General features: G+C 56.8%; 93 protein-coding genes and 14 pseudogenes (1 of these 107 only partly in view). 59 read left to right on the top strand and 48 right to left on the bottom strand.

Annotated elements, in window-relative coordinates:
• Positions 1-19 precede the first annotated feature (19 nt).
• Positions 20-610 carry an amino acid synthesis family protein gene (locus tag AB7M29_RS20400; RefSeq protein ID WP_003201692.1) on the bottom strand — a complete coding sequence of 197 codons (591 nt, stop codon included), beginning with the start codon at positions 608-610 and terminating at the stop codon, positions 20-22.
• A gap of 545 nt (positions 611-1,155) precedes the next feature.
• Positions 1,156-1,299, bottom strand: a pseudogene (locus AB7M29_RS20395) (type II toxin-antitoxin system RelE/ParE family toxin); the annotation flags it as partial.
• A 251-nt stretch (positions 1,300-1,550) separates the two neighbouring features.
• On the opposite strand from AB7M29_RS20395, the gene AB7M29_RS20390 reads away from it, so the two are divergent.
• Both AB7M29_RS20390 and AB7M29_RS20385 read left to right on the top strand, forming a co-directional pair.
• Complete coding sequence (locus AB7M29_RS20390; RefSeq protein WP_217856274.1) at positions 1,551-2,546, top strand: lipase family protein; 996 nt, start codon at positions 1,551-1,553, stop codon at positions 2,544-2,546.
• A 1,141-nt stretch (positions 2,547-3,687) separates the two neighbouring features.
• On the top strand, positions 3,688-3,825 hold the full coding sequence (locus AB7M29_RS20385; RefSeq protein ID WP_454247701.1) for a transposase: 138 nt from the start codon (positions 3,688-3,690) through the stop codon (positions 3,823-3,825).
• 114 nt (positions 3,826-3,939) lie between these two features.
• Here the strand turns inward: AB7M29_RS20385 and AB7M29_RS20380 are convergent, their stop codons facing one another.
• From AB7M29_RS20380 to AB7M29_RS20345, 8 genes are all read right to left on the bottom strand, one after another.
• Positions 3,940-4,296 (bottom strand): type II toxin-antitoxin system RelE/ParE family toxin, encoded by a 357-nt coding sequence (locus AB7M29_RS20380; protein ID WP_454247700.1) that lies wholly within the window; start codon positions 4,294-4,296, stop codon positions 3,940-3,942.
• 2 nt (positions 4,297-4,298) lie between these two features.
• Complete coding sequence (locus AB7M29_RS20375) at positions 4,299-4,589, bottom strand: type II toxin-antitoxin system ParD family antitoxin (RefSeq protein WP_454247677.1); 291 nt, start codon at positions 4,587-4,589, stop codon at positions 4,299-4,301.
• Positions 4,590-4,778: 189 nt separating this feature from the next.
• Positions 4,779-5,177 (bottom strand): helicase, encoded by a 399-nt coding sequence (locus tag AB7M29_RS20370; RefSeq protein WP_454247699.1) that lies wholly within the window; start codon positions 5,175-5,177, stop codon positions 4,779-4,781.
• Positions 5,164-6,045, bottom strand: a complete 882-nt coding sequence (locus AB7M29_RS20365; RefSeq protein ID WP_454247698.1) for an alpha/beta fold hydrolase — start codon at positions 6,043-6,045, stop codon at positions 5,164-5,166. Before AB7M29_RS20365 ends, AB7M29_RS20370 begins: the two co-directional genes overlap by 14 nt.
• 53 nt (positions 6,046-6,098) lie before the next feature.
• Positions 6,099-7,364 carry an NADH:flavin oxidoreductase/NADH oxidase family protein gene (locus AB7M29_RS20360; protein WP_454247697.1) on the bottom strand — a complete coding sequence of 422 codons (1,266 nt, stop codon included), beginning with the start codon at positions 7,362-7,364 and terminating at the stop codon, positions 6,099-6,101.
• A gap of 24 nt (positions 7,365-7,388) precedes the next feature.
• Complete coding sequence (locus tag AB7M29_RS20355) at positions 7,389-9,041, bottom strand: GMC oxidoreductase (RefSeq protein ID WP_454247696.1); 1,653 nt, start codon at positions 9,039-9,041, stop codon at positions 7,389-7,391.
• Between the two features lie 409 nt (positions 9,042-9,450).
• Positions 9,451-10,110 (bottom strand): winged helix-turn-helix transcriptional regulator, encoded by a 660-nt coding sequence (locus AB7M29_RS20350; RefSeq protein ID WP_415769356.1) that lies wholly within the window; start codon positions 10,108-10,110, stop codon positions 9,451-9,453.
• A gap of 480 nt (positions 10,111-10,590) precedes the next feature.
• The gene (locus AB7M29_RS20345; RefSeq protein ID WP_454247695.1) at positions 10,591-11,865 is read right to left on the bottom strand and encodes an outer membrane protein transport protein; all 1,275 of its coding nucleotides are present in this window, start codon (positions 11,863-11,865) and stop codon (positions 10,591-10,593) included.
• A 506-nt stretch (positions 11,866-12,371) separates the two neighbouring features.
• Between AB7M29_RS20345 and AB7M29_RS20340 the strand changes: the two are divergent.
• Positions 12,372-12,554, top strand: a pseudogene (locus AB7M29_RS20340) (acetyl-CoA C-acyltransferase); the annotation flags it as partial.
• A 130-nt stretch (positions 12,555-12,684) separates the two neighbouring features.
• Here AB7M29_RS20340 and AB7M29_RS20335 read toward each other — a convergent pair.
• The gene (locus AB7M29_RS20335; protein ID WP_305489990.1) at positions 12,685-13,362 is read right to left on the bottom strand and encodes a Crp/Fnr family transcriptional regulator; all 678 of its coding nucleotides are present in this window, start codon (positions 13,360-13,362) and stop codon (positions 12,685-12,687) included.
• Between the two features lie 131 nt (positions 13,363-13,493).
• Positions 13,494-14,342 (bottom strand): SDR family oxidoreductase, encoded by an 849-nt coding sequence (locus tag AB7M29_RS20330; protein ID WP_454247694.1) that lies wholly within the window; start codon positions 14,340-14,342, stop codon positions 13,494-13,496.
• A gap of 204 nt (positions 14,343-14,546) precedes the next feature.
• On the opposite strand from AB7M29_RS20330, the gene AB7M29_RS20325 reads away from it, so the two are divergent.
• Genes AB7M29_RS20325 through AB7M29_RS20310 form a run of 4 tightly spaced genes read left to right on the top strand, consistent with a single transcriptional unit; the run spans position 14,547 to position 19,711 of the window.
• Positions 14,547-15,521 (top strand): enoyl-CoA hydratase/isomerase family protein, encoded by a 975-nt coding sequence (locus AB7M29_RS20325; RefSeq protein WP_454247693.1) that lies wholly within the window; start codon positions 14,547-14,549, stop codon positions 15,519-15,521.
• A 5-nt stretch (positions 15,522-15,526) separates the two neighbouring features.
• Positions 15,527-16,444: an alpha/beta hydrolase gene (locus AB7M29_RS20320; protein ID WP_454247692.1), complete on the top strand. Its 918-nt coding sequence runs from the start codon at positions 15,527-15,529 to the stop codon at positions 16,442-16,444.
• Between the two features lie 39 nt (positions 16,445-16,483).
• Entirely contained in the window at positions 16,484-17,944 is a 1,461-nt protein-coding gene (locus AB7M29_RS20315) for a class I adenylate-forming enzyme family protein (RefSeq protein WP_454247691.1), read from the top strand.
• 60 nt (positions 17,945-18,004) lie between these two features.
• Positions 18,005-19,711: a GMC oxidoreductase gene (locus AB7M29_RS20310; protein ID WP_454247690.1), complete on the top strand. Its 1,707-nt coding sequence runs from the start codon at positions 18,005-18,007 to the stop codon at positions 19,709-19,711.
• A 174-nt stretch (positions 19,712-19,885) separates the two neighbouring features.
• Here AB7M29_RS20310 and AB7M29_RS20305 read toward each other — a convergent pair whose 3' ends face one another.
• Positions 19,886-20,548, bottom strand: a complete 663-nt coding sequence (locus AB7M29_RS20305; protein WP_454247689.1) for a TetR/AcrR family transcriptional regulator — start codon at positions 20,546-20,548, stop codon at positions 19,886-19,888.
• A 196-nt stretch (positions 20,549-20,744) separates the two neighbouring features.
• On the opposite strand from AB7M29_RS20305, the gene AB7M29_RS20300 reads away from it, so the two are divergent.
• The 4 genes and pseudogenes from AB7M29_RS20300 to AB7M29_RS20285 all read left to right on the top strand — a co-directional run bounded on the left by AB7M29_RS20300 (position 20,745) and on the right by AB7M29_RS20285 (position 22,464).
• Positions 20,745-21,200, top strand: coding sequence for a DUF2147 domain-containing protein (locus tag AB7M29_RS20300; RefSeq protein ID WP_454247688.1), 456 nt, complete (start codon positions 20,745-20,747; stop codon positions 21,198-21,200).
• A 9-nt stretch (positions 21,201-21,209) separates the two neighbouring features.
• A complete protein-coding gene (locus AB7M29_RS20295) occupies positions 21,210-21,359 on the top strand; it encodes a hypothetical protein (RefSeq protein ID WP_454247687.1) in 150 nt (49 codons plus the stop codon).
• Positions 21,310-21,555: pseudogene (locus AB7M29_RS20290) on the top strand (zinc-binding dehydrogenase); the annotation flags it as partial. The gene AB7M29_RS20295 and the pseudogene AB7M29_RS20290, both read left to right, overlap by 50 nt.
• Positions 21,556-21,567: 12 nt before the next feature.
• Entirely contained in the window at positions 21,568-22,464 is an 897-nt protein-coding gene (locus tag AB7M29_RS20285; protein ID WP_454247686.1) for an alpha/beta hydrolase, read from the top strand.
• Positions 22,465-22,560: 96 nt separating this feature from the next.
• Here AB7M29_RS20285 and AB7M29_RS20280 read toward each other — a convergent pair whose 3' ends face one another.
• Positions 22,561-23,553: a GlxA family transcriptional regulator gene (locus AB7M29_RS20280; RefSeq protein ID WP_454247685.1), complete on the bottom strand. Its 993-nt coding sequence runs from the start codon at positions 23,551-23,553 to the stop codon at positions 22,561-22,563.
• Positions 23,554-23,681: 128 nt separating this feature from the next.
• On the opposite strand from AB7M29_RS20280, the gene AB7M29_RS20275 reads away from it, so the two are divergent.
• The 3 genes and pseudogenes from AB7M29_RS20275 to AB7M29_RS20265 form a co-directional block, all read left to right on the top strand.
• A complete protein-coding gene (locus AB7M29_RS20275) occupies positions 23,682-24,929 on the top strand; it encodes an acyl-CoA dehydrogenase family protein (protein ID WP_454247684.1) in 1,248 nt (415 codons plus the stop codon).
• A gap of 31 nt (positions 24,930-24,960) precedes the next feature.
• Positions 24,961-25,674 (top strand): NAD(P)H-dependent oxidoreductase, encoded by a 714-nt coding sequence (locus AB7M29_RS20270; RefSeq protein WP_454247683.1) that lies wholly within the window; start codon positions 24,961-24,963, stop codon positions 25,672-25,674.
• A 113-nt stretch (positions 25,675-25,787) separates the two neighbouring features.
• A pseudogene (locus AB7M29_RS20265) lies at positions 25,788-25,982 on the top strand (thioesterase); the annotation flags it as partial.
• Positions 25,983-26,331: 349 nt separating this feature from the next.
• On the opposite strand, the gene AB7M29_RS20260 reads toward AB7M29_RS20265, so the two are convergent.
• The gene (locus tag AB7M29_RS20260) at positions 26,332-27,210 is read right to left on the bottom strand and encodes a LysR family transcriptional regulator (RefSeq protein WP_454247682.1); all 879 of its coding nucleotides are present in this window, start codon (positions 27,208-27,210) and stop codon (positions 26,332-26,334) included.
• Between the two features lie 146 nt (positions 27,211-27,356).
• Between AB7M29_RS20260 and ripC the strand changes: the two genes are divergently transcribed.
• The gene (gene ripC / locus AB7M29_RS20255; RefSeq protein ID WP_454247681.1) at positions 27,357-28,193 is read left to right on the top strand and encodes an itaconate degradation C-C-lyase RipC; all 837 of its coding nucleotides are present in this window, start codon (positions 27,357-27,359) and stop codon (positions 28,191-28,193) included.
• A gap of 25 nt (positions 28,194-28,218) precedes the next feature.
• Here the strand turns inward: ripC and AB7M29_RS20250 are convergent, their stop codons facing one another.
• Positions 28,219-29,115, bottom strand: coding sequence for a LysR family transcriptional regulator (locus tag AB7M29_RS20250; protein ID WP_454247680.1), 897 nt, complete (start codon positions 29,113-29,115; stop codon positions 28,219-28,221).
• Between the two features lie 162 nt (positions 29,116-29,277).
• Here AB7M29_RS20250 and AB7M29_RS20245 point away from each other — a divergent pair, with 162 nt between their 5' ends.
• The 3 genes from AB7M29_RS20245 (at position 29,278) to AB7M29_RS20235 (ending at position 32,865) form a co-directional block, all read left to right on the top strand.
• Complete coding sequence (locus AB7M29_RS20245) at positions 29,278-30,444, top strand: CaiB/BaiF CoA transferase family protein (RefSeq protein ID WP_454247679.1); 1,167 nt, start codon at positions 29,278-29,280, stop codon at positions 30,442-30,444.
• Positions 30,441-31,280: an FAS1-like dehydratase domain-containing protein gene (locus AB7M29_RS20240; protein WP_454247678.1), complete on the top strand. Its 840-nt coding sequence runs from the start codon at positions 30,441-30,443 to the stop codon at positions 31,278-31,280. Before AB7M29_RS20245 ends, AB7M29_RS20240 begins: the two co-directional genes overlap by 4 nt.
• A 214-nt stretch (positions 31,281-31,494) precedes the next feature.
• The gene (locus AB7M29_RS20235; protein WP_454248741.1) at positions 31,495-32,865 is read left to right on the top strand and encodes an MFS family transporter; all 1,371 of its coding nucleotides are present in this window, start codon (positions 31,495-31,497) and stop codon (positions 32,863-32,865) included.
• A gap of 212 nt (positions 32,866-33,077) precedes the next feature.
• Here AB7M29_RS20235 and AB7M29_RS20230 read toward each other — a convergent pair.
• Together AB7M29_RS20230 and AB7M29_RS20225 are read right to left on the bottom strand one after the other, a co-directional pair.
• Positions 33,078-33,435 (bottom strand): annotated as a pseudogene (locus tag AB7M29_RS20230) (type II toxin-antitoxin system RelE/ParE family toxin).
• A 2-nt stretch (positions 33,436-33,437) separates the two neighbouring features.
• Complete coding sequence (locus AB7M29_RS20225; RefSeq protein ID WP_454247677.1) at positions 33,438-33,728, bottom strand: type II toxin-antitoxin system ParD family antitoxin; 291 nt, start codon at positions 33,726-33,728, stop codon at positions 33,438-33,440.
• 1,286 nt (positions 33,729-35,014) lie between these two features.
• Here AB7M29_RS20225 and AB7M29_RS20220 point away from each other — a divergent pair.
• The 6 genes and pseudogenes from AB7M29_RS20220 to AB7M29_RS20195 all read left to right on the top strand — a co-directional run bounded on the left by AB7M29_RS20220 (position 35,015) and on the right by AB7M29_RS20195 (position 42,427).
• Positions 35,015-36,889 (top strand): EAL domain-containing protein, encoded by a 1,875-nt coding sequence (locus AB7M29_RS20220; protein WP_454247676.1) that lies wholly within the window; start codon positions 35,015-35,017, stop codon positions 36,887-36,889.
• A gap of 386 nt (positions 36,890-37,275) precedes the next feature.
• On the top strand, positions 37,276-38,376 hold the full coding sequence (locus AB7M29_RS20215; protein ID WP_454247675.1) for a substrate-binding domain-containing protein: 1,101 nt from the start codon (positions 37,276-37,278) through the stop codon (positions 38,374-38,376).
• Between the two features lie 23 nt (positions 38,377-38,399).
• Positions 38,400-40,712 (top strand): annotated as a pseudogene (locus tag AB7M29_RS20210) (ATP-binding protein); the annotation flags it as partial.
• A 9-nt stretch (positions 40,713-40,721) separates the two neighbouring features.
• Positions 40,722-41,261, top strand: a pseudogene (locus tag AB7M29_RS20205) (response regulator transcription factor); the annotation flags it as partial.
• Positions 41,262-42,122 carry an ATP-binding protein gene (locus tag AB7M29_RS20200; RefSeq protein ID WP_437180792.1) on the top strand — a complete coding sequence of 287 codons (861 nt, stop codon included), beginning with the start codon at positions 41,262-41,264 and terminating at the stop codon, positions 42,120-42,122. It begins immediately after the preceding pseudogene.
• Positions 42,123-42,154: 32 nt separating this feature from the next.
• Complete coding sequence (locus AB7M29_RS20195; RefSeq protein ID WP_454247674.1) at positions 42,155-42,427, top strand: hypothetical protein; 273 nt, start codon at positions 42,155-42,157, stop codon at positions 42,425-42,427.
• On the opposite strand, the gene AB7M29_RS20190 is transcribed toward AB7M29_RS20195, so the two are convergent.
• From AB7M29_RS20190 to AB7M29_RS20165, 6 genes are all read right to left on the bottom strand, one after another.
• Positions 42,413-43,564 (bottom strand): MFS transporter, encoded by a 1,152-nt coding sequence (locus AB7M29_RS20190; protein ID WP_454247673.1) that lies wholly within the window; start codon positions 43,562-43,564, stop codon positions 42,413-42,415. The two genes, AB7M29_RS20195 and AB7M29_RS20190, sit on opposite strands and share 15 nt — an antisense overlap.
• 100 nt (positions 43,565-43,664) lie before the next feature.
• A complete protein-coding gene (locus AB7M29_RS20185; protein WP_038982992.1) occupies positions 43,665-44,699 on the bottom strand; it encodes a GlxA family transcriptional regulator in 1,035 nt (344 codons plus the stop codon).
• Positions 44,700-44,747: 48 nt separating this feature from the next.
• The gene (locus AB7M29_RS20180) at positions 44,748-46,097 is read right to left on the bottom strand and encodes an MmgE/PrpD family protein (RefSeq protein ID WP_217856258.1); all 1,350 of its coding nucleotides are present in this window, start codon (positions 46,095-46,097) and stop codon (positions 44,748-44,750) included.
• Positions 46,098-46,183: 86 nt separating this feature from the next.
• A complete protein-coding gene (gene proX / locus AB7M29_RS20175) occupies positions 46,184-47,227 on the bottom strand; it encodes a glycine betaine/L-proline ABC transporter substrate-binding protein ProX (protein ID WP_217856255.1) in 1,044 nt (347 codons plus the stop codon).
• Between the two features lie 68 nt (positions 47,228-47,295).
• Positions 47,296-48,261 (bottom strand): glycine betaine/L-proline ABC transporter permease ProW, encoded by a 966-nt coding sequence (gene proW, locus AB7M29_RS20170; RefSeq protein ID WP_038982995.1) that lies wholly within the window; start codon positions 48,259-48,261, stop codon positions 47,296-47,298.
• A gap of 46 nt (positions 48,262-48,307) precedes the next feature.
• Positions 48,308-49,345 (bottom strand): quaternary amine ABC transporter ATP-binding protein, encoded by a 1,038-nt coding sequence (locus AB7M29_RS20165; protein ID WP_217856253.1) that lies wholly within the window; start codon positions 49,343-49,345, stop codon positions 48,308-48,310.
• Between the two features lie 446 nt (positions 49,346-49,791).
• Between AB7M29_RS20165 and AB7M29_RS20160 the strand changes: the two genes are divergently transcribed.
• A complete protein-coding gene (locus AB7M29_RS20160; RefSeq protein ID WP_217856251.1) occupies positions 49,792-50,745 on the top strand; it encodes a LysR family transcriptional regulator in 954 nt (317 codons plus the stop codon).
• Positions 50,746-50,859: 114 nt separating this feature from the next.
• Here AB7M29_RS20160 and AB7M29_RS20155 read toward each other — a convergent pair whose 3' ends face one another.
• On the bottom strand, positions 50,860-52,095 hold the full coding sequence (locus tag AB7M29_RS20155) for an aromatic ring-hydroxylating oxygenase subunit alpha (protein WP_454247672.1): 1,236 nt from the start codon (positions 52,093-52,095) through the stop codon (positions 50,860-50,862).
• Positions 52,096-52,700: 605 nt separating this feature from the next.
• Here AB7M29_RS20155 and AB7M29_RS20150 point away from each other — a divergent pair.
• From AB7M29_RS20150 to AB7M29_RS20095, 12 genes and pseudogenes are all read left to right on the top strand, one after another.
• A pseudogene (locus AB7M29_RS20150) lies at positions 52,701-52,844 on the top strand (GntR family transcriptional regulator); the annotation flags it as partial.
• Positions 52,841-53,752, top strand: coding sequence for a dihydrodipicolinate synthase family protein (locus AB7M29_RS20145; RefSeq protein ID WP_454247671.1), 912 nt, complete (start codon positions 52,841-52,843; stop codon positions 53,750-53,752). The pseudogene AB7M29_RS20150 and the gene AB7M29_RS20145, both read left to right, overlap by 4 nt.
• Complete coding sequence (locus AB7M29_RS20140; protein ID WP_454247670.1) at positions 53,745-55,262, top strand: aldehyde dehydrogenase; 1,518 nt, start codon at positions 53,745-53,747, stop codon at positions 55,260-55,262. Before AB7M29_RS20145 ends, AB7M29_RS20140 begins: the two co-directional genes overlap by 8 nt.
• A complete protein-coding gene (locus tag AB7M29_RS20135) occupies positions 55,259-56,605 on the top strand; it encodes an NAD(P)/FAD-dependent oxidoreductase (RefSeq protein ID WP_217856243.1) in 1,347 nt (448 codons plus the stop codon). Before AB7M29_RS20140 ends, AB7M29_RS20135 begins: the two co-directional genes overlap by 4 nt.
• Before the next feature lie 68 nt (positions 56,606-56,673).
• Positions 56,674-57,525, top strand: coding sequence for a glycine betaine ABC transporter substrate-binding protein (locus AB7M29_RS20130; RefSeq protein ID WP_217856241.1), 852 nt, complete (start codon positions 56,674-56,676; stop codon positions 57,523-57,525).
• A gap of 75 nt (positions 57,526-57,600) precedes the next feature.
• Complete coding sequence (locus tag AB7M29_RS20125; RefSeq protein ID WP_217856239.1) at positions 57,601-58,719, top strand: quaternary amine ABC transporter ATP-binding protein; 1,119 nt, start codon at positions 57,601-57,603, stop codon at positions 58,717-58,719.
• Positions 58,716-59,564: an ABC transporter permease gene (locus AB7M29_RS20120; RefSeq protein WP_454247669.1), complete on the top strand. Its 849-nt coding sequence runs from the start codon at positions 58,716-58,718 to the stop codon at positions 59,562-59,564. Before AB7M29_RS20125 ends, AB7M29_RS20120 begins: the two co-directional genes overlap by 4 nt.
• Complete coding sequence (locus tag AB7M29_RS20115) at positions 59,561-60,409, top strand: ABC transporter permease (RefSeq protein ID WP_454247668.1); 849 nt, start codon at positions 59,561-59,563, stop codon at positions 60,407-60,409. Before AB7M29_RS20120 ends, AB7M29_RS20115 begins: the two co-directional genes overlap by 4 nt.
• A gap of 12 nt (positions 60,410-60,421) precedes the next feature.
• Complete coding sequence (locus tag AB7M29_RS20110; protein ID WP_454247667.1) at positions 60,422-61,420, top strand: 4-hydroxyproline epimerase; 999 nt, start codon at positions 60,422-60,424, stop codon at positions 61,418-61,420.
• A gap of 102 nt (positions 61,421-61,522) precedes the next feature.
• Complete coding sequence (locus AB7M29_RS20105; protein WP_217856231.1) at positions 61,523-62,536, top strand: GlxA family transcriptional regulator; 1,014 nt, start codon at positions 61,523-61,525, stop codon at positions 62,534-62,536.
• Between the two features lie 139 nt (positions 62,537-62,675).
• Positions 62,676-63,605, top strand: coding sequence for a DMT family transporter (locus AB7M29_RS20100; protein ID WP_454247666.1), 930 nt, complete (start codon positions 62,676-62,678; stop codon positions 63,603-63,605).
• 95 nt (positions 63,606-63,700) lie between these two features.
• Positions 63,701-64,480 (top strand): SDR family NAD(P)-dependent oxidoreductase, encoded by a 780-nt coding sequence (locus AB7M29_RS20095; RefSeq protein ID WP_217856227.1) that lies wholly within the window; start codon positions 63,701-63,703, stop codon positions 64,478-64,480.
• A gap of 110 nt (positions 64,481-64,590) precedes the next feature.
• Here AB7M29_RS20095 and AB7M29_RS20090 read toward each other — a convergent pair whose 3' ends face one another.
• On the bottom strand, positions 64,591-64,830 hold the full coding sequence (locus tag AB7M29_RS20090; RefSeq protein ID WP_367616741.1) for an SDR family oxidoreductase: 240 nt from the start codon (positions 64,828-64,830) through the stop codon (positions 64,591-64,593).
• Between the two features lie 4 nt (positions 64,831-64,834).
• Here AB7M29_RS20090 and AB7M29_RS20085 point away from each other — a divergent pair, with 4 nt between their 5' ends.
• A complete protein-coding gene (locus tag AB7M29_RS20085; RefSeq protein ID WP_217856225.1) occupies positions 64,835-65,542 on the top strand; it encodes a TetR/AcrR family transcriptional regulator in 708 nt (235 codons plus the stop codon).
• A complete protein-coding gene (locus AB7M29_RS20080) occupies positions 65,532-66,308 on the top strand; it encodes a pyrroline-5-carboxylate reductase family protein (RefSeq protein ID WP_454248740.1) in 777 nt (258 codons plus the stop codon). Before AB7M29_RS20085 ends, AB7M29_RS20080 begins: the two co-directional genes overlap by 11 nt.
• A 66-nt stretch (positions 66,309-66,374) precedes the next feature.
• On the opposite strand, the pseudogene AB7M29_RS20075 reads toward AB7M29_RS20080, so the two are convergent.
• Together AB7M29_RS20075 and AB7M29_RS20070 are read right to left on the bottom strand one after the other, a co-directional pair.
• A pseudogene (locus AB7M29_RS20075) lies at positions 66,375-66,503 on the bottom strand (VOC family protein); the annotation flags it as partial.
• Positions 66,504-66,522: 19 nt separating this feature from the next.
• A complete protein-coding gene (locus AB7M29_RS20070) occupies positions 66,523-68,559 on the bottom strand; it encodes an oxidoreductase (protein ID WP_454247665.1) in 2,037 nt (678 codons plus the stop codon).
• Positions 68,560-68,920: 361 nt separating this feature from the next.
• Between AB7M29_RS20070 and AB7M29_RS20065 the strand changes: the two genes are divergently transcribed.
• A complete protein-coding gene (locus tag AB7M29_RS20065; RefSeq protein WP_217856221.1) occupies positions 68,921-69,910 on the top strand; it encodes an isopenicillin N synthase family dioxygenase in 990 nt (329 codons plus the stop codon).
• Positions 69,911-70,138: 228 nt separating this feature from the next.
• On the opposite strand, the pseudogene AB7M29_RS20060 reads toward AB7M29_RS20065, so the two are convergent.
• A pseudogene (locus AB7M29_RS20060) lies at positions 70,139-70,360 on the bottom strand (SDR family NAD(P)-dependent oxidoreductase); the annotation flags it as partial.
• A 62-nt stretch (positions 70,361-70,422) separates the two neighbouring features.
• Positions 70,423-71,265, bottom strand: a complete 843-nt coding sequence (locus tag AB7M29_RS20055; RefSeq protein WP_454247664.1) for a type 1 glutamine amidotransferase domain-containing protein — start codon at positions 71,263-71,265, stop codon at positions 70,423-70,425.
• A 115-nt stretch (positions 71,266-71,380) separates the two neighbouring features.
• Between AB7M29_RS20055 and AB7M29_RS20050 the strand changes: the two genes are divergently transcribed.
• Positions 71,381-72,286: a LysR substrate-binding domain-containing protein gene (locus AB7M29_RS20050; protein ID WP_454247663.1), complete on the top strand. Its 906-nt coding sequence runs from the start codon at positions 71,381-71,383 to the stop codon at positions 72,284-72,286.
• 284 nt (positions 72,287-72,570) lie between these two features.
• On the opposite strand, the pseudogene AB7M29_RS20045 reads toward AB7M29_RS20050, so the two are convergent.
• From AB7M29_RS20045 to AB7M29_RS20035, 3 genes and pseudogenes are all read right to left on the bottom strand, one after another.
• Positions 72,571-72,654 (bottom strand): annotated as a pseudogene (locus AB7M29_RS20045) (oxidoreductase); the annotation flags it as partial.
• 27 nt (positions 72,655-72,681) lie between these two features.
• Positions 72,682-73,191 carry a DUF1097 domain-containing protein gene (locus AB7M29_RS20040; protein WP_454247662.1) on the bottom strand — a complete coding sequence of 170 codons (510 nt, stop codon included), beginning with the start codon at positions 73,189-73,191 and terminating at the stop codon, positions 72,682-72,684.
• Between the two features lie 35 nt (positions 73,192-73,226).
• Complete coding sequence (locus AB7M29_RS20035; RefSeq protein WP_454247661.1) at positions 73,227-73,967, bottom strand: SDR family oxidoreductase; 741 nt, start codon at positions 73,965-73,967, stop codon at positions 73,227-73,229.
• A gap of 138 nt (positions 73,968-74,105) precedes the next feature.
• Here AB7M29_RS20035 and AB7M29_RS20030 point away from each other — a divergent pair, with 138 nt between their 5' ends.
• The 5 genes and pseudogenes from AB7M29_RS20030 to AB7M29_RS20010 all read left to right on the top strand — a co-directional run bounded on the left by AB7M29_RS20030 (position 74,106) and on the right by AB7M29_RS20010 (position 76,616).
• The gene (locus AB7M29_RS20030; protein WP_454247660.1) at positions 74,106-74,996 is read left to right on the top strand and encodes a LysR family transcriptional regulator; all 891 of its coding nucleotides are present in this window, start codon (positions 74,106-74,108) and stop codon (positions 74,994-74,996) included.
• Between the two features lie 124 nt (positions 74,997-75,120).
• Positions 75,121-75,317: pseudogene (locus AB7M29_RS20025) on the top strand (IS3 family transposase); the annotation flags it as partial.
• Entirely contained in the window at positions 75,313-75,672 is a 360-nt protein-coding gene (locus AB7M29_RS20020; RefSeq protein ID WP_454247659.1) for a hypothetical protein, read from the top strand. The pseudogene AB7M29_RS20025 and the gene AB7M29_RS20020, both read left to right, overlap by 5 nt.
• 88 nt (positions 75,673-75,760) lie before the next feature.
• Positions 75,761-76,399, top strand: coding sequence for a hypothetical protein (locus AB7M29_RS20015; protein WP_454247658.1), 639 nt, complete (start codon positions 75,761-75,763; stop codon positions 76,397-76,399).
• 13 nt (positions 76,400-76,412) lie between these two features.
• Positions 76,413-76,616 (top strand): hypothetical protein, encoded by a 204-nt coding sequence (locus tag AB7M29_RS20010; RefSeq protein WP_454247657.1) that lies wholly within the window; start codon positions 76,413-76,415, stop codon positions 76,614-76,616.
• An 81-nt stretch (positions 76,617-76,697) separates the two neighbouring features.
• Here AB7M29_RS20010 and AB7M29_RS20005 read toward each other — a convergent pair whose 3' ends face one another.
• The gene (locus AB7M29_RS20005; RefSeq protein WP_454247656.1) at positions 76,698-77,618 is read right to left on the bottom strand and encodes an AraC family transcriptional regulator N-terminal domain-containing protein; all 921 of its coding nucleotides are present in this window, start codon (positions 77,616-77,618) and stop codon (positions 76,698-76,700) included.
• Between the two features lie 138 nt (positions 77,619-77,756).
• On the opposite strand from AB7M29_RS20005, the gene AB7M29_RS20000 reads away from it, so the two are divergent.
• From AB7M29_RS20000 to AB7M29_RS19990, 3 genes are read left to right on the top strand one after another with little or no spacing between them, the layout of a single operon-like run.
• Positions 77,757-78,500, top strand: a complete 744-nt coding sequence (locus tag AB7M29_RS20000; protein ID WP_454247655.1) for an SDR family NAD(P)-dependent oxidoreductase — start codon at positions 77,757-77,759, stop codon at positions 78,498-78,500.
• A 29-nt stretch (positions 78,501-78,529) separates the two neighbouring features.
• The gene (locus tag AB7M29_RS19995; protein WP_217856202.1) at positions 78,530-78,931 is read left to right on the top strand and encodes a VOC family protein; all 402 of its coding nucleotides are present in this window, start codon (positions 78,530-78,532) and stop codon (positions 78,929-78,931) included.
• Positions 78,928-79,905: a saccharopine dehydrogenase family protein gene (locus AB7M29_RS19990; protein ID WP_454247654.1), complete on the top strand. Its 978-nt coding sequence runs from the start codon at positions 78,928-78,930 to the stop codon at positions 79,903-79,905. The genes AB7M29_RS19995 and AB7M29_RS19990 overlap by 4 nt, the downstream gene beginning before the upstream one ends.
• Here AB7M29_RS19990 and AB7M29_RS19985 read toward each other — a convergent pair.
• Positions 79,902-80,093: pseudogene (locus AB7M29_RS19985) on the bottom strand (hypothetical protein); the annotation flags it as partial. The gene AB7M29_RS19990 and the pseudogene AB7M29_RS19985 overlap by 4 nt on opposite strands.
• Positions 80,094-80,694: 601 nt before the next feature.
• Between AB7M29_RS19985 and gabP the strand changes: the two are divergent.
• The 6 genes from gabP (at position 80,695) to AB7M29_RS19955 (ending at position 91,766) form a co-directional block, all read left to right on the top strand.
• Positions 80,695-82,101: a GABA permease gene (gene gabP, locus AB7M29_RS19980; protein ID WP_052967504.1), complete on the top strand. Its 1,407-nt coding sequence runs from the start codon at positions 80,695-80,697 to the stop codon at positions 82,099-82,101.
• A 113-nt stretch (positions 82,102-82,214) separates the two neighbouring features.
• A complete protein-coding gene (gene gbdR / locus AB7M29_RS19975; protein ID WP_454247653.1) occupies positions 82,215-83,312 on the top strand; it encodes a choline metabolism transcriptional regulator GbdR in 1,098 nt (365 codons plus the stop codon).
• A 424-nt stretch (positions 83,313-83,736) separates the two neighbouring features.
• Positions 83,737-84,840: a choline metabolism transcriptional regulator GbdR gene (gene gbdR / locus AB7M29_RS19970; protein ID WP_217856192.1), complete on the top strand. Its 1,104-nt coding sequence runs from the start codon at positions 83,737-83,739 to the stop codon at positions 84,838-84,840.
• 243 nt (positions 84,841-85,083) lie between these two features.
• Entirely contained in the window at positions 85,084-87,207 is a 2,124-nt protein-coding gene (locus AB7M29_RS19965) for a TonB-dependent siderophore receptor (RefSeq protein WP_217856190.1), read from the top strand.
• Positions 87,208-87,759: 552 nt separating this feature from the next.
• Positions 87,760-88,779: a substrate-binding domain-containing protein gene (locus tag AB7M29_RS19960; RefSeq protein ID WP_217856507.1), complete on the top strand. Its 1,020-nt coding sequence runs from the start codon at positions 87,760-87,762 to the stop codon at positions 88,777-88,779.
• A complete protein-coding gene (locus tag AB7M29_RS19955) occupies positions 88,767-91,766 on the top strand; it encodes an EAL domain-containing protein (RefSeq protein ID WP_454247652.1) in 3,000 nt (999 codons plus the stop codon). Before AB7M29_RS19960 ends, AB7M29_RS19955 begins: the two co-directional genes overlap by 13 nt.
• Here AB7M29_RS19955 and AB7M29_RS19950 read toward each other — a convergent pair.
• Both AB7M29_RS19950 and AB7M29_RS19945 read right to left on the bottom strand, forming a co-directional pair.
• Positions 91,741-91,856 (bottom strand): annotated as a pseudogene (locus AB7M29_RS19950) (LysR family transcriptional regulator); the annotation flags it as partial. The gene AB7M29_RS19955 and the pseudogene AB7M29_RS19950 overlap by 26 nt on opposite strands.
• Positions 91,857-91,868: 12 nt before the next feature.
• On the bottom strand, positions 91,869-93,257 hold the full coding sequence (locus AB7M29_RS19945) for an aminotransferase-like domain-containing protein (RefSeq protein WP_217856185.1): 1,389 nt from the start codon (positions 93,255-93,257) through the stop codon (positions 91,869-91,871).
• 351 nt (positions 93,258-93,608) lie between these two features.
• Between AB7M29_RS19945 and AB7M29_RS19940 the strand changes: the two genes are divergently transcribed.
• Positions 93,609-94,814: a benzoate/H(+) symporter BenE family transporter gene (locus AB7M29_RS19940; protein WP_454247651.1), complete on the top strand. Its 1,206-nt coding sequence runs from the start codon at positions 93,609-93,611 to the stop codon at positions 94,812-94,814.
• Positions 94,811-96,049 (top strand): serine hydroxymethyltransferase, encoded by a 1,239-nt coding sequence (gene glyA, locus AB7M29_RS19935; protein ID WP_454247650.1) that lies wholly within the window; start codon positions 94,811-94,813, stop codon positions 96,047-96,049. Before AB7M29_RS19940 ends, glyA begins: the two co-directional genes overlap by 4 nt.
• An 88-nt stretch (positions 96,050-96,137) precedes the next feature.
• Here glyA and AB7M29_RS19930 read toward each other — a convergent pair whose 3' ends face one another.
• Genes AB7M29_RS19930 through bcsQ form a run of 9 tightly spaced genes read right to left on the bottom strand, consistent with a single transcriptional unit; the run spans position 96,138 to position 110,820 of the window.
• The gene (locus AB7M29_RS19930; protein WP_454247649.1) at positions 96,138-97,289 is read right to left on the bottom strand and encodes an alginate O-acetyltransferase AlgX-related protein; all 1,152 of its coding nucleotides are present in this window, start codon (positions 97,287-97,289) and stop codon (positions 96,138-96,140) included.
• Positions 97,289-98,698, bottom strand: a complete 1,410-nt coding sequence (locus tag AB7M29_RS19925) for an MBOAT family O-acyltransferase (RefSeq protein WP_454247648.1) — start codon at positions 98,696-98,698, stop codon at positions 97,289-97,291. Before AB7M29_RS19925 ends, AB7M29_RS19930 begins: the two co-directional genes overlap by 1 nt.
• 18 nt (positions 98,699-98,716) lie before the next feature.
• Positions 98,717-99,391, bottom strand: coding sequence for an alginate O-acetyltransferase AlgF (locus AB7M29_RS19920; RefSeq protein ID WP_454247647.1), 675 nt, complete (start codon positions 99,389-99,391; stop codon positions 98,717-98,719).
• Positions 99,388-100,056: an SGNH/GDSL hydrolase family protein gene (locus AB7M29_RS19915; RefSeq protein WP_454247646.1), complete on the bottom strand. Its 669-nt coding sequence runs from the start codon at positions 100,054-100,056 to the stop codon at positions 99,388-99,390. The genes AB7M29_RS19920 and AB7M29_RS19915 overlap by 4 nt, the downstream gene beginning before the upstream one ends.
• 17 nt (positions 100,057-100,073) lie before the next feature.
• A complete protein-coding gene (locus tag AB7M29_RS19910; protein ID WP_454247645.1) occupies positions 100,074-103,937 on the bottom strand; it encodes a cellulose synthase subunit BcsC-related outer membrane protein in 3,864 nt (1,287 codons plus the stop codon).
• Positions 103,913-105,154, bottom strand: a complete 1,242-nt coding sequence (gene bcsZ / locus AB7M29_RS19905; protein WP_454247644.1) for a cellulose synthase complex periplasmic endoglucanase BcsZ — start codon at positions 105,152-105,154, stop codon at positions 103,913-103,915. The genes AB7M29_RS19910 and bcsZ overlap by 25 nt, the downstream gene beginning before the upstream one ends.
• Before the next feature lie 7 nt (positions 105,155-105,161).
• On the bottom strand, positions 105,162-107,465 hold the full coding sequence (bcsB, locus tag AB7M29_RS19900) for a cellulose biosynthesis cyclic di-GMP-binding regulatory protein BcsB (RefSeq protein WP_454247643.1): 2,304 nt from the start codon (positions 107,463-107,465) through the stop codon (positions 105,162-105,164).
• The gene (gene bcsA, locus AB7M29_RS19895; RefSeq protein ID WP_454247642.1) at positions 107,462-109,693 is read right to left on the bottom strand and encodes a UDP-forming cellulose synthase catalytic subunit; all 2,232 of its coding nucleotides are present in this window, start codon (positions 109,691-109,693) and stop codon (positions 107,462-107,464) included. Before bcsA ends, bcsB begins: the two co-directional genes overlap by 4 nt.
• The gene (bcsQ, locus tag AB7M29_RS19890) at positions 109,690-110,820 is read right to left on the bottom strand and encodes a cellulose biosynthesis protein BcsQ (RefSeq protein WP_454247641.1); all 1,131 of its coding nucleotides are present in this window, start codon (positions 110,818-110,820) and stop codon (positions 109,690-109,692) included. The genes bcsA and bcsQ overlap by 4 nt, the downstream gene beginning before the upstream one ends.
• A gap of 998 nt (positions 110,821-111,818) precedes the next feature.
• Between bcsQ and nspC the strand changes: the two genes are divergently transcribed.
• Both nspC and AB7M29_RS19880 read left to right on the top strand, forming a co-directional pair.
• Positions 111,819-112,916 (top strand): carboxynorspermidine decarboxylase, encoded by a 1,098-nt coding sequence (gene nspC, locus AB7M29_RS19885; protein ID WP_052963753.1) that lies wholly within the window; start codon positions 111,819-111,821, stop codon positions 112,914-112,916.
• Positions 112,917-112,943: 27 nt separating this feature from the next.
• Positions 112,944-114,179 (top strand): saccharopine dehydrogenase family protein, encoded by a 1,236-nt coding sequence (locus AB7M29_RS19880; RefSeq protein WP_454247640.1) that lies wholly within the window; start codon positions 112,944-112,946, stop codon positions 114,177-114,179.
• 134 nt (positions 114,180-114,313) lie between these two features.
• Here the strand turns inward: AB7M29_RS19880 and AB7M29_RS19875 are convergent, their stop codons facing one another.
• Positions 114,314-114,994, bottom strand: coding sequence for a class I SAM-dependent methyltransferase (locus AB7M29_RS19875; RefSeq protein ID WP_454247639.1), 681 nt, complete (start codon positions 114,992-114,994; stop codon positions 114,314-114,316).
• 73 nt (positions 114,995-115,067) lie between these two features.
• Positions 115,068-115,343, bottom strand: partial view of a TetR/AcrR family transcriptional regulator gene (locus tag AB7M29_RS19870; RefSeq protein ID WP_454247638.1) — the final stretch only. Its footprint extends 384 nt past the window's final position; only the last 276 of its 660 coding nucleotides appear in the window; its start codon lies off the right edge, out of view — the gene reads right to left on this strand; the stop codon is at positions 115,068-115,070.

Raw genomic sequence — 115,343 nt, 5'->3', positions numbered from 1 at the left:
TTGTTCTTGTCGACCTTGATTACTGGGCGTTTTCCGCAGCCAGTTCTTCCAGATCGATGTAGCGGTTGCCGATGCGTGGGTGCAGGCGGCCGCCATCGGCGCAACCCAGCACCACCACGATTTCATCGGCGCGCGGAGCATCTTCGATTTGCATTTCCAGGGTGATGTAGTGCGACCGCAGGCCTTCGTCGTCCTTGTGCATCATCGGAATCTGGATCGAAGTGCCCGGGCCGCCACGCTTGTTGGTGAAGCTCAGGTAGCTCTTGGCTTTCACCGCTTCACGGTAATGGTTGCCAAAGCGCAGGGTGTGGATGACAGCAGAGGCGTGTTCAATTTCACCGTCGGCGCCCACGACAGCGGCCTTGCCATAAGCCTCGATCTTCTCGGCACCGCCGATGATGCTGACCAGGCGCTCGACCATCAGTGCACCGAGGTCGGAGCAGTTGGCGCGAATTTCCGGTTTCAGGTCTTCGACAAAGCCGCGGCCCAGCCAAGGGTTTTTCATCACGACGGCCAGGCCGACCATGGTCACTGGCTTATCGGTGGCCTTGCCGCCTTCGATAAAGGTTTCTTCGACATAGCTGACGATCTTGCGGATTTCGAAACTCATGAGCTGCTCCGTGTAGGGTGAGAGTGTCTGCGCGTCTGATGGTATACCATAATACCGGCAGCGCAAGTCCCTGAAATGAGTTTCTGGTTGGAAGGTGATAAAAGGAGGGCAGGTTATGGCTCAGCTACCGAATCGTAAAAACTTGAGACTTGGAGGGACCTTCATTTGTGATTAGACCAGTGAAGGTAGAAGGGGGCGTGAACCGGTACGTTTTCACGGCGGTTTGTAACTCCGAGGCAATCCAGCGAAATAGATATCGTCGGATGAATGACTGCTTCCCCCGATTGGCTGTAGATAGAACTCGATAGTTTGGCTTGGAGTTACTCCTTTTTTTTGCTCTTGATACACCTTAAGAACAAGTCCATGATCAAGTCCATTCCTGTTTCAGGAATAACAGAAACCCCTTAGATTTCAATGGGTCGGACGCCAGATGAGAGTCTCGTTTCCCGCTCCAAGCATTAAAAATGGATCTCTGAAAAGAGGTCCATTTTTTTCGTCCAAAGAAAAGTCCTTCTTTGACTTTTGCCGCGCCCCCCTAAAAGCAGTCAGCAACGGTTGGGGTGCAACTGCACTTCCATGGCGTCATGAAGAAGTCGGACGACCTCAATCACGTCGACGTTTGCCACTCGATAAAACACCATATGCCGTGGGCCTTTGGCCGACCCATGAGGGTGTTTGGCCTGCTGACGTGGGCGGGCGACCAAAGTCCCGCGAGACAGGGCGTACGATTAACGTGATCGTTACCGGATGCGGTCAGTATCAGCGGTTTCGGATTGGCGGAATCAAGGACCGTTCTAACTGCTGCGCAAGCGACCGCGCATTAAGTTGTCGCTTCCAAAACTGCGGCTACACTCGATCTTGCTGGCCAAGACGGATCGACGGCAGCAGTGAGTTTTCGTTGGTCCCGTTGAATTATCTATCTTCGAGACAAGGAGCAGTCATGACTTCGCTAGACTCACTTCAGCAAAGACAAATTAATCTTACCCACGCGTACGTGGTGAACAATGCGGCGCTGTCTTCGCCGGATTGGAAAAACATGAAGAACCCTTCGCCGAGCCAGGTAAAAGACAACATTCTTACGCGCCTTAATGGCTCCAAGGTAGGCGGCGGCTATGGCGTAGCCTGGGGGCCCGCCCTGGTCCCGGATGGCGAGCATGTGGCTCACATCACGGTGGTGCTGGTCGGCGGGCAAAACGAAAACGACATCGTCGTGGTGACGAGTGGAACCCTTGCCGATTCCCTCAAGGATCAGATAGACGATCTTGATATTTCTCCAATGGTGCCGCTGCAGAAGCTTATCAAGAACTGCCCAGTGCCGGCACATCTGGCGCAGGGGACTGCGGACGGTGTAAAGGCGATATTGGATCAGGTATCGACAATCGGTTTCCAAGGCACACTTTGCGATTTTCTGGCAAAACAGCGCAGTGGTGCAACGATCCGGTTGGTCGGGCATAGCCTTGGCGGTGCCTTGATGTCGGTTCTAGCGCTTTACTTGAAAGATAAATTCTCGAACTTCAATTTCCATTGCGAAACGATTGCTGCGCCAACGGCCGGCGATAGTATTTTTGCGAGCTATTTCAATCAGCAGATGGCCGGCAATGCGCTACGCATCTACAACACGCTGGATGTCGTTCCGATGGCATGGTGCGCAACCTCTCTCGACTTCTCCTTGACGCTCTATGAGTCTACCAACGTCATCGATGAAAAAATGAAGGAAATGGTTTGCTCCAAAATCGATACCGTTACCCGTAACAACTTGAACTACACGCAATGGGGCATGGGCGGTGCAAACATGGAGCTGCGGCTCTGTGGGGAACCTCAATCCCCGTGCCCAAGCTATGAAGCGCAATCCGGCTATCAGCACATCTACGAATACATGACGCTGCTGGGGTTGCAGCTTGGTGATATCCCGATGCCGCCGCCGTCTGGCAGCTAGCGCGCAGTCTCATCGATCAGGTGTTCGAGTTGCAGTTGCCGGCATTTGTTCGGGAAATCACACAGCTGCAACTCGCTTATTCGCAGCGCTTTCGCTCGTACACGGTACTTAAGCCGGCGCGACGTGGTCGACGGATTCGTATATTGCCAGGTACCTACATACCTAAGGGGGCCTCTTGGTGACAACGCAAGGCATTGATCGGTCCGATTTTCCATCCTGACTCGTATGGGGACAGGCCCGGACGATCGGCCCACGATGCTTTGCATCAATGTTCCATTCGGTGCCGTCGCAAGAACTGGGTACTGGAAGGGGATATCAGCGCGTTCTTTGACCACGTTGGGCAAGCCTGATCATCAAGGCTCTGGAACATCACCAGATGCCGAAATGGGTGATCTTGTACTGTCGACGCTGGCTGCAAGCGCCTATGAAGAGTGAGATGGGGCTGCTTCAGGAACGGGGACGAGGGACACCTCAATGCAGTGTGATCTCGGTAAGCGTTCAGCGATCACACCCTCCCATTGCAACTGCTGGCGCCGTTGGTCGATCCCGCTATCATGCAGGGCGTAGATCACGAATGTAGATAACGCTATGCCAAGATTGTCATTCGCCGTCAGAGTTTTGTTCGCATGCTGCCTTTTCATCGCAACCGCTAATCACATCCGTGCAGACGTTTCGCATGGACTGCTCTGGGACTACGGATACGGGCCTAGCACTTACTTGGCTAGCCGTATTTTCTGGGGGGGGGGCTTACGTTTTTTGACCCGCTTGCAGCACTGCTACTTTTCATCAAACCAAGAGCCGGAATCGTGCTTACGGTAGCGATTATTTTGGTCGACGTAACTCATAACACTTTTTACGTCGCATTGAAGCAGCAGTGGCTGGAGCCGTTCTACCTGTCCCAGGTAGCTTTTCTTATCATAGTATTCCTACTCTCATCCATCGCTTGGAATGGTCCTATTCGAGACGTAGCGCTCACCAATCCAGTCCGAGTGTTACTCGCTCCACTTATGAGGTAGAAGCTCTTCGATTTCACTCGGCCGCTGCGTTGGCAGGCGGTAAGCGAACCGCCAACACACCTTCCGAGCTCCCAAATTAAGGGCGATGGTGTCCGCCTATTTTGAGGCGGACGCGATAGCCCTTAATGCGCCAACGAAACTCTTACCCTAAACAGTTCAAAGCCCAGGTTGTTCAGGAATATCTGCAACCCGGAGCTTCCATTTCCAGTGTCGCCATCAGCCATGGCATCAACGCCAACGTGATCCGAAAGTGGATTGGATAGACGTTTAGTAAGAAGCTCGTTTCCCGCTCCAAGATTCAGAAAAAAGCCACTCAGATGAGTGGCTTTTTTTTGCCTGAAATTTATGTGCTGAGGCGTCAGCCTTTAACGTTTGGGTCAATCTCTGGGCAGATGCAACTGCACCTCCATGGCGTCATGGAGGAGTCGGACGATCTCAATCAAGTCGCCATCTCCCACACGATAGAACACGATATGCCGGGGGCTTTTGACCGTCCCATGGGGGTGTTTGGTCTGCTGGCGTGAATAGATGAGGTGATAGCTGCGAAGGCCCGGTGCAAGCTCATCGCGGTCGTGGCTGCCAATGCGATAAGGTGTGCCGGCAATCGCTTGCAGCGCCGCGAGGATCAGCGCCTGGTAGCGCTGGCGTGCTTGATCGCCGAACTGCATCTGGGAGAGCTTGAGGATGTCGACAATATCGGTGCGCGCGGCGTTGGAAATCCGATACTGCGGCATGCTCAGTGTTTTTCACGCGCGGGGAGGGTGGCCTCCAGGCTCAAACCCTCGAGGTAGCGCTCCAGATCCCCTTCGTTCAACTGCGTGAAGCGCCCGTACTCAAGATCCATGATGCCGATTGAGGTCGCCTGACGCAGGGCCTCAATTTTGGCGGCGTCTTCGGCGACACGCTGTTCCAATAAACGCAAACCTTCTCGCATCACTTCGCTGGCATTCTGATAACGGCCGGACTGCACCAGGTCCTGGATAACCTGTTCCTGGTGAGGGGTGAGCACAACGTTTCGCGTCGCCATAATTAGCTCCAGCTCTGGGCAAACAGATTTTTTCGATCATTGGCATATTATGCCATTTTACCCGCGAACACGCCGACGCCGCTGGAGCGCCGACCAGAAGCTGGCTATGGTTCGCGAAAGTCAGATCTAACAGGCACCCTAAAAAAGCGGGTGACTGTCAGATCAAGTAGGGCTCACTGCATCAAATTCCTAGCGCGTCGAAGGGTAAAATGCTGATGTTTTTTTACCGGGCTGCAAGTATTCAGTTAATCCCTGGAACCACATCACTTCAACAAAGTCACCGCGGATAACCAAGTCCTCTTTACGCAATCCTGTCAGAAATGCATCTTTACTATCTTTGGCAGACAGAATGGCGAAACCCTTTGCTGCATCTCTAAACGACAGGGTGAATTTTGGCTTTTCAGTCAAACCGGCAGAGGATTTTATCTTGCCGTTTTTAACGGTGAAGTAGCGGCCCACTCCGTCATGCGTTTGGATTTGAAAGACCAACTCCTTGCCTTTAACGTATGTTGCACAGTCAGGATTTTTTTTGATTGTTCTCTGTAATAGCTTGGTCAACGCCCATAACAAAAATTTAAACTTCAGCATGATGAGCTTTCTCCGCAGGGTGGGACTCGTTAAGGAATTGAATGGCGTGTTTGAGAAAACGCTCAGGGCATTGGAATTGAGCACCATGACCGGCATCCGGGTACAGGAACAGTTGGGCGTTCGGGATGTTCTGAGCCATGTACCAGGAGTTGACCGTTGGAACCATAACGTCATTCATACCGTTCAGAATGAACGTCGGCTGTTTTATCTCGCGCAGATGATTGAAAGGATCGTTCGGGTCCAGCTTTGGCAAATAGTACATATTCGCTTCGATCTGGGCCTGTATCACTTCAGGAGAGCTGGGTGGGTCCTGGTCGACACGCTGATGACGGCGCTCCCAGAAATCACATCCGGCCTGCTGCGCCGCCGCGGATCGACCGAAGAACAGAAACAGGAAGTCTTCGAGGGTCGGAACGGGGCGCGGTGCAGCTTCCAGCACTCCAGGGTCTGAATCCGGATTACCGCCACGAGGTCCGGTGCCGAGCAGCATGAGCTTGCGGACGAGGTCGGGATGGCGTCGTGTCAGGTCCTGGGCCTGAAAACCACCCAGTGAGAAGCCTAGAACATCTACCTTGGACAGGCCTAACGTGCGGATCACCGCAGCCGCGTCATCGGCCATATGTTCGATCCGGTTACGCGGTTTGCCGGAAGAAGAGGCAATCCCTCGACCGTTGTAGAGGATGACCTCGCGCCCCGCAGCCAGGCCATCCGTCATAAGTGGGTCCCAATGATCCATACCGCCGCGAAAATGTTGAAGGAAGAACAGAGGGGGCTGGCCTGTCGTATTGTTGCCCCAGCGGCGATAGGCAAATTGATCACCATCAACTTCCACGAAGCGGGTAGCGGTGGTGAAATGGGTGTCGGTCATGTTGAAGTCTTCCAGGTGGTTATTGTGGCGATCGATGCGAGCGAGCCTCGAGCTCAGGCCCGTGCGCGCATGCGCCGCGTACGGAACGTGCCCCAGCCGCTTTTCATCACTGATTTCGAAAGTGCCCACAGCCCACTTTCGTTGGGACGCGGATCACCGCCATTGGCGATTCGTTTGAGCTGCAGCGTGTACCAGAAGATTTCCATGACGCCCATCTGATCGATTTGCTTGATGCCTGTGGTGATCGGCCGTACACGTTGCGAACTGTCCTGACCTTGCAGCAGGGCCGCCGGTGCCTCGGGATCAATGGCCAATAACCGCGCAAGGCCAATGACATCGAGCGCTCCGGAACGCAGCGCAGCGTTCATGGCGGCGGCACTGCGAAAACCGCCAGTGACCATCAAAGGCACCTTGATCGAGGCGCGCACCTTTTCAGCAAACTCAAGAAAGTAAGCCTCACGCGCTACGGTGGATGCTTTTTTCGTCTCCTGGAGCCCGCCGCTCATGGCCGGAGCCTCATAGGTGCCCCCCGAAATCTCAATCAGGTCGATGCCTGCTTCGGCAAGTGCATGAATCGTCGCCATTGACTCTTCTTCGGTGAAGCCTCCGCGCTGGAAATCTGCTGAGTTGAGCTTGATACCGACGGGAAATTCGGCGCCGACCTGGCGGCGAATCTCGGCGTAAACAGCCAACACGAAACGTCGACGTTTTTCCGGGCTACCACCCCATTCATCTGTACGCCGATTGTGGTGTGGCGAGAGGAACTGGTTGATCAGATAACCGTGCGCGCCATGGATTTGCACGCCGCTGAAGCCGGCCTCCTTGCAGATGGCTGCGCTGCGTCCAAAGCGCCGGATGATCTCTTCGATCTCGGCCGTGGTGGCTTCGCGTGGAGTCTCGAACAGTGCGGCCATGTCCTCACGGAACGGGACCGCTGATGGCGCGAGGTTGCTGTCATTCAGGCCTTTGGTCGACTGCTTGCCAGGGTGATTAAGCTGCACCCAGATCGCGGCTCCCTGCTCGGTTGCAGCACCGGCCCACTGGCGTAGCATAGGCATGTCAGTTACATCCTCGATCACCACGTTGCCTGGTTCGCCGAGCGCACGCCGATCGATCATCACATTTCCGGTGATGAGCAAACCAATGCCCGAGGCGGACCAGCGCCGGTACAACTCGACCAGCTTCAACGTCGGGTGATTGTTGTAGGTGCCCAACGTTTCGCTCATGGACGCCTTGGCGAGGCGGTTGCGAAAAACGCTGCCGTTCGGGAGTTGCAAAGGCTGGTTCAGCAGATTTTCTTCAGGCGAGGAGGCGGTCATGGTGAGTTCTCAATAAGGGCTGTTTCATGATTGAAGGGTGTGCAGCGGGATGGGGGCCGATACCCGCCGGGATTGCGTGTTTTTCAATGGGATGTACGACATGGCATGCTCGGTCAGCGCGGTAATCGTCAGGCTTGGATTAACCCCGAGATTGGCGCTGAGCATCGAGCCGTCGCAAACCAGCAAGTTCTGATAGCCGAAGACCCGGTTCTGTACGTCCATCACGCCGCGCTCCGGCGAGTCCGCCATCGCACAGCCACCCATGCAGTGGGCCGTGGTCGGGATGTTGAATAAGATCTCGGACAAAAAGGTGGTCGGTATGCCGCCGAGCGCTTTTGCGCCCTTTTCGGCAAACGCGTTCGCCTCTGGAATGAAGGTTGGGATGGGGCCACCCTCGCTGGCGAGCTGTTTTGCGAATGGCCAAAACCAGCGACGCCTGAACCGCATGTCGAGAGACGCGTCCACGGTTTGCATCACCAGCAATAACATGGTCTGACGGGCGAAACCGGCGGGGTTGTGCACGAGCAATGCTTGCAGCGGATGTTTGAGCAGCGTCCACAGCCAGGTCAATATTCGCGTCCACCCCGGGCGCCCGCCGCACAGCAAGGTCATCATGAGGCCAATGGCGTCCGAGCCTTCCGGGTAGCGCACGACTCCGATATGTGTGCGCTCATCGAGATAGATGCTGCCACCCCCCGCCAGTCCCGGCGACATGCTCTTGTCCGCTGCCGGGAAGCGTACGCCGATAAGGGATTCGGCATTGGTGCGCACACGTTTTCCGAGGTCGTCGCTGATGCGCGGCAACGACCCGTTTTGCTTGAGCCGGAACAACAATTCCATCGTGCCCAACGACGACGCGGCGAAGACCACGCCGCGGCAGCGAAAGCTGCGGCGCTGCTTGTCGAACCAGGTGGTCGAGCACTCAGTGAGGACTTCATAGCCGTCACTGCCATCCTCCTTGCCGTTGAGCGGCCGCACGTCCACCACCCTGGTTTCGGCAAAAACCTGGGCGCCACGTTTTTCTGCGAGATAAAGGTAATTCTTGTCGAGTGTGTTCTTGGCGTTGTGCTTGCAACCCATCATGCAGCCACCGCAACCGGTGCAAGTCCCGCGCTCCGGGCCCTCACCCTCGAAGTAGGGATCCGGGTAGCTCTTGCCGCCTGCTTCACCGTCGGGAGCAAAGAAGGCCCCTACGCGGGGGGGGTGAAACGTATGGCCCACGCCTTGCAAATCCGCCATTTTCTTGAGGCGTAGATCAGCCTCGCCCATGATCTTGCTCTCTGTCACGCCCAGCATCTTCTCCGCCGTGGCGTAGTACTGCGGCATGATTCGTTTCCAGTCCGCCAGGCAGGCCCAGGAACCCTCATTCCATACGCTATCGCGCGGTGTCAGCAAGGCGTTGGCATAGGTGATGGATCCGCCACCGACTGCGTTGCCGCTGACGATCATCACGTGACGGAACAGACGCATGTTGTAGAAGCCGAACATCTTCAGCCCGGGTCGCCACATCCAGCGTCGCGCGTCCCAGTTGGATTTTGGAAAGTCCTCGGCCGTCCAGCGTCGGCCCATCTCCATTACGCCAACGCGGTAGCCCTTTTCTGTCAGCCGGAAGGCGGACACGCTGCCACCGAATCCGGAGCCGATCACGATGTAGTCGAAATCGAAAGATGGACTCATTGCGTGCGGCTCAGGCAAGCACCACCTTCAGGTGTGAAAAAACTAGTCATGCTGCGTCTCCTTATTTTTGTAATGGTGCTTCGGACACTAGTTACAGGACAGGCACTACTGAGAGGGTTGCATGCCGTATGACGAGCACAGGCTCACCACCGGGCAACATCGGATTCGGATTCGGATTCGGATTCGGATAGGTAAAGGAAAAGAGGTACGGCTCGCAGCCAAGACATCAGACCGGGTTGCGCGTGCGCGTCTAACACGGCGGGCTGAGCACGGGTAATGAGGTGGCGGTGGGTACCAGGGCGGAGTTGATTTGCTCCACGGTATACAGGGCTGGAAACGACCCGTTCATTCAGGCCTGCCATCCCCCGACTCGCATGATGCGAGGGAAGGAGGGGGAGGGCTTGCGGTCTTAGGGCTTGTACTCGAGTACTTTGAACACTCGCGTAAACGCTGGACGATCCCCTTGCAGCAGCTTTACGTGCCCTTCGCGAAGCGCACGTGTTGGAGTGATCTGGCGTAGGACCAACGCGATGAAGGTTTCCATGTCGCACTGTATCTTGACGTCGGTGGGCTCTGCGCTCGGCCCAGACCGCGCCAACAGGTTCCCGTCGTTTACTTGAACATGGAAGACCTCTGCTTCCACCTGGAACTCGTACAACTCCTGTAAGCCTGCGCTCGCCGCCGAATCGTTCGAGCCTGTCAGGCAAAGTGCTATGAGCTCCGCACGAGCACTGGCCGGATCGATGCGCTCGTCGATCGGCAGACCCAGTCCCCAGAATCCCAGCGCGAGCACTGGCTTGCGTAGTTGCTCGCCCAAAGCCGTCAGCTCGTAAGCTGGCGTAGCTGGGGGCGTGCGTAGCGTAACTTGTTGAATGACGCCGTTCTGCACCAGCATGGCCAGGCGTTCGGACAGCCGGTTTGTACCCATTGCAGGCAGAATCGCGAGCAGGTCTTTGAATCGCTTCGGACCCAACAGGAACTCGCGAATCAAGAGCAGCGTCCAGCGATCTCCCAGTACGTCCAGCGACCGGGCTATTGGGCAGAGTTGACCGTAGGTTTTGTTTGTCATGTCTCATTGTACATATTCCGCTCAGCCGATACGCGGCGCAATGCGGTAGCCGATAGCCAAGCTGGAAATTCTCCAGCAGTTCAAGGCCAGAAATTTTGCCCTCTGGCAGCACCGCTAACCGCACCGCCCCCCAATGGAAAGGGGGCAGCGTTTCCGCGCCTTTTGCCGCTGATCTCACAGCCGTTGTCATGTATTGCTCACTGCCTGAGTTGGTTGGGAGGCTCCATTGATAAAACTATACATATTATATAGCTTTAATACTATACGAAAAATATAGTCTAGAGATTGCTGAGGGCGTTGTCCGGGAAGGCGACATCACTGATGGCTCATAGGGCGGCTTTCACCTGTCGAACAAGCCTTCAGCTATGTCTGGCATCTGCGCGATGAGATTGGATGTGTTTTTACACGTGCTGGGCCGCACGCTGACATGAGTTTGCTTATCAAGAGCCAACCCATGTCAGATAGAGCGTTGTGCTGGACTCAAAAACGATACGTCAGTTGCGCCACCAGGCCGTTGGCGCTGTTCTCGTACTTGGCGCTGTAGGCTGGCTGGAGTCCGGAGGTGTTGGCCTGGCTAACCGAACTGCTGCCTTCCCACAGGTAGGCGTAGGCGAGATCGACGGTGAGATCCTCGTTGGGTGAGTAACCGGCTCCCAAGGTCAGGGCTCGGCGATTGCCTACAGGAATGCGCACTTCCCGGTCTGCATTGGTGGTCGGTGACGGATCATAGGCAAAGCCCGCACGCAGCACCCACTGCTTATCAAGCTGATAGGACGCACCCACTGCCACCGAGAAAGTATCGTGCCAGTTCAGCTCTTCGCCAATGGTGTCAAAACCGAGTTGCTGCCCGAGCGCTGGCACACCTTTATTCTTTGCCTCGAGCTTTGGCAGACGGCTCCAGCGCGTCCAGGTGGTACCCAGGTAACCGGTCCAACGTTCGTTGAAGCGATGAGTGAAAGAGGTATTCACCGACTCCGGAAGGGTCGCATCCATCGATGTCTTGTACTTGCCGTTCAGGCCGAACGCGCTCGGAGAGTCGCTCACTTCAGTATGGCCTGTGAGGTGATAGTCGACCTTGGAATGGTAAGTGATGCCCCAGGTGGTGGCGTCACTCAGATCGACCATCAGACCAACGTTGTAGCCGAGTGCGGTATCGTCGCCCTTGATCTTGATCTGGGTGTCTGTGCCGGCATTCAGTGCGCCGGTGGCCAGTTCGCTCTGCAGATCGCCTTCTATGCGATTAATGGTTGGACCGCCGCCGATGGTGATGCGCTCGTTGATACGATAAGCGAGAGTCGGCTGCAAGGTGATCACCTGTACCTTGCTATAGGAGCCATGATAGCGGCCTTGGAAGTTGCGTTCATAATCGTTGACCAGGCCTTGGGGGACATAAATACCCATTCCGAAGGTGAAGTCCTGATTGATCGGCGTAGAGAAGTAACCGAAAGGCACCGTAACCAGTGGTACTGAGTCGCCTTTGTTGCTACCCGAGGCACTGCTCTGAGCGTCACTAATATTGACCTTGGCACTGATTACCGCAAAACCGCCACTGACCTCGGTGCGCTTGAGCTTGCTCAGGCCGGCGGGGTTGCCATAGACAGTGCTGGCATCCAGCGCCGTTGAGGCGCGGCCGGCATAGGCAGTGCCGGCGCCGCTGGCGCTTTGCTCGTTGACGGCCAGGCCATTGGCAACAGCGGTGGCGCAAAACCCGCAGGCGGTCAGTGCGAAAGTGCTTTGGAGAATAATCTTGTTCACTGCTTTTACTCCGAACAGGGTGACAGCGTGGTTCATCACCACTTTGAGGCGATCACATTTTCCGTCGTGCACAGGTGCAAAGAAGCGGATCTGGTGTAACCGTAATGAGTGCTCATCTTCATGCTTTCCAAGGCTCACAAGGGCTCTAGATCAGCGATGGCGGCATTGGCGGTCTTGACAGATTGGTGGGTAAAAAATGGGCTGTGCGATGAGACGTCGGTGGGACGGGGGAGGAGGGATAGTGACGAGCGTTGGTGCATACATAAGAGATCTCCGGTAGCGCCTGGATTATTGTTATGGCAATGGCGCTTACGGAGTTGATGGTAGGGTGCGTTATTGGGAGGAAACGTCTTCCAGATTACATTGTGTAAGCTATTTTTCATTTCGCTTCTGAGTGATTGGATCTCCTACAGCTGAGTGATAGAAAAAAAACACAACAATGTCTTCTGGACGACGTTGTTGAACTCTAGGGTCTCCTACCATCGGTCTCGGAAGCGCCACTCAATAATCCTGCGCACTATAACGTCAACGGTGGAAGCATTTCGATTGGTCATCCCTATGGCATGACTGGCGCGTGCCTTGTTGGGCACGCACTGCTCGAGGGCAAACGTCGAGGAGTGAAGTTTGTAGTGGTGTCTATGTACATCGGTGGCGGTATGGGCGCAGCTGGGTTATTCGAGGTCGTCTAGGTCGTTTAACAAGACCCTCGCCTCAAGGTTTTGGGGTGACGGAAAGGAGCCACGTCCCTTTGCGTCGCCCCATTTTTTGAAAGCCACTGATAGCAGTAACCTTCTCTGACTCCGGCTTACATTGTGTAGGCTATCGTTCGTTCAAGCGGTGATGCTCTCGAACGTAACGGTTCAGCCCTGGCAGGTCCTTGATAATGATCTTGCCGTAGAGCGGCTCTATCAGGCCCAACCCTCTCAGTTCGTTGACCACTCGATTGACGCTTTGGCGTGTGCTTCCAACCATGAGGCCTATATCTACTTGAGAAAGCAGTAAATCGATCCCTCGATCAGAAGGCTTCTGCAGGTCACTGAGTTGAGCAAAGCGGGACGCGATTCTTGCCGCGACTGGCAAGGTCAGCAGCTCCTCGATCAACTGAAGTGCTACCCGCAAGCGACGGTTGATCTGGCATGCGAGTGCCGTTTCAACTTCATGATGCTGTTCGCGCAGCAGTTTCAAGTCACTCGCCGACCAGACCCTCAATTTGGTTTCTCCCCGGGTAGTCAGCGTGACGGGGGAGGGCTCGTCATCAGTCACGGGAGCATCGGCTACTATGTCGCCGGGTCCGTAGACATAGAGCAGAACCTCCTGGCCATCCTCGGTGAGAATGCATTTGCGGATGGCCCCGGAAACGATCTGGAAAATTTCCGTTACTCGATCGCCGTTTTGATACAGGATCTTCGAATCGGCAACGGTTCTTGGATGAGCGCATCGCAGAACGGTATCCCGTACTTGAGGGCTCAGTTCATCGATCCAGTTGAAGCCTTTCATTTTTGGTGGCAGCTCCATTGTAGGCAATGTGCATCGGAATCCTGATGGAAAGCGATGTCGATCCGGGCCTGGCCGGTCGCGCTTTCGGATGTCTCGTCCTGGTTCGTTTTCGAGAGTCGTCAACCTCTCCTTTATCGCGCAATGCGTTGGACGATCCAGCGGCTGAGGGGCGGCGGCGCGAGACGAGTGGCGATCGCTAGAAATCCGGCTTGCAGGCCGACAGTCCAGTGGGTTTTGTGGATGCATCGTTTTGCCGTCGCGCAAGCCCATACCGTGGATGCGACGTCATGTGGTGTGAGCCGAATGCCCAGCGATTTGGCGCTGGGGATACGACCGTAATCATCAGCCATTGCGGTCTTTACGAAGCTCGGCCAGATATCACTCACGCGGATGCCGAACTTGCTCCATTCGAGGTCGAGCCCTTCGGTGAATCCGCGCACGGCGAACTTGGTCGCCGAGTAGGTTGCCAGTTCAGGCTGGCCATAGATTGCGGTGGCCGAGGCCATATTGATGACATGAGAGAAGGGCGTCCCTCGCAGGTATTGGAAGGCGCTGTGGCAGCCGGTGATCATTCCCAGAACGTTCACGTCAAGCATTGCATGGTGTCTGGTCAACGGAACGGCTTCAAACTGCCCGGCTGTGAGAATCCCCGCATTATTGAGCAGCACGTCAAGCCGCTGGCCGCTTTGCGCCCAGAAATCCGTAAGTACCCGTTCCCATGCTGCAGGATCGCTTACGTTGAGAGCTCCAGAGATGGCGTTTCCCTCTCCCAAGGTCGCGGCGACCGCGGCGACACCCTCTGAATCAATATCGTATAGACCAACGAACCAACCGCGCTGCGCAAACAACTCAGCGCAGGCACGACCGATTCCGGAAGCAGCGCCTGTGACGAGGATTGCTGGCCTCCATTCTGGAAGAGGGGATCCGGACGGATTCCTGGTGGCCGGATTAATCTGTACCACAGTGATGTGCGGTTTCATTTTATGAAGTTCCCTTCAGGTGCTGGTTGGTGCATTACTCGGGGGGGGCGAGCCATAAGAGTACATATTGCGATGGTAATATAACAGTGTTATGTTTGTCGTATAACAGTGTTATTTTGTTCCTCCGGCTGATTTGATGACTGTCCGGAGGCTACTGATGGGGGGCGCGCTTGCTCTCCACGCTTGTCCCGGAGGATCTAAGAGATGACGAAGACGCATACGCCGCCCGAGCACCTTGAAGTGGAGCCCCGAGGCTCTGTCCTGGTTGCGCGGCTGGATGGAGGTCCACACGGGCTGATGGGGTTGGAGATGGCCAATGAGCTTTCGCAGCTATTGGACAAGCTGGAGTCCGATACCGCGGTAAAAGCGGTGGTGCTCACCGGAACTCATCCTGAGCGTTTCATCGGTCATGCAGACGTTCGTTGGCTACAGGAAGGTGGAAAGAGCATCCCGTCGGTCGGGCGCACTGCTGCCTCGGCTATCGCTCGAACTGCAAAGAGCGTTCGCGGAGTTCCGCCTTTGGCGGCAGCTGCGTCTCTGACACCGCTGGAGGGCGGGATGCAGCTTGACAAGCTGCACGACACTTTTCTGCGGATGAACCGCAGCGGCGTCATTTTCATCGCCGCTCTGAACGGGTCTGCGCTGGGGCTGGGCAGCGAACTCGCGCTAGCGTGCGACGCCCGCCTGATGGCGGATGGCGATTTTTTCATCGGGCAGCCAGAGGTGCTTCTTGGAATACTTCCCGGTGGCGGGGGTACTCAGCGATTACCACGGCTGGTCGGTGCCCATCGAGCGCTTATGCTGATGCTCGAAGGCAGGCCGGTGTCGCCACAGAAAGCGCTCGAAATAGGGTATATCGACGAAGTGGTTGCTCCGGATGCGCTGCTTGAGCGAGCCATTGAGCTGGCCCGGTATCTGGGCTCTCGACCCAAAGGGGCCATTGAGGCTATCAAGCGGGCTGTGTACTTCGGCGGATCAGCCACTCTCGATGAGGGGTTGCACATGGAGCGCACCGAATTCATCAAGATCTCGCCTTCCGAGACTGCGCAATCGCTAATGGTCGAATACCTTGAACGCACCGTTCGCGACGGCAATGTGCCGTTCTACAGCCCGGCCATTTTCGAGCAAACGCTCGAGCAAGGCTCCTTGCCCCTGCAAGGCGGGGGAGGCAGGAAATGAATCAAATGTCACAGCTTCCCTACCCATTCACTCGCCAGGACATCCGCTTTGACTCGGGTGAAACCTACTGTTCGGCCTGGCTCTACCTGCCAGTCGGAGTAGAGAAACCGCCGGTTGTAGTACTCGGTCACGGACTCGGTGCGGTTCGCGAGATGCGCCTCGACGCCTTTTCTGAGCGATTCGCCGCTGCGGGAATCGCTACATTGGCCTTTACCTACCGTTATTTCGGAGACAGTGGTGGTCGCCCCAGGCAGTTGATGTCTGTGAAGCGGCAACTTGCTGATTGGGATGCGGCGCTGGACTTCGTCAAAGGCTGCGCGGATGTCGATGGGAGACGGGTTGCCGTATGGGGAAGCTCGTTTGGGGGAGGGCATGCGATCACCGTGGCCAGTCGGCATCCCGAGTTACTGGCTGCCATCAGTCAGTGCCCCTTTACCGACGGTCTGGCCTCCGCCGCCGCACTGGGTGTGAAGGGATCGCTGCAGGTAGCCCCGGTGCTCTTGCGGGATTTTGCGGCCAAGCTGCTGGGTCGTCCGCCAGTGATGGTGCCAATCGCTGCCGCTCCCGGTCAGCCGGCCTTGATGAATGCCCATGATGCCCTGCCGGGTTATCTGGCCTTGGTGCCGAAAGGGATGGTGTTCGTCAATCACGTCGCCGCGCGGGTGCTCCCGGAGATCATGGCTTATCGACCCGGACGCTCCGCCTCCAAGGTGAAGTTTCCCATCCTGTTTTGCGTCAGCACCACTGACACCGTCACGCCACCGGAACAGACGATTGCTCTGGTGCGCAAGGCGCCGCATGGAGAGACCAGGCTTTATTCCGCTGGGCATTTCGAGTTCTACATGGGCGAGGCGTTCGAAGAACTGGTGAAGGATCAGACCCAGTTTCTGACGAAACATCTTCTCGGCTCTTCAACCTACTGATTCAAGCGTTTTCGTCACTTTGCAGAGAGAACAACAATAATGTGTTTTTCCAAGCTTTCAGATTTACGCGCGGTGTCAGAGCCTGATGGTCTGTGCATCGCTGACGACAGCAGCAACCTGACTAACCGGCAGTTCCATTCCCGGGTCCTCGCAGCGGCGGGAGTCTTCGCGGATAGGGGTGTAGGCGTTGGAGACGTCGTCGCCATCATGTTGCCCAACCAGGTGGAGTTTGTAGTGGCGATGTTCGCCGCCTGGCGTCTGGGGGCGGCGGTCACGCCGATCAATCCTGGGCTTACCAACAAGGAAGCAACCCATCAACTGGTTGATTCGGGGGCGAAGCTGCTCATCAACGTCAGCGGCGAAGTCATAGTCCCGAATCTGCAGTCCCTGCCTGTCGCCACTCTGGAAAGGGGGGCGTCCTACACCGGCGTACCCTTTGAAGAGCCTGGCGCACTGGCACTGTTGATCTACACCAGTGGCACTACCGGCCTGCCGAAGGGCGTGATGCTCGATCACGCCAATATTGAGGCCATGTCGGAAATGGGGCGAAACTCACTCAAGGTCACGGCAGCAGACCACTGTTTATTGATACTTCCACTCTTTCACGTAAACGGCATTGTGGTGAGCACGCTCGTCCCGCTATCAAGCGGTGGTCGGGTTTCGATTCGCAAGCGTTTCAACGTCGACACGTTTTTTGAGGATGTCGAGTGGCTTCGACCCACGTACTTCTCTGCAGTGCCAACCATCTACGCAATGCTTAACGCGTTACCTCATGAGGTAAAACCTTATACCTCCAGTCTTCGGTATGGCATCTGCGGCGCGGCGCCTGCATCGGCGGAACTACTGAAAAAATTTGAAGCTCGCTTCGGTTTTCCGCTGCTTGAGGGATATGGCCTGTCCGAAGGCACGTGCGCTTCGACCATCAACCCCTTCGACGGCCTACGCAAGGTCGGTACGGTCGGGCTGCCCTTCATCGGGCAACGCATTGCAATCGCCGACCCGAGCGGTGTGCATTTGCCGCAGGGCGCCACTGGCGAGGTGCTCGTTCAAGGTCCTAACGTCATGCGTGGTTACCTTGGGAAGCCCGAGGAAACAGCGAAGACCATCGTCGATGGCTGGCTGCACACCGGCGACATTGGCCGGATCGACGAAGGCGGCTATCTGGTCATCGTCGGGCGCCTTAAAGAGATGATCATTCGCGGCGGCGAGAACATCTACCCGAAGGAGATCGAGGATGTGTTGTTCGAATTTCCGGGGGTTCTTGAAGCAGCAGTGATTGGTGTCCCTCACGAGACCCTTGGCGAAATTGTTGTTGCCTACGTCGCGTTTCGTACGGGATTCGCCGGTACCCCGGAGGACTTGAGCGAGCACTGCACTGATCGGCTGACGCGTTACAAAAGACCTTCCACGATCAACATCATCGACAGCCTGCCAAAGAATGCCGTGGGCAAAGTCGACAAGCTGAGGCTGCGCAAGATGTGGGCCGAATATGTCGATTGACAGGCAATTACCTGAAGGACTTTAGGCGCAAAGCAATCGGCACGTAGAAGGGGACACATCATGAAAAACGCAGACTTCGACTGGCTGGTGATTGGATCGGGATTTGGCGGCAGCGTCTCGGCGCTGCGCCTCGTGGAGAAAGGCTATCGCGTTGGGGTACTCGAGCGCGGCCGTCGCTATCGCGACGAAGACCTTCCAAAGTCGGCCTGGCAGTTCAACAAGTATCTGTGGGCACCCGCATTGGGTTTGAAGGGCATCATGCGCATGTCGCTGTTTCGCCATGTCTTTTTTCCCAGCCAGTCGGGTGTCGGTGGCGGCAGCACCGTGTATGGCGGTGTGTTGTACCGCGCCAAGCCAGAGTTCTTCGAAAACGTGCAGTGGCGGGAGCTCGGCCACTGGGAAAGGCTATTGCAGCCTCACTACGATACGGCCGAACGCATGCTTGGAGTAAAGACGGTGCCATTCGACTCGACGAACCAGCAACTGGCCCGGGAGATGGCGCAACACTTCGGAACCGAAGACACATTCACTCGAGCACCCACCGGAGTGTTCTTTGGCGAACCGGGCAAAACCGTCAAGGACCCCTATTTCGGTGGGGAAGGGCCTGACCGTACCGGGTGTATACGTTGCGGCGCCTGCATGGTGGGATGCCGCGTCGGTGCCGTGAACTCGCTGGTGAAAAACTACCTGTGGTTCGCAGAGAAACGTGGCGTGCAGATATTGGCAGAGCATGAGGTCGTTGATGTGAGCCCACTCGGGGCAGCCGATGGTAGTGACGGCTACCGTGTGACCGCCCAGCGCCCCGGCGCCTGGTTCACCCGTGATCGCCGTACTTACACCGCCCGCGGAGTGATCTTCGCCGGCGGGGCTCTCGGTACCAACGAATTATTGGCCAACTGCAAGCACGGCGGCTCGTTGCCCCGGGTCAGCGATCGCCTTGGTGAACTGGTGCGCACCAACAGCGAATCGGTTCTGAACGTGCGCCTGCCCGAGGACCGCAAGACCTGGAACGATGTTACCGCCAGCAGCAGTGTGCACGTCGATCAGGATACCCACATCGAGTTTCTCACCTACGGTCGCAACGCCGACTTCCTCAGTTTGCTTTGCACGTTGCTGGTCGGTAAGGGTAACCGCGTGACGCGGCCGCTGAAGTGGCTGGGGAATATCGTGTTGCACCCAGCGCGATGGCTCAAGTCGCTATGGCCATGGGGCTGGAGCCGACGCATGGTGATGCTGTTAGTGATGCAGACATTGGACAATGCGATCGCACTTCGCCCCAGCAAGCGTTGGCTGGGTCGCGGCTACCGCCTCGTCACCGAGCAGAATCGCGACAAGCCAAATCCGACTTACATCGAGATGGGCAACCAGGCGGCTCAATGGTTGGCCAGGCACACCGGCGGTATTGCCCAGAGCAACGTACTGGAAGCGCTGGGCAACATTCCGACAACAGCCCATGTGCTGGGCGGTGCCGTGATCGGCGCCGATGCCCAAAGCGGCGTGATTGATCAGAACCTACACGTTTTTGGTTACCAGAACATGTTGGTTTGTGACGGCGCTGCGATGCCTGCAAATCCTGGGGTTAATCCTGCGCTGACCATCACGGCACTCGCCGAGTACGCAATGGCGCAGATTCCACAGGCCCGCAATAACGAAGGTGTTCATGAGCGAGGTGAGGCGGTAGCTACGAAACCGTCCAGTGGCGTGCTCAGCCATCCTGATAATCAGCGCGTGGCCTCGATACAGATCCCTATCCTGCTGCGCATATGAGCATTGAGCCGCAAAGCATACAAGCATCTGTCATGACCGGTTCCTTCTCTGCATGAGCGAACCGGTTGACCCGATCTCTGAACATGCCGAGTGGCTGCGTACTTGAACTGAAATACTGTTCGCTCCGCGTTACTGCAGGGTTGCGCGGTTTTTTCAAGGTTCTAGCGGAGGTGCCTACCCGGCAATTACGCCAGCAGTAGAAGATTCCACTTTTTCGCGCTTCGCTCCCAAGCCGACAACAATGTTGTTACACGTCGCTACCAGGATCTGCGAAGCAGGATTTTCCATGCCTGAGAAGTGGCCGGCGAGTTCGAGCATGATGAATCCATGCGCGGCACTCCACAGCTGTGGCGCAATGAGGGCAGGATCGATTTTGCGAACGCATTTGGCATCAACCAAGCGAGCGCACGCGTTGATCAGAATCGCGTATGTCGCCTTGAAGGCTTCCGATTGCCCATCCGCAATCGATTTCATGGCACCTCGTGAGGGGCTATATCTGCCGTCAATCGAAAGGCCAAACATTAAGTCGTACAGATGGGGATTGCTTCGTGCAAGGTCTCGGCAAGCCAGGAGCATCGCACACAAGTCGGTTATCGGATCATCCGTGATTGGCACACGCTTGAAGACTGCAGCCAACCGCTTGAATCCCTCATCAGCGACTGCTTGTAGAAGTTCCGGCACTCCGCCGAAGTGTGTGTAAACCCCCATCGTCGACAGGCCGGCTTCGCTCGCTACCGAACGGGCCTTGACTTCGGACGGGCCGTTAGTCGCAAGCACACGGATGGTTGCCTCGACGAGGCGGGTGGGGGCATTAGGAAGTGAGTTATCAGTGGTCATGTTGCAATACTGCCATAACGGCGTTATGTTAATCAAATAACAGCGTTATATGGCTGGCGCGACTGGAAGCTTGCTCAGAAAGCGATCTGAACACAGCAAGCGCAATCCGATAGCCGGGAGCCACAGGGCCAATCTCATACTCTGCAAATGGCATCAGGCCGACAAGAAAATTCGCTCAATCATGAGGATTCAGACAATGCGTACGCTCAAAGCAGGTGTCTTCGGACTCACCCTGGCAGCAGCAGTCATCTCATCGGCACTGTGGGCAGACGATAATTCGCCCGTTGGTCTGTGGCAAAACATCGACGACGTCAGTGGCAAGCCGAGGGCATTGATTCGAATCACCGAGTCCGATGGCACTCTGAAGGGCGTTATCGAAAAAGCGTTTCCCGCCCCGAGCGAAGACCAGAATCCGAAGTGCGGCAAATGTGAAGGCGTGAACAAGAATGCGTCGATTGTAGGCCTGACCATTCTCACCGGTTTGCGCAAGGACGGCGAAGAATACACCGATGGCGAAATCCTCGATCCGGATAACGGCAAGGTCTATAGCAGTAAAGTCCACCTGACCGACAACGGTAAAAAACTCAGCGTGCGCGGCTACATTGGCACGCCGCTGCTGGGGCGTTCACAGACCTGGGTACGCCAAGAGTAAGGAAGTACGATGAAAGCATTCATTATCGAACGCTATGGAAAAAAAGTTGCGTTACGGGCGACCGAAATTCCAGAACCTGAATTGGGCAAGGATGACGTTTTAGGGATTCCTGAAACTGGTCATGGGCCTGTTGAGTTACGGGATCAGGAAAAAAGCTAAACGCCGTGGCGTCAGCTATTCATTCCTTTACATGAAAGCCAGCGGTGACCAGTTGCGTAAGCTTACTGCGCTCATCGATTCCGGTGTCATACGCCCGGTGGTGGACCGGGTTTTTCCATTCGAATCGACCCCGGATGCCTTGGCTTATGTTGAAACCGGTCGGGCAAAAGGCAAGGTCATCGTCAAGGTGAAATAACGAGACGACCCCATGTTCGAAAATTTCGAAACGCACCAAATTACCGTAGGCGATGTGGAAATTGCCTGTGTTGCAGCGGGTAAAGGCGAACCCATCCTGATGCTCCACGGTTTTCCGCAGACCATGGCGCTCTGGGCACGCATCGCACCTGGGCTGGTCGCGCGTGGCTATCGGGTTGTCTGTGCTGATTTGCGTGGGTATGGGGCATCGGATAAGCCGCCGCTTCAAGCGGATCTATCCAATTACGGATTTCGCGCCATGGCCGCGGATCAGGTCGGACTGATGCGTGTGCTCGGACATGAACGGTTCCATCTTGTTGGACACGACCGTGGCGCGCGCACTGCATACAGGATGACACTGGATCATCCAGACGTGGTGGCGAGCGTCACGCTGATGGACATCGTTCCTACGGCTGTGATGCTGACAGATCTGCGCAAGGACATAGCCCACAGTTACTGGCATTGGTTTTTTCTTTCTCAGCCCGCACCCTTTCCGGAGCGCATGATTGCGGCGGATCCCGATTTCTTTTTCGAGAGCTGCCTTTTCGGCTGGGGTGCCGCAGGGCCGGAGGATTTTGATGCTGACCAACTGGCGGCGTATCGGAAAGACTGGCGTGATCCGGCAACGATCGCTGGGTTTTGCAACGACTATCGCGCCGCACTCACTGTGGATCTGGAAGACGATATGTCCGATTCCGGGCGACGCATTTCCGCGCCCGCGCTGATCCTCTATGGCGCCTCAGGTGCGATGGCCAAGCACTATGATTTACCCGCCACTTGGGTGGATCGCTGCACGATGATGGAGGCTTCTGCGATAGTGGGCGGACATTTTTTTGCTGATTCCCGGCCGGACGAGGTCATTGAGCGAGTCGCCGCATTTTTGGCAAGCCATCCCTTGCAATCTTGCTGAAAACCTCCCGTGCATTCTTTGTCCTCGCCAGCACGGTAGGCGAGGGTAGCGGTTTGTAGCGAATGGGTCAGGCGATCTGCTGGCGGCAGGGCTTGGTCAGTCCTCCATGGGTAACTGAAACCTGGCTCGATAAGCCCCCGGAGTGAATCCAACGCGCTCACGAAACAGGCGTGCAAACGAGCTGATATCACTGTAACCGACATAGTGCGCGATTCGCTCGGTACTCAGGTCGCCAGCCTCCAGTAAAGCTCGCGCCGTATCAACGCGTAGGTTCTGCAGATAAGTGAGCGGTGACTGCTCAAGCACCTTATTGAAGCGGCGTATCAATGTACGTTCGCTGACGGCCAACTTCTGCGCCAGGTCTGTCATGCGCACCTGTTCCGCCAAGTGATCCTGAAGCCACTTTTGCGCGCGTTGAATCAAGGGATCATTGTGGGTCTTGTCGGCGATAAGCGGCTGGAAAGGTGTCTGCGTCGTTTGAGTCAAATCGATCAGCATGCTGCGGGCGCATTGCCTGGCGATGGCCTCTCCCGCGAATTTGTTAAGCACGTGAACCGCTTGCAACAAAAATGTGGCATGTGCGCCGCCACACACCAGACGTTCAGATTCAGTCACCACAGGACGCATTTGCAGATCAACCTTCGGGAATCTGCTGCGGAAATGCCCCTCCAGCCACCAAGTGGTCGTCGCCACTTTGTTGTCCAGCAAACCCGTCTCAGCAAGCAGGAAGGTACCCGTGCAATTGGCACAGAGCCATGCACCATTTCGCCATTGGCTAACCAGCCAGTCACGAACAGCTCCCTGTTTTTCCAGGAAGCCCTGGAAATGCTGCCAGCCGCAATAATGCAGGCTGGGAATAAAGACCAAATCATAATGCTGGTTCTTCGGCAGCGCCCGCATGCCAAGCTCGAGGCCATTGCTCGCGCGCACAGGCCGGCCGTTCTGCGATATGAAATGCCATTCAAACAGACCTGACGGTGGCATCCCCTGTTTTGACATGTGCGCGTTGGCAACCTGAAGCATGTCAGCAAAACCTCCCACAACGGAGGCATAGGAATCGTCAAAACCCAGAATCGCAACGGTGGTCATGGCGGAACCTTTTTTTGCATGGATGGCGATATTCGCATATTTACCGTCGTTTTTGCCTATTACGTCATTCCATCAGTTTCCATACCGTTCACATCACGTTGCTTCCCCAGGCTACAGAAGAGATAACCATGACCCATCTTGCCAATACTTCGGTCAATGCGACTGTTACGCGTCACCAGGATCGCCTGTATCACGACCTGGATACCCCGCAGGAAATCCTGGCTATCCGCCAGGAGATTCGTCGCTTCGCCGACGAACATGTCGCCCCGGTGGCTTACGCCATTGGTCACACAGAGGAGTCCGTTGCAGCGTTCCCCCGTGACTTGTTCGCCAAAATGGCCAAGGCTGGTTTATTCGGCATTCCCTTTGCCACCGATGTTGGCGGGCGAGGGCTCAAATACCCCACCGCAGCCACTGCCGTGATGATCGAGGAGCTGGCCTACCATTCGAACTCGGTGGCCGCCATCGTGGACGTGCACTGCATTCTCGCGGGTAATGCGCTGAACCACGGGGCGGACTCGATCAAGCAACGCTATCTCAGGCCTTTGCTCAGCGGTGACAAGATCGGGAGTTTCGCGACTACCGAGCCGGATGCCAGTACCGACTTGAGCGTTGAGGCCATGGGCACCCATGCTACGCGCACCGAAGATGGTTACATCGTCAACGGCCGCAAGCGTTTCATTTCCAACGCCCCAGTTGCCGACTTTGTTGTACTGCTCTGTGTCGATGGCGCGCGCATGACCGAGTTGGTGGTCGAGTTGAATTGGCCAGGTGTTCGTGTTGGCGAACCCGACAAGAAAATGGGCAACCATGGCCAACTGACGGCGGACATCTACTTCGACAACGTCAAAGTGCCCATGACGAATGTTGTTGGCCAGCCCGGTGAAGGTCTCAAGATAGCGTTGCAAACACTGACGTTCGGGCGCATCGGGATTGCCGCCAGCGGGACCGGCATGGCTCAGGCATTGTTTGATCACAGTATCGCGCGGCTCAAGACGCGCCGGGCTTTTGGCAAAGCCATTGCGCAGTTCCAACACTGGCAGTTCAAGATGGCTGAACGCGCCACTGAAATCGAGAACGCCCGCAACCTGTATCTCAAGGCCGCTTTACGCATGGACGAAGGACTCGCTTTCCCGGAGCCCGAGGCCGCAATGGCCAAATGGTACGGCACCAACCTTGCTGGTGAATTCGCCCGCGACGCGGTACAGATCTTTGGTGGCTATGGCTTTATGCGCGAGCTCGCGGCGGATGGTTCGCACTACCGTGTCGAAGAGATCTATCGCGATTGCAAGATCGCCGAAATCTATGAGGGAACCAATGAGATTCAAAAACTAGTCATCGCACGCGCAATCTTCGGCAAAGACATCACCGGCTGATTGGATGGCCAACCTAATGGAGAGCTGTCCAATGCACATTCTCATTATCCATGCGCACAACGAGCCGCAATCGTTCAATGCGGCCATGAAAGATCTGGCGGTTGAAGAACTGCGGGGGCAAGGGCACTCTGTCGAAGTGTCTGACCTGTATGCCATGAGTTGGAATCCGGTCGCCAGCGCAGCTGATTTTGGCAGCCGCGTCAATTCCGAGTACCTGACGTATGCCTTGGAGCAGCGTCACAATTGCTCGCAACGCACACTGGCACCGGACATCCAGAAGGAGCTGGACAAGTTGCTGGAGGCCGATCTGGTGATCTTCAACTTCCCAATCTATTGGTTCTCGATGCCGGCGATCATGAAAGGCTGGATAGACCGAGTATTGGTATCTGGCGTCTGCTATGGCGGAAAGCGCTTTTACGATCAGGGCGGCCTGGTTGGCAAGAAGGCCATGCTCGCCATCACTGTCGGCGGTCAACCACACATGTTGGTAAGCGGCGGTGTGCACGGTGAACTCAACGACATGCTCCGACCCATCCTGCGTGGAACGTTGGCCTATACCGGAATGACAGTGCTTCCGACCTTTGTTGCCTATCACGTACCGTACATTTCCCAGGAAGCACGTGTCACTCAGTTAGCGATGTATCGACAGCACCTGCGTTCGCTGGACACACTGCAAGGGCTTTCATTCGTCTCACTTGATGAGTTCGATGAGAAATTGCACCCGATTTCCGCTCCGAATCCCTAGCAGACACCACGTTTGCCTACATAGTTTTCTCACCATCGGTATCCCTATAAATCTCTGGTTTCGTCTTCTGCTTCTGCTGTTTCGTAGACGCTGGCGTAAGCCGGTCGATGGACGGCGTGGTCGTGATGGGAGGTCTTTTCCGCTCTGCAGACGGCACGATTCCACCTGATGATTTCGTCCGAGAGTTGGGAATAGCAGAGCGCCCGCCCGTGATGTCCAAATGGTTGACAGACTGGTCGCAAAGTTGCGATGACATGAGCCGGCAGCTTCGAAGTGAAGAGGGGCTATCTGACCTGAGTCGCAGTTAACGTGGTGGGCCATTTCCAGTCTGACCGCTAGAGCCAGGGATCACGTCCTTTCTCTTCTTGATACCCACTGAAAACAAGTCCAGAATCAAGTCTTTTCCTGCTTAGGCAAGAAAAGAAACCCCTTATATTTCAATGGGTAGGACGCCAGATGAGAGTCTCGTTTCCCGCTCCAAGCATTAAAAAATGGATCTCTGAAAAGAGGTCCATTTTTTTTCGTCCAAAGAAAAGTTTTTCATTGATTCTTTCCGCAACATCCTCTGAAAACATTCAAATCCAGCCCCAATTGGTAGCTCTTCACAATGGCCGCTTTCGAAAGCAGTCGGCTCCCATACCGGCGGAAAGTGCGTGGTTAACTGACAGCACAATTTATAAAGTTCTGCAGGAAAATCGAGTTGTCACTGCGACGCCAAGCGAGTGTCAGTCGGGCGATGGGTGATACATCATTTATCTCTTTGAAAACCACCCCTGCGGCATGCACTTGCTGCATCGAAGCCGGTACAAGCGAAACCCCCAGTTCTGCCGCTACCAAATGCACGACAGAGGCCAGTTGAGGAGCGCTTTGTCCCAGAATCGGATCAAAGCCTGCATCGCGGCAAGCAGCGATGACGGTGTCGAATAAGGTAGGTCCTACTTCTCTGGGATAGAGAATGAAAGGGTCCTGGCTGAGATCTTTCAGACTCAATTTTTTCTGGCGTGCAGCCACATGATCTTTTGGCAGAACCGCGAGCAACGGTTCCTCCGAAAGAGTTCGCATCGTCAAATGATCAGCTTCAGCTATTCCTGGGCGAATAAAAACTGCGTCCAGGTCACCTTCCTTAAGGCCTGCCATTAATCGAATGGTATTGCTTTCCTCCAAGGTCAAATCGACGTTCGGGTAGGCCCGCCGAAAATTACGAATCGCCGCCGCCACGACCGGATTGAAACTTGCGGAGGCAGTGAAACCTATGCGCAGCGCCCCTAACTCGCCCCGAGCGGCTCGTTGAGCCGCATGCATTGCGCGCTCTACCTGAGCCGGTATGTTTCGAACCAGGTCATGAAACGCCTGCCCAGCCGCGGTCAGCTCTGCGCCTTGCGGAATTCGGTGAAATAACCGGGTGCCCACCTCACGCTCCAAATCGCGTATCTGCAGGCTCAATGGCGGCTGTCCGATGCCGATTTGCTGAGCAGCACGGGTGAAATTCTGCTCTTGAGCGACGGCTAGAAAGTAGCGGATGTGACGCAGCTCCATAAATGTAAGCCCTATAGGTATTTGTAAAACATATGAAGATCGACAGTTCCATACAATAGTCCATTGGGATTTGTCTAGCTATGGTGGTTCACGCCGGCAAGGATCACAGCACGCCTTGCGGCACCTCACCACCTCTGGAGTAGAAAATGTCCGTACGTCTGCGCAGTGCTCTTTTCACGCCGGCAACACACCCTGAACGTTTTGCCAAAGCCGAGGAGGTGGGCGCCGATTTTTTGATCATTGATCTGGAAGACGCGATAGCGCCTAAAGACAAAAAAAGTGCTCGTGCTGCCACGTTCAACACACTCAATGCGGCCATGGAAACGCCGTTCCCTTGCATTATTCGTATCAACGGGCTGGATACGTCTGCCGGTCTTTATGACGTGCTTGAACTGTTGGCAAGCCGGGTTCAACCTGAATATCTGCTGCTTCCCAAAACCGAATCCGCTGCACACCTTCAGATAGTGGACCGTCTGCTTAGCGAAAAAGGGCTGAGCACTCAGTTGATCGGCTTGATCGAAAGCGCAGTCGGGCTCAAGGCAGTTTCAGACATCGCTCATGCGACGCCCCGACTCGCTGCACTCATGTTCGGGGCTGCGGATCTGGCGGCGGATCTAGGCTGCGGACCCTTTGCAGCGAACCTCACGCACGCACGTGTATCGCTTGTAAGCGCGTGCGCGACAGCAGGTATCGCCGCTATCGATTCTCCTTTTTTCGATATCCGCGACTTGGCCGGGCTTGAGCGGGCGGCACTCCAGGCCGCCGACATGGGGTTTTCCGGTAAAGCGGCGATCCACCCAAACCAGATTGCTGCCATCAATCAAGCCTTCACGCCAACCTTGGATGAGATCGCCGAAGCGCGGGCCATTCTGATCGAAAACCGTCGGGGCGTCGGGCAAGTAAAGGGGGTGATGGTCGATGAGGCGGTCGCTCGCCAAGCCCGTCGAGTGCTGGCCCGCGCAGGCCAATCCACTGAGGTGTAAGGACCAGGAAACCTGATCCCATGCACTATCGAGCTTTTCCAGGCTGACAAAGAATCTCTATCAGGTTGTCTCGTAACGCGTTCTTTTCACGCGGGTTGCGTTTTACGCACACTCGCAAATCACGCTTGGCCCAGCCTTCTACAAGATCGATAACCTGAAGGCGATCCAGGTCTGCAGGCTCTAACGCTGAGCGTGGCGCGATGCCGATACCCGCTCCCGATGAGACCAGCCGGGCAATCGCTCGAAACCCGGAGACCTGGACGCGCACGTCTAACCGCCCGCCAAGGGCGCTGGCGTGATTCATCAAAAAGGTGTGCAGTGCTGCGCCCGATTGAAGGCTGATGAATGGGAGCCCCAGGCATTCGGCGAAGCTGACCGAATGCAGTTTGGCGAATCGCCCGTTTAGCGGTGCTAACAAGACTAACTGGTCCTCTCTGTAGGGTAGAAATTCCAAATCCGGATGGTCGGACTCCAGGGCTACGACTCCAATGTCGGCACGGCCTGAGGACACGGCTGAAATAATGTCATGGCTCAATCGCTCCTCAAGGGTGATACGGACATTGGGGTACTTGGAGAAAAAGCGCGCCAAGTCATCCGGTAAATATGAGCTGATGGCATTGTTGTTGGCAAAAAAGGTCACGTGACCGATCAAACCGTTGGCGAACGGCTGCAGGTCAGTGGTCATTTGCTCCAACTGAGCCATACAGCGTCTTGCGTGCTCGACGAGCACATGACCCGCCGGGGTCAGGCCTACGCCTCTGGCCTGGCGCAGCAGCAAGGGTGTACCAAGGCTGGCTTCAAGCCCTTTTATGCGCAAACTGACAGAGGAGGGGGCTAGATTGCACCGCTCGGCGCCCCGCGACAGATTGCTTTCCTGCGCAACGGCCAAGAAGACCTTCAGGTCGGTCAAGTCGTACAACATTGCGTTAGTCCCCGGCGAAATCATGATGGATTTTTCTAATTTAACCTTTTAAAAGTAATCTTGTGTTTGTATTTGACAAACACTGTCTTCGTAAAAGCTCGCTGCTCCCTTGACCGTTCCATGCACATACTTGCGCATGCAAATCGTCAATGGGAGAACCTGATGTCCACTACAAAACCTCTGCAAGGCATTACCGTCGTTTCCATCGAGCAGGCGTTGGCGGCACCTTTGTGTACCTGCCGTTTGGCGGAGATGGGCGCAAGGGTCATCAAGGTCGAACGCGCAGAAGGGGACTTTGCGCGGGGTTATGACGACGCTGCCAAAGGTCAGTCTTCGTACTTTCTGTGGACCAACCGAGGCAAGGAATCGCTGGTACTGGATTTCAAGAATGCCGACGACGCGACGCTGCTGAAACGGATTATTGCCAGCGCCGATGTCTTTGTTCAAAACCTGGCTCCCGGAGCCCTTGCTCGCGCAGGATTTGAAAGCTCGGAACTGCGCGCACTGAATTCACAATTGATCACCTGCGACATCAGCGGCTACGGAACTGAGGGTGCCGCCAGTGGTTTAAAGGCGTATGACCTATTGGTCCAATGCGAAAGTGGTCTGGCCGCCATCAGCGGTTCACCTGAGGGATATGGCCGTATCGGCGTATCGATATGTGATATCGGAGCAGGTTTGAATGCTGCGATTGGCGTGCTTTCGGCGTTGCAGTTACGAGAACGAACCGGGCAGGGCTCCGGGATTTCCGTTTCGTTGTTCGATGGTGCTGCGGACTGGATGACTATTCCCTACCTGCACGAGATTTATGGCAATGGAGCTCCTACACGCCAGGGGCTGCGCCACCCTTCAATTGCTCCATACGGTGCTTATACCACTGGCGATCAGCGAGACATCGTGATCAGCATTCAGAACGAACGCGAATGGCAGCAGTTCTCTAACCTGTTCCTTGAAAGCACTGGCGCATCTACTGATCCTCGTTTTGCATCCAACACAGAACGCGTCCGTAACCGAGACGCGCTGGATGCGCTCATCAGTGCGTCCTTCTCCACCCTGAGCGCCGAACAGGCGATCCACAAACTGGGTCAGGCCAATACCGCTTTTGGTCAGGTGCGCTCCGTGGCCGAGATGGCAGAACATCCAGGCCTTCGTAAATGGCCGATGGCAGTCGAGACTGGTGAAGTCGAGATGATTGCTCCTCCGGTACGCGCTCCTTGGGACGAACAGCGATTCGAAAAAGCTCCGCTCCTGGGCGAACACAGTGATCGCTTGCGCGAAGAATTCCAGACGACAGCAACACAGAACAAACAAGAGGAGGTCCCTGCATGAGCACTATTGATCTTCAACACCTTCGCCAATGGATCGGCAAGACCCATGTCGACCACGATGTCCTGTCTTCACGCCATGCGCGTTTGATGGCTGCAACGCTGGGCATCCCACAAGGCGATTTGGTCTCGGGTTATCCATTGCCGCCATTGTGGCACTGGCTGTATTTTCTTGATGGGCTTCCGCCTGAAAAGTTGGGGCGTGACGGTCACCCCGCGCGAGGTGGCTTCTTGCCTCCCGTGCCGCTGCCGAATCGCATGTGGGCCGGTGGACAGCTGGAGTTTAGGAAAGCGTTGCCGCTGGATGGCAGCGTCGAGAAACGCTCCAGTATTGTTTCGATCGAGCACAAGCAAGGCCGCAGCGGCGAGTTGGTATTTGTAACTGTGCTGCATGAGATCTTGCACGCTGGGGAAGTAGTCATATCCGAGCACCACGACATCGTCTACAAAGAAGCGACTCCGCCCGGCTCAAGCAAGCCATTGACCACCATGCCGCAAGCCATTCACTCCCGTGAATTCTTGCCTGACTCGACCACCTTGTTCCGCTATTCAGCTCTGACATTCAATGGCCATCGCATTCACTACGATGCTGATTATTGCCGAGACGTTGAGGGTTACGGGAGTCAAGTGATACATGGTCCGCTGAATGCGACTCTGCTGGCTGGTTATGCTGAGAGTATCGCCGGAAAGCCGGTTAAACACTTTAATTATCGTGGGCTTCAACCCGCCATGCTGGGAGCGAAGCTATCTCTGAATGCCGTGCATGAAGGCGATGACTTGCTGTTATGGGTCAGTTTGCCTGATGGCGCAGTTTCGATGCAGGCACGCGCAAGTTTTTGAATCTGCATTGCAGTGAAGAATACACGATGAAGTCACATCAAGGCGTTTGACGTTTCAGTTTAAGTAGACTTTATCCTAAATGGTTTTATTAATTGATTAGATGATCAAACAAGCAGTCTGTGCGAGCCGCTTTTCTCTTCGCATGGACTGTTGTTGGGCTGGTGGTTTGGCGCGTAAACGCGTCAACGGATTATTTCCGCTCGTGGAGATTGAAATGACAATAATAAGCAAGGCTGATAAAAGTGCTGTCAAGCGTCCTCCCATCACCAATAAAGCACGAGCCCGAGCGATACTCGGAGCTTGCTCGGGCAATTTGGTTGAATGGTATGATTTTTTCATTTATGCCTATACCTCTATCTATTTTGCTTCGCTGTTCTTTCCGGCAGGAGATCAAAACAGTCAACTGTTAGCGACAGCGGGGATTTTTGCTGTCGGCTTTTTTATGCGCCCCCTCGGTGGCTGGATATTTGGTTACATTGCGGATACGCGCGGTCGAAAAATATCAATGATTATTTCGATTTTCATGATGTGTGGTGGGTCTTTGATGATCGCGATCATGCCAACCTATGAGTCGATTGGTGTCGCGGCCCCCATCTTGTTGGTTATAGCCAGGTTGATGCAGGGACTCTCAGTAGGCGCGGAGTACGGAACAGGTGCCACTTACATCAGTGAAATGTCGACCCCCGGGCGCCGATCATTTTTCGGTTCATTCCAATACACCACAATTATTGCAGGTCAGCTACTTGCGCTGCTGACGGTGGCTGTTCTTCAGCACGTATTGCTTCCTGAAGAGTTGAAAGCCTGGGGTTGGAGAATTCCATTTTTCATCGGAGCGATTAGCGCCATTGTAGTCGTGTTTTTACGTCGATCCATGACCGAAACAGCCTCAGTAACAGAAATGAAGAGTAAGGAGGCCGGCTCTATTCGAGCGTTGTTAAAGCATAAGCGAGCGGTGATTTTAACGGTGGCCATCACCATGGGGTGTTCGCTGTACTACTATACGTTCACATCCTATATGCAAAAATACTTGGTGCTTTCGGTGGGGATGGATGCGGGGACGGTAAGTTTTATCATGACGTCTGCCTTAGTATGCTTCATGATTTGTCAGCCATTTTTCGGCATGCTGGCAGACCGTATTGGAGTGAAAAAAAGCATGATGATATTTGGTGGTTTGGCAACAGTGTTGGTTGTGCCGATCTTAACCACGTTAAAGACGGTATCGAGCCCTTATGCGGCCTTTGCACTAATTATGTCTGGTCTTCTTGTTGCCGCATTCTATACACCCGTCACAGGTGTACTTAAAGCGGATCTTTATCCCGCCTCGGTCAGGGCGTTGGGGGTTGGTCTACCTTATGCGATCGGTAATGCATTGTGTGGCGGTACCGCGGAGTATGTGGCATTGATGCTTAAGTCGATGGGGATTGAAAGTTACTTCTTCTATTATGTGGCGGCGTTAGTGTGTGTGACGTTCATTGCTTCGATGTTAATGCCTGATTTGCGTAAGCATGGGTACCTGGATGGCACTGGAAGTGTTGAGGAGAATTTTACGGGGTCGCCTGGGTACGGTCGTAGTGCACACTCGTAAATTAGATGTGAGGTAACTATTGCGCCTTTGCCACTGTTGCATGTGCCACGCACACATGAGGCAGTGGTTTTTTGATGATTTGGGCACCCGTGACCCAAGTGTGCGGACAGGGACCGAGTCGGCTGACAGCGAGGGTGCTCAGGTTGCGATGTAGAGGGGGCGCCTTACCTTCGCTGTTCATGGCCAGTTAAGCCTTTGGGCCAGGTCGGTGATCAGTCGTTGGGCAGGTGCAGTTGCACTTCCATGGCGTCATGAAGGAGTCTGACGACCTCGATCACGTCGTCGTTTGCCACACGATAGAACACGATATGGCGCGGGCTTTTGACCGTTCCATGGGTTTGTTTGGCCTGCTGGCGTGAGTAGTTGAGATGATAGCTGCGAAGACCCGGTGCAAGCTCATCGCGGTCGTGGCTGCCAATGCAATAAGGCGTATCGGCAATCGCTTGCAGCGCCGCGAGGATCAGTGCCTGGTAGCGCCTGGCGTGCTTGATCGCCGAACTGCGTCTGGGAGAGCCTGAGGATGTCGACAATGTCGGCGCGCGCCGCGTTGGAAATCCGATACGGCGGCATGCTCAGTGTTTTTCACGCGCGGGGAGGGTGGCCTCCAGGCTCAAACCCTCGAGGTAGCGCTCCAGATCCCCTTCGTTCAACTGCGTGAAGCGCCCGTACTCAAGATCCATGATGCCGATTGAGGTCGCCTGACGCAGGGCCTCAATTTTGGCGGCGTCTTCGGCGACACGCTGTTCCAATAAACGCAAACCTTCTCGCATCACTTCGCTGGCATTCTGATAACGGCCGGACTGCACCAGGTCCTGGATAACCTGTTCCTGGTGAGGGGTGAGCACAACGTTTCGCGTCGCCATAATTAGCTCCAGCTCTGGGCAAACAGGTTTTTTCGATCATTGGCATATTATGCCATTTTGCCCAGGAGCACCTAGCTAGAGAGCTGTATCTGACGAACTGGGGCGTACGGGACCATCCTTCGCGCGAACAGCGTGTACTGGCTCCGGACTGCATGTGCACCGAGTCCAAAAAGGGTGTTGCAGGCGGACGTCGGGGACAGCTTAATTAGTGTGGGCCTTGGGTCCTCAGCTTGGCCAAACCCTGCTTGATGTGTCTGGCGTTCTCCATTCGAGAGAGTGGGGAGCTTAGCCGCGGGAATGGCTGACAACAAAAAGCCCGCGCATGGCGGGCTCTCTGTATGGGGTCAAATCCTTTTGTCCGTTCAATCTGCGCTCCGTTGTGTGAGCACTTCGTGAAAAGCATGTCGCTGGAACGAAAAAGCCGGCACTTAGCCGGGCTTTCTGTCGATGGGGCCAAATCCCTTTGGCTGACCGCATTGTGCTTGGTGGGTGTGACGAAGGCATGACAGGGCGGATACGAAAACGCTGGCAAAAGCCCGCGTAAGGCGGCCTCTCAGTCACCACCACGGTAGCGGCTCAACCTCAAACAGCACTTGAGAAAGATGCAGTGCTGATGCAGGAACAGCCTCTGGCCCTGTCAGCTGACGACTCAGCTCAGCAGAAAGATCATTGATTTCGGATTGACGTCACCTTTCCAACGAAGCGGGCTAGTTGAGACTATGCTCATCGCTACTGCAAGCAATGTATTGGTTTCAATTGTCGGCCGCCAAGGAAAGGAGTCTGTATGTGTTTAGTTCTTTATGCTTGGTTCTATAATTGGAATGGCCGAATGAGCAGTCTGATAACACGTGTCAATCGGCGCATTTTGTTCATTGGCGACACAACGTCAGTCCGTGAGAGTTTCCGCGAGACTCTCGGTCTTGCCGCGTATGCCGAAGATAGCTTGGCGTCCGCTGAAGAAGTTTTGTTCGGCAGTGCCGCAGGGGCTTTCATCGGCAGCGCCTCCCGGGGGGCGGCTAGTGCTACAAACCTGCGCGCCTCATCAGTTTCGCCTGCGATGTTGGCATTGGCATGACCGTCGAAGGCGTGGAAGCCCTAGAGCAACAAACCTCACTGATCTCCGCCGGCTTGCCGATGAATGCTCAGGGCTACTGTTTCAAAGCGGTTAGCGGCCAGCACGCGGCACAACACTTGATGGTAATAGCCGGTAGCAGCGTGCTGCCTCCCGCCACTGACGCCGCAACTCTAGTGATCAAAGACTTGCACCGTCCGGTGGAGGTCGCGAGATGACCCCATCGTCAGTTGTGACTAACCGGCGCATCCTGATTATTGACGACACGCCTTCGATCCATGAGGACTTTTTCAGGATCCTCAGCCCCGACTCCGCGAGTGTGTTGTCTCTGGCCTGCTCCGAAGAGGCGTTGTTTGGCACCGCGCAGCCCACGCGACCGACCTTCAGCCTCGACTCGGCTTACCAGGGCCAGGAGGCCCTCATGCTGGTCGAACAGGCCTTGGCCGAAGGCCGGCCTTACGCCATGGCATTCACAGACATGCGTATGCCGCCCGGCTGGGACGGTCTGCAAACCATTGAACAGTTGTGGAGAGTTGACCCGCACCTGCAGATCGCACTGTGCACCGCTTACTCCGACTACTCTTGGGAAACCATGGCGAAGCGTCTGGAACTCGATGATCAGTTGTTTATCCTGAAAAAGCCCTTCACTGCTCTAGAAATCCTCCAGATGGCCAATGCTTTGACTTGGAAATGGCAAATGGCTCGGAACGCAATGGCCAAAACGCTCAGCATTGAGCTCGGCAATGAGGCGCGCGCGCAGGAGTTACTGAGAATTTCCCATCTTCTCCAGTACGATTTACTGACCGAACTGCCCAATAGCACCTTACTCGGCGACCGTTTGACCCAGTCGATTTTGCTTTCCAAGCGCCACAACAAACAACTGGCGGTGATGTTTCTTGGACTCGATCGTTTCAAACGCATCAACAATGCCCTTGGCTACCCGATCGGCGATGAAATGCTCAAGTTGGTCGCTCAGTGCCTGGTCAATACCGTGCGGCAGTCGGATTCAGTGTTTCGCTATGGCTCCGATGAGTTCGTTCTTATCCTGGCGGATATTCTTCATCCCATGCAAACCAAAGGCATTGCGGAGAAAGTCTTGACCGCGTTGAGTGTTCCGCACCCTATCGCTGGTCATAATCTGAGCGTGACCGCAAGCCTGGGCATCAGCATCTATCCCGACGATGGTGAAGAGGCCCTGGCGCTGCTAAAGAAGGCGGAAACCGCCATGCGCAGCGCCAAGGAGCGCGGCCCGAACGATTTCAGCTTTTTTATCGATGACATGAACCAGCGCGCCCGAGAACAACAATACATCGAGTCGGGTATTCGTCTGGCCCTGGAGCGCAAAGAGTTCGCGCTGCACTACCAACCGAAGCTGGACCTCGAAAGCGGCAAGATAGTCGGTGCTGAAGCCCTGATCCGCTGGCTCCATCCGCTGCGAGGCTGGGTTTTTCCCGCCGATTTCATTCCAATCGCCGAGGACAGCGGTTTGATCGTTCCGCTGAGCAAGTGGGTACTGCGCGAAGCCTGCCAGCAAGCCCGTACCTGGCAGGTGAGCGGCCTGCCGCCGATCTGTGTGTCGGTGAATATTTCGGTCATCGACTTTCGCCAGCGCGGCTTTCTCGAAGGTATTCAGCAGGTGCTGGAAGAGACTGGCCTGGAGCCCAGCCTACTCGAACTGGAAATCACCGAAAGCGTGCTCATGCAAAACATCGATTCGACCATCGCGATTCTGAAGACCATCAAGGAGATGGGGGTACGGTTGGCTATCGATGACTTCGGTACCGGTTATTCAAGCCTGAGCTATCTGCGGCACTTACCCATTGATGTGTTGAAAATAGACCAGTCGTTTGTGCGCAACCTGAACACCGACAGTAATGATGCCGCCTTGGTCGACGCTATTATCAGCCTGGGTAAAAGTCTCAAATTGAACGTGATTGCCGAAGGCATAGAAACCAACGAACAGTTTGAGTTTTTGAAGGCTCACCAGTGCGAGGAGGGCCAAGGCTACTATTTTAGCAAGGCAGTAGACGGCCCGGCGTTTGCCACACTACTGAAAATTAACAGAGTGAACGCTGCACCTTATGAGTAATCCGAAACGAATCTTTACCCACAGTGTTGGTTTCCACCGCTGCGCCCTGCAGCGGTGGAGATAAATATCCATTTGACCTCCTCGACAACCAACGGCAATTGCCAAATGCATCACAAGTAAAGGCGGCGCAGATCAACATTCACAAGGTGCGAGGTTCTGTAGGGGGAATATTTCTACTGCATTTATCAGCGACGCAAGCTTCTCTCTGGCGGCGTGACCAAGTCTGCACCGGGTCAACGTTCCAGACTAACGAACGCAAAGTGCCGCAGGAATCACTGGGCAAGGTGCCTCATCTGATGAACGAACACGTCGACCTGAGCGATTTTCGCTGTCGGCAGGTGCATGTGGAGTTCTGGTGGTAAATCCCAAGGACGCTGGAGAACAGCATGAACACTAAACCGATCCACAAAATCTTGTGGCGCTTCGCCGGCTGCCTGACCGGGCTGGCGATGGTTGCCGCCAATCCAGCCCAAGCTGCCGACGGCGGCATCGCCGGCGGCCCTACCGCAAGCAATAGCATCGCCTTCAGCAACTCCTACGCGGGCAGCGATTTCCGTAAGGTGATGGTGCGCAACTGGCAGGAGATTGCGGTCCAGGCGCAAAAGGATGGCTTGATCCGGGAGGCTCCGGTGGTCAGCGCCAACAACTCGGCGTCGGAACAAGCGGCCCATATCCAGGACATGATCGTCAACGGCGTCAATGCTATCGTCATCCTGGCCGCGTCCGACACGGCCCTCAACGGGGTGATCCGGGATGCCTGCAACGCCGGCATCGTGGTGGTCGTCATGGCCAGCCTGGTCACCGAACGCTGCGTCTATACCGTGGACTACAACTGGTCCGCCATGGGCCGCGTGGAAATGGATTATATCGCCGAGCGCCTCAAGGGGAACGGAACGCTGCTAGAGATCCGCGGCATTGCCGGCGATGCCACCGATAAAAACATCAGCGACGGCATTCGCAAGGCCGCCAGCGACTATCCGGGCCTGAGGTTCGCCAAGACCGTCTACGGGAACTGGACGGCTTCCGTCGCACGCAAGGAGGTGGCGCTGGCGCTGCCGTCGCTGCCCAGCATTGATGCCGTCGCTACTCAGGGGGGCGACGGTTATGGCGCGGCCATGGCGTTCAAGGCGGCGGGACGCCCTTTGCCGATCATCGTGATGGGGAACCGTCAGGACGAACTCGCCCTGTGGAAACAGGAGCGCGATGCCAATGGCTACGAGACCGTCTCTGTCTCCGCTTCCCCGAGCGTCTCCCAGGTGGGGTTCTGGGTGGCCCAGCAGATTCTGGCGGGCAAGCAGGTGCCGAAGTTCGTCGAAGTGCCGTTGGTGCGTATCGATGCGAAAGACCTGGACGCCTGGCTCGCCACTATGCCGGTGGGCGGCGCCGCCAATCCTTCCTATAACCAGGCTTCCGTTGTGGCGATGATCGACGCGGCCATCAACAATACGGCGCCGCCGACGCCTTTGCCGGAGGTGACGAAGCAGTAGTGGCGGACGGGGGGCGAGGCGCCATGTCGATATTCAGACCCGCCACGGACAGGCCCATTGCCGTCAGGATCGGCCTGGCGGTCGCCGCGCTGGTGTTCCTGATGCTGGCGGTGTCGCTGGTGAACCTCTACGGCCTGCGCGGCATGGTGCGTGCGGTGGATTCCGCCAGCCATTCCGCGGAAATTCTCGCCTCGGTCAACGGGGCCACCGGGCGGGTGGAAAACTTCATCGCCACCCGCGACCAGGAAAGCCTGTCCCAGGCCGAAGGCATGGTGGCGACGGCTATCGCCGGCCTCACCGCCATTCCGGTGGCAGAGGCGCAATCGCTCAAGGGCAGTCTGGAAAGGCTCGCTGCGGCAATCGCCGCCTTGCGGACGGCGAGCCTGACCATGGATGGCGAAACGGAGAACATGACCGCCCACTACGGCCGGATGCGAGAGGCGACGATCCTCGTCGAACAGGGCATCGCCGATGGGTTGAAGGGGCTTGAGTCCCGCACCGCTGAGCACGAGGTGCGGGTGAGCAATATCGAAAGCGCCCATCGCATCCTGAATATCCTCCGCAACGGCGAACGGATCGTCACCGCCAATGTGGCCAAGATGCTGGTGACCGGTGATGGGGCTGCCGCCACCGCGGCGCGGAACGCCTGCGCGGCACTCCCTCCCGTGGTCGAGCAATTACGAGAGGTGATGGGGGCGCCGCAGGAGAGAGAGACTCTGGACCAGTTGGCGACGGCGGTCGCTGCTGCCAGCCTGGCGGTCGAGCACCTTGGCGAGGCTCCCAAGCTCCGGGGAGGCGAGGCTTTGCGGCATCTCGCCGCCGTCTGGGATATGGCCGAGCGCCTCGAGGAAATGTTGGGCGACGTGGATGGGCACGTTGCCCATGACGCAAGCGACATTCAGGCAGCAACCGGTTTGCTGCAAAATGCCGCCGCGTTGTCCAAGCGTTTCGCCGAGCGTGTTGCCACCCTGGAGGCGCAGACCTTGTCGTTTCGCCTGTCACCGTCGGCCGAGGTCGCCGGCTCTGTTAGCCACATCCTGGACGAACTTTCCCGGCTCTCTCGGGTTCTCCCGGCGTCCGTGGGGCTGCAAGCCAAGGCTACGCCCCTGACGGTCAGCGATCAGATTGCCGGCTACCGGGCGGCATTCGCCAGGTTCCATCAGGCGAGCAACGCCTTGAGCGACGCGCGCGACCAGGTTCGCAACGAGGCACGGAGCGCCGGCCTGTTGGTGGCGCGCTTCGCTGGTCAAGCGCGCTCCGACGCCTTGGTCCACAATGATCGCGGCATGCTTGCGACGATAGTTGCAGGGACCGTCGCCATCCTACTGGCCGGCGCCATCGCCTGGAGCACGTCGCGATTTGTCGCGCAGCCCATCGTGGCCCTGGCCTCGGTCATGCGCCGGCTTGCGGCTGGCGACCTGAACGCCGAGATCGCCAGCGCCGGACGCGGCGACGAGATTGGAATCATGACCCGCGCCGTACGGGTGTTCCAGGAGAATGCCCTGCGCATCCGGGTGTTGGAGGCCGAGGCCGAGGCCGAACGCCAGCAAGTCCAGGCCTCTTTGGAAAGAATGGTCGCCGAACGGACCGACACGCTGCACCAGCAGACCGAGGTGCTGGAGGCGCAGGCCATCGAACTCATTCAGGCGCGCAACCAGGCCGAGACGGCTAACCAGGCAAAGAGCGATTTCGTGGCCACGGTCAGCCACGAACTGCGCACCCCCCTGACCCTCATTCTCGCCCCGCTGGAGCAGCTCTCGGCGGCGACCACCCCGCCAGCGGACTGGCATGTGCAAATCGACCGCGCCCAACGCAACGCACTGCGCTTGATGAACCGGGTGAACGAAATCCTCGATTTCTCCAAGGCCGAAGCGGGCAAGTTTGAGTTGTGGCCGGCGCCAATTGACTTGAACAAGACGGTTGGTGTGCTGGCCGAGGATGCTGCCATGGTGGCCGCGGGCAAAGGCTGCACCTTGACCTGCAGCATCGATCCCGCACTCGGCACGGTGTTCCTGGACCCCCAACACTTCGAGAAAATTCTTCTCAACCTGGTGAGCAATGCCATCAAGTTCACGCCCGCAGGCGGCACCGTGCACCTGGCAGTAACTCCGCTTGATGGCGAGCAATTTGAACTCGCGGTGCAAGACTCGGGCATTGGCATTGCGCCTGACAAACTGCCGCTGCTGTTCCAGCGTTTTTCCCAGATCGACAATTCCGCCACGCGCCACTACAGCGGCACAGGTATTGGTCTGGCCCTGGTCAAGGATCTGGTTGAACTGATGGGGGGCGAAGTTGGCGTCAACAGCGAGCCCGGACGGGGTTCGTGCTTCTTTGTTCGACTTCCGATGGGGGCGGAGCAAAACACCGTGCCGACCGGGGCCAGCAATATGCACGAGCGATCGTCACCGAGCACAACGAGCACAACCGAGCAACGCCACCTGCGTTTCGACGACGGCCGCCATGGCAGTAGCAACGACCGACCTTCGACGGAAGGTGCAGACGACGAGCAGCATCCGGAACACGCCTCGCATTCCAGAGTGCTAGTGGTAGACGACAGCCCGGAAATGCTTAGCTACCTCCGCGAACTCTTGCACAACGACTACATCGTCGCCACCGCAGCTGATGGAGAACAGGCCTGGGCACTCCTGCAGCGTCGACCCATCGATGTCGTCGTCTCGGATGTGATGATGCCGGAGCTCGACGGTTTCGGCCTGACAGCGAGAATCAAAGCCAGCGCCGGTTTTGCCCATTTGCCCGTGATCCTGGTGACCGCCCGCGGCGGTAGCGAGGCCTGCGTCTCAGGGCTGGAGAGTGGCGCCGATGACTATATCGCCAAACCTTTTTCGCCGCTGGAGCTCAAGGCTCGCGTACGCGCGGCGCTACGCATGAGCCAGGTGCAAACCGAACTGCATGCAAAATCCCGTCAGGCGGGCATGGCCGAAATCGCCACTACTGTGCTGCACAACGTCGGCAACGTCCTCAACAGCGTGAACATATCGGCAGAACTGGTCAGCAGCCAGATGCGCACCTCCAAAGCCCAGGGGCTGGGCAAGGTGGCTCAGCTGATGAACGAACACGTCAATGACCTGAGCGATTTTCTCACCAGAGACCACAAAGGAAGGATGCTGCCCGACTATCTGCTCAAGCTGGCGGAGGTGGTGACGGCAGAGCAACAGGGCATCATCGAAGAACTCGAGCGACTCACCAAGGGCGTTGACCACATCAAAACCATTGTCGATGCCCAACAGTCCTATGCCGTTGCCGTCAGTGTCGTCGAGACAGTGCCGGTCTCAGAGTTAATCGATGATGCTTTGCGCATGAGTGCCGGATCACTGGCACGCCAGGAGGTGACGGTGGTCAAGGAAATTGCCGACTTGCCCCTGCTGTCGCTGGACCGGCACCGGGTGCTGCTGATTCTGGTGAACCTGATCAGCAATGCCAAGCAGGCGTTGGACGGCGTGATCGATCGCAGCCCGTGCATCACGTTCGGCGCCTCCCTCGTTGAGGGGCCAGTATTGCGTATCACGGTGGCCGACAACGGCAATGGGATTGCGCCAGAGTACCTGACGCTTATCTTTTCGCATGGCTTCACTACTCGCAAAGACGGTCACGGTTTCGGCCTGCACAGCTGCGCGCTAGCCGCGATGGAAATGGGTGGCAGCTTGACCGTTCACAGCGACGGGGACGGACAGGGCGCAACCTTCACCCTCGATATCCCCCTTGATGCTCCGCAGAATAAGCGATGACACCGAACCGGCGCATCCTACTGGTCGGCGATATGCCCGCGATCTATGAGGATCTCCGCAAAATCCTCGCATCTCTGGTGCTCGAGCATCCCGGTTTCAACGACGCCGAGGCGGCGCTGTTCGGTGACGCACCGCCGGTGCGGCTGCTGCGGTCACTTGCGAGCTGTATTCGGCTTATCAGGAACAGGAAGCGTTGGCTAAAGTGCAGCCCTCGCTGGAAGCGGGCCTGCCTTGAATCGTTCTTTGAAGCACGTGCCTGGGGGGTTGAAAGCGCACCTGAAAAGAGTCGGTTAATTGCGAAGTGATCGAGCTGTCGCACTGACAAAAACCAGCAGAACACTTACGCAGCCAAGAGCGAATGACAAGGTGCTCAGATGGGCGACCGCCCCGATAAATACGGGACCTATCAGAATCCCCGCGTAGCCCATCGAGATGACAGCGGGGATGGCTACCGCCTGTGGCATACGTTGTTGGCGGCCTACAGCGGTAAAGAGCACAGGGACAATGTTTGAGCATCCAGCACCGACCAGAGCGTAGCCAATCAAGGACGCGGCCCAGCCATCGATTCCAAGCGACACGATCATGCCTGCGGCTGCGCAGAGTCCGCCAAGCGCTACGACGCGCACGCCGCCTAGTTTGCTTACGATGGCATCTCCTGTCAGGCGGCCCAGCGTCATCGCAGCGGCGAAGGATGCGTAGCCCAAACCGGCGATGCTCGGCTCTAACCCTCGGCTCGAGACAAGGAAAACCGCGCTCCAGTCGAGCATTGCACCTTCAGTAAGGAAGACGATGAAACAGAGCGCCCCTAAAAACAGCACGATACCCCTAGGCATCGCAAACAATGGCCCACCCCGTTCAGTGCCATAAGTCAGCAAAGCAGGCGCAGCCTTGTAAAGCGCTCCCAAAACGGTGGCAACGATGCAGAGCGCAGCAATCAACGGATTCAGGCCGAAGGTCAGCAGAGCGGTCATCGCCCCGGCGCCCAATATGCCTCCGACGCTGTAAAGGCCATGGAAGCCGGACTGAAGTGCCTGTCCGCTGTTTTTCTCGACGATGACGGACTGTATGTTCATGGCGCAATCAAGCATGCCCATACTGGCACCGAAGATAATGACGGCTATGACCAGGCCGGGCAGCCAGACCACGGTGCTCAACAGCGGAAAAACGGCGCACAAGACAATCGTCGCCCAGATTACGACCGGGCGGCATCCATAGTGTGCAGTGAGATAACCAGCGAAGGGCATGGCCACAATAGATCCACCGCCCAGGCCAAGCAGCAGCAACCCCAGGCCACCATCGTCCAAGCCAGCGCGGGCTTTAACCAATGGGACCAGAGGCGCCCATGCGGACATGAGTAAGCCCGCGATAAGGAAGGCGATGCGTGTAGACATCCGCTCGCTGTGGTTAGCCGTGGGTACCAACACCGGCGATGGAGCATTCATAATTATCGGTAATCCTTATCGATGATGCTAGCCATCGTTTACTCGGCTTAGACAGTGCAGGTTTCGTATGTTTTTTTGCGTGCCCAGGTTTCGAAAAAACTTAGCGCCTGCGCTCATACGTCGCTCTATAACTACTCGGCGCTACGCCAAAGAAGTCACGAAAGCGCATATGGAAGTTGGCGAAACTACAAAAGCCGGTCGCAATCGCGATATCGGTGATCGGCCGATTGCTCTGCAGAATAAGCTGCCGCGCTCGAGTCAAGCGCAGCTCAAGGTAGTAGCGTGTGGGCGTGGCACCCACGAAACGGCAGAAGCGACGCTCCAATTGTCGTCGGGAAATGTTCACACACTCAGCCAGTTCGTCGATCGATAAGGGCTCTTCGATGTTCTTTTGCATCAGCTCTAAAGCGAGCTTCAGGGTTTGTGGCAAGGTGGGGTCAGAGTCAACGATGACAGTCGATATCCCAGAGACTTCAGAGGTTTGATCGCAACTGAGTATTTCCTCGACAGCATGGGTCAGCGACACGCCTTGTTTAGCGGTGATGAGCTCCAGCATCATGCGTAACGAGCTGCTGGCGCCAGCGCACGTGATACGGTTTCTGTCTATTACGTGCGTTCGACAAGAGACCAGGACTTTGGGGAAAACATCCTCCATCATCGCTCGTCCATCGGGATGGAAGGCACACTCGACACCGTCCATTAGCTGAGCTTCCGCCAGGAAAAATGCACCGTTCCACAAACCGCCCATGGTCGCGCCAAGAGAGGCGACGTTACGTAGCTTGCGCCGTAATAGCGGGTCGCTAATCAGCTTCACTCGCAATCCACCGGCGACGATGAGAACGTCGATACGATCCGGTAGTTGTGATAGCTCCAGGTCTGCTGAAATCGCAATTCCCAGATCGCTCATCACCAGACGGCTCCTGATGCCGACAGTCAATACCTCAAACGCTGGTGTCTCACTAATCAGGTTGGCGGTAACCAGCGCATCGATAGCGCCGGTGAACGACATCATCGAGAAATTGTTCAAAAGCACGAAAGCTACACGAGTCACCGCCTGCGGCTTTATTGGTTTCTCCGCCGTATAGGAGTACCCCATGTTTTTGTCTTTGAGCACGCTCTCGAATACGAATGGCATAAATCCTCTTTGACACCTGAACGAATAGCTAAGAACACGGTGCGGAATCTAAACAGCGGTTTTTGGAGCGGACAGCAACAAATCAAAGAATGATTGGCAGTCATCACTACCGGGCAATGCTTCAACACTGTTCTTGATGGCATTGCTGAGTGTGGTTCCCAAGCTGTCATCAGCCAGTAAATGGTACTTGGCAGTGAGTTCGTCACTCGACATAGGGTTGCCGGGGTCGCCCTTGGCCGTCGCGGTTGGGCTCGTAAGACGCGTGCCGTCTTTCAGGGTAACCGTGACGCGGGAGAGGATTTCCTCTGGGAACCTGGCAGACAGGTCAGGCGCCTCATGAAGGGTTATTTTCTCGCTGATATGCAAGATGTCTGGCGCATGAATGGAATCCCCGGTGACCTCATTTGGCCCCAGCTTCCCGCGAACGATCAAGGCAGCCAGCGGGAACGCTAGCGCATACTGGGCCTCGTCCGCATTCTTCGGAAAATGCCCCTGCAAGCACACAGACTCATGGAATGTTTCGACCTCTATGGCCTCGATCAACTCAGCAGTGATGACCGGATGTGCTCGCATCAAATCGGTCATGGCCGTGAGTGCCGGTTGCGCCCAGCGACATACCGGCCACGGTTTGAAATATTGTTCGTCGATCTCCCAGCGGGCTCCGATGTCCCGCCAGAAAGTGGAAATCTCCAAAGGTTCAACGGTGGCGGCTGGAGCGCCGGTGACACCGAGCTGTGCCATCAGTAGTGCGTTCAGTCCGGCATACGCCCCGGCACCGTGAGCGTCACGCAACATCGTCGGAAAACTCACCAGGCGCATCATCGGACACCTGGGGCCAAAGTATTCCGCGATACCCAGTGCATGACGGAACGTCGTTTCATCAAGCTTCAGCAAGCGGGCGCCAGCGCAAACGACCCCGATCCCGGAAAAGGCGCCTGAGGCATGATATTCAGGGGCCGTGGCCATCAATGCCTGGCCCGCCCGCAAGGCGGTCTCGTAACCGATGCACAGTGCGCTGAGGAATTCCTCGCCGCTGATGTCTTTGCCCTGACTGCGATACGCGTCTACCAATGCAACAATGGCCGGGACTACGGTTGCACCCGCATGCCCCTTGGAGGTGAAGTGACCTTCATGTGCATCCAGGCTATCAACGCAGAAGCCGCCTGCATACGCGGCGCCCAATGGATGTACGGCTCTGCCGTCGAACCAGAGGCGGCTGGACAGTTTGTTGGCAGAGTAGTGGGTGTCAGCGTAGGTTTTGAGCATCACGCTGGTTTGATTGTCGCGAGCACCGGCGGCCACACCAATGATGTCGAGCAGGCAAGTTTTAACCAACTCCCGTGTATGCAGGGGCGCGTCCTTGTAACTGAAATTCTGGACGAATGAATACAACTGCATTTCATGATTCCTGAATGATGAACGCCCAAACGGATAAAAGGTTGCCCGGGGAAGGGCAACCTTTTATGCAGATTTAAATGAAGGGACTAATTTTTTACGGTGGCGGTATTAGCCGCGGCTCGTGCGTCTGCCAGCCAGCTGTCGTACTTCGCGCGATGGGCCGCGATCCATTCTTTGGCGTGACGAGTTATGTCAGCTGCACTTTTTTCACCGTTGTGCATTTTCAGATTTTGCGCGCTTTCATCGTCGGTAGTGATCTGCATTTCAGACAGGAATTTCACGGCCGCCGGATTTTTCTCGGCGAACTCTTTATTGATTACCGCTTTGACACTGTCTACGGCGAAACCAAGGTTTTTACCATTAAAGGTCGTGTTGACATCGTTTTTGCCACCTGGAAGATCCGTACGCGGCACGGTTAACCACACAACATCTTTGCCTTCGACCAGAACACCGGAGATCCACTGAGGCACCCAGGTGTAATAGAGAATCGGCTTGCCCTGTTTATAACGAGCGATGGTGTCAGCCATCAATGCAAAGTAGGAGCCCTGGTTGTTTGTGACGGTTTTTTCCAAGCCATAGGCTTTCATATGGTGGGCAATGATCAGCTCACAGCCCCAACCGGGGTTGCAACCTGTCAGGTCGGCTTTACCGTCGCCATTGGCATCGAACAGTTTGGCATTTTCCGGCTTCTGCAAATCTGCGAGCGAGGTGATGTGGTGTTCATCGGCCGTTTTTTTGTCAATCATGTAGCCCTGCAACACGCCCGGCATGATAGCGCCGGTTTTCACCATCGTCTCATCGCCGCCGGCCTTCTCGTAGAAAGATTTGTGCAGTTCCTCCCACAAATGCACTGAGAAATCCGCGTCACCATTGGCAATCGCAACCATCATGGTGGAGTACTCGGTTTCCTTTGGTGTTTCAACGTCGTAGCCCAACTCCTTGAGACCCGCCATTGCAATCTCTCCGCGGAACCGCTCCTCGGCGATTGACGGAAAGATAGGGGTGATTGATACCCCTTTTCCGGGCTCCTGCGCCGTTGCGGCCGATGCGAACACAGGTGATACCGCTAAAACTAAAAGCGCGACAGAATGAATGAATTTCTGTTTTATTCCGAATGTTGTGAAGTTCATTATCGTTTACCTTGGCTGGATTACTAAGTTGGCATTTCTTTTGGTTCACGACGCGCCGCTTAGCGGAGTTAGCTTTCTTTGGGACTGACTTCTATTTTCGTAACAGTGTTTTTTCTTTTCAGGCGATAAATGACACCCGCCGGGCCTGTCTGGTACCAGTGCTCACCTTTGGTTGCTCTGTTACTGCGCTCGCCCATCGCTTGGGTCAGGCGGTCAAGGAAAATTGCCAGTAATACCAGGCCCAAACCACCGACGGTTGCCAAGCCCATATCAAGGCGGCCAATCCCGCGAAGCACCATCATTCCCAACCCGCCAACCGAAATCATTGATGCGATCACCACCATGGAAAGCGACAACATTAATGCCTGATTCAGGCCCGCCATGATTGTCGGTGCAGCTAAAGGAAGTTGAACTCGCCTCAGCATCTGGCGTGGGGTACATCCGAAAGCCCGGGCGGCCTCAACCTTATCTTCCGGCACTTGGCGAATTCCCAAATTAGTGAGCCTGACGAGTGGGGCTACCGAAAAGATGATCGTGACCAGTACACCCGGTACGTTGCCGATACCGAACAGCATCACTACGGGTACCAGATAAACAAATGCAGGCAGTGTTTGCATTGCATCGAGTACCGGCCGCAGCAGCATCTCCAGCCGGTCACTCCGGGCACACAGGACACCTAGCGGTATGCCAATAACTGCACAGAAAAACAGTGAAGTGAGCACCAGGGCGAGGGTGATCATGGCGTCATTCCACACGCCGATTACGCCTAATAGCGTAAGAGTTACAAAGCAAAGAATACCTATTCTTTTTCCGCCTACCTGCCAGCCAAAGAGTGTGGCGATAATAATGAATATTGACGGAGGAATGGCCAATAGTCCGTACTGAATACCATTAAGTACCTGGTCGATTGGCCATCTTATCGAGCGGAATACCTCGCGGAAATTCTGAACCATATAATTCAGGGCAACTTCTACCCATTGGCCCAAAGGGACGTTGATGGATTGAAACGGGTCTAGAAAACTGAATTCGTTCATGTCATCACCTGAATGTCCTTGCCTGGCAAGCCACCAATAGAGACTATTAGTGTCGGCTCATTGTCTGAAGCAGTAGGCTCTTGGAGATCGTGCCTTTGAACACACCCTGGCGATCCAGGACGGCAACTGGATTAACTGCATCCGCAACGATGTGAAAGACGTCCTGCAGGAGTACATCGTCGCGCAGCGTAGGAGTGGATTGATCCATGGCGTACGGATGCTCTGCGCAAATTTTTGCAACATCACCAGCCTTGAGGATCTTCGAGGCATCAAAGCCTTTGAAGAAAGCTCTGACGTAATCGTTCGCGGGGTTGCAAAGCAGCTCTTGCGGGGTACCGATCTGAACTACCCGGCCACCCTCCATGATCGCAATGCGATGGCCGATGCGAATCGCCTCGTCAATGTCATGGGAGATGAAGATGATGGTGCGATGCTGTTCTGCCTGCAGGCGGATCAGCTCGCCCTGCATTTCGTGGCGAATCAACGGGTCGAGTGCCGAGAAGGCTTCGTCCATCAGCAGGATGGCGGGGTCGTTGGCCAGCGCTCGGGCCAGACCTACCCGCTGTTGCATACCGCCGGACAGTTGGTGCGGATAGCTGTAGGCGTGGCCATCGAGCCCTACCTGTTTGAGTGCCTCGAGTGCACGTTTATGCCGTTCACTTTCCTCGACACCCGAGATTTCCAGGCCGAAAGCAACGTTGTCGATCACACTCATGTGGGGCATCAGGGCAAACGACTGAAACACCATGCTCATGTCTTTGCGACGAACGCTGAGGAGATCTGCATCTGACAGACCGGTGATTTCCTGGCCGTTAAGATGGATGGTTCCGGAGGTTGGCTCGATCAGTCGATTGAACAACCGGACCATCGTCGACTTCCCGGAACCGGAAAGCCCCATGATGACGAAAATCTCTCCACGTTTTACGGAGAAACTGGCATCAAAAACGCCAACGACTTGACCGGTTTTGCTGAAAATTTCACTTTTATCAGCACCGCCAGCCAGCATCTCCATCGCGAGCTTTGGCTGAGTACCAAAGACTTTGTAAATGTTTTTTACCGAGAGTATCTCGTCACCAAGACTCATAACCCCTCCTGCTGCAAATACGACGTAAGATCAAGATTTTAGATATACGTATCTTAATCAGTTAAGACGGTGCTTATAGGGGCAGTCAAGCTGGGATAAAGGTGCGGAGTTAGTCATTGTGACCATCCTCTTTATTGTGATGTTTATTATTCTTGTTTTATCGGCGCTGAATTAATCAGTGGCTTGGGACCCAAGTTATTACCTTATAGAGTCAGCGTCTAACAACATTTCTTCCAGCCAATCAATAACGTCATGTTATCAATCAATTGACGTATCAATTTGCGACTGCGACAGTGCTGGTTGCGAAGGCCACTGCCGCTGGCCCTGTCTTAGACCCTCTGTTTCAGCTACGCTCCAGCGTAGGCTCCAGGTGGAACCCCTCTCGCCGATCTCGTCCCTAACGGCCCTCCAAAGGGCCCCGAACCGGATATTCAATACTCTAGGTTATGGTTAAGCACATCGATCCAGACATGACGCTGCTGAAAATGCCGTCTCTGAAAGCAGTGAAGTCATTCGTAGCCGCCGCCAAATATCAGAGCTTTACGCGTGCGGCTGAAGCGCTGTGCGTTACTCAAGCGGCAATTAGCCGTCAGATTCGGGAGCTTGAGGCGTACCTTGGGGTGGATCTCTTCAAGAGGGTGGGACGAGCAGTCGAGTTGACGGAAGCCGGATCCATCTTTTTTGATGCTGCACAGATTTCTTTCGTCAACATTTCGCAAGCCGCGGAGCGCATTCGCACCAACAATGCAGGCAAGCGAACGTTGACACTTTGCTGTTCTCCCGCGTTTTCTGCCCTCTGGCTCGCAGCGAAGCTACCGGGGTTTTTTACCATGAACGCAGACATCGACCTCAATCTGGTAACCACTCAAAACTTCTTGTCGATGGAACCGGGTGTAACGCCGGACATCTTTATCACCAAAATGGCCAGGGTTCAGGATGGCTATCGCAGTTATCCGTTGTTTCATGACGTCATCTACCCGGTGTGCACGCCTCGTTACAAAGAGGAGCACCCTGAACTGTCCAGCCTGGAAGGCATACGCGACGGGGTTTTGCTAAACCTCAGCCCCTATGGCAGATCCCAGGTAGCGGAGCACGTTGACTGGGGCGTTTGGCTGGCTTATCACGATGTTGATATCGAGAAACGCCCCCACGACAGCCCTCACGTTTTCAACGCGAACGACTACAACCTGGTAATTAGCATGGTGTTGACCCATCAGGGCGTAGCTCTCGGATGGAATCATCTGGTTGCAAACCTGATCGAAAACGGCACGCTGATTCGTCCGATCGAAGAAGAAGTAGTTCTTCATGAAAGTCAGCACTATCTGACATTTCGAGAAGACCGGATCAATGACGACGCCTGTTGCCGGCTACGCGACTGGATTCTCGCCCAGTTTTCCTGAGCTGTTTAGAAGATAGGAGTACTGACTGAGCAGTGACTCGGGGTGCGAGGAGGGGAGAGGTTTGGGTGTGCCGGTGGTGATCATTCGTGGTTCTCACCACCGGCAGTGTTGCACTTAGCCGACAGATCTTAACGGGATCGTGTCATTGAGCTGCTCAAGCATCGTTTTGCAGTACCAATCATCAAACTGGCACACGCCAATTTCGCTGGCCACCGATAAGGGGCCTGGCTCGTAAGCAGGTGAATTAACCCCTACCTGAGCACCTTCCACCAAGGTGCGGTCCTGGTCATTGGTTGCAAGCCAAACCTTGGTCAGGCGATCGATGTCGTAGTCGACACCTTCCTGCGCGTCCTTCTTGACGATCCATTTTGTAGTGACCAACGTCTCGTTCGGACCGATGGGTAGAACGCGGAAGCTCAACGCGTGATCGCCCAGAAAGTGGTTCCAGGTCGATGGGTAGTTGAAGTAAAGCAGAGCACCGATGTTAGCTTCACCGGTTGTGTCCAAGCGGCCCGATACCGCTGGCTTGCCATCCATTGTGTAGCTGACGGCCCCTGAAAACAGTGGGATGCGCGTCATTCGGAAGCGGCCATCCTCGTCCATGACCAATCGGCTAGGCAGGCCTGCCGCTTCGCAGCGGTCCCAATGCTCTTTAAGTTCGAGATCCTCATCACCGCCAGCCCCGCCCACTGATGGATTGTCCACGAATGAGTGCATCAATTCCGGGTGGGTACAATCGCAGTGGTAGCACTCACGGTTGTTCTCGAAAACCAGTTTCCAGTTGCCTTTCTCAATGATGTTCGACTCAAACGCGACTTTGCAGTCATCCAGGTTATGAGGCGCAACGAAAGGGGTGACGGATTTTCTGAACGAAGAAAAGTCTGGAGCGACGTCAGCGACGCACACATAGATGTAGGTTTCGACGACCTCACAATGCACGGGTTTCAAACCATGCTGAGACTTGTCGAAATCGTCCCCCATGTTCCCGGCGAACAGCAGGCGGCCATCCAGTTCGAATGTCCATTTGTGGTAAGGGCACACCAGCTTGGCGACCTTACCGCTGGCTTCCGGGCACACCTTGGAACCGCGATGACGGCAGGAGTTGTGGAAGGCCCGAATCTGTTTGTCTGCGCCACGGACGACCGCGACGGGGTAGTCGCCGACTTGCAGCGACAGGTACTGACCCGACTTCTCCAGCTCAAATGTGTGCCCTGCGAAGATCCAGCTTTTGTGCCAGATCTGTTCCAGATCCTGCCTGTAAACGTCTGGATCGCTATAAAGGGCACCTGGTAGCGCGTGGTCAGGCTTGCGCTGCGCGATTAGATTTGAAACTGCCGATTTAGTGCTCACGGTCAACACACTCCAAAATACCAAGGGGGCGACACGTTCTGCCTTCTCAACGAGGTGGGGCTAAACGGTCTTGAGTTCGCAGAACCGTCTGTGGATGCAAGCCCATCAAACCGTGCTGCTTCTATCCGCGAACCGGAACGTTGTGCCACGTCCAGGAAGCGTCTTACGAAAAATGTGCCTTCTTGGATGGTGGTGCCATCCGTGCACTCATTTCGTTCGAGTCCTTACTAATGCAGACATTTCTGTAATGTCGATGTTTGCATCAATAGCAATATTTCTACAGCACCTTATTCGAGCCCGGACAAACAGATCCTAACTAATGGAACGAATGTACGAGAAATTCGCTTATCCAACTCGTCGGTAGAATATCGCTGTTGTAAGGCTACGACGGCAATCATGCATCAACAAGAAACATTTACTCTGATCAATGCATAAACAAATGTTATCGATTGATGTTGCGGCTCCGAGAACAAATTTTCAAATCATTGAAAACAAAGGGAAAATTATTTTTAAGGACGCTTGGAGCCCCTATCTATAAATGTATACGGCGGAAATACACTCTATTGACCGCCTTCTTGGCCCATGCCAGTCTGGATTCAACAGTTAACCAAAGTGCCGCAGTTGATCTCGTGTTTGAGCATTGGGAACTGTCCCGTGAAAACATGGAGATTTTTATCGCGCCTCAAGGCATCAAAGCTGACGCGCTCGTTGATCTTCCACCTAACTCGCATTCGGAGCATTTATCTTGAAATTTGAAGGTATTTATACGCCAGCAGTAACTCCTTATAACTCTGATGGGGAGATTGACTGGAATGTGTACTCGGAAGTTTTGGAGTCGCTGATTGAGGCGAAGGTGCACGGCATCATTATCGGCGGGTCGACCGGCGAGTATTATGCGCAGACTTCGGAAGAACGCACCGAGTTGGCAGCCTATGCCAAAGATGTGATCGGCACTCGGGTGCAACTGATCGTCAGTACCGGGGCGATTCGCACCGAAGATGCGGTTCAGTACGCCAAGGATGCCAAATCGATCAAAGCGGACGCCATTCTCGTCACGTCACCACCTTACGCGCTGCCAACCTCACAGGAAAACGCGATTCACGCGCTCACTATCGATCGCGCAGCGGACTTGCCGATCATGCTTTACAACTATCCGGGGCGCATGTGCGTTTCGATGGATGAAGAATATTTCAAGCATGTCAGCCAATCGAAAAACGTCGTCGCCATCAAGGAAAGTTCCGGCGACATGGGCCAGGTGCATATGCTGGCCCGGCAATTCCCCAACATCGCCTTGTCCTGCGGATGGGACGACCAGGCGCTCGAATTTTTTGCCTGGGGCGCCCGCAGTTGGGTGTGCGCAGGTTCCAACTTCCTGCCCAAGGAACACGTTGCGCTTTATGAAGCCTGCGTGATCGAAAAGAACTTCGACAAAGGCCGTCAAATCATGTCGGCAATGATGCCGCTGATGAATGCCCTGGACGGTGGCAAGTTCGTGCAGTCGATCAAATACGGCTGCGAAGTTGCCGGATTGAAAGTCGGTAACGTGCGCCTGCCATTGCAGCCACTTGAAGCGGACGAAAAGCAGAGTTTTGCGTCGGTCATTACTGAACTCAAACGTAACGTAGCCAACATTTCTTCGGGAGCCAGCCATGGGTGATCTTCTGAGCAAGGCCGAATATGCCGCGCTGGCCAAAGACATTTCGTTGCCATCCAAGGCGTTCATCAATGGCGCGTTTAAACCCGCGATCTCTGGCAAAACCTTCGCCACGAACAATCCGGCGACCGGTGACTTTTTGACCGACGTCGCAGCTTGTTCGTCCGATGATGTCAACTGTGCGGTGAGCAATGCCAAGGAGGCCTTTGAGGATGGACGCTGGAGATCTGTTTCTCCTCGGGAGCGCAAAGCGGTTCTGTTGAAGTTTGCAAACCTGCTTGAAAGCCATCAACACGAACTGGCCGTCCTCGAAAGTCTCGATAGCGGCAAACCGGTCAGTGAATGTCAGTTGGTCGACATCCCGGACACCATCCACACGATCCGCTGGCACGCAGAACTGATTGACAAGATTTATGACAACACCGCCCCGGTGGGCAGCGACGCGCTGACCATGGTTGTCCGTGAGCCGATTGGCGTGGTGGGCTGCGTATTGCCCTGGAACTTCCCGCTGCTGATGCTGGCGTGGAAAATCGGCCCGGCGCTCGCTGCGGGCTGTTCGGTCATCGTCAAACCTGCTGAACAAACCTCGCTGACCACGTTGCGTGTCGCTCAGCTGGCGTTTGAAGCCGGTATACCCGCTGGTGTACTCAACATTGTGACCGGCACGGGCAAAGAGGTCGGTGAGCCGATCGGTTTGCATCACGATGTAGACATGGTGAGCTTCACCGGCTCCACCGCGACCGGTCGCCGCTTCCTGCATTACGCAGCCGATTCGAACCTGAAACGCATCGTGCTTGAGTGCGGCGGGAAAAACCCGGCCGTGGTGATGGACGATGCGCAAGACCTGGATCTCGTCGCTCAGCATGTCGTCAACGGCGCATTCTGGAACATGGGCGAAAACTGCTCCGCGACTTCTCGTCTGATCGTGCACGCGTCTGTTAAAGACGAGCTGCTAGAGCGCATGGGCGCCTATATCCGCGAATGGAAGATGGGCGACCCACTCGATCCGGAAAACCGCGTAGGGTCGCTGGTCAGCCCTGAGCATTTTGCCAAAGTGAAGTCGTACCTTGAGCACGCCGCCGCCGGAAAGCTTGAAGTGGTTTACGGTGGCGCGACCAAAGACGGTGCCTTTGTAGAGCCAACGGTGATTGACGGTGTTGGTCGAGACAACCGGCTGTTCCAGGAAGAGATCTTCGGCCCGATTCTCTCGGTCACCTCCTTCAACACGCTCTCCGAAGCCATTGCGCTGGCCAATGACACGGTATACGGCCTGGCGGCCTCCGTTTATACCGGCAGCCTGCGTCGGGCGATCAAGTTGTCGCGTGAAATTCGCGCCGGCATTGTCACCGTGAACTGCTTTGGCGAGGGCGATGCATCGACGCCTTTCGGTGGCTACAAGGAATCAGGGTTCGGCGGTCGGGACAAATCGATTTTTGCCCATGACCAGTACACCGAAATCAAAACCATCTGGATCGATGTGTCTGATCGGTCGGATGAAGAGACCGAAAAATGAGCACCCATACCATCAAGCGCCTGCCGGTAGACACCGGGGTTTCAGGTTGGGAGGCGATTTCCGCACGCACTGCGCCTGTCCGCATGCTTGATGGAAACGTGACGGCGGACTGGCTGATTATCGGGGCCGGTTTTGCCGGCCTTTCCGCCGCTCGCAGACTTTCACAGCTGCACCCTGGCGACAGCATTGTTGTGGTCGATGCGCATGAAGTTGCCAAGGGCCCGGCGGGCAGAAACTCTGGCTTCATGATCGATGTGCCGCACAGTCTGTCGTCCGGGGAATACTCCGTGGCGAGTGAGTCTGCAACGGCGCTGGAAATCACGCAAAATCGTTTTGCGATTGCTTTTGCCGCTGAAGCCGCGCGGGAGTACGGCATGTCTGCCGACACGTTCGACCCTTCCGGGAAGATCAACGCGGCCGCCACTGAGCGGGGATTGAAGCTGAACGTCAATTACGCTCAATCCCTTGAACGCATTGGCGAGAAGTTCGAGATGTTAGATGCCGCGCAAATGCGCGAAATCACCGGGTCCACCTATTACCACGGTGGGATCTACACCCCCGGCGCAGTGATGATTCAACCCGCGCAATACATTAGAGACCTGGCAGCAGGGCTCGAAGGGAAAATCACGCTGTTCGAACGCTCTCCGATTATTGAATTGACCAAGCAGGGAAGCGGTTGGAGCGCTCGATCTCATAACGGGACGGTGCACGCACCCAAGGTCATCCTGGGGGTTAACGGCCACATTGAAGACTTTGGCCATTATCAAGGACGACTGCTGCACGTCTTCACTTACGCTTCCATGACGGCGGCGTACAGTGATGATGAATTCAGGAAAGAGGTGCCGGGCAAAGCCAAGTGGGCATTGTTGCCGGCGGATCCAATGGGCGCGACCGTTCGCAAGATCTCTTCAGACGGTCTCTCGCGTATCGTCATCCGGACAAAGTTCACCTATGACCCGAGTATCCAGGTCACTCCAGAGCGGGTAGCTGCGGTGGCCAAAGAACAGCGACATTCCTTGGATGCCCGCTTTCCCGAATTGAAATCCACTGCGTTGGAGTTCAGCTGGGCCGGCCGCCTGTGTTTGAGCCGCAACAGCGCCGCTGCATTTGGCGAGATCGAAGAAAACCTGTATTCGGCTTGCTGCGAAAATGGGTTGGGAACGGTCAAGAGCACCCTGGCAGGTGTCATGGCGGCGGAATTGGCTTCGGGTGTACGTTCTGATTTTCTGGATAGTTTCAGTCACGCACCAGGACCCAGCAGGCTACCCCCCAAAATAATAACGAAACTGGGCGTCAGTTCGGTCATTCGTTGGCATGAGTTTTGGGCCGGGCGAGAAGGTTAACAAGTTTAAGTTGTCGGCTTTTTCTATAGAGGCCGTTTAATAAGTCACTAATAAAAACGGAATAATCCATGAAACATATCTGGAAGGCATTCTGCGCGCTCGCGCTTGTGGGCATGATGAGTTTGCAAGCACACGCTGAAGAAAAAAACATAGTAATGGGTACCATGTCTTGGGAGGACTTGGTGCCTATTACTGGCATCACCAAGAAAGTACTTGAGAACGCAGGATACACCGTAAAAGTCGTGGAATTTTCCGAGTGGGGTATCGCCTACGCTGCACTCAGCAAAGGGGATATTCAGGTGTTGGCCTCCCAGATTGATTATGCCGCCGCCGATTATTGGAAAAAGAACAAGAACAAAATCGAGAAGCTGTCACCGGTCTCCTTTGGTCTTTATCAGGGCATGGCAGTACCCAGTTACGTAGACATCGACTCCATCGAACAACTGAATGCAAACGCGGACAAACTGGGAAACAGAATCATTGGCATCGAACCTGGTTCGGGTTTGATGAGTGACGCTAACAATGTGGTCAAAGCGTACGACATCAAGCTCAAGCTGGTCGAAGGCAGTACTTCGGCAATGACCGCGGCTTTAAAGTCGGCAGTCGACCGCAAAGAATGGGTGGCGGTAACCGTCTGGGATCCATCGTGGATGACCAAGAAATTTGATCTCAAATTCTTGAAAGATCCAAAAGGGGTCTTCCCGCCATTGCAGGGTTATTACTGGATCGGACACAAAGGCTTCGCTGAAGCCAATCCGCGTGCGCGTGAACTAATGGCCAGCGTATATGTGCCTATCACGGACATCACCGCGATGAATGCTGAAGTCAAGGATGGCAAGACCATGGACGAGGCTATCAAGGGTTGGATTGATAGTCATACAGATCTTGTAAATCGTTGGGGAAACATCAAGAACTATTAAGTTTTGTTTGTTTGCCACTGCCGCCCTTTGATTAATTAGAGAAGCCAGCAAACTACTGGTTCGATGGATTGCGAAATGACGATGGCCACAATTAATACTGACGAAGTGCTGGTGGATTGCCAGTCGGTTTGGAAAATCTTCGGCAAAAGTGCACCGGCAGCCATGGATGCGGTTGTCCAGCAGGGTCTTTCAAAGACCCAGATCCTGCAAAACTACGGCTGCGTGGTCGGGGTTTCTGATGTCAGTCTCCAGGTTCGCCGGGGGGAAATCTTTTGCATCATGGGTTTGTCCGGCAGTGGCAAATCCACCCTTATAAGGTTGCTCAACAAGCTGATTACCCCTAGCTCGGGGAAGGTGCTGGTCAAAGGCAAAGACGTTTCATCCTTGTCGCCGGCACAGCTGCGAGAGGTGAGGGCGCGTCACATCGGTATGGTCTTTCAAAGCGTTGCCTTGCTGCCTAACCGGACGGTTCTTGAGAACACCGCGTTCGGCCTGGAAGTGCAGGGTGTGGGCAAGGCTGAACGTTACAAAGTAGCCGAGCAGGCGCTGGCGAAGGTTGGACTGAGCGAGTGGACTTCGCGCTATCCCAGCGAGCTGTCCGGCGGCATGCAACAACGGGTCGGGCTGGCGCGTGCGCTGACTGCCGATCCAGAAGTGATTTTAATGGATGAGCCATTCAGCGCGCTTGATCCGCTGATTCGCCGACAGTTGCAAGATGAGTTCCGCCAACTGACCAAGGAGCTGGGCAAGTCCGCGGTGTTTATTACCCACGATCTGGACGAGGCTATCCGCATCGGTGATCGCATTGCGATCATGAAGGATGGCGCCATCATTCAGGTCGGCACCGCCGAGGAGATCGTGCTCAATCCGGCTGACGATTACGTGGCGGAATTTGTCGCCGGCATTTCCAGACTGCATCTAGTGAAGGCTCACTCGGTCATGACGTCGGTCCAGGCCTACAAGGCAGCGCACCCGACGTGCGACATCTCCAGGCTCACCAAAACCTCGCTTGACGCCGATATCAATGAACTTATCGGATTGACGATGAAGTCCGAGCGCGACGCGCTTGCCGTCGTCGATAACGGAACAGTGGTGGGGATCATCACCCCCCGTGATTTGCTGCGGGGCGTGCAAGGTATTCCCAATGAATTGGCGCCCGTAGCAATTGCCAATGCGATGGAGGCGTCCGCATGAGCACGCCGGATTTTTCCAGTCAGTTTGATGCATCCATTGATACAGGGCTGGAATGGCTTTCGGATAATGGTGAGTTCGTGTTCGATGCCGTCAATGCGGTGCTGAAGGGCATTTACGAAGGCGTGCTGTGGTGTGTCGCCTATCCGCCGCACTACGCCGTGGCGATTGTCATGGTGTTGATTGGTTGGCGTATGGCTGGCGTTCGCTTTGCGATTCTCGCAGGTTTGGCCTTGTTGTTTTGCGACGTCATTGGTTTGTGGCCAGAGACAGTCAGCACGCTTGCTCTGGTGCTCACAGCTACTGTCCTGGCACTGGCTGTCGCCATTCCGCTGGGAGTCATCGCGGGGCTGGCACCTGCCTTTGATCGGGTGGTTGATCCTTGTCTGGATTTGATCCAGACGATGCCGCCCTACATTTACCTTCTACCGGCCATTGCACTGCTCGGGTACGGCCCCGCCACAGCGCTGTTGGCGACTTTCATCGTCGCGCTTCCCCCAGCTCTACGACTGACCTCCCTGGGTATTCGCATGACGCCCAAGGAATTCATCGAATTGGGAGATGCCAGCGGTGTGACTGGAATGCAGATGTTTTTCAAGATCCGCTTACCGTTCGCAATGCCCAGCATCATGGCCGGCGTTAACCAAAGCCTGATGATGGCCTTCGGCATGGTCGTCATTGCCGGCATTGTAGGTTCGGGCGGTTTGGGCGAGGCGATTTACGGGTCCGTTCGTACGTTGGATATCGCCAAGTCGATCAACGCAGCCATCGCTATCGTCATTCTGACCATGATTCTGGATCGTCTGGCGCAGAGCGCTGCACAGACGCGGGTGGGGGCTTCTCAATGACAACGCACATTCAATTTTCTCCAGGCGATTACCTGGCGCCTGCCGTTGATTGGCTGAACACGAATTTACATGGCTTGTTCAAAGGGATCAGTCAGGTCGTTGAGACGGTACTCGGTGCAGTGGAGGGAGCGCTGCTTGCTCCCCATCCGTATTTGTTCATCGGTATTGTCGTCGTTGCGGCGTTCTTTTTTGCCAATAAACGGGTCGCTGTTTTCGCTGCGGTGATGTTGGCTTTTTGTTTGTTCGCTGGCCTTTGGATCGCGTCCATCCAGACGATCGCGCTCGTCAGTGTGGCGGTCCTGATCTCGGTGGCCATCGCTTTCCCGCTGGGGGTTCTGGCGGCCCGGGTGAAGCGAGTAGATGAGGCGTTGCTGCCGATTTTGAACATCATGCAAACCGTGCCGCCTTGGGTTTACCTGATCCCCGCCGTGATGTTGTTCAGCTTGGGACGGGTGCCCGCGATCATTGCAACGATTGTTTACGGCATCCCGCCGATGCTCAGATTGACGACCCTGGCCTTCAAGCAGTTGCCCAAGGATCTCCTTGAGCTGGGCCAGGCATCCGGTGCTTCACCTAAAGACATTCTGTTCAAAATTGAACTGCCGACTGCCGCACCCACGCTGTTGGTAGGCCTGAACCAATGCATCCTCATGTCGTTGGCAATGGTGGTGCTGGCAGGTCTGGTGGGGGCGGGCGGTCTGGGGGCTGAAGTGACCCGTGGCCTCTCCAGGATGGAGATGGGCTTGGGGCTTCGAGCGGGCCTGGCCATTGTCGCTATTGCGCTGCTGCTGGATCGACTGTCACGGGGCGCGTTGCAGCGTCACTCTCCCAGCAAACTCCTTTGAAAGGGCATCAGTATGAGACGCAGCTTTTTTTGCATTGATTCGCACGCGTGCGGCAACCCGGTTCGGGTTGTAGCGGGCGGAGCACCACTGATGCCCTCCGTGTCGATGGCGGAACGTCGCGATATTTTCGTACGTGACCACGACTGGGTACGCACCGCATTGATGTTCGAGCCTAGGGGGCACGACATTATGTCCGGCGTCATTATCTATCCAACGGTACGTGATGACTGCGACTTCGGTGCGTTGTTTATCGAAGTCAGCGGCTGCCTGCCGATGTGTGGAGCGGGCACCATCGGGTTATCGACCGTGGTCATTGAAGAGGGCTTGGTGACACCTCGTGAGCCGGGAAAACTCGCCATTGAAACACCGGCGGGACGGGTCGATGTCGAATACACCATGGGCGGCGAATTTGTTGAGTCGATTCGCTTGTTCAACGTAGCCAGCTACCTGCACAGCGCTGATGTGGTGGTGGAAGTTCCTGGCGTTGGAACATTTACGGTGGACATCGCCTACGGCGGAAATTTCTACGCGGTGGTCGAACCACAGGAGTGCTGGACTGGATTCGAAGGGCAGACGACGGCTGACATTGTGGGATTGAGCCAGAAACTGCGCGCAGCGCTCTCGGACATTTGTGACCCTGTGCATCCAGAGAACAGCAGAATCAGTGGTGTTCATCACATCATTTGGTGTGACAAACCACAGAGCAGAACCGTGCATGGCCGCTGTGCCGTGTTCTACGGTGATAAAGCTATTGATCGTTCTCCTGGCGGTACCGGTACCTCGGCCCGAATGGCTCAGCTCTTCGCAAAGGGGCGGCTGAACGTCGGCGACATTTACCGACTTGAAAGTCTGATCGGTACGATCTACGAAGGAAAGGTTGAGGCGTCGGTAAAAGTCGGAACCTTCGACGGCATGAATCCAAGTGTCAGCGGCTGGGCTGAGGTGATAGGTCACAACACAATTTTCGTTGATGACAAAGACCCTCTAGCCCACGGTTTTCAGCTCGCATAAAGAGTTTGCTCACGGCGCCAACGGTTGATTCTTTGGGCGCGCAGATTCAACCGTGGTTTGCACAATGGCCGCGTTCGTCAGTGTAAAGAAGCGAGGCGTAAAGTGATCGAACGACGAGATTTCAGTGGGTGTATGAAAGGTAAAAACCTGCGCTATCTGGAAGAGACTCGGAGTGAGCCGACGGCTCATGCCCAGGCAGGATTTTTACTGCTCGAACACTTCTCGCTGCCTGCATTTACGCAAGCACTCGATACGATTGTCACCGCCAACCTTTTGCATCCCACGTCGTTCTCTTCACGAACCTTTGGGTTGCAAGACGGTGAGGTCACCAGCGACCTTGGCCTGGTCATTCGACCGGATGCGCGTTTGGAAGTCGCAGCACTCAAAGACCTTAATTTGCTGGTCATATGCGGCGGCTACCGCACCGAACTCAAAGTCAATCACGAGCTGATCAGCATCCTCAAAACGGCATCAGAACTTGGTATCACACTGGCCGGGCTGTGGAATGGGGCGTGGTTTTTGGGCGTGTCAGGTTTGCTTGAAGGGTATCGTTGTGCGATTCACCCCGAGCACCGACCCGCGCTCGCAGAAATTTCAAAAGTCACGCATGTCACCAGTGAAGCATTTGTCATGGATCGCGACCGGCTCACGGCTTCGAGTCCAGCGGGTGCTTTTCACATGGCTCTGGAATGGATCAAGGGGCTGCACGGCAAGGCGCTTGTCGAAGGCATCGAAGACATTCTTTCTTTCGAAGAGTCGCGGTATCGGCGCATCAAACCAACGCAGAACATCTCGTTGAGCGCCCCCCTTAAAGAGGTGGTCAAGTTGATGGACGCCAACCTTGAAGAGCCGCTGCAAATGGAACAACTGGCGGCCTATGCCGGACGTTCCCGTCGACAAATAGAGCGTTTGTTCAAAGAACAACTGGGTAGCACACCGCAACGGTATTACCTGGAATTACGCATTACCGAAGCACGGCGATTGCTTCAACACACAGAGCTGTCTCAGGTTGATGTGCTGGTCGCATGCGGCTTCGTTTCGCCGAGCCATTTCAGCAAATGCTACAGCTCGTATTTTGGTTACCGACCTTCGAGAGAAACGCGGCTGGTGAAGTAAAGAACGCCTGTTCAAACCTTTATGACTGCGGTGTTTACCGCAACGGTGGGCTAACGACTTCGTGGCGTTGCTGTTTGTGCTGGATGCGTTAGTGAAACGCTGCAAAACCTGATGTTGCTGACACGTTAAGGAGGAGGGCATGACCGAGGTGCGATTGAAGAGCGCTCAAACAAAAAACACGGCGTACTTAACTACGCTCACCGTTTCCGCTAGTTCTGGGGTCTCAAGGCCCCAACTCGGGATTTTTTTATGCCTGCTTTCAATGCTTATCTTTGCGAGCCAGGACGGACTAACCAAGGTGCTTGTCAAAGACTTCCCGGTTGCCCAACTGGTCATGATGCGCTATTGGGTGTTTGTCGTTTTTGCCCTCGGATATGCCGCCTACCAAGGTAGGGGCAAAGAGTCATTTCGCAGTAAGCACCCTTGGCTCCAAATCATTCGAGCGCTGTTAGCCGTGGGTGAAACCATACTGTTTGCAGTGGGGCTACGATATTTGGGCCTGGCCGAAATGCATGCGCTCTATGCCGTATTTCCGCTGATGGCACTGGCATTGGCGGGGGCCGTGCTTGGGGAGTTCATAGGTCTGCGGCGCTGGATTGCCGCCGCCATAGGGTTCACCGGGACACTGATCATCCTTCGACCAGGCGCGGGCGTTTTTGAACTCGCGGCGCTGATTCCCCTGCTGGCAGCTTTGGCGTTCGCGGTGTTCAACGTACTGACGCGCCGGATAAGCCAACACGACTCCTTTGCGACGAACATGCTCTTTATGGCAGGTGTGGGTGCCCTGACGGTCACATTTGCGGGGCTACCCGTCTGGGTTGCTCCGACTCCGGCCCAGGGACTCTTGATGGGGATCCTGTCATTGACGGGAGTAATCGCTCAGATTCTCTTCATTCAAGCACTGAAATACGCAACCGCTTCTACCCTGCAGCCTTTCAACTATGCGCTGCTGGTGTTCGCCACTTTGATTGGTGTCATCGTTTTTGCCGAGCGCCCTGATACCTGGGTAGTTGTCGGAGCAGCGTTGGTGTTTATCGGGGGGTTGTATGCGATTAAAGCGAAGGCGTGAACATGCAGTACCACGCTGGTTGGCTCAGCTGATTTCTTTCTCCTAGACTGCCATCAGTTCAGGGACTGATCCCCCGACGACAGGAGCAATATGCAATGGTTGCGGACTGGAGTGGTCAGGTAGCGCTTATCAGTGGCACCGGTAGTGAACGTGGAATTGGCTTTGCGATTGCGAAGCGCCTGGGCAGTCTGGGCGTCAGGTTAATCGTCACAGGCAGCAGCGCTCGCATCCATGATCGGGTGGAGGAGTTACGTACCGCAGGATTTGAAGCGCAAGGTCGTACGGCGGACTTGAGTGAAGAGGATCAAGTTCTTGAACTTACTACCTGGGCCGAATCGGTATGGGGGCGAATCGATATTCTTGTGAACAATGCCGGCATGGCCGCGCAGGGTCATCCGGAGCCTTTTGCCGATCTGGCGGACATGAGTGTCGACAGTTGGAATCTTTCAATTGCTCGAAATCTGACAACCTCCTTTCTGCTGACCCGTGGAGTCTTGCCGGGGATGCGTAACAGACGCTACGGCCGAATCGTCAACGTCAGTTCCACGACTGGGACTCGGGCAGGTAATCCAGGAGAAGCGGCTTATGCTGCGGCCAAAGCCGGAATGGTGGGTATGAACATGAGCCTGGCCCTTGAGGTCGCGCGCTTTGGAATTACTGTGAACTCGGTCGCGCCGGGCTGGATCGCCACAGGATCAAGCACCCCAGAGGAGGTGAATGCAGCGAAGTATGTTCCGGTTGGTAGAGCAGGGCGCCCGGAAGAAGTAGCTGCTGCCGTTACGTTCCTGGCCTCACCTGAGTCCAGTTACATTACCGGTGAGTTGCTGGTGGTCGATGGTGGCAATTGCCTGATAGAGAACAAAGCGCCCAAGTAATGAATGCGTTGCCTGCTGCAAAATTTTGCAGCGGGCCAGAGTCTGGCTTCGCGCAACCTGCGACGGAGGTGGGTAAGTGACTCCCTCCGTCGCAAGTGGGGCTGATTCGATCAAAACGGCAGTGGCAGTTTCGCCGTGCGCCCCCCATCCACCACCAGTACTTGCCCGGTGATAAAGGCCGATGATTCCGAGGCCAGGAAAACGACTATCCCGCCAACATCCTCGGCATTGATGGCGTGCTCACTTGATTTTGCGATCTCGCGTCTTGAAAATGTACGCCTATGTACATGTCGTGTACGCCAAAGATCTTGCGGTGTACAGTGTCGAAGAATTTTCAAATAAAGGTGCACCCGAATGTCGCAGACAGGAAGGGCGAAAACCAAAGCGCAGGACGCAGGCTGGCGAGGCTCCGTCGATGGTTGGCTGGACGCCGCCTACGAAGCTCTTAAAGAGTCGGGTGTTGATGCTGTGCGGGTGATGCCGCTGGCCAAACGCTTGAATTTGTCTCGCACCAGCTTCTACTGGTTCTATGAAGACCGGGAGCAGTTGCTCGCGGCGCTCCTGGCCCGCTGGAAGGACAAGAACACCGGCGGTATGGTCAGCCAATGCGAGAGTTACGCAGAAAGTATCTCCGAAGCGATTCTCAACGTCTTCGAGTGCTGGGTGAACCCTGAGCTGTTCGACTCGCAGTTCGAATTTGCTGTGCGCAGTTGGGCGCTGCAATCGGACGAGGTCAAAGCTGAAATCGCTTTAGCCGATGAGGCGCGGATGAACGCCCTGGCCGCGATGTTCCGACGGTTTGGCTACGACGGCGAGGGGGCTGACGTTCGGGCCAGGACGATCTACCTCACACAGATCGGCTACATCTCCATGAAAACCAATGAAGATATCGTCGTTCGATTTCGACGGATTCCTCAGTACGTGAGCGTGTTTACCGGCAAAGTACCGAAGAGGCGCGAGCTGGATCGCTTTTATGGAAAGTTCGGCTACGCAGAAAAAGAGCCTGGTGTTTTCGTTCCCTTGGTCGAAACATTCGAGGCGTCCGCTGCCGATGGAGAATAGAACTCTGGGCATCATTGGGGGCACCGGCTGGCTCGGGCGTGCAATTGCCGAGGCGCTCCTTGAAAGCGGTTTCATCAAGCCTGAACGTTTGTTGATCTCGAACCGCTCAGGCGTCAGTACCTTCGAGCCAGGCGTGAGACTGTTGGCCGACAACCAGCAGTTGGTGGACCTCAGCGATATTGTCGTGCTGTCCATCCGGCCGGAGCAGTTTCGCGAACTGCTGATCAACGCCCGCGGCAAGCTAGTGATTTCTCTGATGGCCGGAGTTCCGGCGGCAGCCATCAGCGCGGCCACCGGTGCGGATGTCGTGGTGCGGGCCATGCCGAATGCGGCCGTGGAAATCAGGCAGTCGTTCACACCCTGGTACGGTGTCGGAAACCTTGTTGAACTCGACCGCCAGTGGGTGCAGCGACTGTTCGAGTGCGTAGGTTCGGCGGACGAAGTGCCTGATGAAGACTGTATTGATTATCTCAGTGCGTTGTCTGGGACTGGGCCGGCCTTTCCGGCAATGTTGCAAATGGCACTGACTAATCAGGCGGTGGCTGCGGGAATCCCTCTTGCCATCGCGCAGCGCGCTGCACAAGGCGTAGTGGTGGGGGGCGGCCAGATGCTTGCCAGCCGCGATCCGCGGCAAATGATTGAGTCATTGATGGCTTACCGTGGCGTGACGGCGGCAGCGCTGCGGTCGATGGCCGATCAGAACATTGAGGCGATTGTGGGGCGAGCGGTGCAGGCAGGCGCTGAGATTGCCCGCAAAGGCATGTAGCCGAAGAGATAAGCAATGAAGGCCCTTTGAAGGGCCTTCATGGTTTTAGGCATCAGACGGTTACGCTTACTCGGCCTTGAAGCAATAGACCGCCAGCTTGTTGCCATCCGGGTCTCGGGCGTAAGCGGCATAGGCATTTTCAGCCCAGTTACGCGAACCCGGTTGGCCTTCACAGGTACCACCGGCGGTGAGTGCTAAAGATGGAGGCACGTATTCAGATTTCTTTCACCAGGCGCAAAGCGTCGTAGATGGCCGCGTGGGTGTTGCGAGCAGACACGGCGTCGCCGATTCGGAACAGCTGGAAGCGTCCTTCGGGATTGGTGACGATGTTCTGTGCCGTGCCGGCGATCAGGTCATGCTGCTCTACCGCGCCGCCATTGGTGGAGAAAGGACGCAGGTCAAAGTACAAGTCGTCCAGGGGAAGGGTGCCGTGGTTGACGACCACCTGATCGACCACGCGCTGCTTGTGGACCTGTCCGTAATCGCTGCCAAAGGTTGCAACGAGCCCGCCATCACGTTTTTCCACTGTATCGACCCGGTAGGTGACGGTGAAGATGACGTCCAGGTCCTGCAGGCTGCGCATGTAGGGCACCAGGTTCATGGCCATGACTTCAGGTGCAAACGAGCGGTCAGGGGTGACGATCTCCACGGTCGCACCGCTTTGCGCGATGACCTCGGCAGCCTGCAGGGCGGCATGATCCCCGGCATCGTCGAAGATCAGTACGTTGCGACCGGGCTTGATGTCACCGGAAATGATGTCCCAGGTTGAAACCACGAGTTCGTTGCCCACGCGGAGCACCTCGGTATCCGGTAGGCCGCCGGTCGCAACGATGACCACGTCAGGCTCGAAGGCTTGCACGGTGTCGGCCTCGGCCCAGGTATTGAAGTGAAACTTCACCCCCAGCCGTTCGCATTGCGCCATTCGCCAATCAATGATGCTGATCATCTCGCGACGACGCTCACTCAGCGCAGTCAGACGAATCTGCCCGCCAGGTTGGTCAGCCGCCTCAAGCACCGTTACATCATGGCCGCGCTCACCGGCGACCCGCGCCGCCTCCAGCCCAGCTGGGCCGGTACCGACCACCAGCACCTTACGCTTGACGGCGGCTTTGGGAATGTCGTGAGGCATGGTGGTTTCCCGACCCGTCGCCGCGTTGTGGATGCAATAGGCCGCGCCGCCTTGGTAGATACGATCCAGACAGTAGTTGGCACCCACGCACGGGCGAATGTCTTCTTCGCGCTTCTCGATGATTTTGCGCACGATGTGCGGATCGGTCATGTGCGCGCGGGTCATGCCCACCATGTCCACTTTCCCCGAGGCAATCGCGTAGCGCGCCGTGGCCACATCGGGAATCTTCGCAGCGTGGAAAGTCGGAAAGCCTGTCGACGAGCGGATCTCGCCAGCGAAGTCGAGATGGGGCGAGTTGCGCATACCCTGAATCGGGATGACATCGGTCAGCCCTGCATCCGTATCGATGTGACCGCGCACGACGTTCAGGAAGTCGACCAGTCCGCTGTCCTTGAGCATGTGAGAAATCTGCATGCCCTCGCTGGCAGTGAAGCCACCGGGCAATTCTTCATCACCGGTGTAGCGAACTCCCAGCAGAAAATCTTCGCCTACCCGCTGGCGGATGCCACGCAAGATGTCGAAGGTAAAACGCATGCGGTTTTCCAGCGAACCGCCGTAAGGCCCGTCGAGGTCATTGGTCAACGGTGACCAGAACTGGTCCATCAAATGCCCGTAAGCCTGAAGCTCCAGACCATCGAGACCTGCCGCCTTCATGCGCTCCGCGGCGTCTATATAGTCCTTGATGATCCGCTCAATGTCCCATTCCTCCATTTTCTTCGGGAAGGAGCGGTGCGAAGCCTCGCGACGGTGTGATGGCGATACCACCGGCAACCAGTCGGCCTTGTCCCAGCGGGTGCGACGGCCCAGGTGAGTCAACTGGATCATCACTGCCGCGCCATGTTCGTGGCACTCATCGGTCAGGTCCTTCAACCAACCGACCACTTCGTCCTTGTAGGCCAGCACGTTGTTGAACACCGGCGGGCTGTCTCGGGAAACGGCAGCGGAACCGGCAGTCATAGTCAGTGCGACACCGGCTTTGGCGCGCTCCACGTGGTAGGCGCGGTAGAGATCCTTGGGCATGCCGTCCACAGGGTAGGCCGGTTCATGGGAGGTGGTCATGATCCGGTTTCTGAGGGTCAGATTCTTGATTTTATAGGGTTGCAGCAAGGGATCGCTGGACATCGTGGTGCGCTCCAAAGTGGCTTCATCGGGCTCGGTGACTTAAAATTAGGATAAATGTACACCTGTGTCAACGATTGGTGACACATGTGTACATTTTGCTTGCGTGCCAAAAAATCCAGGATTAACATCCATCAAAACCCGGGCTGATTGGATTCGTACGCGCCTGGCTGCCATCGCATTGAGCGGTCAGTGCCCGCGGCGTGATGAAAGTGCGCGCAGCGGCAAACCGCACTCGTTGAGGCGGACGTGAACGTGGGTGTTATAGGTGACGGTTCAGGTGTGATTCAGTGGGATTGAAGAGGGTACAGTCGTGCTTTCTAAATCTTCTGCCTTATTGATATTTCGGAAAAGGAGAGCATAGGTGACAGAGTTATTTGATATTCGCTTGGCTAGCAAACAAACAGCTTTCACTGAAATTCCGGTCATAGACATATCGTCGCTCATAAACGGCGAAAATCCACTGAAGGTGGCAAGTCAAATAGGTGATGCATGCGAAAAGGTGGGGTTTTTTTATATAAAAAACCATGGCATTGACCAGCAGTTAATAGATGAGATGTATGCGCTTACCAAAAGTTTTTTCAAGCTTCCTTATGAGGAGAAGAACAAGCTTAATGTCGTGAATTCCGGGCTCACGCTACGTGGTTATATACCGATGTACGCGGAAAACGTAGACCCTGCTAATACTCGCGATTTCAAAGAGTGTTTTGATTGCGGAGCTCATTATGATGAGGTCTCTCCATTCTTTGGTCCTAATCAAATGCCATCTGTACTGCCGCAATTTGAGAAGGTTGCCGAAGATTACCATTCCTCTGTATTGGCACTCGCGCGAATGCTTATTGGCGGGATCGCGCTGAGCTTGGGTTTACCACAAGATTACTTTGAACATCTTCAGCGTAAGCCCATCACTATTCAACGGATTTTGCGTTACCCGCCCCAGATCGGAAGGGTTTCCCAAGAGGAGATCGGTATTGGGGCACACACGGACTATGGTTTCTTGACGGTCCTATCCCAAGATGCAGTTGGCGGTTTGCAAGTCAGGAACCGTGCAGGGGAGTGGGTTACTGCACCACCCGTTGAAGGCACTTTTATCGTCAATATTGGTGATTTGGTTCAAACCCTCACCAATGATCGCTACACCTCGACAATGCATCGTGTCATCAATACCAGCGGCCTGGAGCGTTATTCAATACCGTTCTTTATTGATTTGGATTTCGATGCGGTTGTTGAACCTGTGCCAACCTGCGTGAGTGAGGCTCTACCCGCGAAGTACGAAGCGTACACTTGTGGTAAGCACAAATTTAAGCGTTTCGTAGATAGCTATGCGCATCTTCAAGAAATCGAGAAGGTATGATCGCTTTTCTGGCTACGCTAATGCCTGATTTAGGTATTGTTGAGTAATAGCAGTGAGGTTATTGCAATCACCAATTCGTCGAGAGACCAAGGCTTGTCCCAGGTAAATTGGTGCCGGGAGGCACGCTCGTAGGATCAAGCAATACCCAGATATAAGAATCGCCTTGATGGAGGGTCATTGACTCCTCACTAGGTCTGACCATTAAGTCAAGATGTTCAGCAGCGCTTTCCCATTAAGAGTCAGGCTGGAGATGTTGACGATCCTTCCCCAACTTCGGTTGCGTATTCCCGGTAGCAATGCTTGCGTTCTGCAAGGCGTGCCGGGAAAGTGCCGATCCAAACTGTTGCGAGCGATGCCCACAACATGGTGGCCCGCCTGGAACAATTGAGCCGCGAGCGCGCGCCCGATGCCTTTGCTGGCTCCGGTGATCAGGAAAATGCGAGTTGTCATTGCAGTGCTCCAAATACCCGGCAACATCCGGGGCCAGGGAATAGCGCGGTGCGGCAGACGTGTTATTTCAGTCGAGCGAGCAATGCTTTGCCGACCTCTATGGCCGAGTTCGGATTCTGGCCCGTGATCAACTCGCGATCGATGACCACATTAGGCGTCCAATTCGAAGCGTTGCTGCGGTACACCCCACCGGCTTTTTCCAGCGCCGTTTGCGGGTAGAACTTCATGGCGCCACCGTTGAGCAGACCTTTGGCTTCTTCCTCTTCCTTGTTGCTGATAACGGTCATCTTGTAGCCCGCATAGATCCAGTCGGCGCGACCCTTTGCCGGCTTCGCAGTCTGGAGTTGTTGGGTAAAGTTTTCGGCATCAGGCAAGGTCGAGAGCAGGGCGATCGGACCATGGCAGACGAGTGCGGTGGTCTTGCCTTGTGCATGGAAATCCGCCAGCAAGCGACCCAGCGGACGGCTGTGGAGCAGATCCTGCATGGGTGCATGGCCGCCGGGAATGTAGACCGCATCAAAGTGCGCGTAGCCGATCTGTTCCACCCGGGAAAGGCTGATGACTGGCGACTGTTCTGATTGGGTCAGTTTCAGTTGATCGAGCAAGTCTTTATAGGTCTGAAGTGCTGCTCCGTCATTGTTGAAGTACATTTTGTCGATGGATGTCTTGTCCACCGTCGGCACGTCACCGTTCGGGGTCGCAAAGGTGATGTTATGACCGGCGTCGAGCAGCATTTTCACCGGTTGCAAAAGCTCGTTCAGGTAAAATCCGGTCGCAAAGACCTTGCCGTCCTTCAAATCGAGTTTCGCCGAATCGGAAAGCACTACAAGCACGTTGTCCGCGCTGGCCGCCAGGCTGGTGCTGGCGAGGGTTGCGGCCAATGCAATACGGGTCAATGTTTTCATGTCGCGTCCAAAGTAGTTGGGCGAACACTTGCCGCCCCTGCCTGGATACTCTATTGATGTGTGTTATGGCGATAAACTACCGCCAATGGAATTCATTTGGACTTGGAAAGCAATAATGCCTCGTAGATTTGACCATCTTGGCGATGTGGAAGCTTTTATTCGCGTAGTTGAGCAGGGGACCGTTAGTGCTGCTGCCGTCGCCTTGGCGACCACGCCTTCGGTGCTTAGTCGTGCGTTGACCAGGCTTGAATCGCGTCTTGGCGTGCAATTGTTGCGACGCACTACTCGCAGGCTCAGCCTGACCGACGCTGGTAAGTTGTATCTGGAACAGACTCGTTCGGCGTTTGCGCAGATCGAAGAGGTGGAGCGCAGCATTCTCGGCCAGGAAGGCGAGTTGAGCGGGCGCGTTCGGATGAGCGTGCCGACGACTTACGGGCATCATCGTCTGCCGTCGCTGCTCAGTGCCTTTGCCCGGCAATACCCAGCTGTGCGGGTGGAGCTGAGCATCACCAATCGCAATGTCGACCTGGTCGCCGAAGGCTACGATCTGGCGATTCGCCTGGGGCAGTTGCCGGACAGTGGTCTGGTGGGGCGCAAGCTGGAAGATGCACGGCTCTGCCTGGTCGCATCTCCCCAATACCTGGCACGCGCCGGCGTCCCTACGACGCTTGAGATGTTAGGCGAGCACGTTTGCCTGCCGTTCATTATGCCCAGCAGCGGCAAAATCGGGCCGTGGTTATTCTGCCTTGATCAAAAAAATATCGAATGGCTGCCGCAAGCCAATGTGCAGGTTTTGGATGATGTCCTCGGCATCGTTTCGTTGGCCGAAAGCGGTCTGGGCATCTGCCAGACCTATGACTTCGTTATCCGGGACAGAATGCAGCGGGGGCAATTGGTGGAAATACTTCCGCAGTTGAGCGGACGCAGTCGGCCATTCTCGATTATTTACCCGCCTCACCGGCAATTATCGGCCGCATCCCGGGCGCTGATTGAATTCATCCTGGACAGCACCCAAGCCTGATATCCAGCAAAACTATCGGGATGAGGCCTGCGTTGGCTGGCAGCGTTGGCAACGATGCAAGACAACCTGCGTACTGCAATCAAGCAGATCGGTGATAAGTCCACCCAACTAGCGTCGACTTGGTGGTCAGAGCGGTACAGGCGAGGACAGAGAAAGCGGTGAGTGCGATGCAACAAAGTAGCCAGCGTTCACAGCAAAACCTGAAAGTGGTCATCAGCGCACCGTTGCCCTCATCGACGACATCGTCGGACACGGTGAAACCGACCTTGTTGATATAGAAATCCAGTGTGGCCGGCGTCGGCAAGCGCGCGTGCGGTGAGTGCACCAAAACCACTGGAAGCACCGGTAATTAAGATGATCGATTTCATGTTATTGACCTCTGCAAAGTGGTGGTTTCAGGCATGACGGGGAAGACGTTGTTGTACGGCGTGGGACAACCAGCCGGCGAAAGAGCCGATGGCACCGGCGGCACCCAGTTCGGCGAAGCTTTCCATTGATGGCGCCAGGTGCGAGGCAAAGTAAGCAATCAGGCCGAGGAAGTAGGCGACGATGTTGTTCATCGTCCGGACGGCTCGCAGCGACACTACAATCATCGCCACCACAAATACCACCAATGGCAGCGCAAACATGCCTAGAGTGGGTGCCAATGCGCCGATGCTCATTGCCGCTCCCATGCCGAAGGCGATGCCTATAAGCACGCAACCGAGGTTCGCCAGGCCGTCACGCAAGGTCAGGCCGCGGCTGAAGAACGCCACCCAACCGACAAACATCGCCCAGACCGGCAGGGTCAGCAGCATGCTGGAGCCCGCCGCGAGTGCAGCGGTGGCAGCGGCCACCGCGGTGAACAGCGTGAACATCAGCTTCGATTGCCCGGTACGGGTAGGGGTGTTGGCTGGCTGGCTCATGGTCGGATCTCCTTTAACCTAGGGGGTGAGACGGCTCAGACGAGGCCGCCGTTAACGCGCAGGATTTGCCCGTTGACCCAGGCCGAGTCAGGGCCGACCAGGAAGGACACGACGCGGGAGATATCTTCTGGCTGAGCCAGGCGTTCCAGTGGGGCCATCTTGGCGAAGGTCTGGATCTGCTCTTCACTCTTGCCGTGCAGGAACAGATCCGTCGCAACCGGGCCCGGTGCAACCGCATTGACGGTGATATTGCGACCGCGCATTTCCTTGGCGAACACCTGAGTCAGGGACTCCACCGCTGCTTTGCTGGCGATGTACACCGCATAGCCCGGCAGATTCATGCCGACGGTGCTGCTGGAGAAGTTGATGATCCGCCCGCCGTTGTTCAGGCGAGTGGCGGCTTCACGCAGCGTGTTGAAGGTGCCGCGAGTGTGGATGTTGAAATTCTGGTCAAACAGTTCGTCGCTGTGTTGCGCTAGTGGCAGCACCTTGAGGATGCCGGCGTTGTTTACCAGCACATCGACCTTGCCCAATTGCGCTTCGGTTTCATCAAACATACGACGAATGTCGTCAGCGTTGGCCACATCCGCCTTGATCGCTATGGCCTGGTGACCGGCCTCATGCAGTTCGGCTACCAGTTTTGAAGCTTCCGTAACGCTGCTGGCATAGTTGATGGCGACAGCGAAACCCTCACTGGCCAGTTGTTTGGCGATGACCGCGCCGATACCGCGAGAGGCGCCGGTTACGATGGCTACTTTCGACGTTTGAGTCGTCATAGTGGTGATTCCTTTGAAATAATGGGTTGTTTTGCTCGGTGTGAAGCTAGATTCACATGTTTACTTAAGGTGATAAATGCATGAGAGTTGGCTTTTCTATTCAATAATTGCCAACAATCGAAAAGCCAGGAATTCAATGTGGATCAAGTCAAAGCAATGAAGGTGTTTGTGCGGATCTACGAGCGCAGCAGCTTTACGCTGGCGGCGGATGACCTGAATCTGCCTCGGGCGACGTTGACTCACACGCTGAATCAGTTCGAAGCCTGGCTGGGGACACGTTTGCTAGAGCGCAGTACGCGCAAGGTCCGTCCGACGCTGGATGGTGAGGCGTATTACCTGCGCTGCGTTCAGTTGCTGGCGGAGTTGGAAGAGGCCGAACTGGCGTTTCGCGGTGTTGCGCCGAAAGGGCGGCTGCGGGTAGACCTGCACGGCACCTTGGCCAAGCACTTCGTGATCCCTGCATTACCGCAATTCATGGCCCGTTATCCGGATATCGAGTTGTCCATCAGCGAGGCCGACCGTTATGTCGACCTGATTGCCGAAGGCGTCGATTGTGTGCTGCGCGCCGGCACTCTGAGCGACTCCGCGCTGATCGGAAAACGTGTTGCCAACCTGCGGCAAATCACCTGTGCCAGCCCCGCATACCTGCGCAAATACGGCGAACCGAAAAGCCTTGCTGATTTGAGCCGTCACCACGCGGTGAACTATGTTTCGCGCACCACTGCCAAGCAGTTTCCATTTGAGTTCATGGTTGATGGTGAGCTGAGGGAAGTGACCATTGATGGCGAGTTATCAGTATTCGGCGCAGAAATCTATGCGGCATCGGCGATTGCCGGGTTGGGGTTGATCCAGTGCCCGCACTACCGCATGGCGACGCAGATTTCCCAGGGGTTGGTGCAGGAAATCCTCATCGACACTCCGCCGCCGCCGATGCCGGTTTCCGTGCTGTACCCGCACAACCGCCACATGTCGCCACGAGTACGGGTATTTGTGGACTGGTTGGGCGAGATATTTGCCAAGGCATCTTGAGGTCGAGCGCTGAGCGCCAGGATCGCTAGTATGCGGCGGCTTTTCTCTACCACAGCAAGAGACTGGGTGGTCGTCACTCTATATAAGGCAGTGGTCAGGGTTGGTTCGCATGAACACCGAACGCCAGAAGGAACGCCACAGGGTCACTCCGCAGAGCAAAGCGCTGACATCGGAGCAGCAGAAAATCCAGGAGCTGGAAGCACGAATCGCCCGTCTTGAACGGGAAAAATCGATATTAAAAAAGGCTACCGCGCTCTTGATGTCGGAAGGTCACGAGCGTACGCGCTGATCAATCGGCTGAGCGTCCACGAGCCGGTTGATTGATGGCCTGCTGGAGGGGATTAAAGACCTGCCACAAAGCGCGCTTGACAGTTTTCGCGAGGGCGGCAACGCAATTGGAGAGCGGGCAGCCGTTGCGTTAGAGCCGGAACTGGCGGCCAAGCTCAACGAGATATACGGGCTGGACGTATCAATTGCACAGCAAGCGCTTCTGCTCGTTCGTACAATCAGTGCGGTTTCGCTGGCGGGTTGGATAGGGGCGCTGTTGATGGCAGGCGGTTATCTGGCCAATAACGACCGCTTTAAAAAAGCGGCAGTTTGGACCTCCGTGGTTTCCGTCGCCTCTCATGGCTTTTTTCTTATCGTCGGGCTGGTATGGAATGCGCTATCGGAATAGACGGTAGGCATTCAGTGGTTGAACTTTCTATTCGCTGGAGTGTGATGTGCACAGGACGAAAAAAATATACTTGCTCATGACGTTCTGCATGCTAGCGGTCGTGCTGGCGGGTTATGGCCTCTGGCTGTTTTTCGAGTCGCAGAAAGTGCGCTGGGTTGTAGAACTTGTCGGCGGTGCAGAAAACCTGAGCGCTTCTGAAACCTTCTTACCTGAAAGCGATGCGCTTTACATAAAGTCGCTGCACCTGTCGCCAGATGAACAGATGTACGACCGCATCCGAGCGTTGAACCTTTGCCAGGACATGAACGACGCGTGCGTGACCACCAGTTTGACCGTCGCTAATTTTCTGATGATCAATACCGCGGATGTGCGGGCCGCGAGGAATACCGTTGAGCAGTATGCACGTTACAACGTTCTGCAAGCGCAGCCGTGCCCAGCGAAATATGAAACATCCGTGGTTATCAAGGATAACGAGTATCTCTCTACGTTGCCGATGGCGGATGCAAAGCGTTTTGCCGAACAGCGATTGGAAAAGATTGAAGCATCAGGCGGGCTGGTTTTCTCGTTAAGAACCCCTGAGTGTCATCGTTATTTTGCAGCGCACCCATCGATGGCCAGAGGTTATCTGGCGCATATGGCGCTGCTGGTCAGGGCCGCTCAAGGCAAAAGGTCTGCGGCCTGGTTGTATTTGTTATCCCGTCCGGGCGTGTACGCGATCATTAAGTAAGAGGGAGTTTGAAATGGCACAAGGTTCACAGCAGGCAGCAAGTGAAACGACGCAAACGCTCCCGGAAATGCTGGATGAGTTGGGCAAAGCGAAGGACCAACTGAACAAATCACTGGAGGCGACGGGTGATGCGGGTAAGGTCTCGCGTTACAACACCTTGCTCGATATGACCAGCTCCATGGGGATAATTCTGTCGTGCGCCAAGCCCTGCACCTGAAAACACGCCTGCTTAACCACCTCAATCAAGACAGTCGACTGACAGCTGCTGGCTGATTGCTGTCTCTCATCAAGGGACAACTCATTCCCGGTTAAAAGCCATTTTTTCCTGTCTTGTCACGCCTCGGGTTTCCCCAAGAATCCTTGCTGCATCTCGTGCTGGTGATAAGCCAAAGATCCGTGCGTAATCGCGGCTAAATTGCGTAGCGCTTTCATAGCCGACCTCGAACGCTGCACTCGTGACACTTTTGGCATTGGCCACCAGCAGCGTCCGCGCCTGAAGCAAGCGAACCCTTTTTTGATACTGCAACGGGCTCAGCGCCGTGACGGCTTTGAAGTGCCGGTGAAAGGCCGATACGCTCATCGCCGCTTGTTGCGCCAGTGTCTCCACACGGATGGGCTTGGCGAAGTCTCGACGAATGTACTGGATAGCCAGGCTGACCCGAGCCATGGCGCTATCGGGTGCCGCAATATCACGCAGCATCCAGCCGTGAGGCCCTTGCAAAACACGGTACAGAATCTCCCGTTCGTAGACAGGTGCCAGGGCCGCAATTTCCTCCGGTCGGCCCATCAAACGCAGCAACCGCACCCAAGCGTCCATCAGGTCGGGCGTGACAGCGGCTACCGAAAAGCCTGCTTCCTTGTCGTAATGCCCGGTGGGCTTTGGCAGGTCGGCCAGCAGAGTCGCCAGGATCGTCGGCTCGAGTGTCAGGCTGACTGCCAGATAAGGCTCACCGGAAGCAGCAGGGTGTACTTGACCGACCGCAGGCAACTCGATGGACATGACGAAATAGGTCGCCGGGTCATAGCGAAGCGTACGGTCTCCGATGGTCATTGATTTACTGCCTTGCAGGATCAGGTTGATCATCGGCTCGTAAACCGCGGCCAGCAGGTGCTCAGGGATTTCGCCCTGGACCATGGCGACGCGGGGGATGCCCGTCTCCGTGCGGCGGTTTTCGGCCCGGGCAGCCAGCGCGCGAAGTTCATTCAGTTGGTTTGTCATGGGGAACATCTGAACTCAGGCTGATACGCCCAGGCAAGCAAAAAGCAGAAACAGGCAGGATTGAAGTAGGAACGGCTGCGCTCGTGGCAACGGCGATGGTTACTGTGGTGACTCATCTCAGTGATCCTGGAGCAGCGAATGAGCGTTATCGTCATTACCGGAGGCAGCCGAGGCATCGGCGCCAGTACCGCCGAACACTGCGCTCGGCGCGGTATGGGGGTCATCCTGACCTACAAGAGCAATATTGATTCAGCAAACGCTGTCGTCCAGCGTATCCAGGCATCGGGCGGCAAGGCAGTGGCGCTTGAGCTGGATGTCGCTGATGTGAAGCGGTTCGACAGCTTCCGAGAAGCGGTGCAACTGACGTTGCAGGAAACCTGGGGTGTGGCAACCCTCGGCGGGCTGGTGAACAACGCGGGCCATGGTTTGTTCAATCCCCTGGAATTGGTCACCGAGGCGCAGTTTGACGACTTGCTGAACGTACACCTCAAAGGGCCGTTTTTCCTGACTCAAGCGTTGCTGCCACTGATGGGAGAGGGCGCCAGCATCGTCAACCTGACCAGCGCCACGACCCGCGTGGCCACTGCGGGTGTTGCGCCTTATGCGGCTTTCAAGGGCGGACTCGACGTGCTGACCCGTTACATGGCCAAGGAGTTCGGCCCTCGGCGTATCCGGGTCAATGCCGTCTCACCGGGGGCGATTCGCACCGAACTGGGTGGCGGTTTGAATGACGAATTCGAGGCTCTACTCGTGTCGCGAACCGCCCTTGGTCGGGTGGGCGAGCCGGAGGATGTCGCTCGCGTTATCACCCTGCTGCTGTCCGAAGAAGCACGCTGGATCAATGCTCAGACGATCGAAGTCGCGGGCGGGTACTCCATCTAAATCGGCACCTGAATAGTGAGGCAACCGCAATGCTTGATCATATTTTTATCTCGGTAAGCGACGTTGATCGTTCCATCCGTTTCTACACCGCGACACTGACCCCGCTTGGCATTACCGGCAGGCTTGATTACGACGGCAAGGACGGTCCGCCAGGCCACCCGGATCTCAAGGGCTTCGGTGCCAATGGCCGGGTGTTTTTCTGGTTGCGCGAGGGTGTTGTGGAGGGACGGGCGGTTCACGTTGGCTTCGTGGCGAACAGCAAGGCCGAGGTCGACGCAGCTTACGCGGCAGCAATGGACAATGGCGCTATCGACAACGGTGCGCCTGGCGCACGCCTGCATTACGACCCCCATTACTACGCCGCCAATGTCCTTGACCCGGACGGTTACAGCCTCGAATTCGTCTACAAAAACTGGCAGCACGCCCAATGAAAAAATTAATGATCTATGGGGCGACGGGCTATACCGGCCGCATGGCTGCCGAGCATGCCAAAGCGCAGGGGCTGGACGTTGTGATCGCTGGCCGCAATGGCGCAAGGCTGGCGTCTCTCGCTGCGCAACTGGGTGTGCCTTATCGAGTGTTCACCCCTGATGCCCAAGCCGCCGAATCCCTGGACGGCATCGGCGTATTGCTGAATTTCGCAGGACCTTTTGCTCAAACGGCGGACGCCTTGATGCAGGCCTGTATCAAGGCCGAGGTCGACTATCTGGACATCACGGCCGAGATCAATGTCTATCGGCTGGCGGAGCGGCTTGGCGCTCAGGCGGCTGAGGCAGGTGTCATGTTGCTACCTGGGGTCGGCTGGGACGTGGTGCCGACAGACTGCCTGGCGATGCATGTTGCTCGCCGTGTGCGCGAGCCGAAGTCGCTGAGCGTTGCGCTACAAGTCGCTGGCGCCATGTCGCGGGGATCGGCCTTAAGTGTCAGCGAGATCATTGGCGCGGGCCTCTTGGCGCGGGTTGATGGGCAACTGGTTGCAACACCTGATGCGCAGCCCCGGCACTTCGATTTTGGCGACGGCCCGGCACTGTGCGCGCCGCTGTCCTTCGGTGACCTGGTCACTGGCTGGCACTCCACCGGCATTCCCAATATCGCCATGTTCGTGAACATCACCGGCGACGCCTTCCCTGAAGGCGGCCTGTCACAACTTTCCGACGGCCCAAGTGCTGAACAGCGAGAGGCTCATAGCGCCCGTGCTGTGGCTGAGGTCATTGGCGCTGATGGCACACGTGCGCGTTCAGTGATCGAGACCGTCAACGGCTACACCTACACACCGTTGGCGGCAGTGGAGGCTGCGCGCCGGGTGCTGAACGGTGATCGGCAACCAGGCTTTGAAACGCCTGCGCGGGTGTTTGGCGTCGGATTCGCGCGAACGATTGCAGGGACGACAATCACAGATGATTAGGGCGCGACAATGATCGGTTTCGCGCTCATGGAATGCCGTTGCGTTCGAGGCGACGCCGCTCCAGAAACAATGGGCGTTCTGAACCGGGCAGCATCGCGCGCCGGAAGCATCCCGAACAGGCGTGCATATTCACGGCTGAATTGCGATGCGCTTTCATAACCCACCGTGAAAGCGATTGAAGCCGCATCGCGATTCTCCAGCCGCGGTTGCCAGAAGCCTCCCCCGAGCCGGTCCCTACCGAATGGGAAACCAGCTTGGATCAAGCATCTGCACCTGAAGATATCGAACAAGATACTGATAGTGAGTGGCCCGCGAAAGGTGAAGCCAGCCGCTTTGATCGCTGAGAATACCGGATTCTTTGCTCAGGCTTGAGATATACGCTGGCATAACGCTCGCTCTGCCCAGGTAACAAAGTTAGGTAGGACAAAAATCGTCCTGATCCTGATCCTGATCCTGGGCTTCTGCGCGGCTGGCAGTGGGTGGTAATGGTCAGCTAAAAACAAGAAAAGAGACTTCGGTCTCTTTTTTTTCGGTTAATGCACCACACGCGATACGCGCAATGCGTGTCGAAATCAGACTCGTCAGTGGCGCATTCGGGCTACTGGCTTTCAAGACAAGACGCGTAAGGTGACGCGTCACTTCATGGCCGTGTGCAGCTGTGATGCCTGATTTAGAAACCCAGGAGCGTTTGAGGTGTGCCGCGTTCGACGCGGCAACAGGGAGAAATGATGATCGCCTGACCCTCAGTCAGTACGCCCTAACGTCGATCACCAGAGAACAAAAAAAACAATGAATAGCCTGAATTCCAAAGATTCGAACGGTCAGTTGGCGCAGGGTTTCAAGCCGCGTCACGTCACAATGCTTTCTATCGCGGGGATTATCGGCGCAGGTTTGTTTGTCGGCTCGGGACATGCCATCGCAGCGGCGGGTCCGGCGGTATTACTGGCTTATCTGTTTTCCGGCCTGTTGGTCGTTCTGGTCATGCGCATGCTGGGTGAAATGGCTGTTGCCAACCCGGACACCGGATCTTTCTCTACCTACGCCGACCAGGCAATCGGGCGTTGGGCAGGCTTTACCATCGGCTGGCTGTATTGGTGGTTCTGGGTGTTGGTGATACCCATCGAGGCGCTCGCGGCCGGGCATGTATTGAATCAATGGTTCCCGCAGATCGATACCTGGTTGTTTGCCTTGCTGTCGATCATTCTGTTGGTCGTGACCAACCTGTTCAGTGTGTCCAAATACGGTGAGTTCGAATTCTGGTTTGCGATGGCCAAAGTAGTGGCGATCATTGGATTCATCGGCCTGGGTTTTGCGGTGTTGATGGGTTGGATTCCCGAGCGGGAAGCCAGCGGGTTGAGTCGACTCATGGAGGAACATGGCGGTTTTGCGCCCAACGGCTTGTCAGCGGTTGTAGGGGCATTCATCACCATCATGTTCAGCTTCATCGGTACGGAAGCGGTGACCATCGCTGCGGCCGAATCCAGCAACCCTGCGCAGAACATTGCCAAAGCCACACGCTCGGTGATCTGGCGCATCGGGGTGTTCTACTTGCTGTCCATTTTCGTGGTCATTTCCGTGGTGCCCTGGAATGATCCGTTGCTGGCGTCGGTGGGTTCTTACCAGCGAGCGCTGGAACTGATGAACATTCCCCACGCCAAGCTCATGGTAGATGTGGTGGTGTTGATTGCCGTGGCCAGCTGCATGAACTCGTCGATCTATATTGCCTCGCGCATGTTGTTTTCGCTGGGCAAGCGCGGTGATGCACCGAAGCCGCTGAAGGTGACGTCGTCGGCGGGCGTGCCGAGGGCTGCGGTGATCGCCAGCACCGTACTGGGTGCCGGTGTGACCTTGTTCAGCTACTTCATGCCCGCCGGACTGTTCCAGTTTCTGCTCGCCAGCTCCGGCGCCATTGCCTTGCTGGTGTACCTGGTTATCGCAGTGTCGCAACTGCGCATGCGCAAGATTCTGCGTCGGCAGAACGTTGAGCTGAGCTTCAAGATGTGGTTGTTTCCCTGGCTCACCTGGCTGGTCATCGCCTTCATCTGCGCCGCGTTGGCGGTGATGATGGTGACGCCCGAGCACCGTATGGAAGTTTCTTCGACCATCGGCCTGGCGCTGGTGATTTCCTTTATCGGCCTTGTGACCACGCGTCAGCATGGGCAACCGCAGAGTGCGGTGTCGGCGGAAAGTGCATAGCAGCCATATCAGCGTAAACCTGCTTGCGATCTTATCAGTGCGCCAGCAGTGGCGGGGCGGTTAACACCGCCAGCGCCACGGGCCATTACCGCTCACTGCGAGAAAAAACTTCGATGGCATACGACACCTCCAAGGCCGTTCCTCCCCAAACCATTGGCTTTTTGCTGCTGGACCAATTCACTTTGATCTCTTTGGCGTCTGCCATAGAGCCACTGCGAATGGCCAATCAACTGACCGGTCAAGAGCTGTACCGTTGGCACACTTTCAGCTTGGGGGGCGAGCGGGTGTGGGCAAGCGATGGCATGCCGATCACTCCGGATTCGGCGATCAATAACGCACCGATACTTGATACCGTGATCGTCTGCGGTGGCATTGGCATTCAAAGCGCGGTGACCCGTGAGCACATTACCTGGTTGCGAGCCCAGGCACGGCGCGCGAAACGGATAGGGGGCGTGTGCACAGGTAGTTGGGCCTTGGCTCAGGCAGGCTTGCTCGATGGCTTCGATTGCAGCGTGCACTGGGAATTTCTGGCAGCCATGCAGGAAGCTTTTCCGCGAGTGAACCTCAGCTCCAGTTTATTCACCCTTGACCGAGACCGCTTCACCAGCTCGGGTGGAACCGCGCCAATGGACATGATGCTGCACTTGATCAGTCGCGATCATGGTCATGAACTGTCAGCGGCCATCTCCGACATGTTCGTCTACGAGCGAATCCGCAACGAGCAGGATCACCAACGAGTGCCCCTCAAGCACATGCTCGGTACCAACCAACCGAAGTTGCAGGATATCGTCGCGTTGATGGAGGCCAATCTTGAAGAGCCGATCGACCTCGACGAACTGGCGAATTATGTTGGTTTGTCCCGTCGACAGCTGGAGCGGTTATTCCAGAAATACCTGCATTCCTCACCATCGCGCTACTACCTCAAGCTGCGTCTGATCCGCGCGCGTCAGTTGCTCAAGCAAACGCCGATTTCGATTGTAGAGTTGTCGGTGGTGTGTGGCTTTGTGTCCACCCCCCATTTCTCAAAGTGCTATCGCGAGTATTTCGGCATCCCACCTAGCGACGAGCGCTTGGCGGCGCAAACGCTAACGCAACCGCAAGTGACAGCAAGACCGATTGCACAGGCGTTGCCCTTGGCAAGGCCGATGAGTTTGCTGGATCAGGCACGTGATGAGTCAACATTCGCCAGTATCAAAATTTTGAAATCCTGAATAATCCGGGTGATCAATTCATCACTCCAAACGATCAGCGATAAAACCCGGAAGCCTCTCTGTTTCCCGGTTTTTCGTTGTTATGAAGTTTAGTTGTGAGTGGCGTTACGTTATTCAAAAAAAAAGACCTATGCCTGTCGGTAACAAGCAAGTTGTCGTTTCCAGGCATCCTCCCCATAACTGCTACCAAATTGCTCGCAGATTATAAGCAGGCTTACCAGATCGACCCGTTCGCTTTTGACCTTCGTTCTTGCGACCCTCCAGATAGAAGCATCGTCATGTCGTTTTTTGAATTGACTGGAAGTCTATTCAACTGCGGCGTGATTTTTGCACTAAAATTATAAATAGCCCGGCGTATTTGGACGGGCAATAAAAAGAGCCTGTGCCTGAGGCCAATACCTGCTTGGTGTGAGGAGTTACTGCGATGACGACATTCAACTCCGGGACGAAGCCCCAGAACCGTGCGCCTCAATCCATCGGCTTTTTGCTATTGGACAATTTCACACTGATCTCTCTGGCTTCCGCGGTGGAACCTCTGCGCATGGCTAACCAATTGTCCGGTCGTGAGCTGTATCGCTGGACGACCCTCACTGCCGACGGAAGCAAAGTCCTGGCCAGCGACGGCTTGCAGATCACCCCTGACACCTCGATGCAGAACGCGCCTGCCATGGACACCATCTTTGTCTGCGGCGGTGTCGGTATTCAACGCTCCGTAACCCGCGCGCATGTATCGTGGCTACAGAGTCAGGCGCGTCAGTCCAAGCGCCTGGGCGCGGTATGCACCGGCAGCTGGGCCTTGGCGTGCGCTGGTCTGCTGGATGGTTACGATTGCAGTGTTCACTGGGAGTTTCTGGCGTCCATGCAGGAAGCCTTCCCGCGAGTGGTTATAAGTACGCGACTGTTCACCCTGGATCGAAACCGTTTCACCAGCTCCGGTGGCACCGCGCCGCTGGACATGATGCTGCACTTGATCAGCCGCGATCACGGCCGTGAACTGTCGGCGGCGATCTCGGAAATGTTTGTCTACGAACGCATCCGTAATGAGCAGGATCACCAGCGTGTTCCGCTCAAGCACATGCTTGGTACCAACCAGCCGAAGTTGCAGGAAATCGTGGCGCTGATGGACGCCAACCTTGAAGAACCGATCGACCTCGACGAACTGGCAGTTTTTGTCTCCGTGTCGCGGCGTCAGCTGGAGCGGTTGTTTCAGAAATACCTGCACTGCTCACCGTCCCGCTATTACTTGAAACTGCGCCTGATTCGCGCCCGACAACTGCTCAAGCAAACACCCATGTCGATCATCGAAGTGGCGTCGGTGTGTGGCTTCGTGTCCACACCGCACTTCTCCAAGTGCTACCGCGAGTACTACGGCATTCCACCACGCGACGAGCGCGTGGGTTCCAACACCACGCAACAAGTGGCGATGATACCGCTGCCACAAGCGCTGGGGCTGTCACCGTTGTCCGACCCGTCGTCGGCGCTCGGCCAAGCTCGCAACGAATCAACTTTTGCCAGTGTCAGGATATAAAGCTATATCGCGATGGACTTTTGAGCTCATTACTCAGGATTTTGCGGCCTTTCAAAGCCTATACGATGAGAGGCTTTATGAGGCTATTGCCTGGCCACGTTGATCATACGAGTTGATTTCGCAACTTTTGCACTACTTTGGCGAGATAAAAAAGTATCGACTGATAATGGGAATTGATATTATTCGTTGTCAATTCTCGCCGAGCTCCTGAAGTGCCCGGCATCTTCTCAAGGTTGTATGTCGATGCGTCGAACTCTCGTTTCTCTGTGTGTGATTCAAGCCATTTCCCAGACCACCTGGGCTGACCAGGCACCGACTGATCCTGCGTCAATAGAGTTACAAGCGATCGACATTAACGGCACATTCGAAGAGCCGGCCCAAGGCCCGGTCCAGGGGTATCGGGCGACCCGTTCGGCCAGTGCGACGCGCACGGACACTCCGATTCATGAAACCCCACAATCGATCAGCGTGGTCACCCGGGATGTCGTGGAAGACCTCGGCGCGACCCGCCTGCAAGACGCTCTCGATTACGCCGGAGGCGTGGGCCGTGCGAACAATTTCGGCGGCCAGGGCCTGACCACTTTCACCGTGCGTGGCTTTACCACCGGTGAGTTCTACCGCAACGGTTTTCCGATCAACCGCGGTTATCCGAACATGCCCGATGCCAATACCATCGAGCGCTTGGAGGTCCTGCGCGGGCCAGCCACCACGCTCTATGGCCGTGGCGACCCGGGCGGCACCTTCAACGTGGTGTCCAAACAACCCCTGGCCGAGCCCACTGTGACCCTGGGCAGTCAACTCAACGATCAGGGCATGCGTCGCGGAACGCTGGATGCCTCAGGGCCGCTGGATGATGAAGGGCGACTGGCCTATCGGCTGAATGTGATAGGCGAGGGTGGCGACACCTTTCGTGATCACGTCGAAAACGAGCGTTACGGTGTGGCGCCGGTCCTCGGTTGGCAGGTCAACGACACCACCCGTATCACCTTCGAAGGCGATTTCATGCGCAACAACGCGCCGCTCGATCGGGGTGTGACCCGCTATCGCAATCAGATCGGTGTCGCGTCGCGGGATACTTTTTTCGGTGAGAAGGATGTCGGCAAACTGCACAACGACAACAACATGGCGCAACTGCGTTTCGAGCATTTCCTGAACGACAACTGGACCCTGGGCGGCGGCACGCAATATCTCGACGGCAGTCTGCAAGGCAATGCCATCGAAGCCAACGGTGTCGCTGCCGACGGCCGAACGCTGGGGCGCAACTTCAACTATCGCAAGCTGGAGTGGCGTGACCTTGATGTGCAGTTGAATCTGACCGGGCATTTTTCCACCGGCGGCTTCGACCACACGTTGCTCACGGGCATCGAGTATGAGGATTACGATTACAAGTCGATTATCCGTCGCTCCAGTGGGGCGGTGGGTGCTTACCCCATCGACATTTTCAATCCGGTCTACGGCCAGCCGCGCCCGGCACTGACTCGCACCACCACCCATGATCAGGAAAACCTCAAGACCTATGCCGCCTTCGTGCAAGACCAGGTGACCCTGGCCGAGGGTTTGAAAGCTTTGGCTGGTGTGCGTTTCGAACGCTTCGAACAGGATTACGACAACTACATCGTCAACGGTCCGAGCTGGACCAACAGTGACAACGCCGTCACTCCGCGCCTGGGGCTGATCTACGACTTGACCCCGACCGTGGCGATCTATGCAGACACGGCGCGGTCCTTCAAACCCAACAGCGGTGCCAGTCGAACGGGCGGCGGTTTCAAACCTGAAGAAGGCAAATCCTACGAGGTGGGCGTCAAGTGGCAGGCCCTTGATCGTCAGTTAAGCGTGGATGCCGCGGTGTATCAGATCGAAAAACGTAACGTTCTGACCACAGACCCGGTGGACTCGACCTTCAGCGTTGCGGCGGGTGAAGTTCGTAGCCGTGGCTTTGATCTGAATGTGGCCGGTAACCTCACGCCAGAGTGGCGGATGATCGGTGGCTACGCCTACGTGGATGCCGAAGTCACCCAGGACAACGTGCTGAAGTCAGGCACCCGCCTGGTGAACATTCCGCGCAACAGTTTCAGCCTGCTGAACGTCTACGAGTTTCAGGACGGTGGCCTCAAAGGACTGGGCCTGGGGGTGGGAGCCAAGTATGTCGACGAGCGCGCCGGCCAGACCGCGGCCAATGCCTTTTCCATGGATAGCTACGAGGTGTTCGACCTGCTCAGCTTTTACAAAGTCAACGAGCACCTGCGGCTTAACCTTGACCTGAAGAATGTGTTCGACAGTCACTATGATGAAGGCGCCTTTGGCAACGTTTACGCCTATCCGGGCGCGCCGAGAACCGTGCAAATGGGTTTCTCGTACACGTTGTAACTGGTAGGCAGGTAGCGCTCGCACGATCAATCGGCCTGTGCGGGTCTCCGGCGCGACGTTGCAGATCCACAGCCGCATCGACAACTACATCACTGTAAACGCTGATGCCCCGCGATGTTTTTCTCGAACGTTCGGCGACTGCTTAATAACGCTTGAGCAGTCGCCTTCGGGCGATAGCGCCTTGCCGAAGCGCAATGAAGCGCCATCAGTCAACGATGCAATTGACCTTCGTCCCTTGTTTTGTGCCATGAACCCTGTCCCATTTCCTGAATGTACAGGACTAAAGTTCGCGCACTTTACCCACAAAAGACCTGATGACAGCAGAACCGACTATCCTTTCGGATAGTGAACGCTGCACTCTTGGCAAAAAGGGACACCATGCCAGACTATGATCGCGCCATCGGCTCCAGACCCGGCATCACATGCGGTGATCGAACCTGTCTGATCAGGCCCTGGTTACTCAGGCCCTGGCTACTCGGGATGGCTTCAATTACGGTTTTCTGTCTTTTCACGGCAACGCCCGGATACGCTGTCGAAACCGCCACGGTTACGGTGATTCAAGCGCAGGAAATCGTTTCCAGGGCCACCCTCGAAGCCGTTCGCTGGAGCGGCCCTGAATCCGGCCCGCGAGCCCTGCGGGGCAAGAGCATCGCCCTTGTCGCAGAAGATTTGCGTAACGGAGGAATTGTCGGTGTCGCGCAGGGCGCTCGCGAGGCAGCCAAGGCGATGGGCTGGACGCTGAAGATATTCGATGGCGCCGGATCATCGGCCGGTCGCGCAAAGGCCTTTTCCGATGCCCTGGCAGCGAAACCCGACGGCCTCATTCTGTGCGGCTCCGATGCCCTTGAGAACAATGCGGCGCTGATCCTCTTCGCCAACAGGGATGTGCCGGTGGTTGGCTGGCACGCCGGGGCACGCCCCGGGCCGATTGACGGCACGCCGGTGGCCATGAACGTCACGACCGATCCACTCGAAGTGGCTCGCCTCACGGCCATGGCGGCAGTGGCACAGTCAAACGGCCGCGCCGGCGTGGTCATCCTGACCGACTCCAAGTACAGCATCGCCATGGCGAAAGCCAAGGCCATGGAAAACGTCATTCGGGCCTGTCGGGACTGTACGTTGCTGGAAGTGCGCGATGTCGCGATCTCCGAAAGTGGCGAGAAGATGCCGGCGATCACCAAGGAGCTGCTTCAGCGCTATGGCAAGCGCTGGACCCACACGCTGGCCATCAACGATATCTATTTCGACTACTCGATTGCCTCATTGACCAGCGCCGCAATACCCAGTGACGGCATCAGTCTGTTGTCTGCCGGTGATGGCAGCGCTTCGGCTTTTTTGCGTATACAGGCAAAAACCTACCAGACCGTTACCGTGGCCGAGCCGCTTAACCTGCATGGCTGGCAAGTGATGGATGAATTGAACCGGCTGTTTGCAGGTCAGCCGGTGAGCGGCTTCGTAGCGCCGATTCACTTGGTCAATGCCGACAATATCGCCTTCGACGGCGGTAAGAAATTCCAGTACGACCCTGACAATGGCTATCGAGACATCTATCGCCACCAATGGAATCCCTGATATTGGACGTTACTTCCCGGCTCGGACGCCGACTATTGCCGCAATCGCTACGCGCACAGTTCACACTGGCGTTTCTGACGCTGGCACTGCTGATCCTGGCGGGTGGTGCCACTGCGGTCTACGCGTTGCGCACGTCAAACAGCGCCACTCGCCAGCTGACGGATGAACGACTGGTTCGCATGCAAAATGGGCAAGACATGCTGCAGCGTACCTTGCTGATCGAACGTCAGACCGATCAGCTTCTGACAACTCGCTCGCCCGACACCCTGCATTCAAGCTATGCGGCGACCGTCCAACAGCTTGAAGCCCTTGATCAACTGGTGCAGCAGCTGACTGCCGCGAACAGTGGCGTGGCGATACTCGACATGCATCAGTCGAGTCAGCTGTTCCGCAATACCGCCAACATCGTTGCGCAGCTGCGAGAAAGCCTGCTGCAAACCGAGGTCACCTTCGAGCAAACCCTGGAGGATCACACGGCCCGGTTAACCGCGACCCAGACCCGGGCCAGTCTGGAACTGGCGGTGTTACTTTTCGATCTGCCGCAGGCTGTTGACAGTGATGCCGTGCAACGGCTGCGGATCCGATATGAGCGCCTGTCACGCACCGCAGGCAAGTTCCCCGACGCTGATGTGCAGACGCCCGATCTCTTCTCCCTGCGCCTGAGGCTCATCAATCAGTACAACGTCATACAGCGCTTCAATGAGGAACTGAAGAATGAGGCCGGGGTTCTGGTCGCGGTGGCTCGTGCGCAATCCAGTGCTTACACCGAAGACTATCGCGAAGCCGTGCAGCGCTTGGTCGAGGCCTCAAATCGTAGCCAGCAATGGGTGCTGATCATGTTGGGCGCCAGCCTAGTGTTCGCCTGGTTTGTGACCCGGGTCTTCATGGGCCGTCATGTGCTCGTGCGCCTGAATGAAATAAGCCGGCAATTGCGTCAGGAACACACTGACAAAACGCATGTGATGATGGCGGAGCATGGCAACGACGAAATCGGCAACATGGCTCGTGCGGTGAATCAATTCCTCAAAGACCGACTTCAGCTGGAAAAAAGAACGGTCCAATTGAGTATCGCCACAGAGCGGCTCGCCGTGCAAAACAGCCGATTAGAGCAAGAGGCCGTCATCCGTGCCGGGCAAGGTCATGTCCTGGAGCTGATCGCCAGGAGCACCGAGCTTGCCGAAGTCCTCGAAAGCCTGGCTCATCTGGTCGAGTCCCAACTGGAGGGGATGATGGTGTCCATCCTGGTGCTGGATGAGGAGGGCAAACACCTGCTTCACGGGGCTGCGCCCAGTTTGCCGAAAGCCTATAACCAGCTCATTGACGGGATTGCGATCGGTCCGAACGTCGGTTCATGCGGCACCGCGGTGTATCGACGAGAACCGGTCATCGTCACCGATATCGAGCTGGATCCGCTGTGGGAGGAGTACCGTTCAGTCGCTGCGCCCTATGGATTTCGCGCCTGCTGGTCGACGCCGATTCTGTCCCATGAGCGAAAAGTATTGGGTACGTTTGCCTTGTATTCCAGCACCGTACGCAGCCCCAGCTCGACCGAGACGCGACTGATCAACATGGCGACTCCTCTTGCTGGCATTGCGATAGAACGCCAACTGACCGAAAAGCGCATTCGCTATATGGGTGACCATGACGCACTGACCGGGCTGCCGAATCGCACACTGCTCGAAGACCGTCTCAAGCAGGCAATACTTTATGCTCAGCGCTACAGCCGGCTGGTGACGGTGGTGTTTCTTGATCTGGACAAATTCAAACTGGTGAATGACAGCCTTGGGCACAGTGCTGGAGACGAACTGCTGAAAACCGTCGCTCAGCGCATGCTGGCATGTGTACGCCGCACCGACACCGTCGTACGACTGGGTGGCGACGAGTTTGTGATCATCCTGTTCGACCAGCCCTCAGATCTCGACGGCGTTACTCCAGCCCTGCACAAAATCCAGGAAGCCATCCTGCGACCGATTCAGCTCAGCGGACATACACTCCACGTCACCTGCAGCATGGGGTTGGCCACTTACCCTGCCGACGGCAGCGATACCGAAACGTTGCTCAGCAATGCGGACGCCGCCATGTACCGGGCCAAGGAGCTGGGTCGCAACAGTTACCAGTTCTATACGAGCGAGATGAATAACAAGGATCAGGGCAAGCTCGCCATGCAAGACGGGCTTCGAAACGCACTCAACCATGACGAGTTCCTGCTGCTGTACCAGCCACAGGTGGATTTGCAGTCAGGTCAGATTATCGGCGTAGAGGCACTGATCCGCTGGCAGCACCCCGAGCTCGGCATGGTGTCTCCAATCAAATTCATTCCGCAGGCCGAAGAGACTGGGTTGATCGTGCCCATCGGCGACTGGGTGATTCATGCCGCGTGCAGACAGAACAAGGCCTGGCAGGATGCGGGCTGGCCGCCGATCACCATGTCGGTGAATATTTCAGCGCGCCAGTTCATCGAAAGGGACCTGATCGACCGGGTGAGGCATGCCTTGCAAGAAACCGGACTGGACCCGAAGTACCTTGAGCTGGAGCTGACCGAAAGTCTGATCATGCAAGACCTTCAGCAAGCCATCAGCAAAATGAAAGAACTGCAATCAATGGGGATCAGTCTCTCGATCGACGACTTCGGCACCGGCTACTCCAGCCTCGCAGCATTGAAAAGCTTCCCGATCGCGAGACTCAAGATCGACCAGTCTTTCGTGCGCGATCTGCCCGACAACGAGAACGACAAAGCCATCGCCACCGCAGTGATTTCGTTGGGGCACAAACTGAACCTGAAGGTCATTGCCGAAGGTGTCGAAACCGAAGAGCAGCAAACCTTCCTGCGTGAAAACGGCTGCGATGAAATTCAGGGTCATTTGTTCAGCAGCGCGGTCAGCTGCGATGAAATCAGTGTGTTACTGCGTACGCCCCGGTTGCCTCAGCCGGGCCGCATTGCGAGCCCTGACTCGGTAAGGCGTACCGGGCATGCCAGAACAGATTGATCTCGATTTTCGGCAACTCCAGATACGGCGGTAGAACGGCGAGCCCGAAGGGCTGTTCGCACTGATGGCGGATCGTTCGGGCACTGTTGCCCCTGCGGTGACTCAATAGTGCAGTCGCGGGTCGGAATCGATCAGGCTGGCCAGTTTGGTCAAGGCGAAGCGCAGTTCGTCCTGGCTCGTGGGTGACATCAATACCAGCCGCACACAACGGGTAATCCCGGAGCGTTCAGCCTGGAACTGGGTGCCACTGAGTACGAGCACACCGTTGGCTCGGGCGAGCATGGTGAACTCGTCGCTGGTCCATGGCTCGGGCAGCGTCAACCAGATGTGGTACGAATAGGGTTGAGTCTTGAGCTCGAAATTGGCAAAGATTTCCTGGGCAATCGCTTGCCGCCCGGCGGCTTCATTGCGCTGGATGCGGATCAGTTTTTTGTCCAGGCCTTCGGTAATCACATTGCTGGCCAGTTGCGCTGTCAAAGGCGACGGCATCCAGACGCTGCTGCGCACCATCGAGGTCAGGCGTGACAGCAGTTTCGGCGGGCTATAGATGTAACCGACACGCAGCGCCGGCATGACCGACTTCGACAGACTGGTCAGGTACACCGAACGGTCTGGCGCAAACGCCGACAGCGGCTTGATCGACGGATCGGTGGCGAGGAAGCCATAGATGTCATCGTCGAGGATGATGAAGTCGAACTCTTCGGCCAGTGCCGCGATTTGGGCCCGGCGCTTTTGCGACATGATCGCCGCCGTCGGGTTCTGGCAGGTTGCCACGCACACCAGCATCGCCGGTTTCTCTCGCTCGCACAGTTCGCGCAACGCTTCGGGAATGATCCCTTCGTCGTCCATCGGTACGCCACGCAGGCGGCGCTCAAGGCCATGGGCCAGGGAAATAATGCCGGGGTAGCAAAGCGCTTCGCAGAGCACCAGGTCACCGGCGTTGGTCAGAGCGCTCATCGCGACCATCAAGCCATGCTGGGCCCCGGCGGTGATCACCACTTGCTGCCATTGCGCATCGGGCAACGAATGGCGCAACCACTGCGCGCCCGCCTCGCGATGCGCCGGGTGACCGCCGTCCGGTGCGTAATCCAGGGCTCGGGCGAAATCGGTGCTTTTGGCCATCCCCACCAGGGCGTCGCGCAACCAGTACTCCAGGGTTTCGCTGTAGGGCTTGATGATCGAAAGATCGAGTAACTCGGATTGCCCCAGATTCAGCGGTGCGGCGCTGTTGCTTGCCGGCAGTTCCAGCTGCTTCTGGTTGAGCACATAAGTACCACGCCCCACTTCCCCCTGCACCAGGCGACGCCGATGGGCTTCGCTATAGGCTCGGCTGATAGTGCCCGGCGTGACATTCAGGGTCGTGGCCAGCTCCCGCAGGGTCGGCAGGCGATCGCCTTCATTCAACACGCCGTTGCTGATATCGCGCGCCAACGCATCGGCAATCGACAAGTACATCGGCTGGCTGAACTCGCTTAGCTGGGGAACCCACATGGATGATCACTGCCCATCGTAGAAATGATGAATATCCGAGCATATCACATGGAGGTTAGGCATCTAATAAATCGACCAAATCGATAAATTGATTCGATTGATTTTGTGATTGAGTCGATATCAATTGCTCGAAGAAAATATTTTTCCAGAAACTAATTCTCTTATAAATCAAATAAATAAACGACAAATCGTCGAAAACCAGGGCGCTGATAGCAAAAAAACATCTCGTAACAATCCTGCCATCTATTGAATCAACTCAATTCATTCAAATACACTCATGTCGAATCGAGTCAATCGACTCAATCTCCCCCCGGGTCACTGCGCGACTCTGCCGCGCCAAGTCGAGACATCATGGACACACTCAGAAAGGATCTATCCCTGTCAGCCGTCATCGCGGGCTTTATTGCCGTAATCATTTCCTACGCCGGCCCCTTGATCATCGTGTTTCAGGCCGCCAAGGAAGCGCACCTGCCCAACGATGTGGTGTCTTCGTGGATCTGGGCCATTTCGATTGGCAGCGGTATTACCGGCCTGTTCCTGAGCTGGCGCCTGCGAGTTCCGGTAATCACCGCATGGTCGACGCCGGGTGCGGCGTTGCTGGTGTCGATGCTGCCCACCGTTACTCTGCCTCAGGCCATCGGCGCCTATCTGGTGGCATCGGTGATCATTGCTGTGGTCGGTTTGTCCGGGGCATTCGACAAACTGATGAGTCGCCTGCCCAAAGCCATCGCCGCCGCCATGCTCGCGGGCATTCTGTTCCGCTTCGGTGCCGAGCTGTTCACGTCGATCAAGCTGCAACCGGAACTGGTGCTGGCGATGATCGCGGCCTACCTGATCGTCAAACGCTTTTCGCCGCGCTACGCGATTCTGTCGGTACTGATTGTCGGCTGTGCGGTGGCCGCCTCGTTCGGTGAACTCAACAGCGGCTCGATCACCATCGCCGTGGCCCATCCGGTCTTCATCACCCCCGAGTGGAGCTGGCACGCGATCATCAACATTGGCCTGCCACTGGCGCTGGTGACCCTGACCGGCCAGTACGTGCCGGGCATGGCGGTATTGCGCACCTCGGGTTACAACACCCCGGCGCGCTCGATCATTTCGGTCACCGCGATCGGCTCGATCCTGATGGCGCCGTTCGGCTCCCATGGCTTGAACCTGGCAGCGATTACAGCGGCGATCTGCACCGGCCGCGAAGCCCACGAAGACCGCGACAAACGCTACATCGCCGGGATCGCCTGCGGGGTGTTCTACATTCTGATGGGCACTTTCGGCGCGACCCTGGCCTCGGTGTTTTCCGCCTTGCCCAAAGAGTTGATTGCCTCCCTTGCCGGCCTGGCCTTGTTCGGCGCAATCAGCGCCGGGCTGACCGGTGCCATGGCGGACGAGAAACAACGGGAAGCGGCGTTGATTACCTTCCTGGTGACGGCCTCGGGCATGAGCTTCCTCGGTTTGGCCGCTGCATTCTGGGGCTTGATCTTCGGCCTCGCGGCGCACTTCGTACTGACCTACACCCGGGAAAGCAAAGCCGCTGCCTTGACTGAGGGCAGCCGACCATGAGCCTGCAAAATTTTGACCCCGCGATTGCCCGCCTGATCGACCGCGAACGCAATCGCCAGGAAACCCATCTGGAGCTGATCGCTTCAGAAAACTATGTCAGCGAAGAGGTGCTCCAGGCCCAGGGGTCGGTGCTCACCAACAAGTACGCCGAAGGCTATCCGGGCAAGCGCTATTACGGCGGTTGCAAGGTTGTCGACGAGATCGAAAACTTGGCCATCGAACGCGCACGCAAACTGTTCAACTGCGAATACGTCAACGTCCAGCCGCACTCCGGATCCCAGGCCAACCAAGCAGTTTTTCTGGCAGTGCTCGAACCCGGCGACACGATTCTGGGGATGTCCCTGGCCCACGGCGGGCACCTGACTCACGGCGCCTCGGTGAATTTTTCTGGCAAGTTCTACCGGGCGTTTTCCTACGGGCTGGAAAAAGAAACCGAAACTCTCGACTACGCCGAAATGGAAGCGCTGGCCCGGGAGCACCGGCCGAAAGTGATCATCGCCGGGGCCTCGGCGTATTCCCGGACCATCGACTTCCAGCGATTTCGCAACATCTGCGATGAGATCGGCGCTTACCTGATGGTCGACATGGCGCACTATGCCGGGCTGATCGCGGCGGGCGTGTACCCGTCGCCGGTCGGCATTGCTGACTTCATCACCTCCACCACCCACAAAACCCTACGGGGCCCACGCGGCGGTTTGATCCTGGCCAAGGCGCAATACGCAGCGCTACTCGATAAGACGATTTTCCCGGTTTACCAGGGTGGGCCGCTGATGCACGTCATCGCCGCGAAGGCCGTGGCGTTCAACGAAGCCTTGAGCGATGGATTCAAGCATTACCAGCAACGGGTGATCAGCAACGCCAGGACCATGGCCGACATTCTCACCCGGCGGGGTTTGCGGGTGGTGTCCGGCGGCACTGATTGCCATATGTTCCTGCTTGATCTGCGTTCGATGAACATCACCGGCAAAGATGCCGAAGCGCTGCTGGAAAGTGCTCACATCACGCTGAACAAAAATGCGATCCCCGACGATCCGCAGAAACCGGCGATCACCAGTGGCATTCGCATCGGCACACCGGCGTTGACCACCCGTGGTTTCGGTGAAGCGGAATGCGCGGAAGTGGCGAACCTGATCGCCGACCTGTTGGAACAACCGGACAACGCGGCGCTGCTGGATAACATCCGGTGCCGGGTGATGCATTTGTGTGAATGCTTTCCGGTGTATCTGCTGGTTTGATTTGGCCCGGAGCGTGTAAAAAAAACGCTCATGGGTGCCTTGATCGCCGAACTACGTCTGGGAGGGCCTGAAGCGTCCCGCGATTGGCCTACCGCAACGAGCGATAGGCAATGGGGTCGATGTAAGCCGACTGCAGGTCCCGCTCCGGGATCTCCCAGATGATTTGCTTGGGTGGCGTTTCTTTGGAGGCCGGGTTGTTGAGGTAGCTGTTTGCCGCGCCAGAGAACGCTCCACCGTCTTTGGCGAAGTTACCCACGGGGGCGCCCAGTGCCTGCTGCACAAACCCTGCGAAGTTGGAGTTGCGCGAGAATGAAGTGCCGATGAGCACGGTGTTGGGGAGGTCGGCATCGCCAAAGAGGTCTGCCTCAGTATCAGGGCTGTCGGCTGACGCAACGGGAAGTTCATGGGTGCTGGTTTGGGCGACCATTTCGGGGGCGGGTTGCCATTTGAGCGGCAGCCAGTCGATGCCCGCCAGATGGACCAGATCGCCAGGTCGCACCGCGAGCGGGGCATGACTTTCGTTGAACGACCTGCGTGGCGTCGCGCTGATACCCAGGGTCTTCAGGCGCTGCGCGATGGCTTCGGCCGCCGCCTTCGCGCCGGATTCGCTCCAGTGGGTATCAGTGCGCAACCAGGCACTGGCCCCCAGTGGCATCAGCGCACCGGTGAGGTCCAGATTCGACACGCCAGCCACATCCAGCTTCGAGGTCCAGGCCCGGATGCGCCCTTCAAGAACGGCTGGGCGGTGCAGTGCGCAACGCTGCTCAGCAGCAATGCGGCTCTTGTCTGGAACGATGACCACCAGCAGGCTGATGTCACGTTGGGAGAGCTGCTGCTTCAGATCAATCACAGCCTGGACTTTGGCATCGGCATTGCGCTGCGCTTGATGATGGACCTTGAGTTCATCGGCCAAAAACAACCAGTCAGGACAACCCGAGCGAACCCTTGGTCCGGTGTCACCGAGGAGCAGCCAACTGACACCGCGCTCCAGCTCGGCAAAGGTCGTGGGGAGTTGAGCGTTCGACAGTTCCTTGGCGATCCGATGCGTGATATCGCCGTCAAGAATCTGCGGGGGCAGCACTTTATCGGGTAGCGAGATTTGCCCTGAGACAATCAGACGGCCAGAGGACAGCAGTCCGACGAACAGGAATATCAGCAGCGCCACGCCTGCCAACCGACTGCTGCGTGTCGTCAGATCATCTGGCGGAGTGGGGGGCGGGGTGTGCTTTGGGGTCGTCATCAGAATTGGAAGTACAGGAAGGGTACGGTTTCGCGACTGGCGATCAGTGCGAACGACAGCATGAAACCGGCGATGGGCCAAAGGGCGGCGGTGTAGAGAAAAAGGCCGCCCAGTTGTTTCTCACAGTAAGGGCGCAGCAGCGGTACGATGACACCGAATACACCGAGCAAGCCCGCAAGGCCATGTACCGGGCGCAGGGTTGCGGACAGTTCATCACCGAGGGCGATGCCCTGCAGGCCGAACTGTCCGGCATACAGGCGTAGCGCGCTGTGAAAGTCAGGGGCGCGGAACAGTGTCCAGGCCAGGCAAACGAACAGCAGTGTCAGCCCATGGGAAAGCACCGGCGGTACCGGGGGCAGGGTAGAGCTGTTCCAGGCGCGATTCACACACAACGCAATGCCATGAGCGCTGCCCCACAGCAGATAATTCCAGCTATCGCCACCGTGCCAGAGACCGGCGATGGCCATGATCAGGAACAGGTTGCGATAGGTTTTCCAGGTGCCATTGCGATTGCCACCCAGCGAAATATACAGATAGTCACGTAACCAGCTGGACAGCGACATGTGCCAACGACGCCAGAAGTCCTGGATGCTGTTGGCCAGATACGGACGGTCGAAGTTTTCGGGAAAGTGAAAGCCCAGCATCAGTCCCAGCCCAATGGCCATGGCGCTGTAGCCGGCGAAGTCGAAGAACAGTTGCAGGGAGTAGGCCAGGCAGCCGATCCAGGCGTCGGAGAAGCTGGGGTTGGGCAAACTGAACGCCACATCGACCACCGGCGACAGGGTGTCGGCCACCAGCACCTTCATGCACATCCCGACCATGAACCGACGTGCGCCCAGCGAGAAATTCTGCAGGTTGAAGTAACGCTGATTCAACTCACGCCGAACCCAGTCATAGCGAATGATGGGGCCGGCGACCGAATGGCCGAACATCGAAATATAGGTAGCGTAATTAATGAGGCTGCGTTCGACCGGCACGGTGCGGCGGTGTACATCCACCAGATAGGAAATCGCCTGCAATACGATAAACGATAGCCCGGCCGGCATGATGACCCGCTGCCAGTCCAGCGGCACGGCGCCATACCAGGTGATGCCATCGATCAACGTGCCGGCGACGATGTTGGCGTACTTGTACCAGCACAGCACCGCCGTGTTGAGCACGATCAATGTCGCGAGTAGCCGCACGCGGCCCTTGCCCTCTTCGCGCAAGGCGTCAATCAGCAAGCCTCCGGCCCACGCCGTGATCGTCAGTACCACATGCACTGCAAGGAACCGGGGGCTCAACCAGCCATAGAACAGCCAGCTGCCGATCAGTAGCGTGACGTTACGCCAGGCGGCTGGGCACACTGCATAAGTGCACAAGAACAGCGGCAGGAACAACGTCAGAAACTCGAGAGAGGCAAAAACCATGGTGGCGGCGCGATCCGATCAGTGGGCCAGGACGTCAGTCGCGAGCAACAGGTACGGACCATTTGCGCCAGGTAGCAGCACAACGCTGTAGCGCTCGCCGGCCTTGAGCTGGCCCAGGTCAAGCGGGGCACCGACGTTGGTTTGAGCGCAGACCAATTGAACCGACAGGCTGACCGGGTTGATCGATCGGCGTTGCACGCTGCCGTCGGCCACCTCCTTGAACAGGTCGGCGCTCTTCCCCGCAACGCGCAAACCGGCCTGGGTGCACGCAGAATCGGCGCTGATAAACGCCAGCGAGGCTCTCAGGCTATTGAAGTCGTCGGGTTGCTCACGGATGACGACCTGGCGGATACCTTGAGTGCTGTCTGGCAAAGCGATCACGCTGGCGAATTCGCCTGCTGCCACCTGGATGTCCAGCGGCTGGCTTTTGCCGTTGCGTTCCAGGGTGCCCTTGATCGGCTGGTTGGCGGGCACGGGCAGGTAGTCGGACACGGCATTCGAGCCTTCCAGTCTGAGGCTGGCCCGCGAGCCTTCGGCCAGCAGCTGCAAGGGGCGGTCGGCGGCGTTGATAAAGCGCAGGAAGGCCGAGTCCTGATCCGGGCCCGTCGGGTACAAGGCAATGTCGGCGGCCTGGGCGTGCAGGCTCAGCATCAAGGGCGCGAACAGCGCCCAGCCACATGCGGATCGGATCATTTGCCGGCTCCTGCGCTGCTGACGCGGTCGGCGGGCAGTTTGGCCAATGCACCGCCAATCGCAGTACCCCATGCTTGATAACCGGCGACGGTGAAGTGCTGCCCGTCGGTGGTGATCCACTGCCCGGGTTTGGAGAACGTCAGCGAATCGATGTAGGTGCAAGGCGCCACGTTCGCGGCCAGAAACTGCGACATCAATTGGGTGCGGGCATCATTCTTCTGGTACATGCCACCGGCTTTGCCCCAGGCCGGGCCCACCCAGGCGCAACGGGTCCCGGTGGCCGCGATGGCCTTGGCCAGGCCGGTGACACTTTGCCATGCCCAGGCCTTTGGAAACACTGGCTTGTCATAGGACGCCATGGTGTCGCCGATGACCAGTACCACCAGGTCGGGCTTGTCGGTGGCGATCAGGTCCTGAATCGGCGTGGTGGTTGCCTCGCGCCCTTTGATCACGATCTTGTCGTTGCCTTTGCGCTCGGCGCCGCAGTCGACTTTTTTGCTGATCAGCCAATCGCCGGCGCTGGCACCGCAGGCACCGATGGAATGAACCTGGGCGCCTTGGCGAGTCAGGTTGTCGTGCAGCGGCTCCAGCAAATGGTCCGCGAGGCTCATATGGCTCTCCCCAAGAACAAGGAGGGACAGGCCGGCAAGGGCAGAAGTGGGCATCGAAAACTCCAGAATGATCAGTTGGAATAAGGCGAGGTGTACGGGCTGACCGGCAGGCTCATGGGGCCGCTGATGTCTTCGAACTGGTAGCGCAAAGACAGGGCACCGCTGAGTTGTTGGTAGTCATGGGCGTTGTCCAGGCCCAGATTGGCGCCCAGCAGGAAGTTCGAAGCGACCTTGTATTCAGCCGCCGCAGCGATGCTGTAGCCGATCCCGGTTTTGTTTTGCCCTTCGTAGCGCAGACCCGAGGCCGCTTGCATGGCTTTGTCGTTGGGGAAATAGTCGGCGCTGTCCTGCTCGAAATGCTGCACGCCGACCGAGCCCTTGACTTGATACGTCAAGCGTCCGGTGCGTTGTGCCCAAGTCACTGGCACGCCCAGGGCGAAGAACGTCTGCGGGCTGAAATAGCCGCCGTGGCCATAAGTGAAATAGTCCTGGTTGTTGGCGTAGCTGATGCCGGTCATGCTCAGGCCGACGGTCAGCTTGCTGTCCGTTGCATTTTGCAGGTACCAGTAGACACCGCTGCCCAGCTCACCGCGGCTATTGGACTCGACATGGTTGCCCAATAGCTGGTGCCAGGAGGCGTAGCCATAAACGCCAACTTCGTTGTCGTCAAAGCTCAACTGGCCACGTCCGCCATTGGCGGTCACGCCGCCCCAGGACTGCCCGCTGCGTTTGTCCGTGGTGCCGGCAAACGAGGTGACGCTGTCAGTCACCGGACGCCGGGAAACGCTTACGCCGTAACGGACATTAGAGGCGTCGCTCACCGGGCGATCAATGCTGATGCCGCCAGTGGCGGTGGTGTATTTGAAGCCGAGCGGGGTGGTGCCGAGATCGGCTTTGAGCCCATCCGCGGGCCGTTGAATCGCGACGGAAAGGCCGACACCCTCGGCTTTTTGCGAGCCGACGCCGTCGCTCTGCGCACCGCTACCAAAACGCGACAGCGCCTCGCCGCTGACACTGCCGGCGTTCAGCGAAACTGGCGTCACGCGCAGGGCGACGCGGCTTTCATCCAGCGGGATATTGATTTCCAGCGGTGTTTCAATATCAGTCAGTTTGCTCAGCCCCGACTCACTGTTGTTGCTGCGAATACTCACGCCCTGGGTGACGTAGGCACTGCGCTCCTGAAGGATCTTATTCAGTGCCAGTTGCGCGGGGCTGATGTCTTCGCTCACCAGTGCTGCGCGTGGCAGCTGCGACTCGTATGCATTGCTCGCCTGCTGCGGCCTTGGCAGTGCGTCGATGCCAAAAGGGGGGGGAGAGGTCATGCGGCCTGGCATCTCTTGAACCGGTGGCGGGATCGCTGCCAGCAAGGTGTCGCGACTGACTTCGTTACGTGAACCCGACACCCCGGCAAAAGGGTTGGGCGCCACCGTCGAACCGGCCAGTTGGCCGCTCTGGCTTCTGCGTTTCTCACTCTGTTCAATGGCCACCGCTTTGCGCAGCAGATCGGTCGCCGTGCCGGTCTTGCCCATGTTCTGGTAGAGGCGGGCGGCCTCTGTCAGCGTTTGAGGGTTGCCGGATTCAGTCTTGAGCAGCTGTTGCAGTGCCTGTTCGGCAAAGGCAGTGTCATGTGCCAACACCGCCGCGTCCGCGGCACCCAACAGCAGTTGCGGGTCGTTTGGCTGACGTTGTAACAGCGGTTTGTAGAGTTCGAGGGCTTTTGCCGTGTCGCCATTGGCCGAGTACATCCGCGCCAGCGCCGCGACGGCAGCGCTGTCACCGGGACGTTGCGCCAGGGCGGGCGCTAGCGTGTCATAAGCGCTGGCCAGATTACCTCGTTCACGCAGCTGGTCAGCCTGGCGGATGCGATAGAGATAGAGCAGGTCGTCGAAACGCTTGCGAGCCGGCGCGTTCAACGGCCTGTTCTGAAGGTCGCGCAGAATCTCGTTGACCTGTACGTCTTCTCCGGTTTTAAGCAAGACAGCGGCGTATTGCAGGATGAAGTCCGCCGAGGGCGTCGTGGTGTTTTGCAACTGGCCGCGCATGAGGGCCAGCGCACGGGTTGGCTCGCCGATGTCGACATAGGCCGAGGCCAGGCTCGCCGTGCGATCTGGACTGTTGTTGGCCATCGGCTGGATACGATCGAGCAAGGTCAGGGCTTCCTGGCGCTGTCCGCGCTTGCCCAACTCGATCGCCTGGCTGAGTTGCAAGTTGAGGCTGACATCAGCGGCCAGCGCGTCCATGTCCGGGGTGCGCTGGTCAGGGCGCAAGCGTCCCAACGTTGTCTGGGCGGCTTTCCACTCACCCATCTGGACCGACAGCAAGGCGCTGACGTAAAGCGCATCGGCATTGTCGGGATGGGCCTGGAGCATGGCGTTGATCAGGTCCCGAGCCTTTTGCGGTTCGCCCATCGCCAGGTTCAGGCGGGCCAGGGCGAAACGTGTCCAGATGTTGTCTGGTTCGTAGCGCAGCGCGTCTTGCAAGGCGTTGCGCGCAGCGGGCAGGTCGTTGCGTTGTTCGGCGAGGGCGGCCAGTTGCGTCGCGCGCAAGGCTTGCAGGCGTGCGGACTGGCCGATCTTTGCCTGTCCGGTGGCGGGCAGGCTGTTAATCAGTTGCAAGGCTTCATCGTTCTTGCCGCTCTTGAGCAGCACATTGACCAGCCCTTCCTGTACTTGAGGGTTGTCGCGGCGCTGGTTCAAAATCTGCCGATAGTTGCGCTGAGCGTCATCGAACTGGCCCGCGCTGGCCTGAATATCTGCCAGGGCGAGGCGAGCATCTACCCCGTTTGGATTGAGCCGCAGCGCCTGGTTGACCAAGACCTGTGCCTGGGCTGTCTGGCCTTTGGCCTGGGCGTCGCGGGCTTGCTGCAACGCTGACCAGTAGCGCACTTCGCTCAGCGCAACTTGCCAGCGGCTGCCGTCGTTTTGTCGCGTGGCCTGACTCAAGAGCTTTTCCGCTTCGGCCAGTCGGTGTTGCTGCTGGCGAATAACCCCAAGGCCGCCCAGCGCATCAGCATCCTCGGGCCGGGTTTTCAAGCGCGCTTGAAAGGCCTGTTCGGCGGTGGCCTGATCGCCCTCTTTGAGCGCCTTCAGGCCGCGCGCGACTTCGGCGGGCGGTTGCCATTCCTTGCTGGCCGTCGTTGCCACCTGTTGCTTGCCCTTGTTCATCTGCGCCCGGATTTGCGCGTCATCCGGATGCGTCTTGAGGTACGCCTCGAACAACGGCACTTGTGCCGGATTGGGCGGACCGATCCAGGTCAGCGCCAGGCGCCAGCTTTCGTCGGCATCACCGGCAATGTCGGTACGTTGGGTCAGCGCGGCCAGGGCGCGGATGCCCTCGGCCCGGCTGTCTTCACGGCGGACCAGATGCTTGGCGTAAAACAGTGCGACGATCGAGTCGTTGGGCATTTCGCGTTGCAGGCGCTGAAAGCCGCTTCGTGCTTCAGCCCAGTCAGTCGGATTGAAGGCAAGGTTGTTGTAATACTCGCGGCCGATCGTACCTTGAGGTGGGCGGCCATCGAACAGCGCGCGAAACACTGCAGTCGCCTTGTCACGTTCACCGGCATCGACGAGGCGCCGAGCCTCTTCCAGACGCTGCTGGTTCTGCGGTTGGGCCACGCTGATGTCCTGCGCCAATTGCAGTGCCTGCCGAGGCGGTGGCTGGATGGCCTGCAAGCGGGCGAGGTATTGCTGAGCCTGTTGTGGCTTGCCCTGTTGCACGCCGATCAAGCCCAGGCCATACAGTGCGTCAACCTGGGCCGGGTCCAGCAGCAGGACTTTCAGCCAGACTTCCGCAGCGCGTTGTGGGTTGTTGTGCTGCTGCCAGTATTGCCCTTGCTCGACGAGTAATGTCTGTGGCGTCGGACTTTGAGCGTGGGCAGCAGCGGCCGTCCATGCGCTCATGACGGCGATGGCTAGCGTGCGGTGGTGCGCGTGCATGCGGTCTCCCAGGAGAGTTTCAGCGTTCCGTCTTCTCGGAATCGGTAATGTTTATCTGCCCATCCGAGGGCGAACAGGCTGAGCATGAAGTTGTAGTAACGCGGCGGCCCGGCATCGGCATCAGGCATGGCCAGCGCCTCGTGCAAGGCGAGTTCCGCGTGGCGCCGTTGCTGATCGGCCAGCCCGGGTTGGCCCTTGGCCTCAAGGTAGGGAATCAGTGCGGCCCAGAATCCGAACGGGCTCTGACCCTGAACACTGCCGTGGAGAACCTGGACTGTTTCCGGGGGGGAACCCGTCGCGAGAGTGCTGCGGGCCATGCCGTCCAGCCGTTTGAGCAGGAGCGCTGCCAGCGGTTCGGAGGTATCACTCATGCCCAGCCAGAGGTACACGCGAATGGCATCGTAGCTGCCCGTGTCGCCGTGGATCGGGTCGCTTACGAAGGCGCCCGATTGCGCGGAAGTGCCTCGATAACCGACCCAGTCAGCGACGAAACCATGGCGGCTTGATTGGGCAATCATCGTCGCGGTGTTGTTGGCAATCGCTTGCCAGGGCCCCGAGGGTGCTTCCTTTGCCAGCCGTCGTAACAGTGGCAGTGGCAGGTAGCTGGGGTTCAGGCGCCAGAGAGCGTCCGGCTGGACGAAGCCCTGTGGTCCAGGCAACACCATCGGGCCCAGCCCGGGCAGCTTGACGACCAATTGCGCTTCAATCGTCGCCATCAGGTGCAGGGCATCCTGGTGATAGTCCGGCCGATGCCACAGGCGTGCGGCTTCGAGCAAGGCGAAGGCGATCCACAGGTCGGCGTCGGCGGCCGAATTGGCGTCTTGCAGGCGCCACTGACCATCCGTGCCTTGCCCCCATAACCAGCCCGGCAGGCGTGTGGCGGTGGCGGAGCCTGCGAGGTTGGCTGAGGTCCAGCGCCAGAGTTTGTCAAAGCGTGGCTGATCGTTGCCGATCAGTGCGAAGAGCATGCCGTAGGACTGCCCTTCAGAGGTGCTGTGATTGTTCTCCAGGCTCGATTCCAGAACCCGGCCGTCGGCCTGGACGAAGCGCGTTGCATAGGTTTGCCACAGTGGCCAGGCTGGCAGCTCACAGGGGGTTGCGGCCACTATCGCAGGCGCCAGCAGAGCCAGTGCAAGCACAGCGCTCAACCTGAGCGTGTTACCGCGCAGGCACCGGCGAAGTGAAACACCTCGGCTGCTCATGGACGACACAGGCATGCGCGGCTCATTGACCAAGACGACGTTTGGCCCGTAAGCGCAGGGCCAGGTAGGCCATCGAAGAAAGCAGCAGGATCCCGAGGAGAGTGAACAGCATGAGCGCCATTACGTTTTGCGAGAGGTACCACTGCAGATAGCGCAATGGGCCCAAGCTCCCGACGTAGTAATCCTGCTCGGCGACCAGCGACTCGACATGCTTGCCCCTGACCACCACCAGACTGCCTTGCAGCTGGCGGGCATTTTCTTCGCTGCTGAGCAGAGCGTTGGTTACGTCGGCCAAGCCGTCGGGCCTTGCGCTGGCGATAAACACCACACTGCGCCCACTCTTGAGCGGCGATTCGAATCCAGTCAGATAAGCACTGCGGTCGTCAGCGGTAAACCTGAAGCTGCTGCGCGCTTCACGCAGATTGGTTTTCGTATCCGGACTGATCCAGTTGCGCAGGCGCAATGGCAGGTCAGACAGTTCAAAGTACTGCGCAGCATCTTCGCCCTTGGCAGGCAGAAGGTTTCGCCATTGCTCCAGCAGCGGCTGATTGTTGCCCGAGGCGAGCACCAGCAAATCCCGGTCGCTTTGCTCGGCTACCTGGTCGGCGTGGACTGCCTTCACGCCGGTGGCCGGATAACCGGTGGAGTCGCCGAAGCGGCCCAGCAGGGTCAGGTAGGCGCTCAGATCGGCCGGGCCTGGCTCGTCGGGCAGGATCACCGATGTTTCAGAAAGGTCGGCCATGCGGGTGAACGGGAAGCCACTGTCCTTGAACACCCCGAGGTTGGGCATGGCCATGAAATGTTCGTATTGGCTGAGGTCCAGGGTCGAGTCCGGGTCGATCACACCGCGCATGTTGTCGATGATGATGTCGCGGCATTCGCCCTGTTTGATGTAGTCATACATAAAGCGAAATTGCAGGCGCGATTGCAGCGCTACGGAATTGAGCGGCAACAGCATGCGCGACGTGCGGGCCAGGCTGTCGTCGGTTTTGAGCATCGCCAGCAGGCTGTCGCTGCTGCCGAGTTTCTCGATCGAAGGCAGATCGATCGACTTGATGAAGGTGTCGTTGAAGTTGACCAGCAACGAGGAATTGGTGGAGACCGGTTGCGGCGTATAGCGGTATTTCAGGTCAAGTTGCGCACCGGGCTCACGCCAGTTGAACAGGTCGGGTGGCAAGCGCAGCGCAACCGTCATTTGCCCCGGGTTATAACCCGACACATTGAGTTCTGCGGGCTTCGCCAGTTCACCCAGGCGAACCGGGCGATCGGAGGGCAGCCAGTTAGGCGCGTCGTACGGTCGGCGTGGCTTGAGCGAGTCGATCCGGTCTATCACTACGCTCTGCCCGGAGAAGGCCGAGCCACCGAGAGCCAGCGCTGTCGCGGCGACCTTGAGATCGGCGCCATCGCGCCCGGAGACGATCAACAGTTTGCCCTGAGCATCATTCGGGTTGCTTACGAGTGTCAATGTCGGCCCCGTGGCCTCTTTGACCGGTAAGCCACTCAAGGCCGTTGATTCGCTGCCGCTGACAAACACCACGGCGTTGCCTTTGGCCGGCAGGCTGGTGAGGCTGGCGGGGAAGGTTGCGCCGCGGTAGCTGGCCAGCGCGCCAAACCAGGACGACAGGATACCGGCGGCCTCAAGCTCAGGGCCGCCCGGGCGCCCGGCGAACACGAAGGGCAGCTTCAGGGGCGAGGCATCTCGACGATCGAACAAGGGCAGCGGCAGAGCGGACAGGTCGTTGGGCTGTTTAATCGAGGACACCTGGAGGCTCAGTTGACTCTCGTTGCCGATCCGGGCCCACAGGCTGGAGTGCAAAGGGTCTTCACATTGCATCGTGTAGTGACCGATGAACTGCAGGCTGAGCCGGTTGAATTCGGTGATGGTCTGCGGCGGAATCTGCACGGTCCGGGTCTGCAATTTACCGGCCTCTTCCTTCGGGAGGGGCAGGCTGGCGGCCACTTGATCGTTGACCAGCACATTGATCTGCGAAAGGTCGGCCAGCAGCGCCGGTGAGTAGCTGTACTGCAGCGTGACCTGCGCAGCCGTGACGACTTCATCGGCGCGCACATCGAAGTTCACACTGTCGGTGGCCTCCACGCCTTTAAGGGTCATCGAATAGCTTTTGCCCAGCTCCTTGAGGGTGCGGGTATAGCTGTTGTTCGGGGCATCGGCCCCGGGCAACGCTGCGACCGGCATCATTGCCGGCTCTGTGGCGCTGATTTGGGCGGCAGCACTCAATGCCCAGCCGCTCCAGCTCACTAGCGAGCAGGTGATCAGCATGAGTGAGCGACGAGGAAGAAAGGTCCGGCGAGTGGAAGGCTTCAAGATCGTTGCGTGTCCGCGGTGGAGTCGATGGGTGATGGAGTGTCCGGGCGTTTGCGCAGCAGCGCCTGGCTGTCCTTTAGGGTTGCAACGAACAAGCGCAGGATGGCGCGAAAGCCAATGCTGCTGACCTCGCGCAACGCCGACATTGGCGCGTCGAGGCGGCCGTTACCCCACGTGTTGGCCCAGGTGTCGGCCCGTGAAAAGGTCAGTCGCACCAGCTCACTTTGCTGGCGCAGGGTCAAAGCCTCGAATTGCACGCCCGCCACGTTGTCGTTGCTGAAGACCGTTTTTGCGGGAAAGAGGCTTGAGGGAGGCGTGCGCAGAATGCACAGCCGCAGCTTCTCATTGACGTTGAGCAGAACCTGCGGTGGCAGTGCCAGACCCACGCCGTTTTGTGAGAAGTCCCGGGTAATGCAATCGAACCAGGTGCCGTCTTCGCGATAGACGCGCACGGGCAGATCCGCGGGCACCCTGGGTTCGTTGCGCACCTGAGAGGACTCAGTGGCCACCGCCACAGCGGTGCTGACGATGACGATGTTGTACACGGTCCAGGCCAGGTTGATCAGCAGGGTAGTGGCCTCGGCAGAATCACTCCCGATCAGTTTCACCACGCCGATCGCCAGACCGACCATGTTCAAGGTCAGCAGGACGATATAAGGCCGCGCGAGCTTCCAGTTGAAATAGTCCTCTTCGATGGTGCCGCCCTTGTCGGTCACGTTGAATCTGCCCAGCGAAGGGCTGATCAGGGCCAATAGCACCGGTCGCATGATGTACCAGGCCAATACCGACTCATACACTTCGTTCCAGAAGGAATGGCGGAAGCGCCCCTGGATGCTGGAGTTGGTCAGGCTGGAATGGAAAATATGCGGCAGTACATAGACCGTGACCATCAACGCCGAGGCATGGAAAATCTGCGCGTCGAAAAACAGGTAAGCCAAGGGGGCGGTCAAGAACACCAGGCGGGGCAGGCTGTAGAAAAAGTGCATCATGGCGTTGAGGTAGCAGATGCGCTGCCCCAGGTTCAGTCCTTTGCCAAACAACGGATTGTCGGTCCGAAAAATCTGCGCCATGCCCCGCGCCCAGCGTGTGCGCTGGCTGATGTGTCGGGAAAGGCTTTCGGTGGCCAGTCCCGCCGCTTGTGGAACGGCGAGGTAAGCGGTATTGAAACCACGGCGATTGAGCTTGAGTGCCGTGTGCGCATCTTCCGTCACGGTTTCGGTGGCGATGCCGCCGACTTCCAGCAAATGAGTCCGTCGGATGACCGCGCACGAGCCACAGAAGAAAGCCGCGTTCCACAAGTCGTTGCCGTCCTGCACCAGGCCGTAGAACAGCTCACCTTCATTGGGTACCGAGCGAAAGGTATCGAGGTTTTTTTCGAACGGATCGGGTGAATAGAAAAAGTGCGGCGTTTGCAGCAACGCCAGGTTCGGGTCCTTTAAAAACCAGCCCATGGTGATCTGCAGGAAGGAGCGGGTGGGCACGTGGTCGGCGTCGAATATGGCAATGAACTCGCCATCGGTAACTTTGAGTGCCTCGTTGAGGTTGCCGGCCTTGGCATGTTGATTGTTGTCGCGGGTGATGTAGTTGACACCAATCTGCTGACAGAAAACCTTGAATTCCTCCCGGCGTCCGTCATCGAGCATGTGCACCCGCAGTTTGCCCTCGGGCCAGTCAATGGCCTGAGCAGCGAGCACCACCAGTTTGACGATACCCAATGATTCGTTATAGGTCGGAATGAAGACGTCTACCGTCGGCCATTCTGTGGGCGGCTGTTGCAGAAACTGCGGTTTGCGGTGCAACGGCCAGGCGGTCTGTACATAGCCGAACACCAGGACGAGCAAGGCATACAGCTCGGCCAGCACCAGCCCGTAGCCAAATACGGCATCCTGCCAGTTGTCGAAATTCAGGGTGTCGGAGAGGCGCCAGTACATGTAACGCAACGAAGCGACCAGCGAGAGGGTGATCAGGGTCAAGATCGCCAGACGCCCGGCTTGCTTGCGGATGATCAGGCTGGCGGCAAAACAGACGGCGGCAAACGCGGCCTGGGAATACAGATTCAGCGGCGCAGTGAGGATACCCAGCACCAATAATGCTGCGATCAGCCCGGCTGAGATCTTCAGGCCTTGGCGCCAACGCAGGGGCCATCGACTGGCGCGAGCCTGGAAAGTATCCAGTAGCCCCTGCAACCACCACGTCTTTGCAGGTAGCTGATTCAGCTGGGCGGTCATGGCGTGCCCTGCTGGCTGGAAGTATCTGCGAAAAGCAGGGCATGGACCGCGCCGGACAGCGAAAGAATGTCCTGACAGCCAATGCTCTCAGGTGCGTACTGGAGGAGGTCCCGGCCATAGGCCAGCGACTCGTTGAACTGGTGATCGAGGCGAATCATCCCGATCAGGTCAGCGCCGAGCCGCCGCAGAAACAGCACGTCCATGTCCCTGCTGAACGAGCGCGAGGCATCCCGTTGGTTGAGCACATACCGGTGCCGCTGTGCGCGTCGTCGGGTGGTTTCCAGCCACTGGGTCATGGTGTCCAGTGCCAGGTAGGAAGCCGCGTCGGCCACCGTCATCACCAGCACCAGATCGGCGGCGTCGAGTGCCTGTTGCGAATAGACGGTCGCACCCGAAGGAGTGTCCAGGATCACGGTATCGTTTTCGCTGAGGTCCATTGACGCAAGGTGCTGATTCAACCAGTCAGAATCTTCGAGCATCAATTGCTTGAGCAATCGGCGATCGTTCACCTCGCCAGTGCCGAAGGGCAGGCACTCACTGTTGCTAAAGCCCGGCAGGCGATGAGCGCCCCAGTCTGCGTCCTGCTCTTTGAGCTGGATCAGCCCGGGAACCTGCCTGTTGATACCCAAGTGGCTGGACAGCGCGTTTTGAGGGTCCAGATCAATCGCGATGGTTCGCCCACCGGGGCGCCGAAGTGTTTTTGCGAGGCCAGCGGCGACGGTGCTTTTACCCACACCACCATTCGCCGAAACGATAGCAATGACCTTCGCTTTGGTCCGCTTGCGAGTCGTTTCTGGCAGACCGTCTCGACGAACCTGATTGAGTTCACGCAACAGGTCGCTCAATCGCTGACGATCCCCCGTAGCAGAACTGGCAGGTGGCACGGTCAGGGGAGGGGATTTGGGCGCGCCAATCAATAAAGAAGGCTGTGGCTCGTCCAGTAAAAACACAGGGGGCGTTGGTGTTGGTGTTGGGGGAGGCAAGGCTACCGACGGTTCAGGCTCAACCAGTACTGGTGTAACCGGGTCGTCTTTGAAAGCTTTATAGTTCGGTTGTATTTCCTGATAGTTCTCCGCATTAGCGCCAAAACGTGTAAAGAGTTTCGTAATATCGTCTACATATTTCATGCGTTGTACCGGGAATGAAATAACTTAGAAACTCAACATTCCATTAACTTGACAAAGTTGATGTGTCGTTTTGGCGTTGGCAGAGTGCCATTAATCTAGGGTGCCGGCCTCTGGGTGTCAATGGTTGTTATAAAAAGTCAGCAAGGCTTGTTAATGTTAATTTTAGTGTTATTAAAGCGTTATGTTATTCGTGGAAAGTGTTAGTTGAATGCGTCAAGATAATGACTGTCCAATCAGGTGCAGTGTGCTGATAGGTGATGGGTTTATTTGTTGAGGGGAATAAACTTCCGGCGCGATGAAGTGTGAGTGCGGATCGCCTTCGATGATTTGATGCTGGGTTATGTCTTAAAAGAAGTTGACTGATGTATTTGAAGAAGTGGTGGTGGTTTAAAAGAGACTTTTTCGTATAAGGCAAGCTGTTTAAGAGATGCCAGGCAGGCGTTACATGCAGACTGGCTCTGGCCGTTGAAAACCTGCTCAGTCAGTTAAGCGAGTAAACCGCTTTTCGTAGGAGCCAGACTTGCCGACGAAGGCGCTCTTAAGGACGCCTTTTCCCTCCAGTCCACTGCCTTCCCATCATGACGGCGCGCGCATGTGGAGTGCGACATCACCCAGCCCGCCGGGCTGACCGAAGCGGGCAAAGCTGATGCCAAAATCATCAAGCAAAAAAAAGCCGCCTAAAGTGGCAGCAGAAAAAACAGCAGGCGTTGAGCAGCCTGAGTATTGCTATTGGAAGGTTACAAAACGATGACGAATTTTTATGCATCGAAGACGGCATTTCGTCACCGTGAGGACCAGGCAGCATCCGATGGCGCGGCGCCCCGCTATGCATCATTCTGGGCAGCACTGACTGACGGCCGTTCAAGCCGCCGGTGGCGTTGCCTCTTTGGATCCAGTTAGGGCGACTCAGCGATCTGCGCTCTCTGCTCTTTCGATATGTAGCCAGTGAAGGCACAATGCGCATCCTTTTTTTGGCTGGCCTTGCCGGAGGCCTCGAAATGATCAAGACGCCGTACTACCTCATCGACAAACAAAAGCTGCTGGTGAACATGCAGAAGATCGCTTATGTGCGCGAACAGTCCGGGGCGAAGGCCCTGCTGGCACTCAAGTGCTTCGCCACCTGGTCGGTGTTCGATCTGATGCAGCAATACATGGACGGCACTACGTCGTCGTCGCTCTACGAGCTCAAGCTAGGTCGACAGAAGTTCGCTGGCGAGACCCACGCCTACAGCGTGGCCTGGGCCGACGACGAGATTGAGGAGATGCTCGACAACTGCGACAAGATCATCTTCAACTCCATCGGCCAGTTGCAGCGCTACACTGAAGCTTCAGCAGGCAAGGTGCGCGGTCTGCGGGTCAATCCGCAGGTGAGCAGCTCGGATTACCTGCTAGCCGATCCGGCGCGGCCATTCAGCCGTCTGGGCGAGTGGGATCCGGTGAAGATCGAGCAGGTCATCGAGCAGATCTCGGGCTTCATGTTCCACAACAACTGCGAGAACGCCGACTTCGGCCTGTTCGACCAGATGCTGTGCACCATCGAAGAACGGTTCGGCCATCTTCTGCACAAGGTCGAGTGGGTCAGCCTGGGTGGCGGCATTCACTTCACCGGTGAAGGCTACGCGATCGACGAGTTCTGCGCGCGGCTCAAGGCCTTTTCGCAAAAATACGGCGTGCAGGTCTACCTGGAGCCGGGCGAAGCCGCCATCACTCAGAGCGCGTCGCTGGAAGTTACCGTGCTCGACACCCTCTACAACGGCAAGCACCTGGCCGTAGTGGACAGCTCCATCGAGGCGCACATGCTCGATCTGCTGATCTATCGCCTGAATGCCAAGCTGGCGCCCAGCGAAGGCGAACACACCTACATGGTGTGCGGCAAATCCTGCCTGGCCGGCGACATTTTCGGTGAGTATCAATTTGATCGTCCTCTGGCCATCGGCGATCGGCTGTCGTTCATCGACGCAGCGGGTTACACCATGGTCAAGAAGAACTGGTTCAACGGCCTGAAAATGCCGTCCATCGTAGTGAAACAACTCGACGGTAGTGTCGAGGTGGTTCGTGAGTTTGGTTACAACGACTACATGTCCAGCCTTTCGTAAGCTGGCAGAGAAGGAGAGAGAGAAAAATTGAAGAAGAACGTACTTATCATTGGTGCAGGAGGTGTCGCCAAGGTGGTGGCCCACAAGTGCGCGCAGCACAACGATGAACTCGGTCGTATTGCTATCGCGTCGCGCAACATCTCCAAATGCCAGGCCATCATCGACAGCGTCAAGGCCAAGGGCAGCCTCAAAGAGCCCGCTGACATCAAAGCCTTCTCGCTCAACGCTATGGATGTCGAGGCGACCAAGGCGCTGATCCGCGAAACCGGATCGCAGATCGTCATCAACGTCGGTTCTGCCTTCCTCAACATGTCGGTGCTGCGTGCCTGCATCGATACCGGCGTGGCCTACCTGGACACCGCGATTCACGAAGAGCCGGGCAAAATCTGCGAGACGCCGCCCTGGTACGGCAACTACGAGTGGAAGCACCTCGAAGAATGCAAAGAGAAGAACATCACCGCGATCCTCGGTGTGGGCTTCGACCCGGGTGTGGTCAACGCCTATGCAGCGTTGGCACAACAACAGTATTTCGACCGTATTGATTCGATCGACATTCTCGACGTCAATGCCGGTTCCCATGGCAAGTATTTCGCCACCAATTTCGATCCGGAAATCAATTTCCGCGAATTCACCGGACAAGTGTGGAGCTGGCAGAACAGTCAGTGGACCAGCAACACAATGTTCGAAGTCAAACGCACCGACGACCTGCCGGTCGTAGGCGCGCAGAACCTGTACCTGACCGGCCACGATGAAGTGCACTCGCTGTCGAAGAACCTCGACGTGCCCAACGTGCGTTTCTGGATGAGCTTTGGCGAGCACTACATCAATGTGTTCACCGTACTCAGGAACCTCGGCCTGCTCTCCGAGCAACCGGTCAAAACCGCTGAAGGCCTGGAAGTCGTGCCGCTGAAAGTGGTCAAGGCCGTGCTCCCTGATCCGAGCTCGCTGGCGCCTGGCTACACCGGCAAGACCTGCATCGGTGATCTGGTAAAAGGCACCAAGGATGGCCAGCCGCGCGAAGTGTTCATCTACAACGTCGCCGACCACGAAGAAGCCTTTGCGGAAACCGACAGCCAGGGCATTTCCTATACCGCTGGCGTGCCACCTGTGGCGGCAGCCCTGCTGGTCGCACGCGGGGAGTGGGATGTGCAGCGCATGGCCAACGTCGAGGAGCTGCCGGCTGAACCGTTCCTCAAGGCGCTGGATGTGATGGGCCTGCCGACCCGCATCAAGGATGAGAATGGAGACCGTCCTTGGAACTGAGGCGCGCAAAATACATGTGAATCTCGTGTTCCGCGCTAGACGCCAAAACGCCGCTCTTTGAGCGGCGTTTTTGTTTGTGCGTCATTTGTCGGATTTGTTGAGGACTGGATCAAGATGGCTACTTTTGCCCCAGGTTAATCGCAATCACCCCGTTGCTCAGCCACCAACAGCAACGACTGCGGCACAGGGCTTTGCGGATGCTGCGGTTCCTGCAGGCCAGCCAGCCGAAAACCGGCCATGTCCAGCGCATTGAGCCAGCTGGACAACGTGCGGAAGTACCACGGCATGGGTTGCCACTGCCCCTTGAACCCAGTGAAGGTTTCCTGCCGCCAACCATCCTGATAGTCGCCCGTCGCCGCGGTCCACGGATGCAGTGTCTGGATCACCAGCGCACCGCCAGGGGCGAGCAGGGCGTTCATGGCGGCGAGCAGAGGGATGATGTCCTGGTGCAACAGGGCGAAGTTGGCGCAGATCAGGTCGTAGTTACTGCCGATGTCCACCTTCGCCTCCACCAACTCTTCATAGCTCGCCAAATGCACCCGCGAAGAGCCCGCCGCCCGCGCCGCCTCGACCAGTGTCGCATCGCCATCCACACCGACCGCCTCGATGGCCCGTTCAGCCAGCGCACGCAACAGCCAACCCTCGCCGCAGCCCAGGTCGAGCACACGCTCGGGTTGGCGGCCTAGTACCGCCAGCAGGATTGCCTGGTCGGTGACCTTGAGGCGGCTTTCGATGGTGCCGGTGCGGATAGCCTCGATCCAGGAGTGGGCGTTGTGGTGCCAGCTCTGGAGGAGGGTGGATTCGGGGGCAGGCATTTCGATGTCCGGAGTTGTCGGGTGGATGAAAGGATAGGACAAATGCGGGTGGAGCAGACCTTCTTGTAACGCTTTATAACGCGGCGGGTGTCTGGATTTTTCTAGATATTTTTTCTAGAGGCGGGGCAAGGCTTATCGCCTCAGGTGGGCGTCTTGGCGCCAGCAACCGCTCGATGGCGCCACTCACCATGTTTTCCATCAAATTATCGCGCTCTTGTTCATCCAGCGAATAGGGCGTCAGCCAACTGGGCGCACCGTTGAGCAAGGCGGCAATGGCATGACCGGCGGCCATCTGGCCCTGTTCACTGAATCGGGGTCGGACGCCGAGCATCAGCAGCAACTTGCGTTC

Source organism: Pseudomonas sp. F-14 TE3623, assembly GCF_053629015.1.
Note: the sequence above shows the minus strand (reverse complement) of the source record. Positions and strands in the feature narration are given on the sequence as shown.

Excerpts from the sequence above, each read along its gene's own strand:
- AB7M29_RS20400 (WP_003201692.1), bottom strand. The coding sequence starts at position 610 with ATGAGTTTCGAAATCCGCAAGATCGTCAGCTATGTCGAAGAAACCTTT.
- AB7M29_RS20390 (WP_217856274.1), top strand. The coding sequence starts at position 1,551 with ATGACTTCGCTAGACTCACTTCAGCAAAGACAAATTAATCTTACCCAC.
- AB7M29_RS20385 (WP_454247701.1), top strand. The coding sequence starts at position 3,688 with ATGCGCCAACGAAACTCTTACCCTAAACAGTTCAAAGCCCAGGTTGTT.
- AB7M29_RS20380 (WP_454247700.1), bottom strand. The coding sequence starts at position 4,296 with ATGCCGCAGTATCGGATTTCCAACGCCGCGCGCACCGATATTGTCGAC.
- AB7M29_RS20375 (WP_454247677.1), bottom strand. The coding sequence starts at position 4,589 with ATGGCGACGCGAAACGTTGTGCTCACCCCTCACCAGGAACAGGTTATC.
- AB7M29_RS20370 (WP_454247699.1), bottom strand. The coding sequence starts at position 5,177 with ATGCTGAAGTTTAAATTTTTGTTATGGGCGTTGACCAAGCTATTACAG.
- AB7M29_RS20365 (WP_454247698.1), bottom strand. The coding sequence starts at position 6,045 with ATGACCGACACCCATTTCACCACCGCTACCCGCTTCGTGGAAGTTGAT.
- AB7M29_RS20360 (WP_454247697.1), bottom strand. The coding sequence starts at position 7,364 with ATGACCGCCTCCTCGCCTGAAGAAAATCTGCTGAACCAGCCTTTGCAA.
- AB7M29_RS20355 (WP_454247696.1), bottom strand. The coding sequence starts at position 9,041 with ATGAGTCCATCTTTCGATTTCGACTACATCGTGATCGGCTCCGGATTC.
- AB7M29_RS20350 (WP_415769356.1), bottom strand. The coding sequence starts at position 10,110 with ATGACAAACAAAACCTACGGTCAACTCTGCCCAATAGCCCGGTCGCTG.
- AB7M29_RS20335 (WP_305489990.1), bottom strand. The coding sequence starts at position 13,362 with ATGAAAGGCTTCAACTGGATCGATGAACTGAGCCCTCAAGTACGGGAT.
- AB7M29_RS20330 (WP_454247694.1), bottom strand. The coding sequence starts at position 14,342 with ATGAAACCGCACATCACTGTGGTACAGATTAATCCGGCCACCAGGAAT.
- AB7M29_RS20325 (WP_454247693.1), top strand. The coding sequence starts at position 14,547 with ATGACGAAGACGCATACGCCGCCCGAGCACCTTGAAGTGGAGCCCCGA.
- AB7M29_RS20320 (WP_454247692.1), top strand. The coding sequence starts at position 15,527 with ATGTCACAGCTTCCCTACCCATTCACTCGCCAGGACATCCGCTTTGAC.
- AB7M29_RS20315 (WP_454247691.1), top strand. The coding sequence starts at position 16,484 with ATGTGTTTTTCCAAGCTTTCAGATTTACGCGCGGTGTCAGAGCCTGAT.
- AB7M29_RS20310 (WP_454247690.1), top strand. The coding sequence starts at position 18,005 with ATGAAAAACGCAGACTTCGACTGGCTGGTGATTGGATCGGGATTTGGC.
- AB7M29_RS20305 (WP_454247689.1), bottom strand. The coding sequence starts at position 20,548 with ATGACCACTGATAACTCACTTCCTAATGCCCCCACCCGCCTCGTCGAG.
- AB7M29_RS20300 (WP_454247688.1), top strand. The coding sequence starts at position 20,745 with ATGCGTACGCTCAAAGCAGGTGTCTTCGGACTCACCCTGGCAGCAGCA.
- AB7M29_RS20295 (WP_454247687.1), top strand. The coding sequence starts at position 21,210 with ATGAAAGCATTCATTATCGAACGCTATGGAAAAAAAGTTGCGTTACGG.
- AB7M29_RS20285 (WP_454247686.1), top strand. The coding sequence starts at position 21,568 with ATGTTCGAAAATTTCGAAACGCACCAAATTACCGTAGGCGATGTGGAA.
- AB7M29_RS20280 (WP_454247685.1), bottom strand. The coding sequence starts at position 23,553 with ATGACCACCGTTGCGATTCTGGGTTTTGACGATTCCTATGCCTCCGTT.
- AB7M29_RS20275 (WP_454247684.1), top strand. The coding sequence starts at position 23,682 with ATGACCCATCTTGCCAATACTTCGGTCAATGCGACTGTTACGCGTCAC.
- AB7M29_RS20270 (WP_454247683.1), top strand. The coding sequence starts at position 24,961 with ATGCACATTCTCATTATCCATGCGCACAACGAGCCGCAATCGTTCAAT.
- AB7M29_RS20260 (WP_454247682.1), bottom strand. The coding sequence starts at position 27,210 with ATGGAGCTGCGTCACATCCGCTACTTTCTAGCCGTCGCTCAAGAGCAG.
- ripC (WP_454247681.1), top strand. The coding sequence starts at position 27,357 with ATGTCCGTACGTCTGCGCAGTGCTCTTTTCACGCCGGCAACACACCCT.
- AB7M29_RS20250 (WP_454247680.1), bottom strand. The coding sequence starts at position 29,115 with ATGTTGTACGACTTGACCGACCTGAAGGTCTTCTTGGCCGTTGCGCAG.
- AB7M29_RS20245 (WP_454247679.1), top strand. The coding sequence starts at position 29,278 with ATGTCCACTACAAAACCTCTGCAAGGCATTACCGTCGTTTCCATCGAG.
- AB7M29_RS20240 (WP_454247678.1), top strand. The coding sequence starts at position 30,441 with ATGAGCACTATTGATCTTCAACACCTTCGCCAATGGATCGGCAAGACC.
- AB7M29_RS20235 (WP_454248741.1), top strand. The coding sequence starts at position 31,495 with ATGACAATAATAAGCAAGGCTGATAAAAGTGCTGTCAAGCGTCCTCCC.
- AB7M29_RS20225 (WP_454247677.1), bottom strand. The coding sequence starts at position 33,728 with ATGGCGACGCGAAACGTTGTGCTCACCCCTCACCAGGAACAGGTTATC.
- AB7M29_RS20220 (WP_454247676.1), top strand. The coding sequence starts at position 35,015 with ATGACCCCATCGTCAGTTGTGACTAACCGGCGCATCCTGATTATTGAC.
- AB7M29_RS20215 (WP_454247675.1), top strand. The coding sequence starts at position 37,276 with ATGAACACTAAACCGATCCACAAAATCTTGTGGCGCTTCGCCGGCTGC.
- AB7M29_RS20200 (WP_437180792.1), top strand. The coding sequence starts at position 41,262 with ATGAGCCAGGTGCAAACCGAACTGCATGCAAAATCCCGTCAGGCGGGC.
- AB7M29_RS20195 (WP_454247674.1), top strand. The coding sequence starts at position 42,155 with ATGCCCGCGATCTATGAGGATCTCCGCAAAATCCTCGCATCTCTGGTG.
- AB7M29_RS20190 (WP_454247673.1), bottom strand. The coding sequence starts at position 43,564 with ATGAATGCTCCATCGCCGGTGTTGGTACCCACGGCTAACCACAGCGAG.
- AB7M29_RS20185 (WP_038982992.1), bottom strand. The coding sequence starts at position 44,699 with ATGCCATTCGTATTCGAGAGCGTGCTCAAAGACAAAAACATGGGGTAC.
- AB7M29_RS20180 (WP_217856258.1), bottom strand. The coding sequence starts at position 46,097 with ATGCAGTTGTATTCATTCGTCCAGAATTTCAGTTACAAGGACGCGCCC.
- proX (WP_217856255.1), bottom strand. The coding sequence starts at position 47,227 with ATGAACTTCACAACATTCGGAATAAAACAGAAATTCATTCATTCTGTC.
- proW (WP_038982995.1), bottom strand. The coding sequence starts at position 48,261 with ATGAACGAATTCAGTTTTCTAGACCCGTTTCAATCCATCAACGTCCCT.
- AB7M29_RS20165 (WP_217856253.1), bottom strand. The coding sequence starts at position 49,345 with ATGAGTCTTGGTGACGAGATACTCTCGGTAAAAAACATTTACAAAGTC.
- AB7M29_RS20160 (WP_217856251.1), top strand. The coding sequence starts at position 49,792 with ATGGTTAAGCACATCGATCCAGACATGACGCTGCTGAAAATGCCGTCT.
- AB7M29_RS20140 (WP_454247670.1), top strand. The coding sequence starts at position 53,745 with ATGGGTGATCTTCTGAGCAAGGCCGAATATGCCGCGCTGGCCAAAGAC.
- AB7M29_RS20135 (WP_217856243.1), top strand. The coding sequence starts at position 55,259 with ATGAGCACCCATACCATCAAGCGCCTGCCGGTAGACACCGGGGTTTCA.
- AB7M29_RS20130 (WP_217856241.1), top strand. The coding sequence starts at position 56,674 with ATGAAACATATCTGGAAGGCATTCTGCGCGCTCGCGCTTGTGGGCATG.
- AB7M29_RS20125 (WP_217856239.1), top strand. The coding sequence starts at position 57,601 with ATGACGATGGCCACAATTAATACTGACGAAGTGCTGGTGGATTGCCAG.
- AB7M29_RS20120 (WP_454247669.1), top strand. The coding sequence starts at position 58,716 with ATGAGCACGCCGGATTTTTCCAGTCAGTTTGATGCATCCATTGATACA.
- AB7M29_RS20115 (WP_454247668.1), top strand. The coding sequence starts at position 59,561 with ATGACAACGCACATTCAATTTTCTCCAGGCGATTACCTGGCGCCTGCC.
- AB7M29_RS20110 (WP_454247667.1), top strand. The coding sequence starts at position 60,422 with ATGAGACGCAGCTTTTTTTGCATTGATTCGCACGCGTGCGGCAACCCG.
- AB7M29_RS20100 (WP_454247666.1), top strand. The coding sequence starts at position 62,676 with ATGACCGAGGTGCGATTGAAGAGCGCTCAAACAAAAAACACGGCGTAC.
- AB7M29_RS20095 (WP_217856227.1), top strand. The coding sequence starts at position 63,701 with ATGGTTGCGGACTGGAGTGGTCAGGTAGCGCTTATCAGTGGCACCGGT.
- AB7M29_RS20085 (WP_217856225.1), top strand. The coding sequence starts at position 64,835 with ATGTCGCAGACAGGAAGGGCGAAAACCAAAGCGCAGGACGCAGGCTGG.
- AB7M29_RS20080 (WP_454248740.1), top strand. The coding sequence starts at position 65,532 with ATGGAGAATAGAACTCTGGGCATCATTGGGGGCACCGGCTGGCTCGGG.
- AB7M29_RS20070 (WP_454247665.1), bottom strand. The coding sequence starts at position 68,559 with ATGTCCAGCGATCCCTTGCTGCAACCCTATAAAATCAAGAATCTGACC.
- AB7M29_RS20055 (WP_454247664.1), bottom strand. The coding sequence starts at position 71,265 with ATGAAAACATTGACCCGTATTGCATTGGCCGCAACCCTCGCCAGCACC.
- AB7M29_RS20050 (WP_454247663.1), top strand. The coding sequence starts at position 71,381 with ATGCCTCGTAGATTTGACCATCTTGGCGATGTGGAAGCTTTTATTCGC.
- AB7M29_RS20040 (WP_454247662.1), bottom strand. The coding sequence starts at position 73,191 with ATGAGCCAGCCAGCCAACACCCCTACCCGTACCGGGCAATCGAAGCTG.
- AB7M29_RS20035 (WP_454247661.1), bottom strand. The coding sequence starts at position 73,967 with ATGACGACTCAAACGTCGAAAGTAGCCATCGTAACCGGCGCCTCTCGC.
- AB7M29_RS20015 (WP_454247658.1), top strand. The coding sequence starts at position 75,761 with ATGCTAGCGGTCGTGCTGGCGGGTTATGGCCTCTGGCTGTTTTTCGAG.
- AB7M29_RS20010 (WP_454247657.1), top strand. The coding sequence starts at position 76,413 with ATGGCACAAGGTTCACAGCAGGCAGCAAGTGAAACGACGCAAACGCTC.
- AB7M29_RS20005 (WP_454247656.1), bottom strand. The coding sequence starts at position 77,618 with ATGACAAACCAACTGAATGAACTTCGCGCGCTGGCTGCCCGGGCCGAA.
- AB7M29_RS20000 (WP_454247655.1), top strand. The coding sequence starts at position 77,757 with ATGAGCGTTATCGTCATTACCGGAGGCAGCCGAGGCATCGGCGCCAGT.
- AB7M29_RS19995 (WP_217856202.1), top strand. The coding sequence starts at position 78,530 with ATGCTTGATCATATTTTTATCTCGGTAAGCGACGTTGATCGTTCCATC.
- AB7M29_RS19990 (WP_454247654.1), top strand. The coding sequence starts at position 78,928 with ATGAAAAAATTAATGATCTATGGGGCGACGGGCTATACCGGCCGCATG.
- gabP (WP_052967504.1), top strand. The coding sequence starts at position 80,695 with ATGAATAGCCTGAATTCCAAAGATTCGAACGGTCAGTTGGCGCAGGGT.
- gbdR (WP_454247653.1), top strand. The coding sequence starts at position 82,215 with ATGGCATACGACACCTCCAAGGCCGTTCCTCCCCAAACCATTGGCTTT.
- gbdR (WP_217856192.1), top strand. The coding sequence starts at position 83,737 with ATGACGACATTCAACTCCGGGACGAAGCCCCAGAACCGTGCGCCTCAA.
- AB7M29_RS19965 (WP_217856190.1), top strand. The coding sequence starts at position 85,084 with ATGCGTCGAACTCTCGTTTCTCTGTGTGTGATTCAAGCCATTTCCCAG.
- AB7M29_RS19955 (WP_454247652.1), top strand. The coding sequence starts at position 88,767 with ATGGAATCCCTGATATTGGACGTTACTTCCCGGCTCGGACGCCGACTA.
- AB7M29_RS19945 (WP_217856185.1), bottom strand. The coding sequence starts at position 93,257 with ATGTGGGTTCCCCAGCTAAGCGAGTTCAGCCAGCCGATGTACTTGTCG.
- AB7M29_RS19940 (WP_454247651.1), top strand. The coding sequence starts at position 93,609 with ATGGACACACTCAGAAAGGATCTATCCCTGTCAGCCGTCATCGCGGGC.
- glyA (WP_454247650.1), top strand. The coding sequence starts at position 94,811 with ATGAGCCTGCAAAATTTTGACCCCGCGATTGCCCGCCTGATCGACCGC.
- AB7M29_RS19930 (WP_454247649.1), bottom strand. The coding sequence starts at position 97,289 with ATGACGACCCCAAAGCACACCCCGCCCCCCACTCCGCCAGATGATCTG.
- AB7M29_RS19925 (WP_454247648.1), bottom strand. The coding sequence starts at position 98,698 with ATGGTTTTTGCCTCTCTCGAGTTTCTGACGTTGTTCCTGCCGCTGTTC.
- AB7M29_RS19920 (WP_454247647.1), bottom strand. The coding sequence starts at position 99,391 with ATGATCCGATCCGCATGTGGCTGGGCGCTGTTCGCGCCCTTGATGCTG.
- AB7M29_RS19915 (WP_454247646.1), bottom strand. The coding sequence starts at position 100,056 with ATGCCCACTTCTGCCCTTGCCGGCCTGTCCCTCCTTGTTCTTGGGGAG.
- AB7M29_RS19910 (WP_454247645.1), bottom strand. The coding sequence starts at position 103,937 with ATGCACGCGCACCACCGCACGCTAGCCATCGCCGTCATGAGCGCATGG.
- bcsZ (WP_454247644.1), bottom strand. The coding sequence starts at position 105,154 with ATGCCTGTGTCGTCCATGAGCAGCCGAGGTGTTTCACTTCGCCGGTGC.
- bcsA (WP_454247642.1), bottom strand. The coding sequence starts at position 109,693 with ATGACCGCCCAGCTGAATCAGCTACCTGCAAAGACGTGGTGGTTGCAG.
- bcsQ (WP_454247641.1), bottom strand. The coding sequence starts at position 110,820 with ATGAAATATGTAGACGATATTACGAAACTCTTTACACGTTTTGGCGCT.
- nspC (WP_052963753.1), top strand. The coding sequence starts at position 111,819 with ATGATCAAGACGCCGTACTACCTCATCGACAAACAAAAGCTGCTGGTG.
- AB7M29_RS19875 (WP_454247639.1), bottom strand. The coding sequence starts at position 114,994 with ATGCCTGCCCCCGAATCCACCCTCCTCCAGAGCTGGCACCACAACGCC.